Source organism: Acinetobacter pecorum (assembly GCF_014837015.1).
GTDB classification, from domain to species: Bacteria; Pseudomonadota; Gammaproteobacteria; order Pseudomonadales; family Moraxellaceae; genus Acinetobacter; species Acinetobacter pecorum.
This window is the reverse complement of the sequence record NZ_JACSPT010000004.1, coordinates 115,344-198,102: the sequence shown is the minus strand read 5'-3', so window position 1 is coordinate 198,102 and position 82,759 is coordinate 115,344. Positions and strand designations below refer to the sequence as shown.

Below are 82,759 nucleotides of genomic sequence, written 5' to 3'. Positions count from 1 at the left end.
CAATGAAAATAATTTCGATCAATCAACCAGTAAAAATCCACACAAGTTGTTCTTCATAATCTCTTAATGATCTTCTTAAAACTTCGTCAGTTTTAAGCTCCAACCCAATTACTTAACGTTTCGTTTCATGCATTGTGTTGGTGTGCTGCGTATTCTATACAGTTTCAAAACAAGCGCAAGAGCTTTTCTTGAAAATATTCAGAAAAAACCATCGTACGTTTATTTTTTAACCTAAAACTCTATTTTTAACACTTTTTTTGAGTTTTTCTACCTATTTCAGCATGCAAATTTTAAGGAAATGTTAATTTTACTCTTCTGCCTTCATAAAAAAAGATCACCTAAGAGTGATCTTTTTGATTCTTGAAAGATTATTTAATTTGCCTGTTCAACAAGCCAAGTCATGAATTTTTGACGCTCAACTTTAGATGCTTTCTGCCATACCTGAATCAATTGCTGATCAAGCTGATTGCCTGTCATATTTTCCGCTATTTTCACATTTACAGTCTTCGGCGCTACCGTTACCTGAGTATAAACTGCTGCAGACTGATTGACGGGAGTCACAGCTTTACTAGTTAAATCTACAGACCTGGTTAAAATACTTTTTCCAAATAATGGCCTGGCTGTCTCTTTTGCTCCCATCTGCTGAACCAGCAGCTGATTTTTTGCATCATAAAGCCCAATAATCGGCTGGTCTTTATAATTTTTTGCTTCCTCAAAATCTTTAGGAGCGTTCATCAAAGTTAACCTATAAGTTTCACCCTCGATCAGCTCAGGTGTTTTTACAGTAACTACGCCAGATTTCAAGATGTCATGTGAATTATCTGAGTGCTGGAAAAATTCGTTATAACGTACGCTAATCGCATTTACCCCCGCATTCAAGGTATAAGCCTGATTTGAACGCAAGAAACCTGATTTTACCTCCTGATCATTTACGGCAACAATTTTTATTTCTTCAGGTACTGTAACGGTTACAGCTGAAAAAGCCGATGTACTAAATAAAAACACTGCTGCTGTTGCCGCAATACCTAAATCCATATCCATTACTCGTTATTGGTTGTTTATTAAAAATAAGCACTATCTGCCTTTTAAATGACAATCCAATGACAAAAGTTGAAAATAATACAGCCTGAACTTCTAGAATTTATTCAGCTAGATATATTAGATAGTAGGTAAACACAACTCCAATATATAAAAAAAGAAGCATTACTCTGCTTCTTTTAATCTGGTTTTTTTAATTAAAGCTGATTAGGTAAAGGTCTTGAATCGCTCCGCATCATCTATAAAGGTTTTCTCACCTGCAGGTGCTTCTATTGAACCAAATACTAGTTGAGCGCGAAGTTTCCAGGAAGGCGGTATATCGAAAGTTCGTGCGACCTCTTCATCAATAATTGGGTTGTAATGCTGTAACGAAGCACCAATATTTACTTCTGCCAAAGCAGTCCAGGTTGCAAACTGTGCAATCGCAGAAGAATGCTCTGACCAGACCGGAAAATTATCGGCATAGAGTGCGAACTGCTCCTGCATCGACTTCACTACATCCTGGTCTTCATAGAATAGCGCAGTACCGTAACCTGCAGCAAACGCATTGATCTTGTTATTGGTTGCCTCAAATGCATCTGCTGACACGAGGTCACGCAAAGTTTCGCGTACAATATGCCAGAAGGTATCATGTGATTGACCAAATAAAATGACCACACGTGAGGTTTGCGAATTAAAAGATGAAGGACTGAATTTCACTGCATCTTTAATAATTTGTTCGATTTCTGCCTGATCCAGTTTTACATTTTTTCCAATCGAATAAATGCTACGGCGTTTCTTCATCTGATCTAAAAATGTCATGAATTCACCTCTGTATACCTTGATTATTAATAAATCGATCAAGTCATACTACGTGTTTTAAGCACCCATAACAGGTGCATTTCGATAACATTGTGTTTCATTTATATAACGCTTGGATTTATATCTGAGTAGCAGGTATGGATCTGACTTCATCACAGCCACCATGCTATTCACTACCACTCTATTCACAGTGTTTTAATTCAATATTTTAAAACGGTACTGATCCAACTGTTGCAATTTTTCTTCTACCGTTTGCTCAATTGATCCAAAGCACAGCTGGGCACGCAACAACCAATTCTTGTCGATGTCAAAATGCTCAGCGACTTTTTCATCAATTAGGGGATTATAATGCTGCAAGGAGGCTCCCAAGCCAGAATCTGCCAATGTCGCCCATACAGCAAATTGTGCCATACCGGAAGTTTGTTCAGACCATGCTGAAAAATCTTCACTATTTAATGGCATTTTCTTTTGCAATTGTTGAATCACGGACTGATCTTCATAAAATAAAATCGTGCCATAGGCTTCAGCACACTGATTCAGTTTCAGCTCCACTCCTTCATAAATATGCTCTGGTACATGCTGGCGCTGAACCTGTTTCACAATTTCCCAGAATTGATGATGAGAATCTGCAAATAACACGGCAATGCGCGTACTTTGGGAATCGTAGGCGGAAGGACAACTGCGCACTGCTTCCTGAATGATTTCGCAAAGATAGGCCTGACTATAATGCACCCGTTTACCCAACGCATAAATACTACGGCGCTTTTTTAACTGATCAATAAAGGTCAGCTCCAGATCATCATTCAGTTTGTTTTTTTTTGAAAACTTAAAGTCCTTGGTTATATCGCTTGTTAATACCTGACCAATCTTATCTAGCAATGCCATTTTCTACCCCACAAAACCAAGCTAAAACAGCCTGAATAATCCCGTAGAATTATAATGGTTTTATTAAGCTAAATAACTTTGCTTAATTTTTTCAAGCTGCTTTTTAGAGCATTCAAACCCGCTAAAAACAACAAACTCCGCACTTGGCGAAGTTTGTGTGAACTATAACGCATTATTTATTTTTCAGTTTCAAACAATGCAGCGACAAATGACTTAGCGGAAAATGGACGCAAATCATCAATTTTTTCACCGACACCAATAAACCGGATCGGCACATGGGTACGACTGGCGATATTAAACAGCACACCACCTTTGGCAGTCCCATCCAGTTTGGTAATGGTCAAACCTGTCAAGCCGACTGCCTCATCAAACATTTCAACCTGATTAATGGCATTCTGGCCAGTACCGGCATCCACCACCAACATGACTTCATGCGGTGCAGTTGCATCAATTTTCTGCATGACACGTTTTACTTTGGTCAATTCCTGCATCAAATGACCTTTATTATGCAAACGACCCGCTGTATCTGCAATCAATACATCTACACCCTTGGCCCGGGCACTTTCAAAAGCATCGAAAATGACCGAAGCCGAGTCAGCACCATGACCTTGAGCCACGACTGCAATATTATTACGCTCACCCCAGATCTGTAGCTGTTCCGTTGCAGCTGCACGGAAAGTATCACCTGCTGCCAGCATAACAGTCTTGCCTTCACCTTGTAGGCGTTTGGCCAGTTTGCCAATCGTCGTGGTTTTACCGACACCATTTACACCCACCACCAGAATTACATAAGGTGATTTGTTTGGATCAATATGCAGCGGTTTTACCCGTGGTGCCAATAAAGCCACCAACTCTTCTTGAAGTGCTTTATAGAGTGAATGCGAATAGATCAAATCACCACGTGCCGTACGTTCAGTCAGGTTAGTAATAATGGTCTTGGTTGCATCGACACCAATATCAGCCACCAGAAGCTGTTCTTCAACTTCTTCTAATAATTCATCATCAATTTCTTTACCACCGATCAGGATATTGACCATCCCATCGGCAAGGTTCTTACGGGTTTTGGTTAAACCCTCTTTCATACGGCTAAAGAAGCCACCTTTTGCCGCAGAATCTTCATTTTCAGTTTCTGTGGTAACAGGTGCAGAAACTACAGCTGCTTCGCTTGGCGTTTCTACGATAGGCACATTGACCGCAGGTAAGCTCGGTAATGTGACATCATCATCTCCGATATCAGCATCAATCAAAAATTTGTTTTGCCCATTAGATTGCTGTTGCATGCCGAATCCTTGAAAAGCATTGCGTTAAAAACCCAGATTCTACCATAACTTGCCTGCTTTGCAGCTAGCAATACAATTGCTGGACAAACATACCAAAAAGCTACAGCTCTCGGTTGCTTTCAAGTACGCATTTATTAAAAATAACTCTAAATACAAATGCCTATTTTGGGAGATCTAGTGTTCACTACCTTTTTTACTGTCTCCTCTTTCTCTCAAATGATCCAACAGATGATCTATCCATTCGGTGCAGCGGTCTTGTTTAGCCTGAGCTTTAGCCCAGCTCAGGCACAAACCCGAAGTGAATTGTCACGGACTACTTTTGAAACCACGTTAAGTAACGGTTTAAAAGTCATAATTCGGGAAGACCATCGTGCGCCCATGGTAATGACACAAATCTGGTATAAAGTCGGCAGTAGTGATGAATCCGGGAATATTCTGGGAGTTTCACACGCACTTGAACATATGATGTTCAAAGGCACCCATAAAGTTCCAAATGATGAATTCACCCGTCTTAGCCGGATTTATGGCGGCAGTATCAATGCCGCTACCTTCACCAATTACACCAATTATTATCAGCTTTATCCTAAAGCCTATTTTCCTATGGCACTGGAACTTGAGTCTGACCGTATGAGCAATTTATTACTGCGGCAGCAGGACTTCGAGCCAGAAATTAAAGTCGTCATGGAAGAGCGGCGCCAGCGTACTGATGACAATCCGCGGGCGCAAGCCTTTGAACGGTTTAAATGGATCAGTTATCCGACCAGTCACTACCGTCAGCCAGTGATTGGACATATGAAAACCCTAAATAATATTCAGTTGAATGATGTCAAAAAATGGTACCGGGACTGGTACAGCCCGAATAATGCTATTTTAGTGATTGTCGGAAATATCGAATCTGAAGCTGCTTTGGCTCAGGTACAAAAATATTTTGCTGACATTCCCGCACGCCCCACCCCAGCGCGCAATGATGTACTAGAATTTGAACGCCTAGGCTATCGGCATATGGAGATCAACAGCAATGTTCAAGTACCCAATCTTTATATGACCTGGAACGTAAAATCATTAACCACAGCTAAAAACCCGCAAGATGCCTATGCATTGAGTATTATTCGCAGTCTTTTGGACAGTGGGATTTCTTCCCGCCTGCAAGATCGCCTGATAAGAGATCGTAAAATTCTGACCTCTGTCAGCGTGTCTTATGATCCTTATAATCGTGGTGACAGCCTGTTTGGTATTTCAGCACTTCCTGTTTCAGGTGTTAGCCTGGCAGAAGCACAAGCAGCAATTCAGGATGAAATTGATTTACTAAAAACTGAATCTATTTCCGAGCGAGAACTGGAGCGCATCAGTACACGTTTTATTTCAAGTCTGATTTATAGTCAGGATGATCTGGCTGGACAGGCCAGAATGATTGGAAATCTGGAGGTTAATGGCCTGAGTTATCGCCTGATGGATGAGTTACCAAAACATTTTGAAAGCGTCAGTATTCAGGATATCCAGCGCGTCGCCAATGCCTACTTTGTCAGAGAAAACCTCAGCACACTTTATCTCTCACCCGAACAAAACACCCAGTAACGGGGATTATAAATGCTTCAAGTTTATCCAATTTTGCTTATTTGTGTTTTAAGTTTGAGTACGGCTATTCATGCAGAAAACTATCTGAACCATCAGCCTGCCCAAAATGATAATCCGAGTCAGTTACAGTCTATTCCTCTGTTGCAAAGTCTTAAAAATATCAATCCGCAACGTGAGTTTCAGGCTCCTTATATTCATGACCTGAATAATCGCTACAAGGTACGTACGCTATTTGTTGAAACTCAAGATCTTCCAATGGTAGATATCCAGCTGACCTTCAATGCTGGCTCGGCCCGTGATCAGGAAATTGCTAAAGGACTGTATGGTCTGTCAAATATGGCAGCCAAACTGATGCGTGAAGGCACAGATAAATATAGCGCAAATCAGGTAGCGGCTGTTTTTGACCAAACTGGTGCACAATTCAGCGTACAAGCATATCGGGACATGTTCGTAATTCGTCTACGTACGCTCTCAGACCCAAAAAAATTAGAACCCGCCTTAGCAATGATGATGGAAGTTATAAAGAATGCGTCATTTAAACCGTCCAGCATCAATTTAGCCTTAAGTAATACCCAAGTAGGGCAAAAGCAACTACAGGAAAACCCCAGCCGGCTGATGGATATCCGTTTTTATCGCACCCTTTATGGTCAACATCCTTATGCAGAACCAGTCACTGGCACCCAAGGCAGTACCAAAAAAATTAACGCAGAGTTATTAAAAAAATTCCGTGATCAATTTCTGGTAGCACAAAATATGAATATTGCCATTACCGGAAAACTTAGTCCTAAACAGGCACTCGAGCTATCTGAACGAATTGCCGGCAATTTACCTCAAGGACAAAAAGCAGCAGCATTACCAATGCCTGAGATTAAATCTGGTTTTGAAGTAGTACATTTACCCTATAAATCGTCTCAGGCACATGTCATCTTTGGACATCTAGGACCGACCCGCTTTACTACGGATAAACTGGCTTTAGAGATCGCTAATCGAATATTTGGGGGGGGTGGTTTTAATTCAGTACTCATGCAGGAGCTTCGGGTAAAACGAGGTTTTACCTACGGAGCTTATAGTTCAATCAGCTTTACTCAGTCGCCCGGAGTATTCAGCTTCAAATATGCTACACGTCAGGATCAACTGCTAGACAGCATTCAGGTCGCACATCGGGCATTTATCAACTTCGTTAGCCAACCCATTGATGGTCAGCGTCTGGAAGAAACCAAAGCCGGCATGCTGCGTGCCTTCCCTAACGTTTACAGCAGTAATGCCACTATCAATGCCCAGTTAGGCAATATGGGCTTTTATAGCGAGCAAAGTAATTATCTATCCAGTTATTCAGAACGTTTGGCTCAAGTCACGGCTACAGATGTACAAAATGCCATACGCAAGCACTTCCATCCTGATCGCTTAATACTAATCGTGGTCAGTAAAGAACTGGATAAAACTGCATTGGAAATGCGTTTAGAACAAAATTTGATTGATGCAAATTTTTACTTGCCCGCTCGTCCTCTACCTAGCGCATCTCCACAGAGACCGGTGGAAGCTGACGTACCCGTAACGACTCCTGCTGATAAGCCTGCATCAATTTAAGATATTGCCCACGACGGATATGCTGCTGCTCTAACAGAGCGAGTGCCATATCCTGAGTTTGGGGAAGATTTTGCTGCTTAGACAATTGCTGAATTTGAGTAACTTGCGACATGCTCAACGGACGATATAAAGCAAATGCGGCTAAAAACAGGATCACCGCAACAATAAAGATAACAACACTATTATAAATCTGTTCCAGATTAATTCTGCTGAAAATTTGATTTAGTTTTTCTGACTCTATAGACATACACTACCTCAGGTTAAAGGTAGTGTATGATTGCCATTGCACAAGTTCAAGTCAGCACACCGAATATTCATAAGGACTGAAAATCTGCTTATGCCAAGCTTAATTCATTGCTTTGGTTAAAATTGTAGAATAGAGTACCGCCGCTACCACTGCCAGTACGAGTAGAATCGCAAATTTACTTAAACCTGCTTCTGCTTCAGGTGGATGCAAGCGGTCTTCATCTGCAATACGGACTAATTCGCCATTATAGAGTTTATAAAACTGCTCACGCTGGTTTTCGTCCAGCTCACGAGTAAAATCATATACTTCTTTGCGCTGTGCCAGACCATATTCACCCAAATGGGTGTATTTACTAAATATAGCAGCATCAAGCTTTTTGCGATGCAAATCTGCAAGCTCCATAATTTGTCCTGCAGTCGGCGGCATATCAAATTTCACACCATCTAAAGTTCTTGTCGTCATGGCTTTCTCCTTGTTGTTTGCTATCCATTTACAATGTAGCTTAATAATATTTATAATTGTGTATAGTTTAATCAGTTAAACTATAACTGAAGTAAACAGACAAATTCGAATAGTTGACTTTTCCATTATTTTGTAATATTAGTTTAACAATACTAATTTATATTTGTATTTAGACTCATAAGTCTATCCTGAAATCATAATTAAAATTAAGGAGTTTATATATGATTCAACAATTCTCTCAGCATGACCTGGAACATCTGTATGCAGATGCCGTGAATACCATTCAATCACAAATGAACTTTGTCGATGCGGTAAAACAGCTTGAAGAAGCAGCTCGCGCCGGCCATGGTAAAGCAGCACTTTTTTTAGCAGAACTTTACTATCAAGGTTTCCGTGTAGAACGAGATTCACTCAAAGCCCAGTACTGGCAAAACATGGCCACGATGAAAGCATAAAAGAACGTCACCTAGGTGGCGTTTTTTTCAGCCATATTTTCAATAAACCGCAATCAATACATATTTTCTTACGATTACTTGCAAAGCTGAAACAGTAATTACTTATAAAGTTTCTAGAATAGGGGCTGTCATCCAATAGCACTTAATTCCAATGAAACCACGAACAATTATTCAAATTGATCCGATCTGCAAAGAATTTCTTCTGAAGATTACAATGCTGAAATCCATGATGAATTGTGGCGAGCTATGGGGCGCATATCATAAAGGTTGGGCAATGATGCGCGACCACGAAGACTGCATCTTTCCATTTTGGCTTAATCCACTCGATGCCCAAAATTACGCTCAACAACATTGGCCACATTACATTCCACGTAAAATCAATTCTGAAGATTTTGAAAATGCATTATTACCAACCTTATCACGACTGAATGTTACACCCGCCCTATGCAATACCAATGGCACCAGACTTAAACTAACTGCTGCACAAATGCGTCACCTATTTTTTTCGCAACAAAGACTGCACATTGCTTAAATAACATGCTATTTATAAAGAGTAAAACTTAAAAACCTAGAGATGTTCAGGTTGAATACATACTCAAGGATTAATAATAAATTGACCGATAAGGATGATTAAGCATGACCAATGTGGCACAGGTGCTCAGTGAAAAAATGCATCAAGCTATTTATACCATCCGTCCAGATTCTACAGTTTTAGAGGCCATCACCTTGATGGCCGAAAAAGGAATCGGGGCGCTGGTAGTCACCCATGAAGACAGCGTGGTGGGGATTTTGTCAGAACGGGATTACACCCGTAAGATTGCCCTGATGCAAAGAACCTCATTTGATACTACAGTCAATGAGATTATGACTTCTAAAGTGATTACCGTGACATCAGCCACTACGGTAGAAGACTGTTTATCACTGATGACTGATCGCCACCTGCGTCACTTACCCGTGGTCGAACATGAAAAACTGATCGGTTTGATTTCAATTGGAGATTTGGTCAAAGCAGCTATGGAGGACCAACGCAAACTGATTGAGCAATTACAGCAATATATCTCAGGTTAAAATAATATCACCACTCCCCCCAACATAGAAAGACCATGTAAATATCCAAAATTTAAACAACACAAAGATAAACCATCATATTTGAGATATAAAAAATCCCGGCACATGTACCGGGATTTTTTATATCAACATTTTGAATACAATCAGTTTAAACCGAGTTTTTCTGCTACATAATCTGAGTCTTTATCACCACGGCCCGATAAGTTCACCACAATCTTGGTATCTTTTGGCAGTTTCCCTGCTTCACGAATGGCCCAAGCCACCGCATGCGAACTTTCCAGTGCAGGTACAATACCTTCTACGCGTGACAGTGTCATAAATGCATCCAGACATTCCTGGTCGGTCGCAGTCGTATACTCGACCCGCCCCAAATCTTTCAGCAAACTATGCTGTGGTCCCACACCCGGGTAATCCAGACCAGAAGCAATTGAATGCACTGGCAATGGCTCGCCTTGTTCATTTTCCAGAACATAACAGGCCATACCATGTAACTGGCTCGGTTTACCTAAGGTCAAAGTAGCTGAATGCATATCAGTATCTAAACCATGACCTGCTGGCTCCACACCGACCAGCTTCACATCCGGTTCATTTAAAAATGCAGTGAATGCGCCGACTGCATTAGAACCACCACCAACACAAGCAACGATGTAATCAGGATTTGCACCAAAACGTTCATTGGTCTGAACTTTAATTTCATCGCCAATAATCGACTGAAAATCACGTACCATCATCGGGAATGGGTGCGGTCCAACCACCGAACCGATAGCATAGATGTAATTTTTCGGATCTTTCAAATATTCTTCAAAAGCACTATCGACTGCATCTTTAAGCGTAGCTGTACCGCGAGTCACAGAAATCAGTTTGGCACCCAGAATTTTCATCTTGACGACGTTTGGATGTTCTTTTTCGATATCCACTTGCCCCATATGAATTTCACATGGGATACCCACCAAGGCACATGCAGTTGCCAAAGCAACACCATGCTGGCCGGCACCGGTTTCTGCGATGACTTTGGTCTTGCCCATATATTTGGCCAGTAAAGCTTCACCCAGACAGTGATTGATCTTGTGCGCGCCGGTATGATTCAGATCTTCACGTTTCAGATAAATCTGCGCCCCGCCAAGCTGTTCAGAAAGGCGTTTGGCATGAAATAGTGGACTTGGACGACCGACATAATGAGCAAACAGGTCTTTCAGTTCATTCTGAAATTCTTCAGTCTGACGAATTTCCTGATAGGCCACATTAATATCATCCATGGCCTGTTTCAGATCGGGTGGAATAAACTGACCGCCATATCGACCAAAAAAACCTTCTTCATTGGGTAATGCAATACCATTAATTTGATGAGTCATAATCATGCCCGAGATTTTAAATAAAAGATAATGAGTGACTTTATACTAGAATAATTTGTTTTAAATCACTAATAACTCTAACTAAAGTCACTTATAGATAAATAGAATTAACGCGCAAGATATTTGGTCATGTCTTCAATGCCTTTCAGCGTCATTGGAAACATATGATTTTCAAATATTTGCTGGATCAGACCAATGGTATGGGTGTAATGCCAGTATTTTTCTTCTTCCGGATTCAGCCAGGCAGTTTTATCAAAATGCTGACGCAGACGCTGTAACCAGACCTGTCCAGCTTCATCATTCATATATTCAACCGAACCACCGACAGAATTCAGCTCATACGGTGCCATACTGGCATCACCGACCACAATCACGCGGTAATCGCGGCCATAGGTATTGAACAAATCCCAGGTATTCATGCGTGAACTGGAACGACGGACATTATCTTTCCAGACATAGTCGTACAGACAGTTATGAAAATAAAAATATTCCAGGGTTTTGAATTCGGTTTTCGCAGCACTGAACAGCTTTTCACACTGGGCAATATGCGCATCCATCGAACCACCGACATCGAACAGCATTAAAACTTTAATACGGTTACGACGCTCGGGCACCAGTTGTACATCCAGAATACCCTGCTTGGCCGTTTCACGAATCGTACCATCAATATCCAGTTCTTCGGCTGCACCCTGACGGGCAAACTTACGCAAACGGCGCAATGCCATCTGCATCTGGCGGCTACCCAAAATCTGTTCATCATCCAGATTGCGGTATTGACGCTGCTCCCAGACTTTCACCGCAGAACGCTTACGTCCCGGCCCGCCAATACGCACACCTTCAGGATGATCGCCATAGGCACCAAAGGGTGAAGTACCACCGGTACCAATCATCTTGTTACCGCCCTGATGTTTTTTATGCTGTTCGCGCAGACGCTCTTCCAGCATTTTCATCAGTTCTTCTAGCGATCCGGCTTTTTTCAGCTCTTCGCGCTGCTCCGGGGTCAGATGCTTCTCGAGTAATTCGAGATCGAACCAGTCTTTGGGCAGCTTATGCACCTGATTTAGCAGTTCATCCAGATCAAAGGTCGCGATACCATCAAAATAGTCTTTCATGGCACGATCGAACTTGTCGAAATAGCGCTCGTCTTTGACCATGACGGTTTTGACCAGCTGATAGAACTCGTCCTGATCGGCAAACACCAGACCTGCAGCAACCGCCTGATTCAGGTCAATCAATTCGCGGGTCGATACCGGTACGCCGTATTTGCGTAAGGTATAAAACAGTCGCACAAACATGCGTGTTTCTCCCTTAACGACGTGACATAAATGCTAGACGTTCAAGCAACTGTACATCTTGCTCATTTTTAATCAAGGCGCCGTATAGAGGCGGAATTGCTTTGGATTTATCAGTATTGCGCAGAATATCTTCCGGCATATCATCTGCCATGAGCAGGCTGAGCCAGTCGATCAGTTCAGAAGTTGAAGGTGGTTTTTTTAAACCCGGAACTTTACGAAGTTGGAAGAATACCTGTAAGGCTTCATTCACCAATGTTGCAGAGATATTGGCAAAATGCACATCGATGATTTCACGCATAGTGGCTTCATCCGGGAATTCGATGTAATGGAAGAAGCAACGGCGCAGGAAAGCATCTGGCAATTCTTTTTCATTATTTGAGGTAATGATTACGATTGGACGCTGTGTTGCCGTAATGGTTTCGCCTGTCTCGTATACATAGAACGACATTTTATCAAGTTCATGCAGCAAGTCATTTGGAAACTCGATGTCTGCCTTGTCAATTTCATCAATCAGCAGGACACAGCGCTCTTCACTGGTAAAGGCTTCCCACAATTTGCCAGGCTTAATGTAGTTCTTGATGTCATAGACACGATCATCACCCAACTGACTATCGCGCAGGCGCGATACGGCATCGTATTCATACAGGCCTTGCTGTGCTTTGGTGGTGGATTTAATGTGCCAGGTGATCAATTTTAAACCCAGACTTTGTGCGACTTGCTCGGCCAGTAAAGTTTTACCTGTACCCGGCTCACCTTTGACCAGTAACGGTTTTTGCAAACTGCGTGCAGCTTTCACCGCAAGTTTTAAACTGTCAGTCGCAATGTACTGATCGGTACCTGAAAATTGTTGAATATCAGCAGACATGATTGAACCTTATTTTTTACTTACAGCGGTGAACTTTTCTCGTGAACACGAATATTGCTTTTGTTCGACACATAAGTCGACCAGCAATAGCCAATCACAGAACCGATCCCAATGACAAATAAAATAAGTGACGCATTAATCCAAACTAAAGGCTGCTCTTTGGTCAGCATCCCGAATAACAGCCCAAAAATCGCGGGTGCAATGGAAGCATTCGGTCCCTCAGACACAGTGGGTGTCAGCAAAACAGCGAAGGCCATAATCCACAAAAAACCACCCATAGGTTTAGGCAAGCGTTTGGTCACACCATACCAGCACCATAAAGCAATCAAGCTGCCGAGCAGGTAAACTGCTACGGCAATGCTCTGTTCAGGAATTGAGTCTAATACAGCGACATAACCATTCATTTCACAACTCCTGAATTAACATTAAGCACCACGAAGCCCTTCTGGCTCTACAGCATTCGGGTCAATTAAACCTTCGGGCGGCATTTGCAGAAAGAAACCGCGGGTTTCAATAGAATCCATCACATGCAGAACATTGGCACGTGCCAGTTTACGTGATTCGCTTAATTCAAGATGCATGACAAAAGTCGCACGCCCAAATGCTGCCTGTACCGCTTCAGTTAATACACTTAAAGGCTCGAATGTTTCAGCTTCGCTTTCATTCGCAGGACGCGCCACATACAGATACATTTCACTTTTTTTGCTGGATTTGTAGATAGACACTTGCATATTTCAAACGACTTTTCTGGAAAAACAACCGCAAGGATACATCAAAAAAAAGACAGAAACATTAGCCACGTCTCATGCATCAGTCGTGATTTTGTATAATTGCTTTTTCTTTAACCAATCCTGCAGCCAATCACTCGCTGACTTTCATCTGGGTAGACAGATAAGATTCATCCTGATGCAATACCTCAATCAGGGGCCGAGTTAATAACTCATAGCGCCATCCAAGCAGATAATCCGGCAGATCCTGTTCATCCTTGTGAAAGACTACATGCTGATACAGTGCATTCAACCATTTCTTGCGCATCAGCACTTCTTTGGGAATCGAGGTTTCATTGACCACATGTTGAATAATTGCATCAATTCTGTCGCCGATATCTCGGGAAGAGTGGCGGATTGGACGTGCCAGGCGTAAGGGCCATTCGGCCTGGTCAGGCAGGAATTTCAACAGATCTAAAATCGTTTTGCCATGTTCGCGTAAAATATTGCCCCGAATATCTTTAACATGGCTAAGCTGAAAATTATTGCGCGGAAACTTTTCGACCAGATCAATCATGCTCGAATTTTTCAGGATAAAACTGCGTGGCTGATTCAATGCTTTGGCAATCTGATCACGCCAGACCATCAATTGCTGCAATTGCATCAGTTGACGGCGTGAATGCCGGTAATTTCCAACATCCTGATACAACAAGGCCGTAGGTGTATCTTTACCAATTTCCTGTGTCAGGAAACGACAATCCTGTAAGGCAAAATCCAGCAGATCTTTCGCATCCAGCTCATGTTTGATTTTTTCCGACAGTTGTACCAGATAATGCACATCATTGGCCGCATACAGTAATTGGTCTGAGCTGAGTGGACGTGCCAGCCAGTCAGAACGGGTCTGGTCTTTTTCAATATCGACTTCCAGCATCTGCTTGAGTGCATTTTGATAGCTAACTTGCAAACCATGTCCCAGAAATGACATACCGATCTGGGTATCGAATACATTACTCAGCGATTTTTTCTGGGTATAGTGATAGATCAGGTCGATATCTTCACTACAGGCATGAAAAATATTTTGCTGTGCGTCAAAAATTTTATTAAGGAACTCAGTCAAATCCAGTGTGGTACCATCCAGCAAATAAACCTGGTTGTCTACATTAATCTGGAACACACCCAGCTTAGGCCACAAGGTATCGACCTTGATAAACTCGGTATCCAACCCGTAAACTGAATTCTGGTCCATTAGTTTCAGTACAGGAGTTAAGTCGTGCTGGTGTTGAATAAATTGAAACATAAAGACTGAGTCTAAATTTAGATGCTCGATAAAACCATATTACCCCATATATAGAATTTATATATAAAAATATTATGCCTTACTTAAACTATTTGTTTCATTTTTCTCAGATAACTGCAGATAATAAGACACTAAAACTTCTTAATAATATATTTTTTATATTATATATCGAAAAAAGATAATTAATATTTTACTTAATTCGCATACGATTATGCACAGCCTGACTCAAAGTGTGACTATCGACATATTCCAGTTCTCCGCCTTGCGGTACACCTTGTGCGATACGGGTCATCTGGATTGGCAAATGTTTACTGGCTTCTACCAGATAATGTGCCGTGGCCTGCCCTTCAACTGTCGCATTGGTGGCCAGAATCACTTCTTTGACCCGCCCCTGACTCAAGCGTTGCAACAAATACGGAATACCAATTTCTTCCGGACCAATCCCGTCAAGTGGAGACAGATGTCCGCCCAATACATGATATTTACCACGAAAACTGCCGCTTTGTTCAATCGCCATCACATCTGCCGGAGATTCCACTACGCACAGCAGTTCATCATCACGATCAAGAGACGTACAGATATTGCAGACTTCATCTTCAGTAAGTGAATGACAGATCGAGCATTCATGAATGTGGTTGGTTGCCTCAGTCAAGGCATGTGCCAGACCTACTGCACCCTCACGATTTTTCATGATCAAGTGCAATGCCATGCGCTGAGCCGATTTCGGCCCCACGCTTGGCAATATGCGTAATGCTTGAACCAGTTGATCAAAACGATCACTAAACATTGCGCATTCTTCCTTAGAACATGCCAGCCAAGCCAGGTGGTAAACCCATGCCCGAATTTGCTGCTTTCATTCTTTCATCAGAAACCAGTTCTGCCTGACGCGCTGCATCATTCATTGCAGCTGCAATCAGGTCTTCAATCATGTCTGGATCATCCTGAAGTAATTCTGGATTGATTTCGATACGCTTTACTACATTACGGCAAGTCATAGTCACTTTCACCAGACCACCACCCGCTTCCGCATGCACTTCAGTTTGTGCCAGCTCTTCCTTGGCTTTTTTTACGTTATTTTCAACTTCTTTTTGCATACGCTGAGCTTGCTGCATCAACATGTTAATGTTCATAAATATCTCCGAACATAAATTTATAAAATTAGATAAGATCTAAACCGCGAGTAATATCACGAATAATATCACCAATCTCTTCCAAACCAACAGAAACGCGAATTAAACCTTCACGGATACCTGCTGCCGCCTTGGCTTCTGGAGACAGTTTGCCATGAGTCGTGGTTGCCGGATGAGTAATAGTTGATTTCACATCACCCAGATTACCAGTAATTGAAATGAACTTGGTATTGTCAATTACTGTCCAGGCGCCTTCACGACCACCTTTCACTTCAAAAGACACGATACCGCCAAAACCGGTTTGCTGTTTTGCTGCCAGTGCATGACCAACATGTTCAGGCAAACCTGCGTAATACACTTTTTCAACTTTCGGATGCGCATTCAGAAATTCCGCCAGTTTTTGAGCACTGGCAGAATGTTCACGCATACGTAAGCGTAGCGTTTCCAAGCCTTTTAGGAACACCCAGGCATTGAACGGGCTCATTGACGGGCCGGTAGTACGCACATAACCGAAGATTTCTTCCAGTACCTTGTGATTACCCACGACTGCACCGCCTAATGCACGACCCTGACCATCAAGGTACTTCGTAGCTGAATATACAACGAGGTCAGCACCAAATTTGATTGGTTGTTGTAATACTGGGGTACAGAAGCTGTTATCAATGGCCAGCAAAGCATTATTGGCATGGGCAATATCTGCCAGGGCTTGAATGTCTGCCACTTCTGCCAGCGGATTGGATGGAGACTCTACAAAAAGTAATTTGGTTTCAGGCTTGATGGCATTTTTCCAGGCATCCAGATCAGTCAAGTCGACAAAATCAACTGCTACACCGAATTTAGCAACATATTTTTCAAATAAAGAAACGGTGGAACCAAATACTGCACGTGAACAGATTACATGATCGCCTGCTTTCAAAAATGCCATTGCTACTGCCATAATCGCTGCCATACCTGAACTGGTGGCAACGGCGCGCTCTGCACCTTCTAAAGCAGCCAGACGCTTTTCAAACATGGCAACGGTCGGGTTAGTAAAGCGAGAGTAGATATTACCCGGCTCTTGGCCTGAAAATTTTGCGGCAGCTTCTGCGGCATTTTCATAAACAAATGACGATGTTAGAAAAATCGGTTCGCCATGCTCACCCTCAAAGCTACGGGTGTGACCAGTACGGATGGCTAAAGTTTCTAATTGGTAGTTAATATCGTCTTGCTGGCTCATCACTTTACTTCAGCCCTAAGGCTGCCTTTTGTAAAAAATTGCCAACATTTTGAGCGCCTAAGCTATTTCAGGTCAAGGCATAATAAGCGATTATTGCTTAGACTTCGATCAATCCTTCCGCGGATACGGATATTTTATTTACATGATTCAGTTAAAACAAAATTTTCAGCGTCAGCAAAAAAAATTGAAACACCTCAAGACCCGGGTGTTTAATGCCTCCTCACTGATTCTGTCGCAAAAAACCCTTTTTGAATATATTGCTGGCACCCAGTTTTACAAAATCCGATATTACGCCTCACCCGACAAAAAATATAAGGAACCATTGGTCTTTATTGCTCCCCTGGCCGTTAATATGGATATCTATGACCTGTATCCCTATCGTTCACTGGTCAAGCATTTTCAGCATAGCGGTTTTGATGTCTATCTGGTGGAGTGGAAACGTTTTGACTTTAAGCATCGTCATCTGAACTTTTTATCTTTTATCGATTCTGCTATTCCCCAGTCTATTGAAACGATCTGCAATCATTCAGGTAGTCAGCTGATTTCCCTACATGGCTGGAGTATGGCAGGCGTATTTGTCACGCTTTATACCGCCCTGCATTCGCCGGAACATGTCAAGAATCTGATCGTAGTCGGCAGTCCGATTGACAGTTATGCTTCAGGACGTGTCGGCAAACTGTTTTCTACAACCAATAAACTGATTTCTAAAAATAAAAATCTAAAACAGGCCATTCATCAAGGGCTGATTCCAAAACAGTATATTCATACACCGGGTATTTTAAATGCCTTGGGCTTTAAATTACTTGACCCGATTGGCTGGTTCAAAAGCCAAAAGCGGTTTTTGCTAAATCTTGATCGTGCCGAAGATGTCTATGAACACGCAACTATGGGAAATTTCCTGAATAAAATGATCGATTATCCAGGTGGGATTAATCAGGACATGATGCTGCATTTGTGGCTACAAAATCCATTAAAGCAGGGTTCTATTACTTTGAATGGTCGTACCATTGAGCTCAAGAATATTAGCTGCTCCCTTTTGGTAGGTGCAGGTCAAACTGACCAGATTGTGACAGAATCATCCGCCAGACCATTGCTGGATTTGACAAGTAGCCAGGATAAGACGTTTACTCTGATTCCAGGCGGTCATCTCGGCCTGATGTCCAATCAGAAAACAGCCAATACATTCTGGCCAAAAATGACGACCTGGCTGGTGCAACGCTCAAAACGTCTCGGCGCTTAAAGCAGATTTAAGTACCAGTAAAAATATTCAAACTTATCAATATATTTATACATATGCAGAGGGTACAGCATGATTCAGTCAGTCGCATTTATCGGCTTAGGTGCAATGGGTTATCGTATGGCAGCACATTTACCCAAGCATTTTGATACGGTCTATGTCTGGAACCGTACTTTCAACAAGGCAGAAGAGCATGCTGCTGAATATGGCACCCAGGCTGTTAGCCTTGAACAGGCTGTTCAGGCAGATGTGATTTTTTCCTGCCTGCCAACCAGTACCGATGTAGAGCAACTTCTGGAAGATTTACCGCTTAAATCCGGCTCAGTCTGGGTCGACTGTACCAGTGGCGTACCGGATTCAGCGCAAAAACTGGCAGTACAACTGGCTGAACGTGGGGTGATTTTTCTGGATGCACCTGTCAGTGGCCAGACCATTGGTGCTGAAAATGGTACTTTAACTGTGATGGTGGGTGGCAATGTACAGGGTTATGAACATGCTCTCCCTGCGATGCGGGCTTTTGGCAAACTGATCAAGCATGTGGGTGAATCTGGTGCGGGTTTTGCTGTGAAGGCGGTAAATAATATGTTAATGGCTGTAAACCTGTGTGCCGTTGCTGAGGGCTTTACTACCCTGAAAGCACATGGAGTAAATCTGCATGAAGCACTAGATTGCATTAATGCTTCAAGTGGGAAAAGCATGGTGACCGAAACCGTATTGCCACAGCGGATTTTAAATCGAAGTTTTCCTGTAACCTTTGCCCTGCCACTTCTGGCCAAAGACACCGGGATTGCAATCGATCTCGCCCGCGAAGCCAAACTTTCTGCACCTGTGTTATCTTTAACCCAGAACCTGATTCAGGCAGCTAGCGATCTATCGGATAAAAACAGTGATTTTTCCAGTGCTGTAAAAATGTATGAATCATGGAGTAATATTACCATTGAGTAATATCTCGCCATTGAATAATGATAACGAAACCTCATATTGTGACTGTTAAGCAGGTACAAATAGTGGATAACCCAGAGGAAACTCTCATGAAGAAATTTTCTGTTGCAGCATTGATTGGCTTTGCAACTTTGTTCGGGGCTTCAACATCGGTTCTTGCATCTGAACAAGAGTGCAAAAAATTAAAAAATGATCACGACGTAATTTACGCGTCTAAAGGTTTCTGTTTCAAAGATCCTGAAGCAAAAGCCAAGTTCGGTAATGATAATTGTTATACAACCAAGCCAAAATTCTCGGAAAAAGAGCAACAACGTCTTGACGCGATCAAAGAACGTCAGAAAGAATTGAACTGTAAATAATTCAGTTTAATGACGCTCAAGGAATGTACTTATGACTTATGATGATCAGAATATTTTTGCACGAATTCTACGCGGTGAACTTCCTGCGATAAAAGTGTATGAAGATGACCAAGTTCTTGCATTTATGGACATCATGCCTCAGGCAGACGGTCATACACTGGTAGTTCCGAAGACTCCTGCAATCACTTTACTGGATTTGCCACCTGAAGCGGCTGCTTATACGATTCAGATCGTACAGAAAGTTGCAAAAGCCATTGAAAAAGGTTTAGGGGTAGATGGCATCGTACTGATGCAGTTATCTGGCGCTGCAGCGGGTCAGACGGTACCGCATATACATTTTCATCTGGTGCCAACCTCTTTACACAATCTTGGCAAACATGCTGTGCAGATGGGCGATCAGGAAAAAATCAAAGCCTTGGCCGAGAAAATCAAAGCTGCCCTTTAAGAAATTCTTAACATCCAAAAATGGAGCTTCGGCTCCATTTTTTTCGCCCTCATCGTGCATTTTAATTTACGCTTTAGAAAAGCTGATAAAAAATACCAAGACAAAATTTTGAATAGTAATAATTTTTAGAACACAAATTCGCCCATCCTCAATGTTCTTACAAAACGAAACATTTAATAGATTTGAAATATTTCCTTAATCTTACTGTCTTATTTGTAATTAATACTTAGCACCAATACAGGACGGTAGCAAAATTTAACAAAGCTACCACAACACCTTTGTTAGGACCAAAAAAGTCTTATTGGAGCTACACATGAAAAAAACTCTTTGCGCATTAGCAGTTGGGGCAACAATTTTAACACCGGTCATGGCAGCTGCTGCTGATGTTAAAGTGTATGGTCGCGCACACGTTTCTTTAGATTATCTGGATGATGGTGCAGATTATAATGAAGTGGGGCTTTCTTCAAATTCTTCACGCTTAGGCTTTAAAGCTGAACAAGAATTAGAAAACGGAATGACTGTTTTTGCTCAAATTGAACAAGAAATTAACTTTTCTAGTGGTTCTGCAAATGATGATCTCGAATTTGCAACCCGCGATACTTTTGTCGGTTTAAAAGGTGACTTTGGTCAAGCACGTGTAGGTCGCTTTGACAGCCCGTTTAAAGTTGCACGTGGCCCGGTCAATTTTTTTGGTGACATGGTTGGTGATATTCGTAATGTCACCCGCGCTGGCAACTTACGTTTTGATGAACGTAATGCCAATACGATTGAATATAAATCACCTAAATTTGCTGGCGGTTTCAATGTGTTGGGGGCTTTGTCACTTCATGAAGCAAATAGCCCGGACGCCACTAAAGATGGCGCTAAAGACAAAGACAAGGCATACGACCTCGCTTTAACCTATAAAGAAGGTAAAGTTGATTTCGCCGCTGCATATGAACATTACGAAGAAGAAGCTGCCCGTGGTGAGCGCGATGGTTTCCGTATCGCAGGTGCTTACAAAATCACACCTGAATTCAACCTGGGTGGTTTATACCAATTCCTTCAACACGATAACTCTGAAGCAAACCCAGATGCACAAGTATTTGGTGTAGCCGGTGAATATAAATTTGCACCAAAAACCTCATTCCGTGGTGAAGTATTCCACCGCGATGTCGATGCTGATGATGCGAATGCAACTTTGCTGGCAATCGGACTTGAGCACCGTTTAGATCCAACAGTTCGCATTTATGGCAACATAGCAACTGTACTAAATGATGAAAACTCAAACCTTACCCCTTGGGCACAAGGTCGTACCAATACTGTAGGTGGAGTACGCGGTGAAGACAGTTTAGGACTTTCCCTAGGCATGCGTTACGACTTCTAAGTCCAGTCCCCCTCACAAAGCTTAAAAAGAACATGCCTCCAGCATGTTCTTTTTTTGGCGTGTTTTTTATCAATATAAAATGATGTGAAAGATTGTGACATTGATATTCACCCCTTATAAAACCAACCAAAATAGTTTGATTAATTTTATTCTTTATTTTAAAACCAAGCATTTTAATCAGATTAAAAAGTATTAATCCAACTAAAACAATCTACATTCGAATATATAAATATAAGCATTTTAGTCGGATTTAAAAACCAATAAAATTACATAAAATAATAAAAAATATTTAGAATAAATTTTAACTCATATAAATATATATTTATTATTTTCAAATACTTATAAATATATATTTATTTAAACTGTATCGTCTATTTATTTTTTAGTTACAATAGATTAATAATATACAACAAGTCATATAACAGGCTTAGTCGAATGAGCTTAGTTCCCAAAAATCTAAACCAGAGAGTGGTTAGAGAAATAACCGCCATTTTAATTATCAAGGTTATTTTACTAATGATAATTAAAAATATCTGGTTTGATGCGCCTACGATTCCTAAAAATTTTGATAACCAAGTCGCCGAGCGTATCGCCGGCAATCCTTCCCAAATCCAGGAGACACGTTGATGATTTCTGAAAGCGTGGTCGATCTCTCGCGGTTCCAGTTCGCCATGACCGCGATGTATCACTTTATTTTTGTTCCACTGACGCTAGGTCTGGCATTTCTGCTTGCCATTATGGAAACCACCTATGTGATTTCCGGCAAAGAAATCTATAAAGACATGACCAAGTTCTGGGGAAAACTGTTTGGTATTAACTTTGCCTTAGGGGTAACCACCGGCCTGACCATGGAGTTCCAGTTCGGAACCAACTGGGCGTATTACTCGCATTATGTCGGTGATATTTTCGGTGCACCGCTGGCGATTGAAGGTTTGATGGCCTTCTTCCTTGAATCGACGTTTATTGGCTTGTTCTTCTTTGGTTGGGATCGTCTTTCCAAAGTGCAACATCTGGCCGTAACCTGGCTGGTAGCTTTAGGCTCGAACATGTCCGCACTCTGGATTCTGGTCGCCAATGGCTGGATGCAAAACCCGGTCGGTTCGGCATTTAACTATGAAACCATGCGTATGGAAATGGTGGACTTTGCTGCACTGATCTTTAACCCGGTCGCTCAGGTTAAATTTGTGCATACCGTATCTGCGGGTTATGTCACAGGTGCCATCTTCGTACTGGCTATTTCAAGTTACTACATGCTGAAAAAACGTGACCTGCCTTTTGCACGCCGTTCTTTTGCCATTGCAGCTATCTTTGGGCTTGCTTCTACACTTTCAGTGATTTTACTGGGTGATGAATCAGGTTATGAGCTGGGCGATGTACAAAAAACCAAACTGGCAGCAATTGAAGCAGAATGGGATACTCATCCTGCACCTGCGCCATTTACTTTGTTCGGTATCCCGAATAAGGAAACCATGACTACAGATTATGCAGTGAAAATTCCTTATGTGATGGGTCTGATTGCCACACGTTCTACTACAGAACAAGTCACAGGTATTAAGGACCTGCTGGTTCAGCATGAAGCGCGTATCCGCAATGGTATGGTGGCCTATTCGCAACTGGAAAAATTACGTGCTGGTGATCAGTCTCCAGAACTAAAAACCGCTTTTGAAGAAAGCCAAAAAGACTTAGGTTACGGTCTGCTTCTGAAAAAATACACGCCAAATGTCGTTGATGCCTCTGAAGAGCAAATCAAAGCAGCCGCTAAAGATACCATTCCACACGTACCAAGCCTGTTCTGGGCATTCCGTGCCATGGTGGCTTCTGGCTTCTTGATGCTACTTCTATTTGCACTGGCAACTTTTGCGGTAGCAAAACGTAATGCTGAAAACAAACCATGGTTATTGAAATTTGCTTTATTTGCACTGCCTTTACCTTGGGTTGCTGCGCAAACTGGCTGGTATGTAGCAGAAGTAGGTCGTCAACCATGGACTATTGGTGAGGTATTACCGACGCATCTTTCAGCATCAAGCTTAAGCACAGGTGATGTCTGGGGTTCAATCCTTGCATTGGCAGCATTCTATACCGTGTTACTGATTATCGAGATGTATCTGATGATCAAGTTCTCACGTCTTGGCCCAAGCTCACTGCATACTGGTAAATACCATTTTGAAAAGCTTGCAGCTGCAGAAAAGTCAAATGGGGAGACTCAAGCATGATCGAATATGAATTATTAAAAATCATTTGGTGGGTGCTGGTCGGCGTATTGCTGATTGGCTTTGCCCTCACCGACGGCTTCGATATGGGCTCCATGGCGATCATGCCATTTGTGGGCAAAAATGATAGCGAGCGCCGTGCAGCGATCAATACCATTGCGCCGCACTGGGACGGTAATCAGGTCTGGTTTATTACTGCCGGCGGTGCGTTATTCGCTGCCTGGCCAATGGTCTATGCAACTGCCTTCTCCGGCATGTACTGGGCCCTGCTACTGGTCCTGTTTGCCCTGTTTCTGCGTCCGGTTGGCTTTGACTATCGCTCAAAGCTGGAAAATACCAAATGGCGCAATTCATGGGACTGGGGTCTAGCCATTGGCGGTGCAGTACCTGCCTTGGTTTTCGGTGTGGCATTCGGCAACATGTTCCTCGGTGTACCATTTACTTTAGATGAAACTGTACGTTCTACTTATACTGGTAGCTTCTTTGCCCTGCTTAATCCGTTTGCAATTGTCTGTGGTCTGGTCAGCTTATCGATGCTGTGTGCACATGGTGGTGCATGGTTAATGCTGCGTACAGATGGTGACCTACGTCAGCGTTCTGCCAAAGCAACACAAATCATGGGTCTGGTTTATCTGGTTACCTTCCTGGCTGCAGGCGCTTGGCTGTACTTTGGTGGTATTCAAGGCTATACCCTAGTTACACCTTTTGATACCAATGGTGTTGCTAATCCGCTCGCAAAAGAAGTATTGACCAATGCCAATCCAGGCTGGATGAACAACTATTCGACTTATCCAATCACGATGGCAGCGCCTATTGCCGGAATTTTGGGTGGCTTGATCATTGTCTTGGCAGCAGGTAAAAACAAAGCAGGCTTGAGCTTCCTAGGTTCATCTCTGGCTGTCATCGGTGCCATCCTGACTGCCGGTTTTGCCCTGTTCCCTTTCCTGATGCCTTCAAGCATTAACCCGGTTGCAAGTCTGACTATGTGGGATGCAGTATCTAGTAAAAATACCTTAACCGTTATGACCGTTGCTGCCTGTATCTTTGTTCCACTGATCCTCATCTATACCACCTGGTGTTATTACAAGATGTGGGGCGTGATTACCAACAAACACATTGAAGATAATTCACATAGCCTGTACTAAGGCTATGTCTTAAGGAGAGACAACTATGTGGTATTTTGCTTGGATTCTGGGTGTACTGATGGCGTGTTTTGCCAGTGTAATTGCTGCCATTTACATGGAACAACATCAAGACCTGGATGAGGAATAAAACATGACCGAAGCTGCGCTTGAGAAAACCGTTGTAGACAAGAAACCAAACAAATTTGCGATGATGATTTCCTGCCTCCTGGCTTTTCCTCTCGCAGCCGTGTTATTGGTTCATCCTTCCGCAATGCTGGATGCCAATGGTGAATATAGCCATAGTGCCATGATGTATATTATGATTGGTATTTCTGGAGGCTTTGTCCATGGTGTGGGCTTTATGCCGCGCCACTGGTTCTGGAAATGGCTGTTTAGTCCATTTTTAGCCTGGCCTTTAATGATCTGGGGCTATTACACCTGGTTTTTCAGTTAAAGTATTAAATTAAAAAAGCCCTCAAATGAGGGCTTTTTTAATTTAATACGAGTTCTAGAATATTCTTTTTTTCTTCTGGCCCAACTGGATTTTTAAAACAACTTATCTTAAGTCTATAAGAAAGCCGGAAAAAGTCCAACTTTTAGAATAATTTATCGATGGGTATGAATCGACATCACAATGCCCATCCCGGCCAGCATGGAAATCACTGCCGTTCCACCATAACTCATCAGCGGCAATGGATCTCCAGTTACAGGTAAAATCCCGCTCACCATGCCTGAGTTTAAAAATACAAAGAAGAAGAAAGTCAGTCCCATGGCTCCAGCATATAAACGGCCAAAGTTATGAAAGCTGTTTAAACCAATCATCAAACAGCGAATAATAATGGCAGTGAATAAACTGAACAGCAGGAAAACACCAATAAAACCGAATTCTTCGGCATAGGTCGACATAATAAAGTCAGTATGATGTTCAGGGAGATAACCCAAATGCGATTGCGTACCTTCAGTATAGCCTTTACCTGTGGAACCGCCTGAACCAATGGCGATTTTGGACTGGATAATATTCCAGCCCGCGCCCAAGGCATCTGACTCCGGATCGAACAACGTGGTGATACGTTTTTTTTGATATTCCTGTAGTACGAACATCCATGCAGCCGGAGCTGCCACGGCTACTGCCGCCGCTGCACCACCAATCAGACGCCACGACATCCCACTTAAAAATAGAACAAAAATACCGGGAATCACCAAACCAATATTCAAATCAGGCTGAAGTGCCACTAAAACAAATGGTATCCCCAATAAAATCAAAGCCCCGACAATATGCAAAAATTTGGGAGGAAACGGCTTGCGTGCAAAATACCAGGCCATCATCAAAGGCATCGCAAATTTCATCACCTCACTCGGTTGCATACTTCCTACCCCTGGCAAGGTAATCCAGCGGGTTGCACCTAAACGTTTTTCACCAATCACAAAGACCAGAAGCAGCATGAATATTCCGAAGGCATACAGGTATGGACTAATCGCCTGATAGACTTTCGGTGGAATCTGCGCACAGATAAACAGCAGCACAAAGCCAATTCCGAAACTGATCGCCTGACGCACCACCATGCCAGAGTCTTCGGAGGTCGCGCTATACACCACCATTAAACCCAGGATTGCATTCAGAATCAGAAAGCACAATAACCACGGATCAAGGTGCAACTTGGTCCATCGAGATGAATCTTGCGGGTTAATACTACGTCCATCACGCAAAGAATGACGTAAAAACCGATACTGCTGTGAAGGTATCATTGGCCAGAAGGTGAAAAAAGAATGATGGCAAAATTATAAGTGAAAGCCATAGGGAATAGATCGCCATAGCCAGATTTATTCTGCTTTTATTTAAATTTTATTTGAATACATTTTTACGCCTGAGCTTGTAAAATCAGCCTGGCGAGTTCCAGATCATCCGGATAAGTAATTTTAATATTATCAGAACGCCCTTGAACTACACTCACCTGCTCACCAATATGCTCCAGTGCGCTGGCTTCATCGGTAATGGTTGCACCATTTTTCAACGCCTGTTGAATGGCGCGCTTCAAGACTCCCAGTTTCGCCATTTGTGGGGTTTGTGCTTGCCAGAGCATCGAGCGATCGACCGTTTCCTCAATATCAGAACCAGTCATGACCCGTTTCAGGGTATCTCGTACCGGAATCGCCAAAATTGCAGCCTGATCCTTGGTCATCGCCGCATTGACTAACTGCTGAAGACAATCCTGACTGACACACGGACGCGCCGCATCATGGACCAGCACCCAGTCATCTTCAGAAGTGATTTGAGATAAATAAATCAATGCATTCAATACAGAGTTCACCCGCTCGGCACCACCCTGACAAAAATGGGCCTTCTCCAGACTGGAAAATGGCAGGGTTTTCGCCACGTTGTCCTGTTCACCAATCGCCAGAACATAACCCGCCAAAGGCAGTTGATTTAGACGTGCCACCGTATGTTCAAGAACTGTCTGCTCCTGAATCATCTGGTATTGTTTCAGCTCTGTTTTAGAGAAACGGCTACCGGAACCTGCAGCTGGAAGAATGGCCCAAAGTTTAGGGTGTGGTTGGTACTTCAGCTGACTCATTGGTTCGCAGGTCTACTTTAGAATTGGGATTAAGATAGATCGGTTTATATTGGGTGCTGATGGTACTCATTTGAACAAAAGTTTCATGAGGCTTAATCAGGCCAAGATCTAAACGTGCATGCTCTTCGATGGCTTCAATACCATTCTTCAAATCATAGACTTCTGCTGCGAGAACGCGATTACGTTCTTTTAGCTCTTCATTTAATTCTACTTGTTGCTGGATTTTCTGGGTCAGTTGCTGATGATCATGATAACCACCTTCACCAAACCAGTATAAATATTGAAACCCTGCGATCAGAACGATCGCAAGGCCCAACAGTACTTTACTCATCAAAGAGTCGAATACATTTAATAACATTGACATAAGTCGCTTAGTTCAAACCCTTGAACTCAGCTTTACCGCGATATGCAGCATGAGTCAATTCTTCAATGCGAAGTAATTGATTATATTTTGCTACACGGTCAGAACGGCAAAGTGAACCTGTCTTGATTTGACCCGCTGCTGTACCCACTGCAAGATCTGCAATCGTTGAATCTTCAGTTTCGCCTGAACGGTGAGAAATCACTGTAGAATAACCATTTGCTTTCGCAAGATAGATTGCATCTAGAGTTTCAGTTAAGGTACCGATCTGGTTGTATTTGATCAGAATCGAGTTAGCGACTTTCTCATTGATACCACGTTGCAGGATTTTCGGATTCGTTACAAACAAATCATCACCCACCAACTGGATCTTGTCGCCAAGGATAGAAGTCAGGTAAGACCAACCTTCCCAGTCAGATTCGTCCAAACCATCTTCGATTGAAATGATTGGGTACTGGTTCACCAGACCAGCAAGGTAATCAGAGAACTGGTTGCTTGTGAATGCTTTGTTGCCTTCACCTGCAAGGATATACTGACCATCTTTGTAGAATTCTGAAGATGCACAGTCAAGTGCAAGCATGATGTCAGAACCTGCTTTGTAGCCAGTCTTTTCAATTGCTTCTAGAATAACAGTAATTGCTTCCTCGTTTGAACGAAGGTTCGGCGCGAAACCACCTTCATCACCTACAGCAGTGTTCAAACCTTGTTTCTTTAAAACCGATTTCAAAGAATGGAAGATTTCAGCACCTGCGCGTAACGCTTCAGAGAATGAAGTGAAGCCTACAGGCTCAATCATGAACTCTTGGATATCAACGTTGTTATCTGCGTGTGAACCACCATTCAGGATGTTCATCATTGGAACAGGCATGGTTAAAATGCTGTTATTACGAAGGTCTGCGATGTATTGGAAAAGTGGAACTTTCTTTTCTTCAGCAGCAGCACGCGCAGCAGCAAGAGAAACTGCCAAAGTTGCGTTTGCACCTAGTTTTTCTTTATTTTCAGTACCATCAAGCGCGATCATCGTGTGATCAATGTCTTTTTGCTCGAATACTGACTTACCAATTAACGCTTCACGAATCAACGTGTTTACGTTGTTCACCGCAGTTTTAACGCCTTTACCCAAGTAACGCGCTTTATCGCCATCACGAAGTTCTAAAGCTTCACGAGAACCAGTTGAAGCACCAGATGGTGCACATGCACGGCCAACTACGCCAGATGCTAAGATAACGTCTGCTTCGATGGTTGGGTTACCACGAGAGTCCAAAATTTCACGTGCACGAATGTCAACGATTTGACTCATGAACAATTCCTCAGTTGATTGAATAACAGGATGCTTAAAACTGCATCAATGGGTATCTAATTTTTCAAATCCTTTCACTAAAGTATCCAGCTCTTTGAGTTGAGCGAGGAATGGCTCTAGTTGAGATAAACGCAAGGCACAAGGACCATCACATTTTGCCACATCCGGATTTGGATGGGCTTCCAGGAACAAACCTGCAAGACCTGTTGCCATACCGGCACGTGCCAGTGTAGTAATCTGGGCACGACGACCGCCGGCAGAGTCAGCACGACCGCCTGGCGTCTGTAAGGCATGGGTGACATCAAAGAATACTGGCACATTCATTTCTTTCATGACGTCGAAGCCCAACATGTCTACAACCAGATTGTTATAGCCAAATGATGAACCGCGTTCACAAAGAATCAGCTTGTCATTTCCCGCTTCCAGACACTTATGCAGAATATGGCGCATTTCGTGCGGAGCCAGGAACTGGGCTTTTTTGATGTTGATGATGGCATCCGTTTTTGCCATCGCTTCAACCAGGTCAGTCTGACGACTTAAAAATGCAGGAAGCTGGATAATGTCAGCAACTTCCGCCACAGGAGCCGCCTGATACGGCTCATGTACATCAGTGATGATTGGCACATTAAAGTGTTTTTTAATGTCTGCTAACCACTCGAGACCTTTTTCCAGGCCAGGCCCACGGAATGAGTTCAGGCTTGAACGGTTGGCTTTATCAAAACTTGCTTTAAAGACATATGGAATATCTAGACGTTTGCAGATATCAACATAAGTCTCTGCAATTTCAAAAGCCAGGTCTTTAGACTCGAGTACGTTCATGCCGCCGAATAGTACAAATGGCAAGTGGTTTGCCATTTGTATATCGCCTAAACGTACAATTTCTTGTGGTTTTAATTGTGACATTTAAACTTCCTAGTTGTGTCTTAAACTCGCATTATTTGGTTTTTTGGTACTGCTTTTTTGCAGCATCAATGAAACTGGCAAATAATGGATGTCCATCACGTGGCGAGCTGGTAAATTCCGGGTGGAATTGTACTGCAATAAACCAAGGATGTGCAGGAATTTCAACAGTTTCTACCAGATGTTGTACCGGAGAATAACCAGAAATCTTCATGCCTTTTTCTTCCAGCACTGGGATATAACGGTTGTTCATCTCGTAACGGTGACGGTGACGCTCGATGATTTCTTCAGAACCATAAACTTCTGCAGTTTTAGTTCCTGCAACCAGTTCAGATTTTTGCGCACCTAGACGCATCGTGCCACCCAGATCTGAGTCAGCAGAACGTTGCTGAACTTCACCGCGCTCATCTAACCATTCAGTAATCAGACCAATCAATGGAGATTTGGTTGAACGGTTAAATTCAGTTGAAGTTGCATCTGCAATACCCGCAACATTACGTGCATATTCGATCACAGCCAACTGCATACCCAAGCAAATACCGAGGAACGGCACACCGTTCTCACGTGCGAATTGAATCGCCTTCATTTTACCTTCAGTACCGCGCTCACCGAAACCACCTGGAACCAGAATCGCATCAGCATCTTTCAATACCTCTGCTACTTCTTGGCTTTCAAGCTCTTCAGCGTTTACGTAGTCAATCTGAACTTTCACACGGTTTTGAATACCCGCATGTAGAAGTGCCTCATTTACTGACTTATAGGCATCTGGAAGTTCAACGTATTTACCAACCATTGCCACACGAACCGTGTATTCAGGGTTTAGTAAAGCTTCTACCACGTTATCCCAATCTGTTAAATCAGCTTCAGGAAGATCGTTAAAGCCAAAACGCTCACAGATTAAATCATCAACATTTTGTTCGTAGAATGTACGTGGAATCTGATAGATCGAACGTGCATCTTTACATACCACAACGGCACGTGCTTCAACGTTAGTAAATAATGCAATCTTACGCGTTGTATCGGCATCTACATCGTACTCTGTACGACAGATGAGAATGTCTGGCTGAATACCAATCGACAGGAGTTCTTTAACAGAGTGCTGTGTTGGTTTGGTTTTTAATTCTGCTGCAGACTTAATGTATGGGAGTAACGTTAAGTGCATTAACATGGTACGTTTATGACCAAGTTCAACCATCAACTGACGTACAGATTCCATGAATGGGAGAGATTCAATGTCACCTACAGTACCGCCGATCTCTACGATCGCAACGTCATAACCTTCGCCTGCACGAAGTACACGCTCTTTGATATTGTCAGTAATGTGTGGAATAACTTGCACAGTACCGCCTAGATAGTCACCACGGCGTTCTTTGTTCAGAACATCCTGGTAAACACGGCCTGATGTGAAGTTATTTAGTTTGGTCATTTTCGCACGACGCAAGAAACGTTCGTAGTAACCCAAGTCTAAGTCTGTTTCAGCACCATCTTCTGTAACAAAAACTTCACCATGCTGGAATGGGCTCATTGTCCCTGGATCGACATTAATGTATGGATCCATTTTTACCATGGTCACTTTTAAACCACGAGCTTCTAAAAGTGCAGCAACAGAAGCAGCTGAAATACCTTTACCTAGTGATGAAACTACACCACCAGTAACGAAAATAAAATGGGTCATTGGGTTTCTCGTACAATCGAGCCTAAATCGGCCTGCAATGTTGCGCAATTTTACTTTACCTTGTACCTAGAAAGCAAAGTCAATCCGCATCAATTCAAAGAACAATAAACAATTGACTATTCTAACAGCAATTCCCCTAAAAAATTACAGTAAGTTCATATGATTTCTATCTTGCATTTTGCTGCTATAATGGTGTATCCCCTCCACACTTTTATGTTTGATGCAATGATGATGAAGAAACTTTTAATCTCCACCCTAATCCTGACTGGCCTGACATTAACTGCGTGTGTAAAAAAAGAAGCACCAAAAGAAGAAGAACAAGTAGAAGTTGCTCCAGCATCAGAAATCTCAACTCCAGAACCGGTACAATTTGAACCGCTTGAGCCGGTAGTAGAAGAAGAAGTCATTGAAGAAGCGGTACCAACGGTTGAAATTCAACGTGAGCAAACTGAAAACACAACGACTGAAATCCGCCGTGAAATCAAAAAGCCGGAAACTAGCGAGCCAACATCAGTTAAGGAAACCAGTGAAGAGCCTGCTTCAACTGCACCTAAAACCAATTCTGACCCAGAAAACAAGTCGGAAGATGATGCAGTTGCTGATGCGATTGCTGCAGCAATGCCAGCACTTAACTAATTACAAGATCATTCATCAAAAAAACCCAGCATTTGCTGGGTTTTTTATTAAGACTTTTTAGGCAGATGCCTGTACTTGCGTACGAGATAAATGAATCAGGTAATCTGCCATCAGACGAGTGGCCCATGATTCGGTTTGCATCAAGCCTTGATAAAAACCGCAATGACTGCCTCTTTTAGTGGTAATCACGACAATATTCGGCATGGCTCTGATTTTATCCTTATGAGGCTCCAGATTCCGGATATTACAAACCGGATCATCCTCCGAATTCAAAATCATCAATGGAATTTTGACATTTTCAAAGACGTAGATAGGATTGGTGGCTTGCGTATAACTCACATAATCTTTAAATCCGGCCAGCTCAAAATAGAGTCGTTCAAACTCGGATAGATCTTTAACTTCCAGTAATCTTTTCCAGCTCGGACAGACTTGCCAGGTTTCCTGATAAGGCTGGATAAAACGCTTAATCAGTTTTTTGGTCATGACCTTACTATAAAATGGATGGACATAATCGAATCCCGTTTCCATGTCATAGCCTGGACACAAGGCAAATGCGGCTTTTAATGGTGTCTGTTCGCCTTCTTCGCCGAGATAACGGACAAGCAAACCTGTACCGGCAGATGAGCCAACCCCATAAAGATCGGATTGAGGAAATTTATCCTGGATATAAAGCAACTGTTCCCGCAAGTCTTGGGTCGAACCAAAAAGATTCATTTTAGGGACAGGCATTGGCAGGTGGGCATGGCCACGGCGTAAGCATAAAGCCACGCGCCAACCGGTATATTTATGCAGATCCCGTACCAGTTCCCGCATTGACTCAGGAGAACCGGTTATCGTATGCAATAAAACAATGGTAGGTGTATTTGCAGGAAGATCCAGACCATACCATGCAATACCGGTAATACCGCCATCTGACATTTTTAGCTGCTCAAGCAAATCATATCTCAGCTTGATGGTCCGTTTTTTTATCAGATCCAGATACAGAATATGTGCATGTGCATTGGCTAGCCATGGCGTAGGACGGTATTTCTGTTTAAGTTGTGGTAAATATTCAATTAATCCTGAAAAAATACCATTCGGATTGTAATAGAGGGTCGGCTGATCTGCTCCACTGAAGCGATCCAGATATTCACTGGAAAGCTGACCCATTTTTTTAAGCAACATTTTCATCTGTCATCCCCTCTAGCGTTACTAGCTGTGATTTACAAATTTCATGCCGACTTGATATCAATAATTCGAATTAAGTTTTAGCTTGGAATGACTGCATCCGTTGGCCCATATGTAAGGCTAAAGCTTCTAGTCCGGATTTAGGTCTAAGCATGACTTCAAAGTCAGTGATCTGACCTTCATCATCAAAATGAATCATGTCAACTCCTTTCAGTTTCTTATCGCCCACTTGAGCAGAAAACTCAAGTACGACATTGTTACCATCTTCACTGAAGAATTCACGGTGATAAGTGAAATTTTCAAAGACCTGAATTACATTGGACAGGATAAAGAATACCACCTGTTTTCCAGAATAAGGCTGAAAAGCCACTGGCGAACGAAACACCACATTTTCAGCAAGTAGCTCATTCAAGATCGACAGATCATCCTTTTCCAGCATCTCATGCCAGCGCGCAATGGACTTTCTTGTAGTTTCGATGGTCATTTTGGAGTCCTTTTTTTGATATTTTTTAATAGACGGGATTCCCCCTTTATTAAAGGTGAGAAGTACTGCTTCGCAAGGGGGATTTTTTATTATAAATCCGCTCCCTAACCCTCTCCTTTATTAAAGGAGAGGGAGGAAAGCGGGTTTTAATATTTTCAGATCACCGCAGCCAATTCAGCGCCCTGACGGATTGCGCGCTTGGCATCCAGCTCACCTGCTTCTTTCGCACCACCAATCAGATGAACACTTTTACCTGCCGCTTTCAATTCATCAAACATAGCAGTATAAGATTCCTGACCGGCGCAAATGATAATTTGATCGACCTCCAGCAACGCAGGTTTGTCATTTACAACAATATGTAAACCTTGATCATCAATTCTTTCATAACTTGCCCCTGCAATCATTTTTACATGACGGTGTTTCAAGCCTGTACGATGAATCCAACCGGTGGTTTTACCCAGACTGGAACCCACAGAAGCTGCTTTACGTTGCAACAAATAAATTTCACGCTGCGGTTGTTCTACATGGGCTGGTTTAAGTCCACCGACATTTTCATAGTCGGTATCGATACCCCATTCATCATAGAATTTTTCCGGATTGACGCTACCACTTTCGGCACCATGGCTGAGAAGCTCGGCTGTATCAAAACCAATACCGCCTGCACCAATAATCGCGACACGCTGACCAACTGGTTTACGCTCTCTTAGTACGTCAAGATAAGACAGCACCTTAGGATGATCAATACCTGGGATATTAAGCTGACGCGGTGTTACCCCTGTTGCCACCACAATATCATCGAATTCTGCAGAAACCAGCTGCTCAAAAGTCGCCTTACGATTCAGCAATAACTTGATACGTGGTTGCAATTCAATCTGACGCTTAAAATAACGTAAAGTTTCATAAAACTCTTCCTTGCCTGGAATGGTTTTAGCGATATTGAACTGCCCACCGATCTGCGCAGCGGCTTCGAATATAGTTACATGATGACCACGATTCGCTGCATAAATAGCAAAACTTAAACCGGCCGGCCCTGCACCAATCACGGCAATATTTTTTGCTACATTGGTTTCTTTAAAAATTAGCTCGGTTTCATAACAGGCCCGCGGATTGACCAGACAGGTCGCAATTTTCATCGAGAAAATATGATCCAGACAGGCCTGGTTACAGCCGATACAGGTATTGATTTCATCGCTACGGCCCTGTTCAGCTTTTAATACAAACTCTGAGTCCGCCAGCATTGGACGAGCCATTGAGATCATATCAGCATCACCCGAAGCCAATACATACTCAGCCATTTCCGGTGTATTAATCCGGTTAGAGGTGATGAGCGGGACGCTTACCTGCCCTTTCAGCTTGCGTGTTACCCAGGTAAAGGCTGCCCGTGGTACTTTGGTGGCGATGGTCGGAATACGCGCTTCATGCCAGCCGATGCCGGTGTTGATAATGGTAGCACCCGCTTTTTCAATTGCCTTGGCCAGCTGAATCACTTCTTCTAATGTTGAACCACCTTCTACCAGATCCAGCATTGAAAGACGGTAAATGATAATAAAGTTCTTACCTACCATTTCACGGGTACGGCGCACGATTTCAATCGGGAAGCGAATCCGGTTTTCATAGCTGCCGCCCCATTCATCATCACGGTGGTTAGTACGTGCTGCGATAAATTCATTGATCAGGTAGCCTTCCGAACCCATGATTTCCACACCGTCATAACCAGCATACTGAGCCAGCTTGGCACAATTTGCGAAATCATCAATGGTCTGCTGCACTTCTGCAGAAGTCAAAGCATGCGGTTTGACCGGATTAATCGGTGCCTGAATCGGTGACGGCGCGACATTTTCTGCCTGATAGGAATATCGTCCGGTATGCAGGATCTGCATGGCAATTTTACCGCCAGCTTCATGCACTGCCTGCGTAATCACCTTATGCTTTTCAGCTTCTTCAACTGTATCAAGCTTGGATCCACCCTGAAAAGTCACTCCATGATCGTTTGGAGAAATTCCGCCGGTGACAATTAAAGCTACTCCACCTTTGGCACGCTCTGCATAAAAAGCAGCCATCCGATCATAACCACCCGGTGCTTCTTCCAAGCCCACATGCATAGAGCCCATTAGGACACGGTTTTTAAGCGTAGTAAAACCCAGATCCAGTGGGGCAAGTAAATTCGGATATTTAGACATTTCAACTCCCTAGCGTGCACACGTGCTGGCTATTTTTATTCAGGCTGACTGATTATTTCTATCAGATATCAGCCTTATGCAACTTGTTGCACTAATTTATAGTGCAGAATTGATTTTTATGCAACATGTTGCATAATAATCCAGAGTCATTTTTTTGAGACGTTTATGTCTTTATCGCATGTTCTACTGACTAGCCTGATCGAAAAGCCCAGTACCGGCATTGAACTGGCACGTCGTTTTGACCGTTCCATGGGCTTTTTCTGGAATGCTACCCATCAGCAGATCTATCGTGAACTGAATGCCATGCTGCAAAAAGGCTGGATTTCGACGATAGAAGAGGAAGATTCAAATAGCCGTAAAAAAACCTATCAGGTAGAACGCCTCGGTCGGGAAGAACTGGCCAGCTGGATGCTAGAACACAGTTCACCAGCACAACTGCGCGAAGAACTGATGGTGCGTCTGCGTGCCGAAGCCCAGCTTGGCGGGAACAGGACTCTGCCTGAACTGGAACGCCATCTGGAACTGCATAAAGAAAAACTGAAAACCTATGAGCACATTTTTGCCAAAGACTTTGCCGAAGCGAACGAAACTGACCGCACCCTGTATATTCATAAAATGATCCTGCAACTGGGAATTGATCAGGAACTGGGCTGGATTTCCTGGCTAGAACAGGTCATTCCGCGACTCAAACAGTTTGATGCAAAATAACCCTTAATACGGAGATACACATGCCCTTTTATCGCATGCCCGATGGTGAACAGCTGTTTGTACGCGAATACGGTCAAGGACAACCGGTACTGGTCCTCTCGGGACTTGGCATGCTGAGCTGGCAATGGAAAGCTTTTCTCTATCCGCATCAGAAAAATTTCCGTTTTATTATTCCGGAATGGCGCGGCTTTGGGGCTTCCAGTCGCTGTAAAATTCCGCCAGATCTGGATGCGATTTCCAGTCACTGGCTGGATATTCAATCAGTGGTCCAGCAGCTCAATTTAGATAAATTCATTGTGATTGCTTACTCTATGGGCGCGACGACAACCATGCATGGGCTGCACTATGGTAACTTTGCCAAACATATAACAGCTTATTTGCATATTGATCAAACCCCTAAAATACCAGTCGATGATGCCTGGGCTTTTGGCCTTTTTGGTCCACGCCATCAGGAATTTATCGACATCCTGCAGCAGCTCTCTGCCCTACTTGCGCAATACCAGCAAGTTGAATTGATCCGCAACCTTGACGTTTCTGTGCGTAAACACATTGCCACCCTATGGTTAAAGTTTATTCAGCTACAAAATGAACAAAAATATAGTCTGAAAGCTTTCGAATTCATTTTGAATCAACCACGACTGCAAAGTCTGTTATTACCTTCCAGCCGGGTGGACTATATGGCATGGTATATTAATAATTATTTGTACCATCGCGAGGACTACCGCGAAGCTCTGGCTCAACTTAGCTGCCCGGTGACTTTCTTTAGCGGTGTACAATCCAAGCTTTATCCGATTGAGGGACAGCATCTGATTGCCCAAAGCCTGCCTCAGGCCAAACAGGTACTTTTCAGCAAGTCGGGCCATACCCCTTTACTGACTGAGCCCTTAAAATTTGCAAAGGAACTTGGCGTATTTTTAAAGGAAAATACTCAGTTTAGCCCTGTAGTCGTCTAAAAACTCAGGAGACAGAATAATGAAAAAAATGGTGATCTTTTCAGGTGCAGGCATGAGTGCCGAAAGTGGTATCAACACTTTTCGCGACAGTAAGGGCCTTTGGGAACAGTATCGTATAGAAGATGTGGCCACACCTGAGGCTTGGGCCAAAAATCCGGAACTGGTGCAACGCTTTTATAACGCACGTCGTAAAAATATTCTGGAAGCACAGCCAAATGCAGCCCACCAGCTGATCGCCAATCTTGAAGATAACTTTGATGTGCATATAATTACTCAGAATATTGATGATTTACATGAGCGTGCCGGCAGTTCCAAAGTCATTCATCTGCATGGCAATATCCGACTGGCCAAAACTTCAGGACCAAATTGCCAGTACACCACCGAATTCTACCCCATTGAAGGTACTGAGCTAGATTTAAACAAGCACTTCTGTAAGGCGGGATATCCACTGCGCCCGCATGTGGTCTGGTTTGGCGAGGCTGTGCCTGCTTATACCGTTGCACAAGACTGTATACAAGATGCCGATATTTTAGTCGTCATTGGCACCAGTTTACAGGTTTATCCGGTGGCGGGTTTAATCCATGAAATTCCGCCTGAATGCGCTGCCTACTATATTGATCCCAAAGCAGATCAACAGTACTTACCAGCCCAGTTTCATAAGATTTCCCAGACTGCGACAGAAGGCATGAAAACATTGCTTAGCCTATTTGATCCTAAAGTTTAAATGTCTTTCAGTAATTGCATTCTATAGTTGACACGGCGCAACAATCTCTTTTTAATCAGCCTATTGTTGCAGAAATGGAATTAAACGATGCTGACGGATCTGGATGATTTTTACTGTTTTGCTCAAGTGGTTGAACATGGCGGCTTTAGTGCAGCCGAAAGAGCCACTGATATTCCCAAATCCAAGCTCAGCCGTCGCGTCTATAATCTTGAAGAACGACTTGGAGTACGCCTGATCCAGCGCAGTTCACGACATTTTGCTGTGACTGATATCGGCATGAATATCTACCGGCATGCACAGGTGATGCTTAATGCTGCGCAAGCTGCCCATGATCTGGTGGATCATCTGAGTACCGAACCGCGTGGAACCATTAAAGTCAGCCTTCCGGTATCGATCGCCCAGAACGAAATGGCAAAAATTCTGCCAAATTTCCTGAAAAAATATCCCGAAATTAAAATTCAGATGATGATCACCAACCGGCGTGTGGACATTATTAATGAAGGCTTTGATCTGGCTTTACGCGTGCGCTCTAGTCTGGATGACGATCCAAATCTGGTGATTCGACAGTTTGAAAAAATTGAACAGCATTTATTTGCCAGTCAGGGTTACTTAAATGAATTTGGTGACTTGAAAAACCCAGAACAACTGTCTGAACATAAAATCCTGAGTATGGCAGAAGACCATCCCGAACAGTTTCTGACCCTACAAAACGGACAGCAAGAGCAGAAAAAAATCCGTGTCAATCCAATTGTTATGGGCTCTGACCTGAATATGCTGGCACAACTGGCCGCCTCAGGCTCAGGAGTGACGTTATTACCAGATAATGTGGTCGAACACTATATTTCAAGTGGTGAACTGGTTCGGGTACTTCCCGACTGGAAAGCGCCGCATGGTATTTTTCATGCAGTATATCCTTCACGTCGCGGCTTATTGCCCGCTGTCCGGGTCTTCATTGATTATCTGGTTGCCGAATTAAATCACGATAACTTAAATACTTAACTATAGTTAAGTAATATATTTTGAATAAAATAGAACCCCCGGACAAAAAAATAGCTCATTCTTGGGGAAAAATGAGCCAGAGAAACTTTCACTACAGCCTAGTGATCAAAAACAAGGGAACCTACGTATCTGATTCTTACTTTAAACAAATGCATGATCTTAAACCACTGTTTTTTGTAGTGTTTTGTATGTTCTCGTCAGCAAGAACAAGGGATTTGTAATTTCTGTAAGTAAGTGAATCCTAATAAAATCATCTAATTGATATTTTAAATTTCAGGATACTCACCCGTACCTTCAGGCCAAGGAGACAAGACTTCAAAACCGGTTTCAGTCACATAGACCATATGTTCCCATTGTGCAGACCATGACTTATCTGTAGTGACCACAGTCCAGCCATCTTTCAGCTCTTTTACCCGCGCTTTGCCCATGTTCACCATTGGCTCAATGGTAAAGACCATGCCCGGAACCAGTTTAATGCCCTGACCTGGCTGACCATAATGTAGAATATTTGGCTGTTCATGATAGACTTTTCCAATACCATGACCGCAGTATTCACGCACAATGGAATAACCTTCACGATGAGCAACGGTTTGAATGGCATGACCAATATCGCCCAAGGTTGCGCCCGGCTTTACAGCATGGATTCCCGCCACCATGGCTTCATAGGTGGTATTGACCAGTCGCTTGGCTTCTGGAGATGGCGTTCCGACATAGTACATCCGGCTGGTATCACCAAAATAACCATCCTTAATAATCGCGACATCAATATTGATAATATCGCCATCCTGCAAAACGATTTTCGATGATGGAATGCCGTGACAGACCACTTCATTCGGTGAAATACAGGTGGTTTTGGTATAGCCATAATAACCAATATTGGCTGGAGTCACTTTCAAGGTGTTTACAATAAAATCATGGCAGAGGTCATCCAGATATTCAGTTGTGACACCAGGCTTGACATGCTCCCCGATCATTGCTAAAACTTCTGCAGCTAAACGACCGGATATCCGCAGTTTTTCAATATCTTGCTCAGTTTTAAGACCAATCGCTGGAGCGCGCATATACCTATCCTCACTATGAATCCGTGAATTATAATCCCTTTTTTACGCAATATGTCGCGCCTCTTGCCCTTTAATACAGCAATTTTCTTAGGACTTGGCATTTCTCCTGTTGAATATTTATACAAACAATAAATAACCCGTTTTAAATGCAGCGACCGAAATCTTATAAATTTACCTAGAAAAATCTATTTTCCAAAGAATTATCAATTATATATTTCTACCAAGTTTTGAATGTAGAGTGATGTAATTTGCAAACTCAATAAAATCAAGGCTTCCCGCCTTAAAATAAGCTCCCAAAAACTCGACATATACACTAAAATTGCTTTCTTTTGTTCTATTGATCTCCCTTTATGACAAGTCTGCGTACCCGGGATATTGTCGCCTTAGGTTTTATGACCTTTGCATTATTTATTGGTGCGGGCAACATTATCTTTCCACCGATTGTGGCTCAACAAGCCGGTGAACACGTATGGCTCGCTGCTTTAGGTTTCCTTATTACAGCAGTGGGCTTACCCGTGATCACCATTATTGCCCTGTCTCGCGTTGAAGGTTCCATTCAGGCCCTAAGTTCACCTCTTGGTAAAGCAGCCAGTATTTTGCTGACTGTCGTGTGTTACTTGGCTGTTGGCCCTTTATTTGCAACCCCACGTACTGCAACCGTTTCTTATGAAATCGGTTTTTCATCTTACTTTGGCAATGAATCTGGCAGCCTGCTCATATATAGCATTATCTATTTTGCCATAGTGACAGTGGTGTCTTTATATCCAAACAAGATTCTGGATACCGTCGGCTATTTCCTTTCGCCAATTAAAATTATCGCTCTGGTGATTTTGGGTGTAGCAGCCGTGATGATTCCTGCCAGCAATCCGCCTGCTGCGATTGATAATTACATTACCAGTCCAGTGACTGAAGGCATCGTGAATGGTTATTTAACCATGGATACTTTAGGCGCTTTAGTTTTCGGTATTGTAATTGTCAAAGCCATTACTTCACGTGGTGTAACGGATAAAAAACTGATTACCAAATATGCGGTCAATGCCGGCATTATCTCTGGTATTGGTTTAACTCTGGTGTATTTAAGCCTGTTTAAACTTGGGCTTGGTAGCCATGATATTGCACCAAATGCAGCCAATGGTGCCATTATCCTGCATGCCTATGTACAACATGCCTTTGGCGATATGGGCGCTTACTTCCTGTCGGGCATGATTTTTATTGCCTGTATGGTGACTGCAATTGGCCTGACCTGTGCCTGTGCCGAGTATTTCTCCAGTTTAACCAAAATTCCGTACAAGATTTTTGTCTTTATTCTGGTCGGCTTCTCACTGGTTATCTCAAATCTGGGTTTAACCAAACTGATCGCCGTTTCAGTGCCCGTATTGAGTGCGATTTATCCGCCTGCGATTAGTGTCATTATGCTGAGTTTCTGTGCAAGTTTCTTCAAGAAACCCTCGCATGTAATTGCTCCTGTAACCCTGGTTGCCTTTATTTTTGGTATTTTTGACGGAATAAAAGTTGCCGGTTTTGAATTGCCCGTATTGTTACAAAATCTACCACTTTCAGAGCAGAATCTGGCTTGGTTTATTCCATCCATGATTGTATTGCTGATTACAGCTGTGATTGACCGTATTAGAAACTAAAATTTCTAGGACGTCTGATAAATCGTATTTTTACCCAAAATCCGGTTTGAGCATGATCAATAATTGTCAGGTTTTACCCAAACGGACATTTATTGTTTCTACACAATGACATCAAATCACGGCTATAATTTTCCTATTTAGACCTTCTATAAAATTCTTTTTATAAAATAAGGTTCTGCTTAAATTATTTTATTTTTTATATAAATATAAACAAAACTTTTAATTTCCTAATTTTAGATACCTATTGTTGCCAACCTATACCAAGTTCCCCAGCGAGTGATACGTAGTCTTACATAGTTCTGATTAATGCTACATATATTTGGCGTAGAATTTGCATTTTCTATCTTGTCGTAGTGAATTTCGACGCAGCTTGTATGACAAACTATCTGGAGGTGAAACCATTAAAAATAAATACTCACATAATCAATCAATTATGTAGTTATTCGACTAAAGATGGCCATTTTGACTGGAAAAGCCTGTTAGGGCAGTTGCAAAGGTCTGAATTAAACAGTACAACTGTATGTTCAATTCTGACTAATTAAATCTGCTTTAATCTTCAATAACATAAATAAATGGGAGGGATGGAGATGTTATCATTACATTTCAACAAGCAAGTCTTCATTGACGCTCTTAAAGCCAACAACACCAATCTGGTGACATTTATATGCACCACTTTTGCTCTCATGCTGACTTTAACCGTCCATTGTTTAATTCAAGGTAATTTAAAACTTGAATACTTTGGTTATGCACTGATTGTCTCAGCCGCCTTTTTCCTTTGGGCGGCCATCGACCAGAAATACAGATAATCAAATTTTAAATTAGCCCAGATGGATGATTGGCCAGTCATCCATCTGGTGAAAAAAGAGTCTTAATATTTCAATTATTCTCACATTTTCAGAATACTTATTAAAAATAATCATTAAAACAATCCAGCAAATCCCCCATAAAGCAATATTCCTGTCCCGCCTAATTCTGCAACAATTAATCCCAGCATAGCTAAAGTCATTAAACTACCAGGTAAATGAAACTTACCTAATTGATGAGGCTGCTTAAACTGATTGGTCGTGTCTTGCAGGAAACCATGCAGCATATAAGCCGCAATAGAAAAGCTGAAAAACACGATATTGATGAGTACGCAAATTAAGTTCACGACACTTGGCAACGCTGAACAATATGCCAGCACTGCTAAAATTAATGTGGCTGGTGCATAAAGCAGGCTGCTACGATGAGCAATATCGACATAATAATGTGCGCGTGACTGAGGTGATTGACGAATCTGCCAATATTTCCAGACGCCGGTAAACATTCCCACCCACAAGAATATTCCACTAAAAATAATGGCTATTTTAACGGCCAGCTCAAGCTCCATTAGCTGCATAAGTTCATTCCCTCTCTATTATTTTACTGACTTTTAAGTCATGTTTTAGCCAAGCTACCCTGCTAAAAATCTGTAGAGTAAAAGCTTGATCAGGACTCTAAAATTATAGTGTAACGTATGTCTGAATTTGAAACATTGACTCTGCAGTGCCAGGATGGCTATAACTTAAGTGCACGTTTTTATGCAGCTATTTCTGAATCTAAAGAACTGCCTGTATTAGTGTGTCCAGCCACCGGCATTACCAAGCAGTTTTATCATCAATTCTGTGTCTGGTTGCAGGCTCAAGGCTATGCAGTCATGGTCTTTGATTTTCGGGGAATTGGTGATTCACTGGCAGGTCCGTTGAAAAATTCAAAAGCCAGTATTGTACAATGGGGGCAACTGGATATTCCGGCCGCGATTGATACTTTATTGGCGCGAACCCATGCAGAAAAAGTGACGTTACTGGGACATAGTGCTGGCGGTCAACTTTTAGGCATTGTGCCAAATTATTCTAAAGTCGCTAAAGTAGTGGCAGTGTCTGGTTCAACCGGACATTTGAAAGGACTTAAAGGTAAAACCAAACTGCTGGCACCAGTCATGTTTAATATTATTTTCCCTCTGGCCCGGATCACGAAAGGCTATGGCCCGACCCAAGCAATTGGCATGGGGGAAAACCTGCCGAAAGATGTAGCACAACAATGGGCACAATTTTGCAGCAAACCGGGTTATGTCATCAATGCGATCGGTAAACTTGTTTCACCTGACTCAAATTTTCATACTCAAATCACCTGCCCGATTACTGCGATCTGGTCCTCGGATGACGAAATTGCCACGGAAGAGAATGTAAAGGATTTACTACGACTATATCCTCAGGCATCAACCCAGATGATTGAGCTCAAACCTGAAAATTATGCGCATAAAACCATTGGCCATATGCTGATGTTCAAGAAATCGCATCAGAATTTATGGCCAGTAATTGAACAACAACTAGCGGTCTAGAGCAGATTCAAGTGGTTATTTCACGATGACTGTGTTCTAATACACCCAGTTTGAGATGAGCCTCTTACAGTATATGGGCTTGACCTGTATACGACTAGCCCCTAACCATGGGGCTTTTTAATGCTTAAATTTTTTGAAATAATATTCATAGATTTTTGAAAAAATTCAGCAACTTAACCAAAGATGCTTAATATAGACTGAATCACCACTGCATTCACAATATCCACAAAGAAAGCACCTGTTAAAGGGATGATCAGGAAAGCTTTATGTGAAGGTCCATAAGTATTGGTAACTGCCTGAATATTGGCAATTGCTGTTGGAGTCGCACCAAGATTGACCCCGCATTGTCCTGCACACAATACTGCTGCATCATAACTTTTACCCATCACCCTAAATGTCACAAAGTATAGATAAAGTGCAAGAACAAAGGCTTGTACAATCAAGATAATTACCAATGCTCCGGCCAAATCTGCCAGCAACCATAACTGTAATGACATCAATGCCATAGCTAAAAATAAAGACAATGAGGCATTTCCAAAAACATCAATACACCGGTCAAATATTTCAATTTTGAGCACATGTTCCAGAAAGTTCCGTAAAATCACTCCACACATTAAGGCCCATACAAAAGACGGAAGTTCGAACCACTGTCCTTTAGCCGCTATTGTCATGAAATAGGCAAAACTGATACAGATCGCAAACATGCCTAGCGTTTTTACTGCATCATCTGCTGTGATCAGTCGAGTTTTTTCCGGGTATTCAAAAGGCGCCGTTTCTGATGAAGGTGGGGCTTCATTTCGCCCTGAACTTGGTGCTAATTCTTCTGCCAGCTGATGACGACGAATCAGAAACTTGGCCACTGGCCCACCCATCATACCGCCGATGACTAAACCAAAAGTTGCACTGGCCATACCTAAAACTACAGCACCCTGAATACCATAATCCCTTTCAAAAACCATACCCCATGCACCGGCCGTACCATGACCTCCGGTTAGGGTGACTGAACCTGTAATCAGACCAATCAGGGGATCTAGGCCCAAGACCTTGGCCAAGCTGATTCCGACGACATTCTGGACAAAAACAAAAGCCACGACACAACCTAAAAATAGAAGAAGAGCCTTACCTCCCTCTTTCAGCTTTACCAAACTGGCACTGAGACCTACAGAGGTAAAGAACATCAGCATAAATATTTGCTGAATATTGGCATCAAAATTTACTGTAATATTAAAATTTTTAAATAAAATATAAGTAATTACTGCAGCGACAAGCCCTCCGGCAACAGGCTCAGGAATATTATATTGTTTTAGAATTCTGATTTTGTTTACTACCAAAAATCCGACCATCAAAACAAAAACAGCGATGATAATGGTCAGAAAGGCATCCATTTCATAATTCATATTCAGTCCAGCAATAAATTTATCCTCTAGTATGTAGTTTTCCGCAATTTTAAGCAGTGGATCAATCAGATAAATGTTATATATCTTACTGTTTTTGTTAAACCTTTAATGAAATTAAAATATTCCAAAATTTTGAAATATATCAAATTATAAGTTTTCTTAACTTTAATTTAAAAAAATTCCAACACACACATTTTTTCAATTAACCAGTGATCGAATAGATACCTTATTAACATATTCTAAGCTGCTTAATTTTTTAGAAAATCTATATATTATCTCGATTTATTATAAAAACTCATAATAAAATATAAAATCTAGAATTTGTAATTAGATAAAGCCACTAAAACCATTAACCTTCTCTACCTTTTCCATTTCGATATATTCAATATATAAGAAAAAATGGTATAAAATTTATACCCACAGTATCTATATTAAGGGTATATTAATCAGAATTTTTATAATATTACACAAAATAGTATTATTAAATTTAAAACCCATCAATAAAAACACAACCAACATAACTAAACTTGCTTAAGATTACCTATTTAATTAAACCTATAATTTTAAAAAACATTTAAATTCAATTTACTAACAATCAATCCCAATAAAAAACTTAAAACCTATTAAACTATTATTTTAAAACAAATAAACCCTTATTAATATCATTTTTATTATAATAGAGGATTATATAGAATAATTTTATCATTCTTTAAATTATACTTTTAGGGATAAACAATAGGGATTAAAACCATTTATAACATTAAACATCATTCTAATTAAAAAATTTTTCATCCATTAATTTTAAATCAACTTCACCATTATCAATTTATATTTAAAATATATTTTACATAAATATTTTAATAAATTTTATTGAGACCACTTTAAAGCCCCTGCTCTTTTTATGGAGAATATGTTACCAGCGCTAGACTTCAATATCAGTTGTGATCATTATGATCAAATAATAATTATTATTATGTGTGGGAGTAAGGCGTGATGGGATTTAAATTAATACCAACATTAGTTTCCGTGGCTATCACATTGATTATCTGGCTTCTTATTCCTATACCACAAGGCGTTACCGCGAACGCCTGGTTGCTGTTCGCCATGTTCATAGGTGTGATTGCAGCTATTATCGGTAAAGCGATGCCGATCGGTGCCATTTCAATTATTGCAATTGCTCTCGTTGCAGTTACACGCGTGACATCAGATAACCCCGCTGATGCGATTAAAGATGCGCTAAGTGGCTTTGCTCTTCCACTGATTTGGTTGATTGGTATATCCATCATGATCTCGAAAGGATTACAAAAAACAGGTTTGGGAGCTCGGCTAGGTTATTATTTTATTGCGGTGTGGGGCAAAAGGACGATAGGTATTGGTTATAGTATGGCCTTATCAGAATTAATTCTTGCTCCAGTCACGCCAAGTAATACTGCGCGTGGGGGTGGGATCATTCACCCGATCGTCCGCTCCATTGCTACAAGTTTTGACTCCGATCCGGCAAAAGGTACGGAAGGTAAAATCGGCAAATATTTAGCCTTGGTGAATTATCATTCCAATCCCATTACGTCTGCAATGTTTATCACTGCGACTGCACCAAACCCTTTAATCGTTCAACTTATTGCAGATGCAACCGACATGCAAATTAGTCTGAGTTGGACTACATGGGCATTGGCTATGGTTTTACCCGGGATTGTGGCGCTTGCTGTAATGCCACTTGTACTTTATTTCATGTATCCACCCGAAATTAAAAAGACACCGGATGCTGCGCAGTTTGCCAGAGATCGTTTAATAGAAATGGGTCCCATCAGCAGAGATGAAATGATAATGCTGTTTGTCTTCGGCGTTTTATTGGTACTCTGGGCAGGGATTCCAGCCATGATTCTGGGTGATATATGGTCATTAGATCCTACTACCACCGCTTTTATTGGATTATCACTTTTGCTTCTCACCGGTGTTCTAACTTGGGAAGATGTTTTGACACATAAGAGCGCCTGGGACACTATTACATGGTTCGCAGCCTTGGTCATGATGGCAACCTTTCTTAATAAGCTGGGATTAATCGCGTGGTTTTCCAGTGCTTTACAAGCAAGCATTGAACAAATGGGTTTGAGCTGGGTTCCCGCATCCATGTTTTTATTACTGTCTTATATGTATGCCCATTATATTTTTGCCAGTACAACTGCTCATATTACCGCAATGTTTTCAGCATTTTACATAGCTGGTATTGCAGTAGGTGCTCCCCCAATGTATTTTGCTTTAATGATGGCCGCTGCCTCAAGTATCATGATGACACTTACCCATTATGCGACCGGGACCTCACCTATTATTTACGGTTCAGGTTATACAACGCTCGTTGAGTGGTGGAAAGCCGGTTTTGTCATGAGTGTAATCAATATGCTTATTTTTATAGTATTAGGCGGAATTTGGTGGAAAATACTGGGGTATTGGTAAACTCAAAAGATTATGGATTATTTATGAGAATCTAGTGAAAGTCGCAGTCAGGAAACCCAAATACAATAAAGTCTTCTCATGTATATTAAATAGTCCCTTAACCTTGGGGCTATTTAATATCTGAAATTTATAAAAATAACGGTTTAATCAGCTTTCAATGTCATAGACCCAATTACGAGCCTGTTTGTCTGTGATGGTTTCACAAACATAGTAGTCATGATTCCATGAATCAGGATGGAAAATTTCCTTTTTGGTGTAGATGACGTTTTTACCTTTTTCGACACAGATAAAACTATCACCTTGGTCTTTGACTTGGGTTCCGTTGAGGAAACCACCAATACAGAGGAAGCGGGATTGTTTGGGCATTAGAAAATCTACATTTTAAATCATCTTTGAAGACGTGAATTAGAACAATTTATTGATGATAAGTGTAGATAAAAGAAATCTTATACTTCTAATTACTTAAGATTCTTGCAATATGATCTAATAAGTCTTTCAGTAAACTCTTACTAGTAATTTCTTCACCATCTGTACGTAAATCTAATACACATCTGCTTTCTTTAGCAATAGTAATCGCAACAGACTCTTTTACCAATTTACTAAAAAAAAACTGATTATGAGGCGAAATTGATTTTTGTGTATGAAAATAATCAAGATCTATATCTAAAATATATCCACCCGCATCGATATCTGGTAAGCCACTATTTTCATTCATATTCTTTACTATGTTAAATTGATTCTCTAAAAATTCATCTTCTAATGCTAAATCATATATACCATCATCAGTGCTTAATCAGTCAAAATGCGAATAACCAACGATAAACATTCTATTCGCTGGTAATTTATAACTAAAAGGTGGTATAGGTGCTGGTTTTAAATCTGAATATTTTTGTTTACCTTCTTCAAATCCAAATTGAGTATATAAATCTTTTAGAGTTGGTTGTTTATCATATTCATTCTCTTCTATAGACTGTGTACCAGAATTATGATCCCATTGAATTGAAATAGAATGCGTAATTATTTCTTTTTGAATTGCAGAAGAGATATGTTCGTCGTAATGTAGTTTCATTACAAAACTATTAACTTCATGCTCATCATATAAATCTAAATTTTCAAAATGTGTTTGTATAATTCTTTCATAAAAATCTTCATAAGATATTACTTCATCAGATTTATACTTCTCTGAAGCAGAAAAGTAACACAATGGTTGATGAGTATCTGTGTGATGATCTAAAGTAATAACAAAGGACTGTCCATCTATTCTATTTCTTATATTTAACCAAGCCTTAAAAGCTAAAGAATGATCTTCAAATATATAAATAGACTTATTATTTATTTCTAAACTCTGAATTTCTAATGACTTCACTATAAATATCTCAAAAAATAAGGGCTGATAAATCAGCCCTTACTCTTAACTCAAATTAATTTAATTATCAATACATTAAGCTAATTGAGCAGCAGCAATTTTCTTAGTATCGATGTCTTTAGCAGCATCTGTATACTCGCTCATCTTGTCGAAGTTCAAGTATTGGTAGATGTCAGCAGACATGCTGTCGATTTGAGCAGCGTACTGTTGGTATTCTTCTGGAGAAGGTAATTTACCCAATACAGCAGCAACAGAAGCAAGCTCAGCAGATGCCAGGTAAACGTTCGCACCTTGACCTAAACGGTTCGGGAAGTTACGAGTAGAAGTCGATACACAAGTCGTGTTCGGTGCTACACGTGCCTGGTTACCCATACACAGTGAACAGCCTGGCATTTCTGTACGAGCGCCAGCTTTACCATAAGTATTGTAGAAACCTTCTTCCATTAACTGGTGTTCGTCCATACGAGTTGGAGGAGCCAACCATAGACGAGTAGATAAAGAACCACCAGGTACTTTGTCTAGAAGTTTACCAGCTGCACGGAAGTGACCGATGTTAGTCATACAAGAACCGATGAATACTTCATCAATTTTCACGCCTTGAACGTCAGAAAGAAGTTTTGCATCATCTGGGTCGTTCGGGCAGCAAAGAACTGGTTCAGTAATCGTAGAAAGGTCGATTTCATACACTTTAGTGTATTCAGCATCAGCATCAGCTTTAAGAAGTGATGGATTTTCCAACCATTTTTCCATGTTCTCAACACGGCGCGCCATAGTACGAGCATCGCCATAGCCTTGTGAAATCATCCATTTCAGCATAGTGATGTTAGAACGTAGGTATTCAGCAACTTTCTCTTCAGAAAGAGTGATCGCACAACCAGCAGCAGAACGTTCAGCAGAAGCATCAGAAAGTTCGAATGCTTGCTCAACAGTCAGGTCAGTTTCCATTTCTGTCAGGTCGATCTCAAGGATACGGCCAGAGAAGATGTTTTTCTTACCTTTCTTCTCAACAGTCAGGTCACCTTCTTGGATCGCTACGTAAGGAATTGCATGTACCAGGTCACGTAGTGTGATACCAGGTTGCATTTTACCTTTGAACTTCACAAGAACAGACTCTGGCATGTCAAGTGGCATAACACCAGTTGCAGCAGCGAACGCTACCAGACCAGAACCCGCAGGGAATGAAATACCGATTGGGAAACGAGTATGTGAGTCACCACCAGTACCAACTGTATCTGGAAGAAGCATACGGTTTAACCAAGAATGGATAATACCGTCACCTGGACGTAGAGAAACACCACCACGGTTCATGATGAAATCAGGAAGCGTGTGTTGCATTTGAACGTCAACTGGTTTTGGATACGCAGCTGTGTGACAGAAAGATTGCATTACCAGGTCAGCAGAGAAGCCCAGGCATGCAAGGTCTTTAAGTTCGTCACGCGTCATTGGACCTGTTGTATCTTGAGAACCAACAGTTGTCATACGTGGTTCACAGTATGTACCTGGAACAACACCTTGACCTTCTGGAAGACCACAAGCACGACCAACCATCTTCTGAGCAAGCGTGAAGCCTTTGCCAGTTGCAGCAGGTTGTACAGGCGTACGGAACAATGTAGATACAGGAAGACCTAGCTCTTCACGTGCTTTAGTAGTCAAACCACGACCAATGATCAGGTTAATACGACCGCCCGCACGAACTTCGTCTAGAAGTACTGGAGTTTTAAGATCAGCTTCAGCAATTTGCGCGCCGTCTTTGAACGCAGTTACTTTAGCAGCAGCTTTGTCGATCTTAAGGGTGATCTCGTCGCCCATGTTCATGTTTGCTACGTCGATTTCAACTGGTAACGCACCAGCGTCTTCCATTGTGTTGAAGAAAATCGGAGCAATTTTAGAACCCAGGCAGTAACCGCCTTCTTTTTTGTTCGGAATATGCGGGATTTCGTCACCGAAGAACCAAAGTACAGAGTTAGTAGCAGACTTACGAGAAGAACCTGTACCAACAACGTCACCTACGTAAGCAACCTTGTTGCCTTTTGCGATCAGTTCTTTGATCTGGTTTAATGGACCAACTTCACCCGGAACTTCTGGGTTGATACCATCACGTTCGTTTTTCAGCATTGCATTTGCGTGCAATGGAATGTCTGGACGGCTCCAAGCGTCTTGAGCTGGAGACAGGTCATCAGTGTTGGTTTCGCCAGTGACTTTGAAAACTGTCAGTTTGATTTCTTCAGGAACATCTGGACGGTTTGTGAACCATTCAGCATCTGCCCATGATTGAAGAACTGCTTTCGCATTTTCATTGCCTGCACGTGCTTTGTCAGCAACGTCATGGAACGCGTCAAATACAAGAAGCGTTTTTTTCAATGCTTCAGCTGCAAGTTCAGCAAGCTCGGTATTGTCTAAAAGTTCAACTAAAGGCGCTACGTTATAACCACCAAGCATAGTGCCCAGTAAGTAAACAGCACGTTCTTTAGAAACAAGTGGAGAGGTTGCTTCGCCTTTTGCCAATGCAGCTAAGAACGCAGCTTTTACATATGCAGCTTGGTCAACACCTGCTGGTACACGGTTTTCAAGCAAATCTACCAAGTATGCTTCTTCACCAGCTGGCGGGTTTTTTAGTAGTTCAACTAATGCAGCTGTTTGGGCATCGTCAAGTGGCTTCGGTGGGACTCCGAGTGCGGCACGTTCTTCAACGTGTTGGCGGTAAGCTTCTAGCACAGTGTTATTCCTCTTTTTTAAAAAATTACTTATGAATTCCTGCTTATTCCAAGCTTCACAAATAATATGGACTCCGAAATTTTACTAAATTTCCAGTTAAAAGTTAATGCAACTCAAGTGTTTCTTTGTGATGCTCGTTATTTTATAACTAAATGATGCCCTTAATGATTATTCCATAATCAGTTCCAGCTTACACCACATGAAACGAGCGCATGAATTGACTCTTTTAACGGAATTTAATGTATAAAAAAGGCAACCATGATGTTGCCTGATTTGAAGTGAAAAAGATACTCCACCTTAGTGTACAGTGGTTGAGTTTAAATACTGCTGATATGAGTTTCGGCAGCCTTGGAATTTCACCACGCATTCATCTTCACAGGTTGTACTGTGATTATTGCTGGCAAAGGAAATATCTATCTGATAAAGCTTTTTATCCTGTTCTAGCATCTTCTTTAAAATGACTTTATCACCGATGCTGAGTACATAGCGGCTTCCGCCAATAATCACTACACCATGTTCATCTTCTAATAGCAGATCCGAATGATGCAAATATCTTACGACTTCCATATAGTGCTACTCCTCGGTTAATTGGAGTTGAGTTCATTATTCAGTATTAAGATAAGCTTTTCTATATTTGAGATTTAGAAATTGTCACAAAGTGTGCGTTTGCTTAGGCTATTTTTATTCAGTCGTATTTTAAATGTTGATGGTTAAATATCTTGTAGTTGTAATATTTACCGAGTGATTTTAGTTATTCATAAAAAAACCGTTCCTTAGAACGGTTTGTAATCTGGTAATTCATCATGCGGAGTCGCAATACACTTTGCAGTAAATTCAGCGCGAACTTTTTCACGAGCTGCTTTTACATCTGTCTTGATCTCAGCTTCTGGAAGCGCATAAACTTCATCAATAATATCCAGTATAAAACCTTTAGTGGTTTCATCGTCAATCTTGTTGGCATGCTCGATTGCTTTTTCTTTCTCAATTGCATTCTGACGATCCAGCATAATGGTACGCGCTGCATTACCGACACTTCGACAATAACCTTGCCACTGCTCTTCAGGGGTTAAGGGTTTCTTCTCGGCACAACCAGCCAGAGCCAGCATAAACGATAAAGCCAATAACTTTTTCATGAATTTCTCCTTCCGAGGGGCAATATAAAAGATCGGAGAAGATTTGTCATTTCAAAATGCCGGTCATGCTAAATTTTAAAAAACTCCTCAACGGATTTCTTCAATCTGCATGATTACCCGCATGAGGCCTGAATAATCTTTTTACTTACAGGATCCACCGTTACAGTCACCCGTTCTTCACGATAATCCATGGTTACCGCTTGTCCCGGTTCGACCATACGTACAATTTGTGCTTTGGTTTTTTGCTTGATTTGTTCTTCAGTCAGATTAGATTGACCGACCAAAGCCGTTGCCTGATCAGCAATACATTTAGGTTGATTCAAGTGCAGCAACTCCCACTCCTCGACAACCTGACCATTCTTTAAATGACAATATCCAACCTGCCCCTTACTTTCAGTGCGGATTTCAATCTTACCACCCTGCTTGACACAATACTCACTTGCGGGATTTGCCATCCCTAATTTAGGAGTTTCCTTTTCTGATGATGGCATGGTAGTACATGCGCTTAAAGTGATAGCTAATATACTAAACAGTATTGTTTTTTTCATGAGAGCTAATTCTTTCTTAATCATTCTTTGTCAATCTAGCATATTTTTTAATCACCATCAGGCTGAAGTCTGTATAGATTTTTAGCCTTTCTAATTATTAAAAACTGAAAATAAAACAGCAATAAATTAGGCTCTATAATGCTTTGAAATCTCGATTAAAAGAATACATATCAAATAAAAAAATTGCTTTAGAATAAAATACAATCAATTAATCATCCCATGTAGATATTTATACATTCCAAAAGAATTACATTGTAATTACATCACTCCTATCTATTCTTACTTTTAAATTTGTGATCTCAACGGGATTGATTTAAGATTTGATTGAATTTTAAACTTTCTATTAGCATGACAGACGATCCTCAACTCTCCCTTAAGGAATATCTTGCTACGGTGCAGGAAGTGGTCAAACACACTTTCGATACACCGGTATGGGTCAAAGCCGAGATTCGAAATTTAAGTATTAAAGCCGGCCATTATTATCTTGAGCTGGCAGAAAAAGAAGCGGATAGTAATCAGGTCATTGCCAGTTGCCGTGCAACCATCTGGAAGTTTAGTGCCCAGAAAATGGTCTCGCAGTTTGAACGTGAAAGCGGGATTGAACTGAGTCGAGACCTAAAAGTGCTGATTAAGGTCAAAGCCAATTTTGATCCACAGTATGGATTTTCATTAAATATCGTCGAAATTGACTCGGGCTACACGTTGGGAGATATTGCCCGGCGCTACCAGCAGATTGTCGAGCGGTTGACGGCTGAAGGACTCATTCAGCGTAATAAAAATTTGCCCAGTCCCTTTGATCTAAACCGGATTTTAGTGATTTCTCCCGAAAATGCAGCAGGACTTGGAGATTTTAGAAAAGATGCCGATGCATTACAGCGAGCACAGGTGTGTGAGTTTATTTATCATAGTGCGACTTTTCAGGGAAATACAGCCCCTCAAAATATTATGCAAAGTCTGGCACAAGCACTTAAACAATGGGTGCAGACCTATGAGGCTGCACCGGATCTGATCGTCATTATACGGGGCGGCGGTGCAGTCAATGATCTGGCTTATTTGAACGATTATGATCTGGCTGCCCTGCTCTGCAAACGCTCGGTACCCATTTGGGTCGGCATTGGTCATGAGAAAGACCGTACTATTCTGGATGAAATTGCGCATCGTTCCTTTGATACTCCAAGTAAAGTCATTGCAGGCATCCGCAATCATATAGTTGAACTGACTCAGGAGGTGGCGAATTGTCTACAGCGGATTCAGCGTTTATCTCAACAACAGATTCAGGCTTACCAGAACCAGAATGATCATTTTTTTAAACTGATTCAAACTCTGGCCAACAACCAGATTTTCGATGCCCTGCAACGTCTGCAACAGATCAAGTCTAATACTGCCAGTCTAGCCCAGCAGCATACCCAGCTCATGAATCAGCAGCTTGATGCCCTGATGCGAGAAACGCTGCTACAAAACCCTCAACACGTTTTATCCAAAGGTTATGCCATCGTTCGCCAGCAAGATCATGTGATGAGTTCAATTACTCAAATTGATAATCAGCAGCCTGTTCAGATTGAATTACACGATGGCCTATTTTCAGCACAGCTCATACAGGTACTTCCTCATGAATCATGATACTTTAAGCTTTGAAGAAGGTTATAACATCTTGAAAAAGAATGCGGAACTGCTGGAATCCCAGCAAGAACCAGATATCGACAACTTGATGAGAATCGTGGAAGAGTCCATGACAGCTTATAAAGCCTGTAAAGCACGCGTTGAAGCGGTGCAAACCGCTCTCAATGAGACCTTTAAAGAGTAAATCTCTTTTCACTCAAAAGATAACTTCGGCTATTTATTGTTTTATCTGATCTAGAAGATCTCGTAATGGAGAGCTTTTTATGAAGATGAAAAATAAGATTAGTGATCATTTTTTTAGGTATTTTTTATTCAATAGCTTGACTCATTAAATGAAAAATACTGCAGCTCATATTTCTTCTGCCATACAATAAAAAGCCCAATATTAAATTGGGCTTTTTATTACTCTTCTATTTCAATCGGGTCGCCATCTTCAGGTCGAATATGACGTGTCCCGTCATCTGCAGGATCAACACTTGAACCGTCTTTGGTAATAGCGTTGTACATTTCATCCTCTTTCTGATCATCGATAAATTCTTCATCTTCAAAATCTTGAGGCACATTATCATCGTCAAAGTTCAACGGCTTTTCTTCATCTATCATGGCGGTCCCTCATTTATTTAACCAAGAAAATATCATGCTCAAATATTTACGGGATTCATTCAATAGTTAACGATGATCATTTGTGTAACTGAATAAACAAAATAGAGGTTTGAATTTTGGTCTTCTCTGTTCAAAAAATCCTCCTTAGAAAGGAAGGCAACAACTGGAAGAAACTACAGCTATAGAATATAGAGTTCTTTAATATAAGATTACATCAGTTTTTCAATTAAAAAACCTCTTTAACCTTTTGAATAAGCAGGCTAATACTGTATTCAGGATATGTATCTTATATACATTTTCTTTTTTTTTCGTAAAACATATATAGCATTTCAAATTTATAAATAGAATATAAAGAGTATTAATAATCTTCACCTTTATATTCACTTTAAATTACATTTCGTGGAATGAAATGTACATCTAAAAAAAAAGCCTATCTAGCGATAGGCTTTCCCCTTCCTCAATTTTGCGCTGATTCAGGTATGTTGTTAAAATGAACAACATGCAGAGCATAGGCAATTTCTAAATAAAAATATATAATCATCCATAAGCATATAAAAAAACTATAGTTGCATAATTAATAGCTATAGTTGTGGAATTAATTAAATATTTTAACCATAAATATACTTCAAAATTTACTTAATTGACGATACATATATGTCATAAATAATCTTTTATCCTGATAATCAGGAATTTCAAACACCCAAAAAATATAATTCTTAGATCTTAACTTAAACTTGATATTTACTGTCTTTATCTGAATAGTTGCCTCATCATTGCGCATCTCGACGAATAATTCTAAAATCAAGGCAAAGAATCTAAGTTTATCAATTGCCTTATAACGTGATGTTTTGTGTAGTCTTAAAGCCTCAGAATATATAAGTTCACACCATTCATCTTCATCGCCCATTTTTTCTCATTTAATTATTTAAAATAGCCAATGTAATAGCTTTATAGCACGCTGAGTATAATAAAACTGCTTTTAATATGAATATTAAAGTTATAAGCTTTTAGAAAATAAAAAAGCTCACTATCTTATGAGCCTTTTTATAAAAAAAATCAGGAATGTGAAGCTGCAAATTCTTGCAAGACAAACCGTTTTACACTTTCATCAAAGTCAGGCTTTGAAAGAGCGAGCTTGCCATTTTTCATAGTTTTATAACAATAACTTGCTGCAACTCCCATGCCTACCAAAGTTAACAACTTCATTGTTTACCTCATCACCGGGAAGATTTAAATATAAAGTTATCATTCAAGTTTGTAGCTTTCCAATCCAGTTTTGATTATTTTCTGTACTACATGTTACTGAATGTATGAATAATATCTAGAATCCAGCCTATGATGAGTCAGTGTGAAGACTTAACAGTTAATCTGCGCATCAATCCAGTTAATGAAATTTTCTTTATCAGTGAATTTTGGCATAGATCCTAAATTTATGGTTTCTTTAGCACCAAATTTTCCTGCTACAACATGAGGTGTTTGCACCCTGAAATCCAGAGGATCACTTTCATGTAGAGTTTTAAAATACTCTATTGATTTATCAAATTCGCTTTGATTTTTAAAATTTGGACGCTCTATTAAAAATTCATAAACTTGTTCTAGAGCTGGCAAATAGTTATTTCTAGGCATTCTGTTTTCTCTAAAATAATGAGTTATGATGAATCCCTATATTGAATGAGTAAGGATGGGAATATTCCACTATTTCTTAGGGTTTATGTAAATTAGATAATGACGAACTTAAATCAAAACTATCAGATCAAGCCATAAAAAATGAGCATATACATACACTCATTTTTGACGTACTAAGGAGTCGTGTATGACTTAAAAAATTTATTAGGAATAAATTCGCCAAAATGGCGGCTACTCTAACTTTTAGCTCAAGATTAGATTCTAATTCACGCTATGAAGGTCCAGCTCTTCATTGGTGGCCAATACAACAGAAGCTAAAATTGGTATACCTAAAATGAAAGGCACAGCAAAAATCCATAGCACGATGGTTACATCTGGGCTAAAGAAAAATTTAATAACTAATGCAGTCAAAATAAGTATAGAAAATAGTATCGCAGCAAAACGGATGATAAATTTAGTCGACATACAAAGATGCTCTTATACAAAAAAAATTGTATTTTCAATATACACCTAATTTTATTATGGGTTTATTGATTTTTAGGCAGTTATTCTATATTTTAATTAATTTTTTATATTTTATTGGGGCCATAAGAAGTATTTAATTTTCTTAGGAGATAAAATCGCCAAGATTTAAGCAATGTTGCATAAATTTTTTATTTCTATTGAGCTTAATTTTAGATATTCATTGTTTCTACTGATCGGTACTTAAACTGGATGATTTCATGATAAATAAAAAATTTCTACATAAAAAAGCCCTCAGTTGAGGGCTTTTTTACTGCGCTTAGAAGCGCCAGTTATAGAACAAGTCAATTGCACGTTCTAAGGACTGACTTGCTTCTAAGTAAAGACGCTGATTTACCTGATAACGTAAAGTCAGTTTATTTACTGGTGTAAATACTCCAACTCCATAGCGAAGATACAGATCTGGCGTAATGTAACCAGTCACAGAAACCTGCGTATCATCTCCTGTTCCCTGTGCATCCAAGGCTAAACCACTCAAGCCAAAACTACGTCCGATCTGGTTAGTCAGTGCACGGGTACCACCCAAGCCCAGACTGATACCTGCGGCAGCGATCGTATTATTTACATCAGACCTGAATCCTTCAGTCTGATTTAAACCGGATGCACCCTCATTGATACGACCGGTAATCAAGGCATTTAAGGCTTCCTGCTCTGACAAGCCCGCATCATTATAAATCTGAATGCTTGGACTCGATGCAGTACCCGTTACGCGCACCCCGACCGTACTACCCTGAACCATTTTATTGGCATCAATGTCTAGCGTCGGATTGGTGAGTTCACCATTAAAACGCGCGATGGCACGATTCAAATCCAGACTCTGACCATAGGCTTCGATTTTCACCCGTTGTGATACCCCGATTGCACCATTGGCGCGCATTGCGGTTTCCAGACCACGCTGTGACAGGTTCACTCGGCCTAATAGCGGGATACGACTATCAAAGCCCTGGAAGATCACCTGATTACCCAAAGAAACAGCCACATCCGCCCGGATATCCCATGGACGTGCCGCTCTCAAAATCGCCAGTTGATCCTCACCTTCACGCACGACACGTACATCTGGGGATAAGCCGACTACCGGTTCCGAAGCTTCAGGCATTGAAATCAGTGCACGCGGTACATCTACCGTGCCACTTAAACTCAGTTTTTTATTAAATGGATACATGTCCAAGGTCAGATCAGGCGTCACCATGGCCGTAATTAATGGTGCCTGACGAATCAGCAGATTTTCACCTTGCAGTTTTAACTGTACCCTTGGATCACCTTTCCAGTCGACTGAACCGGTTAATTTACCGACACCCTGACCGCTGTTAAATGCCCCATTAATGCTGGCAGAGTTCTGACGTATGGATGAATATAGTTGTACATTGGTCAGATTCACGGGTAAAGAGATCATACTGATCGAGGCATCTTTGACCCGAAGCTCACCTTCCAGCAAAGGATCCGTTAAAGTGCCACCAATCTTTCCGGCATAGGATAAAGTTCCGTCCAGATTACGAATGTCCTCAATAAATGGTTTAAAGACCTTGAGCTGCACCTGGTTAAAGGCAATTTCGCCACGCATCGGTTTGCTGTCCCGATATGGGTCAATAATCACATTGGCATAGCCTGCACCGATATCTGGAGTTTTTACATCCAGGCGAAGCTGCAAGCCTTGTGCTACACTTTTTGCTACCAAGCCAACTTCATCATATTTTAGCGTAGAACCTAAATATTCCGGGTCTTCAGAAGATAAACCTACAACGCCATTTCGGGTGACTAGACGTGCATCAATTTTTGGTTTAGCCCCTTGTGCCCAAGCTGCCTTGGCATAACCATTGACTTTACCTGTCAACGCCAATCCATCAGGCAGGAATGCGCTGAAGTCTTCCAAATCAAGGTTTTGGGTAATAAAAGAGACACTACCTCCAGTTTTATTGACCCGAATCGGCTGATCAAAACACAACTGGCTTTGTTGACTCATCCAGCAATGAGCACCGATAAACAGACTAGACTGGGCAGTGTTATAAATCACTGCCGCATTTTGACGCTGCACCAAATGGGCGCGCAAAGAGTCGAAGTCACCTTTTTGAATCTGACCCAGCCAGTTATTTTGTGCATTAAAGCCACCAGCCAGCTGAACAAAGAATTTTGACAGTTTATTTTCTGCCTGAACTTTAAGTATATGCGCTGCACGGGTACCGGCGAGTGATACTTCGCCTCGAACAATTTCCCGTGAGCCATTACGCAAGCGATCCATTGTTGCAGTTAATAAGGTTGGTGTAGTCTGCGATGTTGGCAACTGTCCGCGAATACGGACTTTCTGCACACTAAACAGATTTTTAAAAGCAAAATTATCGATAGATAGATTAGCAGAAGCCTGTAAGCGCGGCTGCGCCTGCATATTGATATAGCCCTGCGCACGACCTCTTAAACCCGGATATAACTCATACAATGCCGGCGCATTCACCTTCAGTTGCAGGTTCTGTGCATTTCCAGTCGCCTGAATCTGGTTGCTGGCATAAGACAGGAACAGGTTATTGGCTTCAAATTGCTCTGGAACAAAACCGCGCTGATTTGAGTTAATAATCACCGATAAATTCCCTGTGCCGCGCACCGGTTTGTTATTCAGCATACCGGCCAGATTCAAACGCTGGATCTGAATACGTTTTAAGGCATCTGACCAAACCCCTTGGGTTTTCACATTGCCTGACAACTCGCCCTTCAATTGGGCATTAAAGTATTGCGGCTTAAAGCGAATTAATGAAGCATTAATATCCCAACCGATACCATTCTTCAAATTGACCAGACCGCTCGCGTTAATCTTGCCAGCCACACCATCATGACGGAATTCATTGACTTTCAGTAGCTCGGGTGTACCTGAAACCCGAAGTTTCAGCATGCCCTGACTGGCTTTAAGCTGACTAGCATTTAAAGCGCCATCATAATTGACTGCATAGCCTTTAAATCCACCGCCAGCTTTTTCATTGTGGAATAACAGGGCAATAGTACTGTTACCAGTCAGACGCACAGTTTCATTCTGCTCTGCCAAGCGTCCGGTCAGGTTGACATTATTCAGTTTAATAATCTGCTGATTCGGTTGTGCATAGCCATTGGCCTTGATCTGGCCATTCAAACGGTCTACCGGTGAAGCTGCTGCAATACTTTGGGTATTTAAATTTTTGGCATTTAATACCGCTGTCCATTTCAACTGACGTTTTTCTTGTGGCAGTTCAATCCGTGCATTGCCGCTTAAACTGCCTGCCTGTGCATTGCTACTATAATTATAACTTGGGACATTCAGGATATTATTTTTCAGATTCAGCTTGGCCTGATACATGCCTGCAGGCAAAAGACCTTGTTCATGCTGCTCGACTTTGGTCGCCACATGAATATTCTGCTGACCTTCAACCAGTGCCAATTTGACATCACCAGACTGACTGCTGAGCCAGCCCACATAAGGTACGGCGCGATCAATATTTTTCCAGGCAATATCCAGTAGCATCGGCTGCGCTTTATTGCCCTTGGCCGGGTTTTGATCCAGCTTCAGATTCCAGCTTTCATAACGGTCGAAATCAACCAGTCCGGTAAGGTGCAGGCCATTTTCCAGGTTACCCGCAGAAGCAATATTGGCATCCAGACTTGGCGGCAAGAAATCCTGTACGACTTGCGGAATGCGCTCATGTTTAGGATCAATGCCATTTAAGCGCCCCGTCAGATCCCAACTGACCCGATCTTTCCAGCCCACTGTTCCAGCAAGGCTGACTGCACCTTTCATCAACTGGCCATTCAGGTCGGTAATATTCAGCTGATTGACCAGATCAGTAAACATCACCGCATTATATTGACCTTGCGGAATATTTTCCCCAATCAGGTCAGTATCAACATTCAGATCCAGACGCTTGATATCACCATTAAACTTGGCAACCCCGTCTTTGCTAAACAGTTTCTGCTCAGTCAGAATAGGCCAATGATAATCTTTGAACTGTAATTCACCGCGCATCGGTACCTGTGGACGCATTGGATGTACGATAACCCAACCCGTCAACAAATCAGGCGTATTGGTCGCTACTCCTGCCTGAATAGTATCTAGCGTTCCACGCGCCCGAACCTGAATATCATGAATATTCAGGCTTTCTCTTAAAGAAGGCAGATTGAGGATACCCGTGGCATCCAGAGGATATTTTCCTTCGAACTGCATTTTTCCCGTGGCTTCACGTAGCGAAAGATAGCCCATATCCATACGGGAGTCTTCAAAATTTAATTCGGTGCCGGACCAAAGTGCATCATTTAATTCAATATTGTAAAAATCTACGGCATTGGTCTGGGTGTTAATGACCAGATGATCCAGCAGCAGATGATCGACACGCAGTATAAAAGGCAAGCGGATAGCATTAAACTTGAATGGTTCGCCTGTAGACGGATTTTTATTAATAATTTGCAGATTGCGAACATCCGCCTCTGTAAGATGAATTTCTTTTTTGACAATTGCCCGCCAGCCCAGTTTGACATCAGCACGATCAATTTTGACATCCACCGGTTTTAAAGTGACGAGCACATTTTTAAGGATAATCCCACGCCATAAATTACCGCCTTCATATTCATAATGAATAATTTGCTGGCGTTGCAGAACCTGATCCAGCAGAAATTTACTGCCCTGATTGGTCGAAAACAAGAGGGCCAGCACAGACAGCAGAAAAATCAGGGAGAAAAGTACTGACAATAAGATACTTCTAAATATACGCCGCTTTTTCGGCACAACGCTATTTTGTGGTTCTTGTTCTGGCTGTGGTTGGTTCTCGACCATGATCTACCCAAATAACTATTTTTTAAAATTGAAGTTTTATAACTGTGATCCAATAAAGAAATGTAACCGAATCGGGTGATTGTCATCAGACAGCCCCGTCGCAACATCTACACGTATTGGCCCAATCGGTGAAGCCCAACGTAAGCCTACCCCCGCACCATATTCGGTCGGATTACTGAATTCCTTATTATAGGCATTTCCGGCATCTGCAAAGACCGCAGCACGCCAGCCTTCCTTAAACTGATAATTATATTCTAATGAAGCCACACCCAAGGCCTGACCACCCACTTTAAAGCCGTCAATTTCCGGAGAAAGACTCTTGTAGTCAAAACCGCGAATACTCTGGTCACCACCAGTGAAATATCTCAGGTTATATGGCACTTTGGCAAAATCATCGGTAAAGATATACCCTAAATCCATACGCCCAACAAACTGATAATCTGCATTTTCACCCAATGAATAGATAAAACGCCAGCCTGCATTCACAATGGCCATATCCGCATCGGATAATAAAGCCTCGCTACCCAGCTCAATCTTATAGGTTTGCTTGAAGCCCTTGGTCGGATTGACCCGACGATCGCTATCGGTACGTGAAACTTCATAACCCACCAGTAGCGATTGCTGTTCATCTTCGGTATTAAAGCGAAACGCTTCTGGAATCTGATTAAAATCGACAGAACCATCCTGTGTTAAGCGATCCAGACGATAACGGGCTCCAAAAGTACGCTGCCAGTTACCCAGTGGATTTTTAATAATCCGGTCTGCACCTAACACTGCTGATTCAATCATCAGTCCTTGGCCCTGTGCGACGCTATCACGTTCTTCACGTTCGTAGCCCCCCACAATACTGACATAATCATTCAGCGGATGGTTATAAGGAATATTATAACGTCCATCAATCGACTGGCGGATGCCTGACAACTCGATATTGGCATCAAAAGAGTGGCCACGCTTATTTACAATAGCGCGCCTGTATTGACCACGCAGACGGATATCGGTATCTGTTCCATAACCCAGACCCAGCTCTGCACTGTTTACCCGGTCTGCATTTAAAGTCACGATGACCGGGATTTTCTTCTCTTCCCGTGCCTGTTCCTTTAAACGATCCTGTTCATTTTCTTTGGTCTGCTGCTCAACCCGTAAGGTTCTTAAGTTTGGATTTTCCTGATCACGACTACCGGCAAACTGATCTTCATCCACGACATTCTGGGTCACCTCCTGAGAAGAGGCTGGCGAGCGGGCAGGTTTTTTCTCTACAGACTGATCTTCAGAAAGTTTTTGTTCTTCAATCAGCTGCTGAATATCCGGTGCCAATTCCAATTCCTTTTCAATCGGATCAGGGCGAACCGCATCGACCATGGTATAGTTAAAGTAGCGTGAATTGGTCAGATTGTTGGCCAGGCTATTGACTCGCCAGAAGGTATAATCCGCCCCATCTTTCCAGGTAACCAGACTTTCGAGTACATCGCGGTCGAGTGGGAGTTCCTTTTCAGGATCACTCATTCTGAACTCGACATTCCCCAGCTTATAACGATCACCAGTCTCAAAACGAAGATTCACATCTGCCGTATTCTGTGGCAATGCAATCCTGACATCATGCATACGCCAGTATGAATCAAAATAACCATTATTATTGGCTGCAGTAACAATCCGGTTCTTGGTCTTTTCATAATCACCATGATTAAAAATATCGCCATCTTGCTGTTCAGGCAAAATACTGATGACCTGAAATTGTGGCTGCTCTGCGCCAGCTCCAGTAAATTCCAGGTCATAACTGGTAATAATCACAGGTTCATTCGGTGTGACAAAAACACGAAGCCTGCTGTCTGATACTTTTTCAAACCTGAACTGGGCATCGTAATAACCCACCGCCTGAGCTGCCTGCCGTGACAGTGTCCGCAATTGAGGTAAAGCTGAATTAAAATCGCCAAAAGACTCCTGGGTAAAACTGGAGAGCTTGGCTTTGACATTATTTCTTAAATTCAGATAACCTTGGGATTCACTCTTGCGATTCAGTGTGCCGTTGCTTTGCGCCACACCTTCCTCATTCACAATGACGACGTCTGCATTAATCCGAGGAACTCTTGCCGTCATAATCTGGCGTGGCGGGCGGATCTTATAAAACAGTCTTTTAAAAATATTTGGCCGCTTGTCATTTTCAGGTGAAAGCGAGTCTGATATTTCTGCTAAGGTCATGCCTGCTTCGTTGTTTTGCACCATAATCTGGCTGTCTGCCTGAATGGACTGCATCAACTGATCCACATTGACCGGCGCCTGATTGATTTCCAGCAGTTCTTGCTGGCTGATATCTGCGACTACAGTTTCGGTGGTCTGGCTATTGCGATAATTTTGCGCTTCCTGTTTGGCTTGTTCAGCCACACGATAAATTTCATTGGCCATGTTTTGGTCAATAGTCTGAACTGGCAATTCTTCCAGATCATCAAATTCGATTGGAGTAAATTCATCTAGACCCGATCCTGCATTTTGCTGTTGTTCCAGCATCAGCATACTGTCAACTGGCACTTCCTGTTCTAAAGCTTCTTCAACTTTTTCTTCTGCTTCTGTTTCAGACGTAACTAAGCCCTGACGAATCGCCTCTTTGGACAGCTCATCTACCATTTCTGCCTGGGAAATAGCCACGGGCGTTTCGGGCTGTTCGGTTTGTGCCATGCTCTGATGGGATAACATCATAAAAAAGATGCTCATACACAGGTGCATACCACTGTGCGGTGGTATATGAGGCCCCATACTGCGATTTAGCATCGTTTTTTTAAAATTTTTCTTTGCAGGCATAGCAAACTCTAAACGAATACATTCTTTAATTGATTATTTGACCGAAAAATATAAGCTAAGGAGCTTAATTAATTGGTTTTTACCTTTACATAGCTGAAAGTATCTTACATGATTTTTCTCAATGTTTACGCATAACTGACATTTCTTAATAAAACTTAATGTAGCACGGCCTATATGAACAAAAATGAACATTTGTTAGCTTCTCGGCGCTTTCTTCCGATGTTTCTGACTCAGTTTTTCGGTGCATTAAATGATAATGTATTTAAGCAAGCGTTACTGCTGGTCATCACTTATGGCTGGATTCAACAGCAATCAGCCAGCATCAGCACCTTGAATAATCTGGCGGCTTTACTATTTATTCTTCCTTATTTTATTTTTTCGGCCACTGCCGGTCAGATTGCCGACAAATACGAACGTTCACAGCTGATTCGCTATCTCAAGCTTCTGGAAATTGTCATCATGCTGCTGGGAACTATCGGTTTCCTGCTGGGCAATTTATGGATTCTGTTATTTGCCCTGTTCCTGATGGGAACCCAGTCCACTTTCTTTGGCCCGATCAAATATGCCATTTTACCTGAAGTCCTGAAACCGGATGAACTGATGTCCGGCAATGCCCTGTTCCAGTCTGGAACTTCTCTGGCAATCCTGTTCGGTATGATTCTGGGCGGCGCAGTTATTGCAGCTTCGGCTGGCAACCTGATTTGGATCAGTTTAACCATCATCAGCATCGCACTGATAGGTTATATATCAAGCCGTTATATTCTGAAGCAAAACATTTCCGCACCGGAGTTGCAAATAGACTGGAACTTTTTTCGTACCAGCTTGCAGACTTTGAAATATGCCAAAAGCTTACCATTGGTTTTTACCATTTTACTGGGCAATTCATGGTACTGGTTTTATGGTGCAACCTATCTGACCCAGATTCCTCAGCTGACGTTACAGAATCTGCATGCATCTGAAAATGTCGCCAGTCTGCTCTTAACCTTTTTCTCTGTCGGGATTGGGTTAGGCTCATACTTATGCCGTAAAATTGGTGGCAGTCAGGTCAATATCAAGATGGTGCCTTTTGGGGCAATCGGTCTAGTAGTGTTTGCCTTATATCTGGCCTCGAGTCTGGCCTTTGTTCCAGAACGTGCAGGTGCATTAATTGGTCTGGCAGAAGTGTTCCAGCAAGGCTGGAGTTATTATCATGTGATGCTAGCCATTACCTTGCTCGGTATTAGTGGTGGTTTTTATATTGTCCCGCTGTATGCCATGATGCAGGCGCATTCTCCACGCTCACATCGTGCGCGTGTGGTTGCAGCAAATAATATTCTGAATGCCGTTTTCATGGTATCTTCTGCTATATTTTCTATTATTATTTTAAGTATTCTAGAGCTTGATCTTAAAATACTTTTTTGTATTACTGCAGTATTAAGTGGCCTGTTTACTTTATGGTTACTTTACCGCCTAAAACCAATGATCAAAATCGCGAAAGCACCCTTGGAGGATTAATTCATGCGTCAATATACAGGTCTGGATAAGTTGATTCATTCTTTTGACCAGGCATTACGCAGTCTAGTCCCGGGCACGACTTCAGCGCAGCGTGAAAACCCGGCCCAACCGGTAGAAACGCAGTTGACGGTCAGTGATGCACGACATGTAGCAGGTTTAATGCGGGTCAACCATAGTGGTGAGGTTTGCGCACAGGCGTTGTATCATGGTCAGGCCATGACGGCAAAACTCCCGAATGTACGTCGTGAAATGGAACAGGCTGCGATTGAAGAACAGGATCATCTGGCATGGTGTGAAGACCGTTTGAAAGAACTGGATAGCCATACCAGTCTGCTCAATCCGGTCTGGTACGGTCTTTCCTTCGGTATGGGTGCGATTGCCGGAATCGCAGGTGATAAATACAGTCTGGGTTTTGTGGCTGAAACAGAACGTCAGGTCAGCATGCATTTACAGCATCATATTAGCCAATTACCCCCTCAGGATGAACGTTCTCGCCGTATTCTGAAACAGATGAACGAAGATGAACTGCATCATCGGGATACAGCTTTAAAGGCGGGTGGTGTAGATTTGCCCGTTCCTGTCAAAATCGCCATGACAGGCATTTCCAAGCTGATGACCAAAACCAGCTATTTTATTTAAACCAGTTATTTTCATTCTTAGCCCACTCATTTGTGGGCTTTTTAATAAGTCTCAAATCTTGAGCAAGATAATATTAACTCAAGGCATGTGGTGATCTTATTACTTTTAAGCTCTATAAAATAATAGAGATTGCCTACAGTATCCTTTTAATCTTTTTTGTTCATTTCAGAAAGTAGGTCTAGCTGAATTTCCTGGATTTGTGCCAGCCTTTCCCATTGATGTAGCAGCAAATGATCTAATTTTTCATGTAAATACTGAATTTCCAGTTCAGCTTTTAAATTAATCTGATAATCATTTTGTGAACGTAAACGGTCTTTTGCTTCCTGTCTGTTCTGGCTCATCATAATAATAGGCGCCTGAATCGCTGCAAGACAGGACAGGATTAAATTCAACAGAATAAATGGATAAGGGTCTGCAGGCTGAGTCACCATCACCACAGTATTTATCGTAATCCATAGACCTAGAAAAATTGCAAAACAGATCAGAAAGACCCAACTTCCACCAAAAGTTGCAATTTTATCGGCCAGCCTTTCACCCAAGGTCCATTTTTGTTCCAATGCCGTTTCTACATTTTTGGTGATCAGCTCATGTTCATGCATGCTATGAATCACTTCAAACTCAAGATCAGTCAATTCACCCTTTTCTGAGCTTAATAATGAATGCACATACTGCATGCGATATCGGGTCAGATCTGTCTGGCAGATATAATTTTGCGGTGTCCAGTCAGGAATATCCTTTGCAATTTCTTCGGTAATGACCTTTCTGACAGTTCCCATCGGTGTAAGATTTTTTAAAGGAAAACGTTTGCCGCACACCAAGCAGCTATGATTTTCATTTTTTTCTTTCATGATAATTCTCTTTTATACCAGCTTTCCTAGCTATCATTTGGATATATCTTATTGGTTTATTGATTTTTTACTTTTATAATTTTTATATCAGTTCAGTATTACTTTCCCTCGAACTATTAAATTATTAAGTCCCAAATCGGTTAGATCTTTGGTTGATAAAATGCTTTGCCAAGTGCACTATGATCTGATCATTCAGGTTAATTTTCAGATCGATTTCATCTATCTGTCTCTACCTAACATAAATTTACTATAATCATAATAATAATAAAGAAGAGGCTTCATTATGCGCCACTCATACCATCTTGAAAAACATTATATTGAACGTGCGGGCTGGCTTCGCGCAGCTGTACTGGGGGCAAATGACGGAATTATTTCAGTCACCAGTCTGGTGGTGGGTATCGCAGCCAGTGGAGCATCCAAGGAAATTTTACTGGTGACCTGTGTTGCTGGATTAATTTCTGGTGCCGCCTCTATGGCAGCGGGTGAATATATTTCAGTCAAATCCCAGCAGGATATTGAAAAAAATGACCTTCTCATGGAAGAGCGTGAACTGCAACGCCATCCCAATAATGAACTAAATGAGCTGAAGACGATTTATATACAACGCGGCCTGGAACCAGGTTTGGCACAAAGGGTTGCTGAGCAGTTGACTGAACATAATGCTTTGGATGCTCATGCCCGTGATGAGATTGGTATTTCAGCGCATACCTCTGCCCGACCCTTTCTTGCGGCATTTTCTTCAGCTCTGGCATTTACCGTAGGCTCATTATTTCCTTTAATCTCGATTATGATTCTGCCAGATCGATATCTGGATAAAGGCGTTATACTAATTGGGGTTCTAAGCTTGGGAATGATGGGTGCACTGGCAAGTTATGCAGGTGGAGTCAGCGTGTGGAAAGGTGCAGTCCGGGTAATGCTCTGGGGAATTATCGCCATGTTGTTTAGTGCCTGGATAGGATCATTATTTAATGTGTCAGTTGCCTAAACATCTGTTTATCGTTTTGACAGGCTCACAATATGATAGCGTGACTATTATTTTAAGTTAGCTGAATAAGGTTAATAAAAATCTGGCTACGCTAACAAAACTCGGGTTTATTTTAAGCTATTTTGGTTTTAATTTAGAAAATTAAAAGCAACATTCTTGAACTGAAAGATATATTTATGGAAACCGTAATTATTTTTGCCATGTTGGCAATTATCATAGTATTGCTGATCATTTTCTATAACAAGAAAAAGTAAGAAAGCAAATATTCACTTTTATAATTCTAAGGTTTTTGTAAAGCTTAAAATAAATTCTGTAGTTTTAAATCAATCAGACTTCTTTCATGAATCAGAAAATAATTATTTATTAAAATTTTAAATATTTTCATTATTAAATGATTTCTAAACCAAACTCGCGCTATTTTAGCTGAATTTTTCTTTAGATCTAAAAAAAAATGAATCATAAAAAGCCTGATCTTGGTTGATCAGGCAATCCATCAGTACTGAATAAAATGCATAAACAAAAAAATCATGGGATTTGATTTAAATAAACTGCTTGATTGTTGGAAAACTATGTTGTCCGTATTCAAATATGGCAGCATCCCAGATATCAAACATCGGAACTTTCACATCCAGAGCCAAAGGCAGTTTTTTTTCATTAAACTGCATATGCGTTAGATCTGTTCCCCAGGCGATCAAATCAACATCCAAAGTAATCTGATGTGATGGACGCACTCGCCCAGATGCCTTTTCTAGCTGTTTAAGCAGATCAATCATGTCTTCACTGGACACCGAACTTCGCAATAAACACGCAGCATTCCAGTAATTGGCTCCTATGCCATCACGGCAAGGAATCATATAAACAGGAGAAAACTGAACTTCCCCCCATTCGGAAATACGTTGCTGTGCAGCCTGAAAATGTTGTTGAGGATGACAATTACTCGCTAATGCTAGGGCGAAAATCGTTTCGGTGGCGTTCAAGACGTATTCCTACAGAATTGGCTTGCGCGATAATGGCAGGCTTACGGATCGTAATATTAATCGATTCAATTGCTGTAAAGGTAGTAAAAAGTGCATTTAGCACCAACTTTGCTGCATGTTCAATCAATTCAGGCTTGGCTTCTTGAATGACCTTGCTGGAAATCTCACAAATTTCTGCGTAATTTAGCGTATCTGCAAGCGCATCTGAGTTTGATGCCTGTTCTAAATCGGTGTGAATAGTCAAATCCAGCATTAAAGGCTGAATAATCTGGCGCTCCCAGTTAAAGCAGCCCACGACTGTCTCGACTTTTAAGCCTTCAATAATAATGGCGTCCATTGGATTGCTCGATAAGATGATATTTACCACTAATTTCCCGAAGTCCCTTTTTATTAAAAAGGGACTTGCATTGCTTATATTTTATCAAGCAATGAGACACTCCTCCATGCGCTTTTTTAAAGCCCTACTTTAAAATTGCGCAAGAAAAGAAGGTCGGGAGAGATTAAATTAATGCTTTAACAGCAGATTTGGATCCATGCTTTGCACCATTTGCAAACGCTGATCTGCATAAATGTCTGTATATGGCGCAAGAATCCGCATAAAACGATCGAAATACAGCATTTGCTTGAACAGTAAGGCAAAATCACGCGGGAAACGGATGCCATGACGCTCACCCACAGCCACCATATCCATCATGATATCGTTGAGATCCGCAGGACTTGAGGTCAGCAGTTCCTGCGGATCGGCAAGCATCACCCCGCCAAACAGACGCTCAAGATCAGCAGCCAGCACTTTAGTGTCAATCTCAACTGCAGTCATGCCCATTTTCAGCATGTTTTCTGCCATCAAGGTATAATTGGTATGCTGCAAAGCATCCATAAAGGCCATACATGCAGTCCATACTTCAGGTTTGAGCTGCCCAACAATACCGAAATCAATAAAACCAACCCGGCCATCTTCAAGAAGCATCAGATTACCGGCATGCAGATCGGCATGGAAACTATTACACATCATCAGACTACCAAACCAGGTATTCATGGCTGTAATTAATACCTGTGACGGGTCTTTTGCGACCTTTTTCACCACTTCAAAATCGGTCAGTGGCACACCATACAAACGTTGCATGGTCAGGACACGACGAGTTGAATACTGATGATAAACTTTTGGTGCCGTGGCCGCCTTGTTGTTGGTAATATTCAGATAATTGACGAAGTCATCCAGATTTTGTGCTTCTTCAATAAAGTCGACTTCACGTACCATCCGGGTTTTGATTTCTTCGACAATATCGGCCAGTGAGGCAAATTTCACTTTTGGTACGGCTTTTTCCAGCAGCTTTGTTGCCCAATGCAGGACATTCAAGTCGGTATAAAGAATGGTTTCCACACCCGGCTTTTGCACCTTAATAACAACATCTTCACCCGATACCAGTTTGGCCGCATGTACCTGTGCAATTGAGGCAGAAGCCAGTGGTGTTTCCTCGATTGAGGCAAAAATCTCATCCAGATTACGGCCAGCAAATTCTGAGGCCAGTACTTCCTGAATATAGCTAAATGGCAAAGTCGGCGTCTGGTCCAGACAGCCCTGAAATTCTTCTACATATTCACGTGGAAATAATGACGGCGTACTGGCAATAAACTGACCGAGCTTGATATAAGTTGAACCTAATGATTCAAAAGTCTCGCGCATGAGTTTGGCGTTGCTTGGCTTTTCGGTAGCATATTTGATGCCTGCCTTTGCCGCAACCACCGCGGTTTCACCCATACGGGCAACCGAGCGTATTCCATCTAACCAGATATTGTTTTTCATAATGTCTTAGGAAAAATTAATTACATGCAGTGTAGCAAAAAAATTAAAAATTGCAGGTTTATCTTGCCTGACAGATTGGACAATCTGTATCTTTTTCGAAACTTAAAATTCGCTGCTTGAAGCTGAGACCATCCCAAAGCAGAAGTTTCTGTCTCAGTGGCATTACTCCCAAGCCCAAATATAGCAAAGCATGATGTGCCTGCAGACTTGCCATCACGTTGGGTGTGGTTGCGAGTACACCAGAGTCGGCACAGCGTAAACTAGTATCCTCTTGATGCTCTGGCGGGAACAGGCAGGCATAACAGGCAGAATCGCCTTCAATCATAAACATTTGACCTTGCACGCCAATGGCCGAGGCGCTGATTAAGGGTGCATTGAGTTTTACACAGATCTGATTGACCAGGTAGCGTGTTTCAAACTGGTCACAGCCATCCAGCACCAGATCCTGCTGCCCAATAATACTTTCTGCATTGTTCTCAGTTAAGGCCTGGTTAATATAGTCAATCTGCACATTCGGATTAATCTGCCCCAGCCTTTTTGCCAGTGTTTCTGCCTTATAAAAACCTAAATCCTGTGGAGTAAAAGCCAGTTGTCGTTGCAGATTACTCATTTCAATCGTATCTGGATCAATCAGGGTAATTTTACCGACTCCGGCACGAGCCAGCAGTTCTGCTAAGACACAACCAATCCCGCCACATCCCACAATACAGATATTAGAAAATTTCAGTTTTTCCTGTGCTTCAATATCCCACCCCTCTAAGAGGAGCTGTCGAGCATATAAGTGCATTTCTGCATCGCTCAGTTCGAATTCTGAAGATACAGTATCCGTATTAAATGTAGACAATGTCTTTCCCTGTTTTGAAAATATTTAAAAAGTAATCGTCATAGAAGTATGAGTACTGAAATTTCAATATATAGATATATTTCAGATAAATTGACTTCCCTGCGTATAACCAGCAAACCAATCAATGGTTTAGAAACGGCGCCAAATATCATATCAGTTAAATGCTCGCGATCAAGTTGCCAATCTTGTGATGCCACAGGATTTTTTAATGATACCAATTAGATCACAACTCGTGGAAAACTCTCATTTGTTTGATGGAAGCTATCAGAAATTTTAGATACTTACGTTGATTTAGAATAGCGTATGAAAATTTTTAGCTTCCTCTACTATTGCAACATTGTGCCTGAGGATCTGCTAAACATTTCTCTCAAAAAGTTAGATTGCCACGTTAAACATGCCGAATATTAACTTATTGTAGAGAGTGAATTAACTTTTATAGTGCTCAACCCCTTCACTTTTCTCCATTTTCACTTGCAATTTCTTATAATTTTCTCTTATTTATTATCATATACTCACTCTTTATCATCCTGTAACTGACTCCTGCTTGTTTAGCGCTTCTGTAGTCACTTTCTGTCCTTCAGTATGAAAATGTATAAGTTCAGTGAGACCTTCTGTATCGGTTCTTAAATATGGTTAAGCTGCTTAAAGCCACAAAAAACTGAATCTTAAGAACCATGGAGCAATGATATGACTGAACAGCATTCAGAACATAATAACCGTGAAAAATTATGGGAATTGATCAAAGACGTCCGCTTTACCATGATCAGTCATCAAACCGATACTCAAGAACTTCACTCACAGCCAATGACCATGCTTAACTCTGAAGCGATGAATGAGGATCAGAATCTTTATTTTATTATGAAGGACACCAACGATATTGTTCAGGCTGTAAATGCGGGCCGTCGCCATTTGGGACTGTCTTTTTCCAAGCCCTCTGATGATATTTATGTATCCATTAGTGCACATGGGGAAATCAGTACAGACCGCATGCTGATTGAGAAGCTATGGAATCCCTGGGCAGAAAACTGGTTTCAGGGTAAAGACGACCCAAGCGTTCGTGTTCTGATTGCCAAAGCAGTAAGTGCTGAATACTGGAATGTGAAAGATAATAAAGTGACCCATTTACTCAAAGTTCTTAAAGGAAATGTAACAGGTAAACCGGAAGAACCAGATACAGAACATGAGAAAGTGACTCTATAAATTTTAAACTTTTCTCTCCTGTTTAGCCTCTTTTCATAAGAGGCTAAATATTTGATTATTTTAAATTTAAATGATTAAAAATTACATTGTAATGACTCAAATAGCGTGATTAATATTTTAAACAGCTCCTCAAAAGCAATCGGCTAAAAAATTAAAAAGGCCGCAATTGCAACCTTATAAATTTTCTTTAGTAAAATCAACTGACCTGTTTTATTGCTTGAATTTTAGCAATTTCCTGCTGTTTAAGCAGATTGCGCTGAATTTTACCACTGGATGTTTTGGGTAAATCACTAACAAATTCAATCTCTTTTGGATAGGCATGTTTAGACAAGCGGGAACGCACATAGTTCTGCAGCTTGATCATCAAGTCTTCATTGGCGGTATATTGTGACTTGAGCACCACGAAGGCCTTCACAATTTCAGTGCGTTCAGGATCTGGCTTACCCACTACGGCGGATTCCAATACTTCCTCACATTCCAGCAAGGTGCTTTCTACATCAAAAGGCCCAACCCGATAGCCCGACGTGGTAATGACATCATCTGCACGACCAATAAAATCAATGCCACCATATTCATTCAGTTTGACTGTGTCACCGGTTAAATAATACTGACCAATAAAGGCTTTCCGGTTATTTCCGCCATAGCCGTCAAACCACATCAAAGGTGAAGCTGAACAGTCTATTGCCAGGGTACCGACACCGCCTTTTTCTACTTCCTGATGCTCTTTATTCAATACTGCAAAACGATGCCCCGGAATCGCAAATCCAGCCGAACCAACTTTTTTATAATGCTCCAGAGCATGATGATTGGCAATCACCATCCCAAGTTCAGTCTGTCCATACTGGTCATAAATATTGACGTTTAGATCCAGATTGAACCATTGAATCACTTCTGGAGTTAAGGGCTCACCTGCACTGCTGACTACACGTAAATATGCACTGATTTCAGCATCAAATTTTTCTTTAAAGCCAAAGAACATCCTGAATGCCGTTGGTGAGCCCGTCAGGTTATTCACCTGATATTTTTTAATGATTTCAATTGCATTGTCTACACTAAAAGCACGCTCATCCATAATGATGCTATGCCCTAAGCTCAAAGGACCTGCAATGCCATAATACAGGCCATAGGCCCAACCCGGATCGGCCAGATTCCAGAATGAATCCTCCTCACGTAAATCGACAGCGTGTAGCATATAGCCTTTAAATGCCAGTAAAGCCTTTAAAGGAACAGGCACTGATTTCGCCAGTCCGGTGGAACCTGAAGTAAACATCATCAAAAAAATATCACTGAATCGGCCTTGAACCGGTTCAAAATCGCTTGGATATTCCTTGATTTCAGTCCAGAAATCGGCATCTTCTTCAGCACAATCAGGAGTTGGATGTACAGTTAAAATATGAGGAATACTCAGATCATTCAGTTTTGAATGCTGCTCCTGATTGGTAATAATCAGCTTGGTTTGAGCAGTATTGATCCGATGTTCAATAGCCTTGCTTTCAAAAGCAGTAAATAGAGGCTGATAAACCGCACCGATACGCCAGGTCGCCAGTATGGTAATCAGGAGTTCGGGAGTACGTGGAAGCAGACCGGCAATACAGTCGCCTGCTCGCAGCCCCAGTACAGTCATGTAATGGGCCAGTTGTCCTGAAGCTTCAGCCAGCTGCTCAAAAGTCCATTGTTGTGCGTTCCCATTTTTGCCTTGCCAGATCAGTGCAGTTCGGTTTTGACCCAGGTAGCGACCACAGCATTCGGTATAAGCATTGATGTTCTCTGTACTTCCAACCAGATGTTCCTGAACCATATTTTCAAAATTAAAATCAGCATATGCCTGCTCTAGTGTCTTCATGACGACAACCTCTTTCCTATTGTAGTTTTCAGGCGAGCTTGCCTGAGTTTATCCATTTGTATTTGTTGTTCCTGCTGATTCCATCAGCATAATTTTTCAAATCTGCATTCATGCCTTATAGCTAGGACCTGAATAAGGCTTATTTTCGATTATTCGCACTGTATGTCTTTAGAGCATCATATTCAGTTGAATCCTGCAATTTCCATATCCATCAATGTAAGTGCAGGATTTGAACATCCCTCAAAGTCTGTTTTTTTAAATTAAAAATCAGCGTTGACATACTTCACGCGCAATCACCAGTCGTTGAATATCTGATGCACCTTCATAAATCTGGCTCACTCGCACATCACGATAGATACGTTCAACCGGAAAATCCGACACATAGCCATAGCCACCATGAATCTGGATCGCATCCGAACAGACTCGCTCTGCGATAGTCGAAGCAAACAGCTTGGCCATAGAAGCTTCTTTTAAGCATGGCTGGCCAGCATCTTTGAGCGTTGCCGCATGCAAGACCAGTTGTCGCGCCGCTTCAATCTGGGTGGCCATATCGGCAAGCCGGAATGCCACAGCCTGATGTTGAACCAGTTCCACCCCAAAGGATTTACGCTGATTGGCATACTCTACCGCGGCATCCAGTGCAGCACGTGCCATACCGACAGATTGTGCTGCAATCCCGATCCGGCCCGACTCCAGATTAGACAAGGCAATTTTGTATCCTTCGCCTTCCTGCCCCAGCAGGTTGGCAGCAGGAATCCGGCAATTATCCAGAACGATGGTCGCGGTATCGGAACAATGTTGCCCCATTTTTTCTTCCAGACTGGACACGATATAACCCGGTATATCGGTCGGCACCAGAAAACATGAAATACCTTTTTTCCCTGCAGATTTATCGGTCACAGCAAATACTAGTGCAATCTGTGCGTGTTTACCTGTGGTGATAAATTGCTTGATGCCATTTAAAACCCACTCGTCGCCATCACGTTCGGCTTTACATTCCAGAGCGCTGGCATCCGACCCAGCTTGTGGCTCCGTCAGGCAAAAACACCCCAGCCATTCACCTGTCGCCAGTTTGGTCAGATATTTCTGTTTTTGTTCCTCTGTGCCATAGCGCTGGGTAATACCACAAGGCAAAGAATTCTGCACGCTGACAATCGTCGAGATCGCTCCATCTCCGGCGGCGATTTCCTCAAGAGCCAGTACCAGCGAAACATAGTCCAGACCTGCTCCACCCCATTGCTCGGAAACAGTCATGCCCAAAGCACCCAGCTCACCCAGTTCTTTGAGCTCCTGTGTGGGAAATTGTGCTGTTTTATCGCGCAAACCAGCGGTTGGTTTCAGCTTCTGCTGCGAATAATTCCGCATCATTTCCTGAATCATTTTTTGTTCGTCATTTAAAATCACGGATCTTTCCCTTCTTTATTCATTCTATCCAGCATCAGCACAGACTTTTTAATTTTCAAAATGTGATGTTTTTTTGGATGTATTCGGCAAATTCAACATACAATTTTCCCTGACACGTTATTGCCATTTTGATGAATCAGAGAAAGCATCTTTATTTAATGAATTATTTTGGTGCCATACGGATTGCACCATCCAGACGAATCACTTCACCATTCAAATAACTATTTTCGAAAATATGACCAACTAACTGAGCAAATTCCTGTGGTTTGGCCAGACGTGATGGAAAAGGCACCATCTGTCCGAGAGCATCCTGGACATTTTGCGGCATGCCTTTCAACATTGGAGTTTCCATGATGCCCGGCGCGATGGTCATGACACGGATCGCTTCACGAGCCAGTTCACGTGCCAAAGGTAAAGTCATTGCGACTACTGCACCTTTGGATGCCGCATAGGCAGTTTGACCAATTTGGCCGTCATAAGCGGCAACCGAAGCGGTATTCACAATCACGCCACGTTCTTCTTCACCCGATTGCAGCTCATATTTTGCGATTAAAGCCGCTGCATGACGCAGCATGTTAAAAGTACCGCTCACATTAATATTCAGCACTTTCTGGAACATCGCCAATTCATGGATGCCGTTTCGTCCCAACACTTTGGCAGACGGTGCAATCCCGGCACAGTTCACCAGACCATTTAGCTGACCATAATTGCTTTCGACTTCAGCAAAGAAGGCTTCGACAGCCTGCTCATCAGTGACATCCAGTTGTACAAATTCGGCCTGCTCACCCAGTTGCTCCTGCATAGCGACACCCTGTTCCTGGTTCATGTCTACCAGAATGACCTTGGCGCCCAGTTCCACCAGATAGGTTGCTGTAGCTGCACCCAGACCCGACGCGCCACCGGTAACCACTATAACTTTTCCCTGAATTTTCATGTTTATGTCCTTTAGATATTTTTAAAATTACGACTTATGAAGAAGAGTAAACAGAGATTTTATTCTGTACAATTTCCAAATATTGCATCTTGATTGATGGATTTGGACAATAAAAAAAAAGGATTTTTGACCGGCCATGCATTTACCTGTCTTGGAATATAGCAAGGGAACCATCTCGATTGATCTGGTTCATGAAGCATTATTGAATGCCAAAGCACAACATTACGATATTGCTATTATCTTAAATAAAGCCGGTATTCCGTTAGAGATTCTGCACTCAGCCAAGGCTCGGGTTTCAGTGGCGCAATATGCAGCGCTATGGACCGCGCTAGCAGACAGCATGAATGATGAATTTTTTGGTATGGATAGCCATCCCATGCGCCGTGGCAGTTTCAAGCTGTTATCCAAAATGCTGTTGCAGACAGAGACACTAGAAAAAGCCTTGCAACAAATCCTGCAGTTTTTTAACCTGATTCTGGATGATCTGCACAGTACACTCATGGTCGAGGAAAACTTTGCCTATATCGTAATTTATGACCAGAAACAGACCAAACGCATGTTCAGTTATGCCACCTATGTAATGCTGATCCATACCCTCTTATGCTGGTTAAGCGGCCAGCGAATTTTACTCAATCAGATTCAGCTGAAATGCACCGCGCCAATCAATGATTTTGACTATAAAGTCCGGTTTTGTGAACAGATTGAATATCAGGCCAGTGAAAACTATATCCAGTTTGATGCTGCCTATTTGCAACTCCCAGTAAAACAGGATCAGACTTCCTGGTATCAGTTTATTCAGCAGACGCCACACAACCTGCTGGTTCGTTTTAAAAATCCCTATGCCTTAAGCACCCAGATTCGCAAACAGCTATTAGATGTACCACCCGCAGACTGGCTGGAACTGAATGAACTTGCTTTGAAAATGAATATCTCTGAAGCCACCATACAACGCCGTCTGAAAAATGAAGGCCTGAGTTATCAGCAACTTAAAAATGAAATTCGTTGTGATACTGCGATTGAGCTCTTAACCCGTACAGAGCAAAGTCTGCAGGATATCAGTGATCAGTTAAATTTCCAGGAAGTCAGTGCCTTTCATCGTGCCTTTAAAAAATGGACTGGTGTCAGCCCAGGGGCTTACCGGCAAAATATTACAAAATAATCTATATATTAAGACTTGAAAACGATTAAACCCCAATCAATAAATTTAACCGTATGTTTATTCAATATTTATATATTTCAAGGATCACAGCCTTAAATTACAGAACTAAACAGTCATTCTAAAAGCTTTTATTTTCCTATTAATATGGGTTATTTTTCAATCACTTTAGAACATCCATTTTTGGCTGTTTTTATATTTTCCTTTATTTTTGAAGGTATCTCCATGTTAAAGATGACTGATGTACTTGAACAAAATCTTGTTCAGAACTTCTCTAAAGCTTTATTTTCTTCAACTGATCTCATCACAGAACAGTTGAATCAAGGGATTTTAAATGCATCGGATGCAGAACTTAAACATGCAATTCTGCACTTCTTTAATCAGGTAGACGCTGTAGAAGCGGCTCAAGCCCTTGAAATACCAGCAGAACGTATCAACGAGTTACAGCAAGGTATTGCCTTGAAAGATGAAGAATCTTTGGCAGACACTTTGAAGGTTGTGGCACTTTGTCTGGCAATGGAAACCGGCAGTCTGGATCAGGTCGAAGTATATGACTGTCTACAAGACTATCCGATGTAATTCTTTTTTTAAGAATTCCTCGAAAGCGGTGCTCTGGCATCGCTTTTTTTATTTTTAGTTATACTGCCTTGGCGTGATGCCATTAAGAATGTTTAAGGTTTCAGATGCAGCTGGGAATTGATAAAACTTGAATAAAAAAGCGACCATACCGGTCGCTTTTTAATAAAGAAAGATAGATTACAGATTAATGTGGCCACTGCGCCAAAGTCACACGATCATTACCGCCATAATCTTTAACCGTGCGGACTTGCTTATAGCCCGCCTGTTTAAATAGATGTTGTACGGCGTCTGCCTGATCATAACCATGCTCAAGCACCACCCAACCATTCACAGTCAAATGCTTCTTGGCTTGAATAATAATGTCCTCCAGATCAGCCAGACCTTTTTTGTCTGCCACTAGAGCACGTTCCGGCTCAGTCGCCAGATTTGGCATATGTGCATCATTGGCATCGATATACGGCGGGTTTGATACAATCGCATCAAAGAACTGACGGCCAAATGGCTTCAACCATGAACCGAGAACAAATTCCACATTCTCAATATCATACTGCTCTGCATTATACTTCGCTACCTCCAGCGTAGGCGCGTAAATATCCGAAGCCGTTATGGACCAGTTTGGACGTTCAGAAGCAAGTGATAACGCAATTGCGCCAGTACCTGTACCTAAATCTGCCACACGGGCATCTTCAGGCAGGTCCAATTTCAACACAGTCTCAACCAGTACTTCAGTATCCGGACGTGGTACCAAAGTATCTTTGGTCACTTTGAGGTCCAAAGTCCAGAATGGCTGTGAACCAGTGACATAAGCCAAAGGCTCACCGGCAGCTATACGCGCCAGACCGTCTTTATACGCCTGTTCCTGTTCCGGCGTTAGTTCCTGATCCTTTTTCATCAGCAGATCAAATGAATCAATCTTGGTGATGTGTTCCAGTAACCAGGCATTTTCCTGACGTTCGTAACTTTCAGCTTCGCCGCGCAAAGCCAGCGCTTGTAAAATATTCATTATCCACCATTCTGCTGTGCAAGCATGGCCAACTGATCGGCCTGATATTCACGATGCAGACTGTCCAGCAATTCAGTCAGATCACCTTCCATCACCGCATCCAGCTTGTATAAGGTCAAGTTAATACGATGATCGGTCATACGGCCTTGTGGATAGTTGTAGGTACGAATACGTTCGGACCGGTCACCTGAACCAACCAGGTCACGACGCATTTCAGAAGTAGCCGCATCCGCAGCAGCACGTTTGGCATTTTCCAGACGTGAAACCAGTAAAGCCATGGCTTTGGCTTTATTTTTATGCTGTGAGCGCTCATCCTGACACTCAACCACTGTACCGGTTGGAATGTGGGTAATACGCACAGCAGAGTCAGTTTTGTTAATATGCTGACCACCGGCACCTGAAGCACGGTAAGTATCAATACGCAAATCAGATGAATTGATTTCAACCGAAGTATCGACATCCACTTCCGGAAGAATCGCTACCGTACATGCAGAAGTATGGACGCGGCCCTGCGATTCGGTTGCAGGTACACGCTGCACACGGTGCGCGCCACTTTCGAATTTCAGGCGACCATAGACACCTTCACCATTAATCAGACAAATGACTTCTTTATAACCGCCATGCTCGCCTTCATTTTCGGACAGGATTTCAAGTTTCCAGCCTTGAGACTCAGCATATTTACTATACATACGGAACAGGTCACCCGAGAAAATTGCCGCTTCATCACCGCCTGTTCCAGCACGGATTTCTAAATAAGCCGAGTTGGCATCATTCGGATCTTTCGGAATCATCAGGATATTCAGATCAGCTTCAAGCGATTCAATTAAAGCTT

At 41.8% G+C, this 82,759-nt stretch carries 83 protein-coding genes (1 of these 83 running past the window's edge); 32 read left to right on the top strand and 51 right to left on the bottom strand.

Annotated features, from left to right (window positions below; translation table 11 throughout):
* Positions 1–372 precede the first annotated feature (372 nt).
* The 4 genes from H9629_RS04980 to ftsY all read right to left on the bottom strand — a co-directional run bounded on the left by H9629_RS04980 (position 373) and on the right by ftsY (position 4,004).
* Complete coding sequence (locus H9629_RS04980) at positions 373–1,035, bottom strand: DUF2057 domain-containing protein (RefSeq protein ID WP_064102653.1); 663 nt, start codon at positions 1,033–1,035, stop codon at positions 373–375.
* Positions 1,036–1,245: 210 nt separating this feature from the next.
* Complete coding sequence (locus H9629_RS04975; protein WP_144725500.1) at positions 1,246–1,839, bottom strand: nitroreductase family protein; 594 nt, start codon at positions 1,837–1,839, stop codon at positions 1,246–1,248.
* Between the two features lie 195 nt (positions 1,840–2,034).
* Positions 2,035–2,724: a nitroreductase family protein gene (locus tag H9629_RS04970; RefSeq protein WP_191730611.1), complete on the bottom strand. Its 690-nt coding sequence runs from the start codon at positions 2,722–2,724 to the stop codon at positions 2,035–2,037.
* Positions 2,725–2,900: 176 nt separating this feature from the next.
* A complete protein-coding gene (gene ftsY, locus H9629_RS04965) occupies positions 2,901–4,004 on the bottom strand; it encodes a signal recognition particle-docking protein FtsY (RefSeq protein WP_064095325.1) in 1,104 nt (367 codons plus the stop codon).
* A gap of 177 nt (positions 4,005–4,181) precedes the next feature.
* On the opposite strand from ftsY, the gene H9629_RS04960 reads away from it, so the two are divergent.
* A complete protein-coding gene (locus tag H9629_RS04960) occupies positions 4,182–5,579 on the top strand; it encodes a M16 family metallopeptidase (RefSeq protein WP_191730610.1) in 1,398 nt (465 codons plus the stop codon).
* 12 nt (positions 5,580–5,591) lie between these two features.
* A complete protein-coding gene (locus tag H9629_RS15625) occupies positions 5,592–7,166 on the top strand; it encodes a M16 family metallopeptidase (protein ID WP_144725506.1) in 1,575 nt (524 codons plus the stop codon).
* On the opposite strand, the gene H9629_RS04950 is transcribed toward H9629_RS15625, so the two are convergent.
* Together H9629_RS04950 and H9629_RS04945 are read right to left on the bottom strand one after the other, a co-directional pair.
* Positions 7,090–7,413: a hypothetical protein gene (locus tag H9629_RS04950; protein ID WP_191730609.1), complete on the bottom strand. Its 324-nt coding sequence runs from the start codon at positions 7,411–7,413 to the stop codon at positions 7,090–7,092. The genes H9629_RS15625 and H9629_RS04950 overlap by 77 nt on opposite strands.
* 99 nt (positions 7,414–7,512) lie before the next feature.
* The gene (locus H9629_RS04945) at positions 7,513–7,875 is read right to left on the bottom strand and encodes a hypothetical protein (protein WP_064095323.1); all 363 of its coding nucleotides are present in this window, start codon (positions 7,873–7,875) and stop codon (positions 7,513–7,515) included.
* A gap of 221 nt (positions 7,876–8,096) precedes the next feature.
* Here H9629_RS04945 and H9629_RS04940 point away from each other — a divergent pair, with 221 nt between their 5' ends.
* From H9629_RS04940 to H9629_RS04930, 3 genes are all read left to right on the top strand, one after another.
* Positions 8,097–8,330, top strand: a complete 234-nt coding sequence (locus tag H9629_RS04940; protein ID WP_064095322.1) for a hypothetical protein — start codon at positions 8,097–8,099, stop codon at positions 8,328–8,330.
* Between the two features lie 151 nt (positions 8,331–8,481).
* On the top strand, positions 8,482–8,862 hold the full coding sequence (locus tag H9629_RS04935; protein ID WP_064095321.1) for a DUF2750 domain-containing protein: 381 nt from the start codon (positions 8,482–8,484) through the stop codon (positions 8,860–8,862).
* A 104-nt stretch (positions 8,863–8,966) separates the two neighbouring features.
* Positions 8,967–9,398 (top strand): CBS domain-containing protein, encoded by a 432-nt coding sequence (locus tag H9629_RS04930; protein ID WP_064095320.1) that lies wholly within the window; start codon positions 8,967–8,969, stop codon positions 9,396–9,398.
* A 143-nt stretch (positions 9,399–9,541) separates the two neighbouring features.
* Here H9629_RS04930 and trpB read toward each other — a convergent pair whose 3' ends face one another.
* From trpB to H9629_RS04885, 9 genes are all read right to left on the bottom strand, one after another.
* The gene (trpB, locus tag H9629_RS04925) at positions 9,542–10,750 is read right to left on the bottom strand and encodes a tryptophan synthase subunit beta (RefSeq protein ID WP_064095319.1); all 1,209 of its coding nucleotides are present in this window, start codon (positions 10,748–10,750) and stop codon (positions 9,542–9,544) included.
* A 107-nt stretch (positions 10,751–10,857) separates the two neighbouring features.
* A complete protein-coding gene (locus H9629_RS04920; protein WP_064095318.1) occupies positions 10,858–12,045 on the bottom strand; it encodes a vWA domain-containing protein in 1,188 nt (395 codons plus the stop codon).
* A gap of 13 nt (positions 12,046–12,058) precedes the next feature.
* Positions 12,059–12,910: an AAA family ATPase gene (locus H9629_RS04915; protein ID WP_064102657.1), complete on the bottom strand. Its 852-nt coding sequence runs from the start codon at positions 12,908–12,910 to the stop codon at positions 12,059–12,061.
* 20 nt (positions 12,911–12,930) lie between these two features.
* Positions 12,931–13,314, bottom strand: coding sequence for a hypothetical protein (locus tag H9629_RS04910; protein WP_064102658.1), 384 nt, complete (start codon positions 13,312–13,314; stop codon positions 12,931–12,933).
* Between the two features lie 21 nt (positions 13,315–13,335).
* Entirely contained in the window at positions 13,336–13,641 is a 306-nt protein-coding gene (locus H9629_RS04905; RefSeq protein ID WP_064095315.1) for a YcgL domain-containing protein, read from the bottom strand.
* 130 nt (positions 13,642–13,771) lie between these two features.
* Complete coding sequence (locus H9629_RS04900) at positions 13,772–14,914, bottom strand: ribonuclease D (RefSeq protein ID WP_064095314.1); 1,143 nt, start codon at positions 14,912–14,914, stop codon at positions 13,772–13,774.
* 190 nt (positions 14,915–15,104) lie between these two features.
* A complete protein-coding gene (gene recR / locus H9629_RS04895) occupies positions 15,105–15,701 on the bottom strand; it encodes a recombination mediator RecR (protein WP_064095313.1) in 597 nt (198 codons plus the stop codon).
* Between the two features lie 13 nt (positions 15,702–15,714).
* Positions 15,715–16,044, bottom strand: coding sequence for a YbaB/EbfC family nucleoid-associated protein (locus H9629_RS04890; protein ID WP_004731251.1), 330 nt, complete (start codon positions 16,042–16,044; stop codon positions 15,715–15,717).
* A gap of 28 nt (positions 16,045–16,072) precedes the next feature.
* A complete protein-coding gene (locus tag H9629_RS04885) occupies positions 16,073–17,260 on the bottom strand; it encodes an O-succinylhomoserine sulfhydrylase (protein ID WP_064095312.1) in 1,188 nt (395 codons plus the stop codon).
* A 142-nt stretch (positions 17,261–17,402) separates the two neighbouring features.
* Here H9629_RS04885 and H9629_RS04880 point away from each other — a divergent pair, with 142 nt between their 5' ends.
* The 10 genes from H9629_RS04880 to H9629_RS04835 all read left to right on the top strand — a co-directional run bounded on the left by H9629_RS04880 (position 17,403) and on the right by H9629_RS04835 (position 25,397).
* On the top strand, positions 17,403–18,500 hold the full coding sequence (locus H9629_RS04880) for an alpha/beta fold hydrolase (RefSeq protein ID WP_191730608.1): 1,098 nt from the start codon (positions 17,403–17,405) through the stop codon (positions 18,498–18,500).
* Between the two features lie 69 nt (positions 18,501–18,569).
* Positions 18,570–19,442 (top strand): NAD(P)-dependent oxidoreductase, encoded by an 873-nt coding sequence (locus H9629_RS04875; RefSeq protein WP_064095310.1) that lies wholly within the window; start codon positions 18,570–18,572, stop codon positions 19,440–19,442.
* 86 nt (positions 19,443–19,528) lie between these two features.
* The gene (locus H9629_RS04870) at positions 19,529–19,798 is read left to right on the top strand and encodes a YARHG domain-containing protein (RefSeq protein WP_064095309.1); all 270 of its coding nucleotides are present in this window, start codon (positions 19,529–19,531) and stop codon (positions 19,796–19,798) included.
* Positions 19,799–19,829: 31 nt separating this feature from the next.
* Positions 19,830–20,243 carry an HIT family protein gene (locus H9629_RS04865; protein WP_064095308.1) on the top strand — a complete coding sequence of 138 codons (414 nt, stop codon included), beginning with the start codon at positions 19,830–19,832 and terminating at the stop codon, positions 20,241–20,243.
* 313 nt (positions 20,244–20,556) lie between these two features.
* Entirely contained in the window at positions 20,557–21,609 is a 1,053-nt protein-coding gene (locus tag H9629_RS04860) for a porin (RefSeq protein WP_064095307.1), read from the top strand.
* Between the two features lie 435 nt (positions 21,610–22,044).
* Positions 22,045–22,236, top strand: coding sequence for a cytochrome oxidase putative small subunit CydP (gene cydP, locus H9629_RS04855; RefSeq protein ID WP_004645265.1), 192 nt, complete (start codon positions 22,045–22,047; stop codon positions 22,234–22,236).
* Positions 22,236–23,822, top strand: coding sequence for a cytochrome ubiquinol oxidase subunit I (locus H9629_RS04850; RefSeq protein ID WP_064095306.1), 1,587 nt, complete (start codon positions 22,236–22,238; stop codon positions 23,820–23,822). The genes cydP and H9629_RS04850 overlap by 1 nt, the downstream gene beginning before the upstream one ends.
* The gene (gene cydB / locus H9629_RS04845; RefSeq protein WP_004645267.1) at positions 23,819–24,964 is read left to right on the top strand and encodes a cytochrome d ubiquinol oxidase subunit II; all 1,146 of its coding nucleotides are present in this window, start codon (positions 23,819–23,821) and stop codon (positions 24,962–24,964) included. Before H9629_RS04850 ends, cydB begins: the two co-directional genes overlap by 4 nt.
* A 25-nt stretch (positions 24,965–24,989) precedes the next feature.
* Complete coding sequence (cydX, locus tag H9629_RS04840) at positions 24,990–25,091, top strand: cytochrome bd-I oxidase subunit CydX (protein ID WP_004278713.1); 102 nt, start codon at positions 24,990–24,992, stop codon at positions 25,089–25,091.
* A gap of 3 nt (positions 25,092–25,094) precedes the next feature.
* Positions 25,095–25,397 carry a cyd operon YbgE family protein gene (locus tag H9629_RS04835; protein ID WP_064095304.1) on the top strand — a complete coding sequence of 101 codons (303 nt, stop codon included), beginning with the start codon at positions 25,095–25,097 and terminating at the stop codon, positions 25,395–25,397.
* Between the two features lie 152 nt (positions 25,398–25,549).
* Here H9629_RS04835 and rodA read toward each other — a convergent pair whose 3' ends face one another.
* The 6 genes from rodA to H9629_RS04805 all read right to left on the bottom strand — a co-directional run bounded on the left by rodA (position 25,550) and on the right by H9629_RS04805 (position 31,752).
* A complete protein-coding gene (rodA, locus tag H9629_RS04830) occupies positions 25,550–26,689 on the bottom strand; it encodes a rod shape-determining protein RodA (RefSeq protein ID WP_064095303.1) in 1,140 nt (379 codons plus the stop codon).
* A 113-nt stretch (positions 26,690–26,802) separates the two neighbouring features.
* Positions 26,803–27,516 (bottom strand): 2-C-methyl-D-erythritol 4-phosphate cytidylyltransferase, encoded by a 714-nt coding sequence (gene ispD / locus H9629_RS04825; protein WP_064095302.1) that lies wholly within the window; start codon positions 27,514–27,516, stop codon positions 26,803–26,805.
* Positions 27,485–27,880 (bottom strand): cell division protein FtsB, encoded by a 396-nt coding sequence (ftsB, locus tag H9629_RS04820; RefSeq protein WP_081406324.1) that lies wholly within the window; start codon positions 27,878–27,880, stop codon positions 27,485–27,487. Before ftsB ends, ispD begins: the two co-directional genes overlap by 32 nt.
* A gap of 7 nt (positions 27,881–27,887) precedes the next feature.
* Positions 27,888–29,177, bottom strand: a complete 1,290-nt coding sequence (gene eno, locus H9629_RS04815) for a phosphopyruvate hydratase (RefSeq protein WP_064095300.1) — start codon at positions 29,175–29,177, stop codon at positions 27,888–27,890.
* Between the two features lie 45 nt (positions 29,178–29,222).
* On the bottom strand, positions 29,223–30,080 hold the full coding sequence (gene kdsA, locus H9629_RS04810; RefSeq protein ID WP_064102662.1) for a 3-deoxy-8-phosphooctulonate synthase: 858 nt from the start codon (positions 30,078–30,080) through the stop codon (positions 29,223–29,225).
* Positions 30,081–30,111: 31 nt separating this feature from the next.
* Positions 30,112–31,752: a CTP synthase gene (locus tag H9629_RS04805; RefSeq protein WP_191730607.1), complete on the bottom strand. Its 1,641-nt coding sequence runs from the start codon at positions 31,750–31,752 to the stop codon at positions 30,112–30,114.
* Between the two features lie 225 nt (positions 31,753–31,977).
* On the opposite strand from H9629_RS04805, the gene H9629_RS04800 reads away from it, so the two are divergent.
* Entirely contained in the window at positions 31,978–32,388 is a 411-nt protein-coding gene (locus H9629_RS04800) for a hypothetical protein (protein WP_225215722.1), read from the top strand.
* Positions 32,389–32,445: 57 nt separating this feature from the next.
* Here H9629_RS04800 and H9629_RS04795 read toward each other — a convergent pair whose 3' ends face one another.
* The 3 genes from H9629_RS04795 to H9629_RS04785 all read right to left on the bottom strand — a co-directional run bounded on the left by H9629_RS04795 (position 32,446) and on the right by H9629_RS04785 (position 36,219).
* The gene (locus H9629_RS04795) at positions 32,446–33,558 is read right to left on the bottom strand and encodes a YheT family hydrolase (RefSeq protein ID WP_064095296.1); all 1,113 of its coding nucleotides are present in this window, start codon (positions 33,556–33,558) and stop codon (positions 32,446–32,448) included.
* Between the two features lie 70 nt (positions 33,559–33,628).
* Positions 33,629–34,039, bottom strand: coding sequence for a nuclear transport factor 2 family protein (locus H9629_RS04790; protein ID WP_064095295.1), 411 nt, complete (start codon positions 34,037–34,039; stop codon positions 33,629–33,631).
* A 155-nt stretch (positions 34,040–34,194) separates the two neighbouring features.
* Positions 34,195–36,219, bottom strand: a complete 2,025-nt coding sequence (locus H9629_RS04785; RefSeq protein WP_064095294.1) for an NADPH-dependent 2,4-dienoyl-CoA reductase — start codon at positions 36,217–36,219, stop codon at positions 34,195–34,197.
* Between the two features lie 165 nt (positions 36,220–36,384).
* Here H9629_RS04785 and H9629_RS04780 point away from each other — a divergent pair, with 165 nt between their 5' ends.
* From H9629_RS04780 to H9629_RS04765, 4 genes are all read left to right on the top strand, one after another.
* Complete coding sequence (locus tag H9629_RS04780; protein WP_064095293.1) at positions 36,385–36,927, top strand: PadR family transcriptional regulator; 543 nt, start codon at positions 36,385–36,387, stop codon at positions 36,925–36,927.
* 20 nt (positions 36,928–36,947) lie between these two features.
* Positions 36,948–37,880 carry an alpha/beta fold hydrolase gene (locus H9629_RS04775; protein WP_191730605.1) on the top strand — a complete coding sequence of 311 codons (933 nt, stop codon included), beginning with the start codon at positions 36,948–36,950 and terminating at the stop codon, positions 37,878–37,880.
* A gap of 19 nt (positions 37,881–37,899) precedes the next feature.
* Positions 37,900–38,604, top strand: a complete 705-nt coding sequence (locus tag H9629_RS04770; RefSeq protein WP_191730604.1) for an SIR2 family NAD-dependent protein deacylase — start codon at positions 37,900–37,902, stop codon at positions 38,602–38,604.
* Between the two features lie 87 nt (positions 38,605–38,691).
* On the top strand, positions 38,692–39,603 hold the full coding sequence (locus H9629_RS04765; RefSeq protein ID WP_191730603.1) for a LysR substrate-binding domain-containing protein: 912 nt from the start codon (positions 38,692–38,694) through the stop codon (positions 39,601–39,603).
* 266 nt (positions 39,604–39,869) lie between these two features.
* Here the strand turns inward: H9629_RS04765 and map are convergent, their stop codons facing one another.
* The gene (map, locus tag H9629_RS04760) at positions 39,870–40,664 is read right to left on the bottom strand and encodes a type I methionyl aminopeptidase (RefSeq protein ID WP_064095289.1); all 795 of its coding nucleotides are present in this window, start codon (positions 40,662–40,664) and stop codon (positions 39,870–39,872) included.
* 350 nt (positions 40,665–41,014) lie between these two features.
* On the opposite strand from map, the gene brnQ reads away from it, so the two are divergent.
* Positions 41,015–42,301, top strand: coding sequence for a branched-chain amino acid transport system II carrier protein (gene brnQ / locus H9629_RS04755; protein WP_064095288.1), 1,287 nt, complete (start codon positions 41,015–41,017; stop codon positions 42,299–42,301).
* Between the two features lie 587 nt (positions 42,302–42,888).
* Entirely contained in the window at positions 42,889–43,107 is a 219-nt protein-coding gene (locus H9629_RS04750; RefSeq protein ID WP_004645284.1) for a hypothetical protein, read from the top strand.
* A gap of 113 nt (positions 43,108–43,220) precedes the next feature.
* Here the strand turns inward: H9629_RS04750 and H9629_RS04745 are convergent, their stop codons facing one another.
* A complete protein-coding gene (locus tag H9629_RS04745) occupies positions 43,221–43,679 on the bottom strand; it encodes a hypothetical protein (RefSeq protein WP_064095287.1) in 459 nt (152 codons plus the stop codon).
* A gap of 117 nt (positions 43,680–43,796) precedes the next feature.
* Here H9629_RS04745 and H9629_RS04740 point away from each other — a divergent pair, with 117 nt between their 5' ends.
* Positions 43,797–44,660, top strand: a complete 864-nt coding sequence (locus H9629_RS04740; RefSeq protein ID WP_191730602.1) for an alpha/beta hydrolase family protein — start codon at positions 43,797–43,799, stop codon at positions 44,658–44,660.
* 173 nt (positions 44,661–44,833) lie between these two features.
* Here H9629_RS04740 and gltS read toward each other — a convergent pair whose 3' ends face one another.
* A complete protein-coding gene (gltS, locus tag H9629_RS04735) occupies positions 44,834–46,057 on the bottom strand; it encodes a sodium/glutamate symporter (protein WP_191730601.1) in 1,224 nt (407 codons plus the stop codon).
* 993 nt (positions 46,058–47,050) lie between these two features.
* On the opposite strand from gltS, the gene H9629_RS04730 reads away from it, so the two are divergent.
* Positions 47,051–48,508, top strand: a complete 1,458-nt coding sequence (locus tag H9629_RS04730) for a DASS family sodium-coupled anion symporter (protein WP_064102669.1) — start codon at positions 47,051–47,053, stop codon at positions 48,506–48,508.
* 147 nt (positions 48,509–48,655) lie between these two features.
* Here the strand turns inward: H9629_RS04730 and H9629_RS04725 are convergent, their stop codons facing one another.
* From H9629_RS04725 to H9629_RS04695, 7 genes are all read right to left on the bottom strand, one after another.
* Positions 48,656–48,874: a hypothetical protein gene (locus H9629_RS04725; protein ID WP_064095283.1), complete on the bottom strand. Its 219-nt coding sequence runs from the start codon at positions 48,872–48,874 to the stop codon at positions 48,656–48,658.
* Between the two features lie 88 nt (positions 48,875–48,962).
* Complete coding sequence (locus H9629_RS04720) at positions 48,963–49,223, bottom strand: hypothetical protein (RefSeq protein WP_064102670.1); 261 nt, start codon at positions 49,221–49,223, stop codon at positions 48,963–48,965.
* A gap of 78 nt (positions 49,224–49,301) precedes the next feature.
* On the bottom strand, positions 49,302–49,874 hold the full coding sequence (locus H9629_RS04715; protein ID WP_064102671.1) for a UPF0489 family protein: 573 nt from the start codon (positions 49,872–49,874) through the stop codon (positions 49,302–49,304).
* 75 nt (positions 49,875–49,949) lie between these two features.
* Positions 49,950–52,589 (bottom strand): bifunctional aconitate hydratase 2/2-methylisocitrate dehydratase, encoded by a 2,640-nt coding sequence (locus tag H9629_RS04710; protein ID WP_064096480.1) that lies wholly within the window; start codon positions 52,587–52,589, stop codon positions 49,950–49,952.
* A gap of 297 nt (positions 52,590–52,886) precedes the next feature.
* Complete coding sequence (locus tag H9629_RS04705; protein WP_064096481.1) at positions 52,887–53,156, bottom strand: hypothetical protein; 270 nt, start codon at positions 53,154–53,156, stop codon at positions 52,887–52,889.
* A 206-nt stretch (positions 53,157–53,362) separates the two neighbouring features.
* Positions 53,363–53,722, bottom strand: coding sequence for a hypothetical protein (locus tag H9629_RS04700; protein WP_064096482.1), 360 nt, complete (start codon positions 53,720–53,722; stop codon positions 53,363–53,365).
* Between the two features lie 113 nt (positions 53,723–53,835).
* Positions 53,836–54,270 (bottom strand): I78 family peptidase inhibitor, encoded by a 435-nt coding sequence (locus H9629_RS04695; protein WP_064096667.1) that lies wholly within the window; start codon positions 54,268–54,270, stop codon positions 53,836–53,838.
* A gap of 348 nt (positions 54,271–54,618) precedes the next feature.
* On the opposite strand from H9629_RS04695, the gene xseA reads away from it, so the two are divergent.
* Together xseA and xseB are read left to right on the top strand one after the other, a co-directional pair.
* Positions 54,619–55,890 carry an exodeoxyribonuclease VII large subunit gene (gene xseA, locus H9629_RS04690; protein ID WP_064102673.1) on the top strand — a complete coding sequence of 424 codons (1,272 nt, stop codon included), beginning with the start codon at positions 54,619–54,621 and terminating at the stop codon, positions 55,888–55,890.
* Entirely contained in the window at positions 55,880–56,074 is a 195-nt protein-coding gene (gene xseB, locus H9629_RS04685) for an exodeoxyribonuclease VII small subunit (RefSeq protein WP_064096484.1), read from the top strand. Before xseA ends, xseB begins: the two co-directional genes overlap by 11 nt.
* Before the next feature lie 218 nt (positions 56,075–56,292).
* Here the strand turns inward: xseB and H9629_RS04680 are convergent, their stop codons facing one another.
* The 7 genes from H9629_RS04680 to H9629_RS04650 form a co-directional block, all read right to left on the bottom strand.
* Complete coding sequence (locus H9629_RS04680) at positions 56,293–56,493, bottom strand: hypothetical protein (protein ID WP_064096485.1); 201 nt, start codon at positions 56,491–56,493, stop codon at positions 56,293–56,295.
* Between the two features lie 625 nt (positions 56,494–57,118).
* Complete coding sequence (locus H9629_RS04675) at positions 57,119–57,400, bottom strand: hypothetical protein (protein ID WP_064102674.1); 282 nt, start codon at positions 57,398–57,400, stop codon at positions 57,119–57,121.
* A gap of 149 nt (positions 57,401–57,549) precedes the next feature.
* Entirely contained in the window at positions 57,550–57,699 is a 150-nt protein-coding gene (locus H9629_RS04670) for a hypothetical protein (protein WP_171255309.1), read from the bottom strand.
* 150 nt (positions 57,700–57,849) lie between these two features.
* Positions 57,850–58,119: a hypothetical protein gene (locus H9629_RS04665; RefSeq protein ID WP_064102675.1), complete on the bottom strand. Its 270-nt coding sequence runs from the start codon at positions 58,117–58,119 to the stop codon at positions 57,850–57,852.
* Positions 58,120–58,380: 261 nt separating this feature from the next.
* Positions 58,381–58,584, bottom strand: a complete 204-nt coding sequence (locus H9629_RS04660) for a hypothetical protein (protein ID WP_064102676.1) — start codon at positions 58,582–58,584, stop codon at positions 58,381–58,383.
* 316 nt (positions 58,585–58,900) lie between these two features.
* A complete protein-coding gene (locus H9629_RS04655) occupies positions 58,901–63,424 on the bottom strand; it encodes a translocation/assembly module TamB domain-containing protein (protein ID WP_191730600.1) in 4,524 nt (1,507 codons plus the stop codon).
* 36 nt (positions 63,425–63,460) lie between these two features.
* Positions 63,461–66,217: an autotransporter assembly complex protein TamA gene (locus H9629_RS04650; protein ID WP_191730599.1), complete on the bottom strand. Its 2,757-nt coding sequence runs from the start codon at positions 66,215–66,217 to the stop codon at positions 63,461–63,463.
* Positions 66,218–66,391: 174 nt separating this feature from the next.
* On the opposite strand from H9629_RS04650, the gene H9629_RS04645 reads away from it, so the two are divergent.
* Together H9629_RS04645 and coq7 are read left to right on the top strand one after the other, a co-directional pair.
* Entirely contained in the window at positions 66,392–67,711 is a 1,320-nt protein-coding gene (locus H9629_RS04645; RefSeq protein ID WP_064102679.1) for an MFS transporter, read from the top strand.
* A gap of 3 nt (positions 67,712–67,714) precedes the next feature.
* Positions 67,715–68,350: a 2-polyprenyl-3-methyl-6-methoxy-1,4-benzoquinone monooxygenase gene (gene coq7, locus H9629_RS04640; protein WP_064102680.1), complete on the top strand. Its 636-nt coding sequence runs from the start codon at positions 67,715–67,717 to the stop codon at positions 68,348–68,350.
* A 146-nt stretch (positions 68,351–68,496) separates the two neighbouring features.
* On the opposite strand, the gene H9629_RS04635 is transcribed toward coq7, so the two are convergent.
* Positions 68,497–69,198 carry a DUF1003 domain-containing protein gene (locus tag H9629_RS04635; RefSeq protein ID WP_064096493.1) on the bottom strand — a complete coding sequence of 234 codons (702 nt, stop codon included), beginning with the start codon at positions 69,196–69,198 and terminating at the stop codon, positions 68,497–68,499.
* 283 nt (positions 69,199–69,481) lie between these two features.
* On the opposite strand from H9629_RS04635, the gene H9629_RS04630 reads away from it, so the two are divergent.
* The gene (locus H9629_RS04630) at positions 69,482–70,183 is read left to right on the top strand and encodes a VIT1/CCC1 transporter family protein (protein ID WP_064102681.1); all 702 of its coding nucleotides are present in this window, start codon (positions 69,482–69,484) and stop codon (positions 70,181–70,183) included.
* Positions 70,184–70,722: 539 nt separating this feature from the next.
* Here the strand turns inward: H9629_RS04630 and H9629_RS04625 are convergent.
* From H9629_RS04625 to H9629_RS04610, 4 genes are all read right to left on the bottom strand, one after another.
* A complete protein-coding gene (locus H9629_RS04625; protein ID WP_064096495.1) occupies positions 70,723–71,160 on the bottom strand; it encodes a 2-amino-4-hydroxy-6-hydroxymethyldihydropteridine diphosphokinase in 438 nt (145 codons plus the stop codon).
* A complete protein-coding gene (gene folB / locus H9629_RS04620) occupies positions 71,117–71,497 on the bottom strand; it encodes a dihydroneopterin aldolase (RefSeq protein ID WP_064096496.1) in 381 nt (126 codons plus the stop codon). The genes H9629_RS04625 and folB overlap by 44 nt, the downstream gene beginning before the upstream one ends.
* 168 nt (positions 71,498–71,665) lie before the next feature.
* On the bottom strand, positions 71,666–72,964 hold the full coding sequence (locus H9629_RS04615; protein ID WP_064096497.1) for an ABC1 kinase family protein: 1,299 nt from the start codon (positions 72,962–72,964) through the stop codon (positions 71,666–71,668).
* Between the two features lie 58 nt (positions 72,965–73,022).
* Positions 73,023–73,808: a HesA/MoeB/ThiF family protein gene (locus tag H9629_RS04610; protein ID WP_225215721.1), complete on the bottom strand. Its 786-nt coding sequence runs from the start codon at positions 73,806–73,808 to the stop codon at positions 73,023–73,025.
* Between the two features lie 687 nt (positions 73,809–74,495).
* Here H9629_RS04610 and H9629_RS04605 point away from each other — a divergent pair.
* Positions 74,496–75,008 carry a pyridoxamine 5'-phosphate oxidase family protein gene (locus tag H9629_RS04605; protein WP_064096498.1) on the top strand — a complete coding sequence of 171 codons (513 nt, stop codon included), beginning with the start codon at positions 74,496–74,498 and terminating at the stop codon, positions 75,006–75,008.
* Between the two features lie 196 nt (positions 75,009–75,204).
* Here the strand turns inward: H9629_RS04605 and H9629_RS04600 are convergent, their stop codons facing one another.
* The 3 genes from H9629_RS04600 to H9629_RS04590 all read right to left on the bottom strand — a co-directional run bounded on the left by H9629_RS04600 (position 75,205) and on the right by H9629_RS04590 (position 79,189).
* Positions 75,205–76,851 carry an AMP-binding protein gene (locus tag H9629_RS04600; RefSeq protein ID WP_191730598.1) on the bottom strand — a complete coding sequence of 549 codons (1,647 nt, stop codon included), beginning with the start codon at positions 76,849–76,851 and terminating at the stop codon, positions 75,205–75,207.
* A gap of 267 nt (positions 76,852–77,118) precedes the next feature.
* Positions 77,119–78,255: an acyl-CoA dehydrogenase family protein gene (locus tag H9629_RS04595; RefSeq protein ID WP_064102683.1), complete on the bottom strand. Its 1,137-nt coding sequence runs from the start codon at positions 78,253–78,255 to the stop codon at positions 77,119–77,121.
* Between the two features lie 163 nt (positions 78,256–78,418).
* A complete protein-coding gene (locus H9629_RS04590; protein ID WP_064102684.1) occupies positions 78,419–79,189 on the bottom strand; it encodes a 3-hydroxyacyl-CoA dehydrogenase in 771 nt (256 codons plus the stop codon).
* Positions 79,190–79,325: 136 nt separating this feature from the next.
* Between H9629_RS04590 and H9629_RS04585 the strand changes: the two genes are divergently transcribed.
* Positions 79,326–80,348 (top strand): AraC family transcriptional regulator, encoded by a 1,023-nt coding sequence (locus tag H9629_RS04585; RefSeq protein ID WP_064102685.1) that lies wholly within the window; start codon positions 79,326–79,328, stop codon positions 80,346–80,348.
* A gap of 222 nt (positions 80,349–80,570) precedes the next feature.
* A complete protein-coding gene (locus tag H9629_RS04580; RefSeq protein WP_064102753.1) occupies positions 80,571–80,924 on the top strand; it encodes a hypothetical protein in 354 nt (117 codons plus the stop codon).
* Between the two features lie 184 nt (positions 80,925–81,108).
* Here H9629_RS04580 and prmC read toward each other — a convergent pair whose 3' ends face one another.
* Together prmC and prfA are read right to left on the bottom strand one after the other, a co-directional pair.
* Positions 81,109–81,927 (bottom strand): peptide chain release factor N(5)-glutamine methyltransferase, encoded by an 819-nt coding sequence (prmC, locus tag H9629_RS04575; RefSeq protein WP_064102686.1) that lies wholly within the window; start codon positions 81,925–81,927, stop codon positions 81,109–81,111.
* Positions 81,927–82,759, bottom strand: partial view of a peptide chain release factor 1 gene (prfA, locus tag H9629_RS04570; protein WP_064102687.1) — the 3' portion only. It continues 256 nt past the right edge of the window; only the last 833 of its 1,089 coding nucleotides appear in the window; its start codon lies off the right edge, out of view; the stop codon is at positions 81,927–81,929. Before prfA ends, prmC begins: the two co-directional genes overlap by 1 nt.

Coding starts and splice junctions, on each gene's coding strand:
- trpB (WP_064095319.1), bottom strand. CDS start 10,750: ATGACTCATCAAATTAATGGTATTGCATTACCCAATGAAGAAGGTTTT.
- H9629_RS04580 (WP_064102753.1), top strand. CDS start 80,571: ATGTTAAAGATGACTGATGTACTTGAACAAAATCTTGTTCAGAACTTC.
- cydP (WP_004645265.1), top strand. CDS start 22,045: ATGAGCTTAGTTCCCAAAAATCTAAACCAGAGAGTGGTTAGAGAAATA.
- folB (WP_064096496.1), bottom strand. CDS start 71,497: ATGGACGCCATTATTATTGAAGGCTTAAAAGTCGAGACAGTCGTGGGC.
- H9629_RS04860 (WP_064095307.1), top strand. CDS start 20,557: ATGAAAAAAACTCTTTGCGCATTAGCAGTTGGGGCAACAATTTTAACA.
- H9629_RS04645 (WP_064102679.1), top strand. CDS start 66,392: ATGAACAAAAATGAACATTTGTTAGCTTCTCGGCGCTTTCTTCCGATG.
- H9629_RS04870 (WP_064095309.1), top strand. CDS start 19,529: ATGAAGAAATTTTCTGTTGCAGCATTGATTGGCTTTGCAACTTTGTTC.
- recR (WP_064095313.1), bottom strand. CDS start 15,701: ATGTTTAGTGATCGTTTTGATCAACTGGTTCAAGCATTACGCATATTG.
- map (WP_064095289.1), bottom strand. CDS start 40,664: ATGCGCGCTCCAGCGATTGGTCTTAAAACTGAGCAAGATATTGAAAAA.
- H9629_RS04865 (WP_064095308.1), top strand. CDS start 19,830: ATGACTTATGATGATCAGAATATTTTTGCACGAATTCTACGCGGTGAA.
- H9629_RS04885 (WP_064095312.1), bottom strand. CDS start 17,260: ATGAGCCAGCAAGACGATATTAACTACCAATTAGAAACTTTAGCCATC.
- H9629_RS04725 (WP_064095283.1), bottom strand. CDS start 48,874: ATGCCCAAACAATCCCGCTTCCTCTGTATTGGTGGTTTCCTCAACGGA.
- H9629_RS04630 (WP_064102681.1), top strand. CDS start 69,482: ATGCGCCACTCATACCATCTTGAAAAACATTATATTGAACGTGCGGGC.
- H9629_RS04945 (WP_064095323.1), bottom strand. CDS start 7,875: ATGACGACAAGAACTTTAGATGGTGTGAAATTTGATATGCCGCCGACT.
- xseA (WP_064102673.1), top strand. CDS start 54,619: ATGACAGACGATCCTCAACTCTCCCTTAAGGAATATCTTGCTACGGTG.
- H9629_RS04920 (WP_064095318.1), bottom strand. CDS start 12,045: ATGTTTGTGCGACTGTTTTATACCTTACGCAAATACGGCGTACCGGTA.
- gltS (WP_191730601.1), bottom strand. CDS start 46,057: ATGAATTATGAAATGGATGCCTTTCTGACCATTATCATCGCTGTTTTT.
- H9629_RS04805 (WP_191730607.1), bottom strand. CDS start 31,752: ATGACCCATTTTATTTTCGTTACTGGTGGTGTAGTTTCATCACTAGGT.
- H9629_RS04800 (WP_225215722.1), top strand. CDS start 31,978: ATGATGATGAAGAAACTTTTAATCTCCACCCTAATCCTGACTGGCCTG.
- H9629_RS04795 (WP_064095296.1), bottom strand. CDS start 33,558: ATGAAAATGTTGCTTAAAAAAATGGGTCAGCTTTCCAGTGAATATCTG.
- kdsA (WP_064102662.1), bottom strand. CDS start 30,080: ATGTCACAATTAAAACCACAAGAAATTGTACGTTTAGGCGATATACAA.
- ftsY (WP_064095325.1), bottom strand. CDS start 4,004: ATGCAACAGCAATCTAATGGGCAAAACAAATTTTTGATTGATGCTGAT.
- H9629_RS04785 (WP_064095294.1), bottom strand. CDS start 36,219: ATGTCTAAATATCCGAATTTACTTGCCCCACTGGATCTGGGTTTTACT.
- H9629_RS04660 (WP_064102676.1), bottom strand. CDS start 58,584: ATGTCGACTAAATTTATCATCCGTTTTGCTGCGATACTATTTTCTATA.
- H9629_RS04675 (WP_064102674.1), bottom strand. CDS start 57,400: ATGGGCGATGAAGATGAATGGTGTGAACTTATATATTCTGAGGCTTTA.
- H9629_RS04910 (WP_064102658.1), bottom strand. CDS start 13,314: ATGAATGGTTATGTCGCTGTATTAGACTCAATTCCTGAACAGAGCATT.
- cydB (WP_004645267.1), top strand. CDS start 23,819: ATGATCGAATATGAATTATTAAAAATCATTTGGTGGGTGCTGGTCGGC.
- H9629_RS04585 (WP_064102685.1), top strand. CDS start 79,326: ATGCATTTACCTGTCTTGGAATATAGCAAGGGAACCATCTCGATTGAT.
- H9629_RS04900 (WP_064095314.1), bottom strand. CDS start 14,914: ATGTTTCAATTTATTCAACACCAGCACGACTTAACTCCTGTACTGAAA.
- H9629_RS04915 (WP_064102657.1), bottom strand. CDS start 12,910: ATGTCTGCTGATATTCAACAATTTTCAGGTACCGATCAGTACATTGCG.
- H9629_RS04890 (WP_004731251.1), bottom strand. CDS start 16,044: ATGAACATTAACATGTTGATGCAGCAAGCTCAGCGTATGCAAAAAGAA.
- H9629_RS04775 (WP_191730605.1), top strand. CDS start 36,948: ATGCCCTTTTATCGCATGCCCGATGGTGAACAGCTGTTTGTACGCGAA.
- H9629_RS04590 (WP_064102684.1), bottom strand. CDS start 79,189: ATGAAAATTCAGGGAAAAGTTATAGTGGTTACCGGTGGCGCGTCGGGT.
- H9629_RS04770 (WP_191730604.1), top strand. CDS start 37,900: ATGAAAAAAATGGTGATCTTTTCAGGTGCAGGCATGAGTGCCGAAAGT.
- H9629_RS04705 (WP_064096481.1), bottom strand. CDS start 53,156: ATGGAAGTCGTAAGATATTTGCATCATTCGGATCTGCTATTAGAAGAT.
- H9629_RS04680 (WP_064096485.1), bottom strand. CDS start 56,493: ATGATAGATGAAGAAAAGCCGTTGAACTTTGACGATGATAATGTGCCT.
- H9629_RS04780 (WP_064095293.1), top strand. CDS start 36,385: ATGTCTTTATCGCATGTTCTACTGACTAGCCTGATCGAAAAGCCCAGT.
- H9629_RS04930 (WP_064095320.1), top strand. CDS start 8,967: ATGACCAATGTGGCACAGGTGCTCAGTGAAAAAATGCATCAAGCTATT.
- H9629_RS04750 (WP_004645284.1), top strand. CDS start 42,889: ATGTTATCATTACATTTCAACAAGCAAGTCTTCATTGACGCTCTTAAA.
- H9629_RS04765 (WP_191730603.1), top strand. CDS start 38,692: ATGCTGACGGATCTGGATGATTTTTACTGTTTTGCTCAAGTGGTTGAA.
- H9629_RS04670 (WP_171255309.1), bottom strand. CDS start 57,699: ATGAAGTTGTTAACTTTGGTAGGCATGGGAGTTGCAGCAAGTTATTGT.
- H9629_RS04970 (WP_191730611.1), bottom strand. CDS start 2,724: ATGGCATTGCTAGATAAGATTGGTCAGGTATTAACAAGCGATATAACC.
- H9629_RS04700 (WP_064096482.1), bottom strand. CDS start 53,722: ATGAAAAAGTTATTGGCTTTATCGTTTATGCTGGCTCTGGCTGGTTGT.
- H9629_RS04600 (WP_191730598.1), bottom strand. CDS start 76,851: ATGAAGACACTAGAGCAGGCATATGCTGATTTTAATTTTGAAAATATG.
- H9629_RS04730 (WP_064102669.1), top strand. CDS start 47,051: ATGGGATTTAAATTAATACCAACATTAGTTTCCGTGGCTATCACATTG.
- H9629_RS04665 (WP_064102675.1), bottom strand. CDS start 58,119: ATGCCTAGAAATAACTATTTGCCAGCTCTAGAACAAGTTTATGAATTT.
- H9629_RS04695 (WP_064096667.1), bottom strand. CDS start 54,270: ATGAAAAAAACAATACTGTTTAGTATATTAGCTATCACTTTAAGCGCA.
- H9629_RS04835 (WP_064095304.1), top strand. CDS start 25,095: ATGACCGAAGCTGCGCTTGAGAAAACCGTTGTAGACAAGAAACCAAAC.
- H9629_RS04980 (WP_064102653.1), bottom strand. CDS start 1,035: ATGGATTTAGGTATTGCGGCAACAGCAGCAGTGTTTTTATTTAGTACA.
- H9629_RS15625 (WP_144725506.1), top strand. CDS start 5,592: ATGCTTCAAGTTTATCCAATTTTGCTTATTTGTGTTTTAAGTTTGAGT.
- H9629_RS04790 (WP_064095295.1), bottom strand. CDS start 34,039: ATGACCATCGAAACTACAAGAAAGTCCATTGCGCGCTGGCATGAGATG.
- H9629_RS04650 (WP_191730599.1), bottom strand. CDS start 66,217: ATGCCTGCAAAGAAAAATTTTAAAAAAACGATGCTAAATCGCAGTATG.
- cydX (WP_004278713.1), top strand. CDS start 24,990: ATGTGGTATTTTGCTTGGATTCTGGGTGTACTGATGGCGTGTTTTGCC.
- H9629_RS04935 (WP_064095321.1), top strand. CDS start 8,482: ATGAAACCACGAACAATTATTCAAATTGATCCGATCTGCAAAGAATTT.
- H9629_RS04875 (WP_064095310.1), top strand. CDS start 18,570: ATGATTCAGTCAGTCGCATTTATCGGCTTAGGTGCAATGGGTTATCGT.
- H9629_RS04880 (WP_191730608.1), top strand. CDS start 17,403: ATGATTCAGTTAAAACAAAATTTTCAGCGTCAGCAAAAAAAATTGAAA.
- ispD (WP_064095302.1), bottom strand. CDS start 27,516: ATGAGTCAGCTGAAGTACCAACCACACCCTAAACTTTGGGCCATTCTT.
- H9629_RS04655 (WP_191730600.1), bottom strand. CDS start 63,424: ATGGTCGAGAACCAACCACAGCCAGAACAAGAACCACAAAATAGCGTT.
- H9629_RS04720 (WP_064102670.1), bottom strand. CDS start 49,223: ATGAATGAAAATAGTGGCTTACCAGATATCGATGCGGGTGGATATATT.
- prmC (WP_064102686.1), bottom strand. CDS start 81,927: ATGAATATTTTACAAGCGCTGGCTTTGCGCGGCGAAGCTGAAAGTTAC.
- coq7 (WP_064102680.1), top strand. CDS start 67,715: ATGCGTCAATATACAGGTCTGGATAAGTTGATTCATTCTTTTGACCAG.
- brnQ (WP_064095288.1), top strand. CDS start 41,015: ATGACAAGTCTGCGTACCCGGGATATTGTCGCCTTAGGTTTTATGACC.
- H9629_RS04635 (WP_064096493.1), bottom strand. CDS start 69,198: ATGAAAGAAAAAAATGAAAATCATAGCTGCTTGGTGTGCGGCAAACGT.
- H9629_RS04950 (WP_191730609.1), bottom strand. CDS start 7,413: ATGTCTATAGAGTCAGAAAAACTAAATCAAATTTTCAGCAGAATTAAT.
- H9629_RS04975 (WP_144725500.1), bottom strand. CDS start 1,839: ATGACATTTTTAGATCAGATGAAGAAACGCCGTAGCATTTATTCGATT.
- H9629_RS04740 (WP_191730602.1), top strand. CDS start 43,797: ATGTCTGAATTTGAAACATTGACTCTGCAGTGCCAGGATGGCTATAAC.
- rodA (WP_064095303.1), bottom strand. CDS start 26,689: ATGATACCTTCACAGCAGTATCGGTTTTTACGTCATTCTTTGCGTGAT.
- xseB (WP_064096484.1), top strand. CDS start 55,880: ATGAATCATGATACTTTAAGCTTTGAAGAAGGTTATAACATCTTGAAA.
- H9629_RS04940 (WP_064095322.1), top strand. CDS start 8,097: ATGATTCAACAATTCTCTCAGCATGACCTGGAACATCTGTATGCAGAT.
- H9629_RS04605 (WP_064096498.1), top strand. CDS start 74,496: ATGACTGAACAGCATTCAGAACATAATAACCGTGAAAAATTATGGGAA.
- ftsB (WP_081406324.1), bottom strand. CDS start 27,880: ATGTCAATGTTATTAAATGTATTCGACTCTTTGATGAGTAAAGTACTG.
- H9629_RS04615 (WP_064096497.1), bottom strand. CDS start 72,964: ATGAAAAACAATATCTGGTTAGATGGAATACGCTCGGTTGCCCGTATG.
- H9629_RS04905 (WP_064095315.1), bottom strand. CDS start 13,641: ATGCAAGTGTCTATCTACAAATCCAGCAAAAAAAGTGAAATGTATCTG.
- H9629_RS04745 (WP_064095287.1), bottom strand. CDS start 43,679: ATGCAGCTAATGGAGCTTGAGCTGGCCGTTAAAATAGCCATTATTTTT.
- H9629_RS04850 (WP_064095306.1), top strand. CDS start 22,236: ATGATTTCTGAAAGCGTGGTCGATCTCTCGCGGTTCCAGTTCGCCATG.
- eno (WP_064095300.1), bottom strand. CDS start 29,177: ATGAGTCAAATCGTTGACATTCGTGCACGTGAAATTTTGGACTCTCGT.